Consider the following 115,343-nt stretch of genomic DNA (forward strand, 5'->3'; position numbering starts at 1 on the left):
CCCTGTTCTACTCCGCGAACCTGGTGATGCTCGGTCATATCGCTCTGGCGTTTATTCCGGACGTTATTGGTCTGGCGATTGGTTTGGTTCTCATTGCCATCGGCTCTGGCGGCGTGAAGACCACCGCCCAGGTGGTGCTTGGCTCGCTATATAGCCGTGATGACACCCGCCGTGACGGTGGTTTCTCCATCTTCTACATGGGTGTCAACATCGGCGCTCTATTAGGCCCGTTTGTCACAACAATCATGTGGGGCTGGAAGGGATTCCACTGGGGCTTTGGCCTCGCGGCAATCGGCATGTTCGCGGGCCTGATTCAGTACACCCTGATGCGCAAGTCCACCATCAAGGATGCAGGCCACGAGGTCCCGAACCCTGCTAGCAGCAAGCAGATGCTGCTCGGCCTAGCTGCCGTCCTTGGAATCGTGGCAATTGCGGTATTTTCCATCGCAACCGGCGTTGTCAAGGTCGATTGGCTATCCAACATCGTCACCGTCGTTGCGCTGTTGGCGGCAATCGTATTGTGGTGCCAGATGTACTTCTCCGAGCTGGTTGATGCGGAAGAGAAGAAGCGTCTGCTGGGATTTATCCCGCTGTTTGTCTCTGGTGTTTTGTTCTTCGGTATCTTCCAGCAGCAGTTCACCGTCATGACCATCTACGCGGACGTGCGCTTGGACCGTAACTTCTTCGGCATCGAGATTCCGCCGTCACTGGTGCAGTCCTTCAACCCGGTCTTCATCGTGATCTTCTCTGCGATTTTCGCAACCATGTGGACCAAGCTCGGTAACCGTCAGTGGTCCACGCCAGTGAAGTTCGGCGCCGCGAACATCATCATCGGTATTTCCTTGTTCTTCTTCCTGCCGTACTCCGGTACCGGTGCAAATTCCACGCCGATGTTTGCCATCATTGGCATCCTCTTCCTGTTCACCATGGGCGAGCTTTTGCTGTCCCCGGTTGGTAACGCGCTTGCTACGAAGGTCGCGCCACGTGCCTTCCCCTCCCGCATGATGGCGGTGTGGATGATGGCCGTTGCCATGGGTACCTCCCTGGCTGGCTCCCTGGCTGGTTTCTACAACCCGGAAGACGCGGGCGCGGAGAATACCTTCTTTATCGCCTTGGGCATCGCTTCCATCGTTCTGGGTCTGCTGGTCCTGGCAGTCAGCCGCTGGGTGGTTAAGAACTTCGCCACCTTCCGCTAAAAGGAGCCGATGCTTTCCGACGCCGCTGGTTACGACGCCGCGGCGTCGTTGCCGTTTTCTTGGTCCCTGCGTTGCCTGCTGAAAGCCGGCGCATAGTGTATGTGAACTGCGAAAAGGGAAGTCTCAAGGAGAGGTTGAGGCTGCGCCACGCGGAGGAATGAATGAGGGCGGTGTCGCGTTGATTTACTAAGGTGGAGGTATCTGTGGGACGCGTTCTTTTTAAGGGCGCCGGATGCAAAGGATTGGCATCCTAGAATCTTCCCACCACAATCAATAATCAAAAGCGAGTGGAAAGACCTTAATGGCACGTATGCAAGAAAGCGCTGACCTGCTCAAGTGCTCCTTTTGTGGCAAGAGCCAGAAACAGGTGAAAAAGCTCATCGCCGGCGGCGGTGTCTACATCTGTGATGAGTGCATCGAGCTGTGCAATGAGATCATCGAAGAAGAACTCGGCGCAGCCGCCGCGGCTGACAATGCTGAGAAGGAAGTAAAGCTTCCGCGCCCTTCGGAGATTTCCTCCTTCCTTGATAAGTACGTCATCGGCCAGGACCAGGCCAAGCGCGTGCTTTCTGTGGCGGTTTATAACCACTACAAGCGCATCAAGGCAGAAGAAGCAGCGGGCCTGGAAAGCCGCCGCAAGAAGGTCGAGGATGAGGACGTCGAGATCGCTAAGTCCAACATCCTGCTGCTCGGTCCTACCGGTTCCGGCAAGACCTACCTAGCGCAGACGCTGGCTCGCATGCTGGATGTTCCTTTTGCTATCGCCGACGCCACCAGCCTTACCGAGGCCGGCTACGTGGGCGAGGACGTAGAAAACATTCTGCTTAAGCTCCTGCAGGCCGCAGACTTTGACGTAGAGCGCGCGCAGCGCGGCATCATCTACGTCGATGAGGTGGACAAGATTTCCCGCAAGTCCGAAAACCCATCCATTACTCGTGACGTTTCCGGTGAGGGCGTGCAGCAAGCCCTGCTGAAGATCTTGGAGGGAACCGTAGCCGCCATCCCGCCGCAGGGTGGCCGTAAGCACCCCAACCAAGAGTTCATCCAGCTCGATACCTCGAACATTCTGTTCATCGTTGCTGGTGCCTTTGCTGGCCTCGATAAAGTCATCGCAGAACGCGTGGGCAAGAAGGGCGTGGGCTTTGGCGCGAAGCTCGAGACCGCCAGCGAGCGCGAGAAGCTCGACCTCTTCTCTGAGGTACGCCCTGAGGATCTCGTAAAGTTCGGACTAATCCCGGAGTTCATTGGCCGCTTGCCGGTTGTGGCCACCGTGGACAACCTCGATCGTGAGTCCTTGGTCAAGGTCTTGGTGGAGCCGAAGAACTCGCTCATCAAGCAATATCAGCGCCTCTTCGAGATGGATGGCGCGGAACTGGTCTTCGCAGACGAGGCCTTGGGCTCCATTGCCGAGCTCGCGCTCGAGCGCAAGACCGGCGCTCGTGGCTTGCGTGCCATCATGGAGGAGCTGCTCGTTCCCATCATGTATGACCTGCCAGACCGCGAGGACATCACGGCCGTGCACATTACCGAGGCCTGCGTTAAAGGCGAGGGCGAGCCGGAGTTTGTCTATTCTGACGCCGAAAAGGAATCTGCCTAGCTAACGCGTTTCCGTCTAACCCCACATGCTCAAAGAGCCGCCTTCTATAAGGCGGCTCTTTTAGGCTTTATTCGTAAATGTCCGATGTGGCCTGCTCCTCGTCGCTGGAGTAGATATCCTGCGGGCTAGCGTCGTTGTCTTCGTCGGCGGCGCTGGTGGTGAGGTAGGAGCCGTGCCCGGAATCCGGGATGTTGGCGGTAAGGAATGCCAGGACTGCGTCGACAGCCATGCGGTGCATGCCGTCGGTGTTTTCGGGGCTGCGCATGTCGATATCCAACAAATTCTGCATCATCGAGCGATTGGTCACGCGGTACATCGTGAGGGAGGCAATGAGGGTGAAGATATCGTTGGCCGAAATGCCCGGGCGGAAGGCGCCGGAGTCCTGGCCCAGCATCAAAAGTTTGTCCAAGTGAAGGGAAACTTCGGAGACGTCGATTAGCGCGTGGCCGCCATCAAGCGCGCCGGTGGAGGTCTCCATCGTCATCATGCGGATGGCCTCTGGGTGCTCAACGTGCTGCTTGAAAAGCCAGTCTACGAGCGTGCGTACCCCTTCCACTGGGACTGCAGAGTCCAGCTCAAGGCTGCCTGCCGGTGGGTTGAGGCGGCGTGCCGCAACCGCGAGGGCCTGCTGGTACAGGCCCTTTTTGTCTCCAAAGTGGTAATGGATCATGCGCTTGGACATGCCGGCGAGGCGGGAAATGTTGTCCAACTTGGTGTCAGCGAATCCCAACTTGGAGAACTGCTCGATGGCGACGTCGATTACTTTGTCGACGGAGCCCGTAAGCTCGGCGGTGCCGACGGAATCGGGCGAAGCCGAATCAGTGGCGTCCATGGTCATTGTTTCCGTCCTTGTAAGTCCTGTGCGAGATGAATCTGTTCCTTTAAGACTCTTTCTTTCTCCTTCCTATAGTGCCCAAAAACCAACTTTTCCGAGTTTCAAGTGAAAATAAAGTCATGAACTGCGGGATATTCGGGGGTAATTTTCGCAATTTTGTGATCTCGATTGACTCCAAAAGAGGGGAGTAACCTGCTGCATAAGTTCTGCGCGCAAGGCTAAGGTGGGCTTTAAGAACACGTTTGTTTCACCACATCCCGCAGGAGGATTGCACATGACTGAGTCAGCATTGAAGCCCGTCAAAGTAACCGTTACTGGAGCAGCCGGCAACATCGCTTATTCGCTGCTGTGGCGCATCGCTGCTGGCGACGTCTACGGAAAAGACACCCCGGTTGAGCTCGCGCTGCTGGAAATCCCTGACGCTGTAGGCGCCGCAGAAGGCGTGGCCATGGAGTTGGCTGACTCCGCTTTCCCGCTGCTGCGCGGCATCACCGTCACCGATGACCCAGCAGTGGCCTTCAAGGACACCAAGGCCGCCTTCCTCGTGGGCGCGCGCCCGCGTTCCAAGGGCATGGAGCGCGCGGACCTCCTCGAGGCCAATGGCGCCATCTTCACTGTCCAGGGCAAGGCCATCAACGATCACGCAGCGCGCGATGTCCGCGTGCTCGTCGTCGGTAACCCAGCCAACACCAATGCCTACATAGCCGCCCAGAGCGCACCAGACCTGGACGCCAGCCAGTTCAACGCACTCATGCGCCTAGACCACAACCGCACGCTCAGCCAGCTTTCGCTCAAGACCGGCGCGCCAACCGCAGAGTTCACCAAGGTGGCCGTTTGGGGCAACCACTCCGCCACCCAGTTCCCAGACCTTAGCTACTCCAACGCGGAGGTAGATGAGAAGTGGTACACCGAGGAGATGATTCCGAAGGTGGCCAAGCGCGGCGCGGAAATCATCGAGGTCCGCGGGCATTCCTCCGCTGCTTCTGCTGCCTCTGCTGCAGTCGATCACATGCACGATTGGATCCACGGCACCGAGGATTGGCGCACCGCCGCGGTGGTCTCCGATGGTTCCTATGGCGTGGACGAGGGCCTTATTTTTGGTTTCCCCACCGTGGCTAAGAACGGCACCTGGGAAATCGTGCAGGGCCTAGAGCTTGGTAAGTTCCAGACCGAACGCATCCAGGCCAACGTGGAGGAGCTGCGCGCTGAGCGCGAAGCCGTCCAGCACCTGCTTTAATCGAGCAGCAGGTTATCGATAAGCCGCACCGGACCCACGAATGCGGCAACCAACGCTAGGGCAGGGCGCGCTGCAGCAGCCACCGGCGCCCGCGGTGCCGATTTCGCCCAATGGGGTGAAAAGCCAGTTGACCGACAGGGTAGACTTGTCCGGGTGACTGAGCAGAACAACGCTGTAGATAAAGAGCAACTAGTAGGCGCTAACCGTGCTGACGCGCTTCCGAAGTCCTGGGAGCCGCAGACGGTAGAAAAGGACCTCTACGAGTCCTGGGTGGAAGCCGGCTACTTCACCCCGGATGCCGCCAGCGAGGCAGAGCCTTATTCCATCGTGCTGCCGCCACCCAACGTGACCGGCCAGCTGCACATGGGCCATGCCCTAGACCACACCCTCATCGACTCCATCATTCGCCGCAAGCGCATGCAGGGTTATGCCACCCTGTGGCTGCCGGGCGCCGACCACGCGGGTATCGCCACCCAGACCAAGGTCGAAGCCAAGCTGAAGGAGACCGAGGGCAAAAAGCGCTGGGATTATGAGCGTGAGGAGTTCATCTCCAAGGTCTGGGAATGGAAGGAAGAATACGGCGGCACCATCCAGAATCAGATGCGTGCCATTGGTGACTCCGTGGACTGGTCCCGCGAGCGCTTCACCCTGGACGAGGGCCTGTCCCGCGCGGTCCAGACCATCTTTAAGCAGCTTTTCGACGCCGGCATGATCTACCAGGCCCACCGCCTGGTCAACTGGTCCCCGGTTCTGGAGACCGCGGTCTCCGACATCGAGGTTGTTTACAAGGACGTCGAGGGCGAGCTCGTGTCCATCCGCTACGGCTCGCTAAACGACGACGAGCCGCACCTCATCGTGGCCACCACCCGCGTGGAGACCATGCTTGGCGACGTCGCGATTGCCGTCCACCCCGATGACGAGCGCTACAAGGACCTGGTGGGGCAGGAGTTTGCCCACCCATTCCGTGATGATCTCAAGCTCAAGGTCATCGCTGATGATTACGTGGACATGGAATTCGGCACCGGTGCTGTGAAGATCACCCCGGCCCACGACCCGAACGACTACCAGATGGGCCTGCGCCACAACCTGGACATGCCCACCATCATGGACTCCACCGGCCACATCGCGAACACCGGCACCAAGTTCGATGGCCTGACTCGTGAGGAAGCACGCGTGGAGATCCGAGAGGCGCTGCGTGAACAGGGTCGCATCGTCAAGGAAATCCGCCCTTATGTCCACTCCGTTGGCCACTCCGAGCGCTCCGGCGAGCCGGTCGAGCCGCGCCTTTCCCTGCAGTGGTTCGTGGCGGTAGAAAAGCTGGCCAAGTACTCCGGCGACGCCGTGCGCGAGGGCGATACCACGATTCACCCGACCTCCCTCGAGCCGCGTTACTTCGAGTGGGTCGATGACATGCACGACTGGTGCATCTCCCGCCAGCTGTGGTGGGGCCACCGCATCCCGATCTGGTACGGTCCGGAGACCACCGACGCCGAGGGCAACACCACCCGCGATATCGTCTGCGTCGGCCCTGACGAGGAGCCGCCGGCAGGCTACGAGCAGGATCCAGACGTTCTGGATACCTGGTTCTCCTCTGCGCTGTGGCCATTTTCCACGCTGGGCTGGCCGGAAAAGACTCCGGACCTGGAGAAGTTCTACCCAACCAACGTGCTGGTCACTGCCTACGACATCCTGTTCTTCTGGGTCGCCCGCATGATGATGTTCGGCACCTTCGCTGGCGGCCAGACCCCGGAGTTGCTCAACGCTGGTGATGGCTCCGCGCGTGATGGCCGCCCACAGATTCCTTTCCACGACATTTACCTGCACGGCTTGGTTCGCGATGAGCAGGGCCGCAAGATGTCGAAGTCCCTGGGCAACGGCATCGACCCGATGGACTGGGTCCGCGACTACGGCGCGGATGCCCTGCGCTTTACCCTGGCGCGTGGCGCAAACCCGGGCGTCGACCTGCCGCTGGGCTCCGACGCTGCTGCGGCTTCCCGTAACTTCGCCACCAAGCTTTTCAACGCCACCAAGTTCGCGCTCATGAACGGCGCTGGCGTGGCGGAGCTGCCGGCACGCGAGGAGCTAACCGACGCCGACCGTTGGATCCTGGACCGCGCCGAAGAGGTCCGCGTCAAGTTCGACGCTTACCTGGATGACTACCAGTTCTCCAAGGCCAACGAGCTGCTCTACCACTACATCTGGGATGAGCTGTGTGACTGGTACCTGGAGATTGCCAAGTCCCAGATTCCGCGCGACGTCGATTCGGCAGATACGTCAGACGCGGAGCGGCTGACCGGCCGCAACACCCAGATCGTCCTGGGCCGCGTCCTCGACGTCGTCCTGCGCCTTTTGCACCCAACCATGCCTTTTGTCACCGAGGTCCTGTGGAAGGCACTTACCGGCGGCGAGTCAATCGTGATTGCCCCGTGGCCAACCGCGGCCGATACCAACGGCGGCATGGCTACCGACGAGGTTGCCGCTCGCCGTATCGCGGACGCCGACAAGCTCATCACCGAGCTGCGCCGCTTCCGCTCTGACCAGGGCGTTAAGCCTTCGCAGAAGGTTCCAGGCCGCCTGGACTTCGCCTCGGTGGACCTTGCAGGTCAGGAGAACCTGGTGCGCAACCTGGCTAATACCACCGTGCCGGAAGAGGGCTTTACCGCCTCTGCTTCCATCGAGGTTCGCCTTTCCCAGGGCACCGTCGAGGTCGCCCTCGATACCTCCGGCGCAGTCGACGTCGAGGCAGAGCGCAAGCGCCTGGAAAAGGATCTGGCCAAGGCCAACAAGGAGCTCGAGCAGACCGGCAAGAAGCTGGCTAATGAGTCCTTCCTAGCCAAGGCTCCGGAGGAGGTCGTGGAGAAGATCCGCACCCGCCAGCAGGTGGCACAGGAAGAAGTCGACCGCATCACTGCACGCTTGGAGGCACTTAAGTAGTGAGCAAGCGAGAAGATCGCGAGGAATACGAACTCGTCGACGCTCTGCAGGAGGGCACTGAGGGCGGACCCGTGGAGATCACGGAGTCCGGCCTGCAGCTCAACCTCGGCATGGGCGCGGAAGACGAGTACGAGGAAGCCGCTCCCATCGAGGTCAGCCCGGAGGAACTCGAAGCGCTAGCGCTTGTCGACGCCGAGCTCAACGCCCGCGCGCCCGAAACCCAGATCGCTCCGAGCCTGGAACGCATCCAGGCGTTGATGGATTTGCTGGGTAACCCGGAGAAGTCCTTCCAGGTCATCCACGTCGCGGGCACGAATGGCAAGTCTTCGACTTCCCGCATGATCGACTCCTTGCTGCGCGCCTTCCACCGCCGCGTCGGATTGGTGACGAGCCCGCACCTGCAGCTGGTCACCGAGCGCATCGGCATCGATGGCCGCCCGATTCACCCGCGTGACTTCGTGCGCATTTGGGGCGAAATCAAGCCTTATGTCGAGATGGTCGACGCGCGCTCGGACATTCCGATGTCCAAGTTCGAGGTGCTGGTGGCCATCTCTTATGCGGCCTTCGCCGACGCGCCAGTCGACGTCGCCGTGGTCGAGGTCGGCCTCGGCGGCACCTGGGATGCCACCAACGTGGTCAACGCCGAGGTCTCCGTCATCATGCCGGTGGGCCTCGACCACACCGACTACCTGGGCGATACCCTCGCCGAGATCGCGGGGGAGAAGGCCGGCATCATCAAGGCGCGCGAGCACGACGATGATGACGTCCTTGCCCCGCGCGAGAACATCGCCATTATCGCGGAGCAAGAGCCGGAGGCGATGTCCGTCATCCTGCAGCGCACCGTCGAGGTCGGCGCGGGCGTGGCGCGCTCCGGCAGCGAGTTCGCGGTGCTGGAGTCCCGCATCGCGGTCGGTGGCCAGCAGCTGAACATTCAGGGCTTGGGCGGCCTCTACGAGGACGTGTTCCTGCCGCTGCACGGCGAGCACCAGGCTAAAAACGCCGGCGTGGCGCTGGCTGCGGTCGAGGCCTTCTTCGGGGCGTCGGCAGGCAAGCCGCTCGATGCGGCCACCGTGCGCAACGGCTTTGCACAGGCCATCTCTCCCGGCCGTCTGGAACGCGTGCGCACCAGCCCCACGACCTTCGTCGATGCCTGCCATAACCCGCACGGCGCGAAGGCCCTAGGCGCGGCCCTTGACCGCGACTTCGACTTCGCGCGCCTCGTTGGCGTCATCAGCATCTTCGAAGACAAGGATGCCCTTGGCATATTGGAGGCCCTCGAGCCTTATCTCACTGAGGTCGTCATCACGCAAAACTCTTCTCCGCGCGCCCGCGACGCCTACGAGCTGGCAGAGCTCGCCCGCGACATCTTCGGCGAGGAGCGCGTCTACGTGGAGCCTGATCTGCCCGGTGCCTACGCGCAAGCAGTGGAACTGGCTGAGGATGCGGAAGTTCAGTCCGGCTCGGGTATCGTCATCACGGGTTCCGTCGTCACTGCCGGCGACGCCCGCGCGATGTTTGGAAAGGATCCCGCATGAGTCAGTCCCGCCGCACCAACCGCAACGAGGTGCCGGAATCTGAAATCAGTCCGCTCGGTCTCGGCAAGGCACCGGTCAAAGACCCGCTCAAGCAGTTTGGCGGGATGGTGGTGGCCAGCTCTCTGACCATGGAGCTGCTCACCCTCGTGCTGGCGCTGCCACTTTTGTACAAGCTTTACGACGGCACGCTGTGGACCCCGTTTAACTACTCCGTAGTGATTGGCCTGGCTGTGTTGCTGCTCGTTAGCTTCGCGTTCATGAACAAGCCGTGGATTGTCAACGCCATGATTGCGCTGCACGTGCTCGCTATCATCTTGGGCTTTATGATCCACTGGTCCATCGCGGCCATCTTCATCATCTTTGGCCTGCTGTGGCTTATGGCTTCTTACATGCGCGGCATCATCGTCGAGCGCATGAAGCGCGGATACCTCACCACCCAGCACCTAAACGCCTCGCAGCCGCGCCAATAGCCACGTAGACTTTGCAGGCATGCGCTATCTCTACTTTTTCCTCGCGGCACTGGGCTGCATTGCGGCCTTGCTGCTGCGCGCAATGACCGGGCAGCCTTGGATGCCGCTGGTTGCGCTGCTTGCTGCCGCCGCGTTCCTGGTGCTCGGCCTGTGGCAATCGGCGCGCCCCGCCACGCCCGTTAGCGAAACAGATCTTTCAGAAGATCAGCGAGCCGAACTTAACCGACTGTTGGAAAACGGCCAGTTCGGCACCGCCGTAAAACAGGTGCAGCTGTGGTTTAAGGGGACCGATTACAACCACGCGGAGAAAATCGTGCGCGGGCTGAACCAAACATCTCACCCCTAGCGCGAGACGCGGCGGAATAGCTTTAGTACTATGGCAGCCATGACTGAACGTACACTCATTCTCATCAAGCCAGACGGCGTTAAGAACGGCCACGTCGGTGAAATCATCACCCGCATTGAGCGCAAGGGCCTGAAGCTGGTTGCTATGGATCTGCGCGTTGCAGACGAGGCTACCGCTAAGAAGCACTACGCAGAGCACGAGGACAAGCCATTCTTCGGTGACCTCGTTGAGTTCATCACCTCCGCACCGCTGGTTGCTGGCGTTGTTGAGGGCGAGCGCGCTATCGAGGCATGGCGCCAGCTGGCCGGCGGCACCGACCCAGTTTCCAAGGCCACCCCGGGCACCATCCGCGGCGACTTCGCTCTGACCGTCGGCGAGAACGTTGTTCACGGCTCTGACTCCCCAGAGTCCGCTGAGCGCGAGATCTCCATCTGGTTCCCGAACCTGTAAAAGCATCTAGCTTTTAGCCCGCATTCGCTTGGCGAGTGCGGGCTTTCTTCGTGCTTGGCGCCCTTTCTCCTTCGCTGGCGTCGTATCTGCACCGCTTTGGCGCCGTATCTGCACCGCGCCTGCGCAATTTGCCAAATATGCCGCCAAAACCACCCCGTTTCAGCGCACTATTTGGCAAAATGTGCGGCCCAAGCCCCAGCAGCCCTCAGCTAACGCCTCCGCGCCTCATGCATGCTCCGCACACCCAACTCGGTCAGCGTGACATCCCAGGTGCGAGTGTTATCGGAATGGCGCACACCGCGCAGCTTCACCACGCCGGTCTTTTCCAGCTCCAGCACGCGTTTTTCGAGGCCTTCCTCCTGCCCGGTGATGTAACCCAACTGCTTGACGCTCACGATATTGCCTTCCACAGCACCGGCTGCCACCAGCGCGGAGACAATATCGGCGTAGTCGGTTACAGCCTGCAAGGTCGTCTCGGTGATTCCCTCGATCGAAGAATGCTCCAGCGTCTTACGAATGCGCCGCCGCCCAGTGCGGTATGGGCCAGTAAACGAGGCCCAACCGCCAAGCGTGAACGCTGGCACCATGTAGATAGCCTTGCAGACAGTTAGCACGATGGGTGAGATAGTGGCATCTGGGACGAGGCCGAAGTCATCGGCCAGCCACAGAATTGGCGCACCCACCACCGGCAGGAAGGGGCCGATATAGGCCAAGGAGGAGTAGTCGCCCGACTTATACTCCTCGCGCACGGCCTGAATCATCTTGGGCTTTTTGCGCAGAATGTTGATGCCCGCCAGCACACTAAGCACGATGCAAATGCCCACCACCACGTACTGGCCTGAATAGTGCCCCAGATCTGGATTGGATAAAGCAAACGCGAGGGAAAGCGGAATCGAGCCGATAAAAATATCGCGCATCGAAATCTCGTTACGGGCCCGAGCCTGTGCCACCGTGCGCGGTGCGTGCTCAGGAATTGCGAGTTCTTTTTTCTCCTCAGGCGCTTCCATGTCCGACATCTTGCCACAGGTGGCTTATATCTCGTGGGGCTTTGTTTGGCTAAAGCACAGCTTGCCGACGTCCTGTGCCACAATGGGAAGCAGAAAATTTCATACCGCACCATACATTCCGGCCCCCTCGTGTGGCTGCAGAAAGCCTGTGTCAGTCAAAAGGTGCTGATTATGATGCCTGCGCCCGGGGATTGTGCCGCTGATTTTGTCAGGAGAAGGTCACCAGATGGCGACTAAGAAGACTACGAAGACTGCAAAGAATACGAAAACTGAAAACTCATATGCTGCTGCAGCAGCTTTCGCCGCAAAGATTGACCGCGAAGCTTTTGCAGAAAAGACCCGCCTGTATACGGTGGCAAAGCAGCTGGGGCTTAGCTCCAAAGAGCTCGTTGTTGAATACGCCGAGCTGGGCCTGAAAAAGGCCGCGCAATCTTCCCTCACGCGGGAAGAAGTAGGCCAAGTCCTCGATGCCATCATCGCCAAGGCAGGCGATGGCGAGGCTCAAGAAAACAAGCAAGAAAACAAGAAGGCTAAAAAGAAGAAGGCTGCCGCCGAGCCTGCTGAGGTCAAAGACGAGCAGGACGATGCCAAGCTGCGCGACCGCGTGCGCAAGAACGTCGCCAACGAGATTTCCCAGATTGAGGAAAAGATCGAGGCCGAGCTCGCCGAAACCGCTGAGGCCGTGGAAGACACCGCGCAGCCTGAAGAAGCTGAGCATGCGGACACGGGCACCGTCGACGTCGAGAAGCTGCATGAGGCGCTAGTTGAAGCCGGCGATGAATTCGACGAAGACGAGTATGCGCCCGTCGTTACGCCGATGCCGCAGGACGAGCCAGAGGTCTACGACTTCGCTCCTATCTTCATGGCGCCGAAGCTGGAAAAGCCGCAGCCGCGTGAGACGGAGGAGACCTCCGAGGAAGCTCGCAGCGGTGGTCGCCGACGCGGTAGCCGTGGTACGTCCCGTGGCCGTGGGGCACAGGAGCATGAGCACGAGACCGAGACCATCGAGGAGCCCAAAGCAATCAAGGGTTCCACTCGCATCGAAGCGCAGCGCCGTCGTCGTGCCGAGCTGCGTGAGAAGGGCCGAGAGCGTCAGCACATCGTCTCCCAGGCGGAATTCCTGGCGCGTCGGGAATCCGTCGAGCGCACCATGGTCGTGCGCGACAAGGAGCGCGCCGATGGCGCCGGCATCATCACGCAGGTTGGCGTCCTCGAAGACGATCTCCTTGTAGAGCACTTCGTCACCACTGAGGCCCAGGCCTCGCTCATCGGCAATATCTACCTGGGCCGTGTGCAAAACGTCCTGCCTTCGATGGAGGCTGCCTTCATCGACATCGGGCAGGGCCGCAACGGCGTGCTTTATGCCGGTGAAGTGGATTGGCGTTCTGCTGGCCTGGGCGGCCGCGGACGCAAGATCGAAAATGCGCTCAAGTCCGGTGACCAGATTCTGGTCCAGGTGGCTAAGGACCCAATCGGTCACAAGGGCGCGCGTCTGACCACCCAAATTTCCCTGGCCGGCCGTTACCTGGTCTATGTCCCAGGTGGCCGCAGCGCGGGTATTTCCCGCAAGCTGCCAGTTCCGGAGCGCAAGCGCTTGAAATCCATTTTGGAGCGCGTTGTGCCTGGCGACGGCGGCGCAATCATCCGCACCGCAGCCGAGAACGTCTCCGAAGAGGCCATTTCCACCGACGTCAACCGCCTCCATGACCTGTGGGAGGACATCACTCGCCGCGCTGAGCACGAGAAGTCCACCAAGGGTGCCAAGCCAGTGACCATGTATGAAGAGCCGGATCTTTTGGTTAAGGTCGTCCGAGACCTTTTCAACGAGGACTTCACCAAGCTCATCGTTGACGGTAAGCGTTCCTTCAACACCGTCAGCGCCTATGTCGAGTCCATGGCGCCCGATCTCGCTGACCGCGTGGAGAAGTACGACGCACGCAGCAACGGCGGGGAAGACGCCTTTGTTACCTACCGCATCGATGAGCAGCTGCATAAGGCGCTCAGCCGTAAGGTATGGCTGCCTTCCGGCGGCACTCTGGTCATTGACCGCACTGAGGCTATGACCGTGATTGACGTCAACACCGGCAAGTTCACCGGTTCCGGCGGCAACCTGGAGGAGACGGTCACCCGTAACAATCTTGAGGCTGCCGAGGAAATCGTGCGCCAGATGCGTCTGCGTGATTTGGGCGGCATGATTGTCGTGGACTTCATCGACATGGTTCTGCCGGAGAACCAGGAGCTGGTTCTGCGCCGCCTCAAGGAGGCCTTGGGTCGTGACCGCACGCGCCACCAGGTTTCTGAGGTCACGTCGTTGGGTCTGGTACAGATGACCCGTAAGCGCCTGGGCACCGGCTTGGTGGAGACTTTCTCCACCGAGTGCGAGACCTGCCATGGCCGCGGCATCATCATCCACGAGTACCCAGTGGAAGAAGAGCAGGATACTCACGGCAGTCACGAGCACAAGGGACGCCGCCAGCGTCGCGAACGCCGTCACCCCGAACATGATCCGCAGCAGCATCCGGCTGCCGTTGCCATGCACCGCCACGAGGATGAGCAGGACCAAGAGCAACAGGGGGAAAAGAAGACCTCCATCGAGGAACTCGTAGCTGGCATCGTCGTGGGCGAGGAGGAGCAGGACGAGCAGAAGGGCAATAAGAAGCGCCGTAACCGTCGTAGTCGCCGCGTCCAGCGTGAGGAAAGGAAGCCTCAGGACGCTGGTACTTCTGCAGAAGACATCGCAAGCATCGGTTATGCTGCTGCGGAAAACGCCGCAGAGCTTGACGACGTCGCAGAGTTCAGCTCGTACGTTGCCGACGAAGAAGAGCAGCCACGCCATGATAAACGCAAGAGCGGACGCGGCCGTCGTCGTAGCGTGCGTTCGAATGCTCCGAAGCAGCAGGAAAGCGATAAGCAGCAGACCTACGAGGAAGCCGTTGCAGAGTTCGAGGCTTCGCCGCGTCGTAAGCGCCGCACCCGTGGCAACTCGCGTTCCGACCACCGCCCGCAGCCGCAGGACTTCCTGGCTCCGGCTGAAAAGGAAGCGCCCGCCGAGGAAAAGGTGGAGCGCAAGCCGAAGGCTGCGCTAAAGCGAGTGCGTGGTCGTCGCCGCGTTGTTCGCCAGAGTGCTGCCAAACCAAAGGATGCCCCCGTGGTAGAGCCCGAGGCAGAAGAAGCAGGAGAGCCTGCAGCTACCGAAACCAAGGTCATTCGCCGTGGCCGCAAGCGGGCCGTCCGCAAGGCGGTGGCTCGTAAGTCCGCGCAGCCAGCAGCAGAAAACACTCAGGAAAATCCGGCTAAGCAGAGCGAAAATCGCCAGGCTGAGTGGGAAAAGGGGCGTGCTTCTGGCAAGGGCGGCAGTGGGCGCGGACGGCGTCGCGTAGCACGGCGCAGCGCAAAGTAGGCCTTCGCCACGCGGGAGAGAAAATACGCAGTTTGTATTTTCTGCCCGTGACGGGGTAGTCTTTGACAGTCGCTGTTTAGACCATGAATGCGCTGCATCGGCCGAGTCGTTGTTTTGCGCGGGCGCCACACATAGCGCCAGGGATAAACGCAATAAGTAATTGTCCATTCAGAAGTGGCTCACCCTGCCGCTTCTGAGCCGAGTTTAGATAAGGGGTAACCCTCTATGTACGCGATCGTCAAGACCGGCGGAAAGCAGTACAAGGTTGCTGAAGGTGACCTCGTCAAGGTCGAGAAGATCGAGGGTGAGCCGGGTACGTCCGTAGCTCTCACCCCGGTTCTGCTCGTCGATGGCGCAACCGTTAAGGCTAAGGCTGCTGACCTGGAGAAGGTCTCCGTCTCTGCTGAGATCGTCGAGCAGGGCAAGGGCCCGAAGATCGACATCTTGAAGTACAAGAACAAGACTGGCTACAAGAAGCGTCAGGGCCACCGTCAGCCGCTGACCGTTCTGAAGGTAACCGGTATCAAGTAAGCCTTAACCGGCTCGAGAAATCCCTGAAGGAGGGAAAACCACATGGCACACAAGAAGGGTGCTTCCAGCTCCAGCAACGGTCGCGACTCTGAGTCCAAGCGTCTCGGCGTCAAGCGCTTCGGTGGTCAGCAGGTTAAGGCCGGCGAGATCATCGTGCGTCAGCGCGGCACCAAGTTCCACCCAGGTGAGAACGTTGGTCGCGGCGGCGACGATACCCTGTTCGCGCTCGAGGCAGGCGCTGTTGAGTTCGCTATCAAGCGTAACCGCCGCATCGTGAACATCGTTCCGGCTGAGCAGGCTGCAGTTGAGGCTTCTGCCTAGTTAATAACGTAAAAAGGTCTGATTCCGATTTTCGGAGTCAGACCTTTTTCGTTTTTGTATTTACGCCCTCTTTTTCAGGAAATTGTCTGACTTTACAGAAAATATTAACTAAATAAGAAAAGATTCGATGTATTAATTCTCCTCTTATGTTCATCATATGGGTGGGAAAGGGTGAAAACGGGGGTAAAAGAGCTGGGTTTTGCTGCGTTATGGGTGGCGATTGTGTGGTTTTGTGGCCGAATAGTGCGGGTAAAGATGATTTCATAGTTTGCGGGGCTACGAACGATTTACTAGGATTGAACTGCTAAATATTCAGCGGGCGCTAATGTTAACGCCCTCGATGCCCCAGTTTGATGGGGGAATAGGATTCCCTATGTCTAAGTTCTCTATGCGCTTGGCAGCGGTTATTGCTGCAAGCACCGTTTCCGTCGCGGGCGCTGGATTTGCCGCTCCCGCACTTGCACAGACCACCTCCGAGGCCGGCGCTGAGGCGACCCCGGGGGCTGCGGCCGATGCCGATCTCGTTGATGCAAACCACGATATCGAGCTCATCATCAACAAGCGTCTGGGTGACCCTGGCTCACTCGATAACACCACCGCCCTCGGCGGCATCACTTTCAAGGTGGAAAAGGTCAATAACGTAGACCTGACCACCCAGGAAGGTTGGGCAGCCGCTGCTGATCTCACCGCTGCGACTGCCAACGATGTCACTGAAGTGGGCACCATTGAGACCAACGATCAGGGCACCGCTTCAATGACCACTGCTAAAACTCCGGCGTTCAAGGTTGGCCTCTACAAGATCACAGAGGTGCAGAGCGGTAACTACACCGCTGCAGCTCCGTTCCTGGTAGCGCTGCCGCACTCGGAGGATGGTAAGTGGTCTTATACCCAGACGGTGAGCCCGAAGAACCAGCAGGTTAACCCTTCCAAGCAGGTCGATGACACCAACGCCACCATCGGTTCTGATCTGCACTACACCATCAATGCGCCGGTTCCGGCTGGTGAGTTGACCCGTTTCAACATCGTTGACCCGCTGAATCAAAGCCTCAAACTCAAGGCTGACGGCATCACCGTCGAGGCACAGGGTGCAAATGCTCCAACTTTGACGAAGGACGCTGATTACAAGGTCGATACCGCTAATAACACCCTGCGTATCGAATTCACCCAGGATGGCCGCGGCAAGCTGCAGGAAGCTCGTAAGTCCGACCCGACCCTAAAGGTTGTGGCCGGCTTTGATGCCACCATCGTTTCCATTCCGGCTGATACTGGCCAGATCACCAACAAGGCAACCATCGAGCTGCCGAACAACGCCACCGTTGATACCAACGGCGATGACCCGAGCACTCCGGATAAGACCGAAGATAACCCCACCTCGACGACCTTCGGTAACCTGACCATCACCAAGACCTCCACCAACGGCACTGACCCGCTAGCAGGTGCGGAGTTCGAGCTGTACCAGTGCAAGGTCTCCGACCAGGACTCCACCAAGTACGAGCTGCTGGGTAAAGCATTGAACGTTGCTACCACCGAGACCGGTAGCCCATCCACCAAGCTCACCACCTCCGGCGGTGACAACCGTTCCTCCACGGCACAGGGCTACGGCGTTCCAATCAACTCCTTCGCTGCAAACACCGGCACCACCAACAATGACTACTGCGTGCTGGAGACCAAGGCACCGGAAGGCTACGTCCGCAACCCAGAGCCGCAGCACGTGACCATCGACGTCAATGCACGCACCCTGGCAGTCAGCGTTGAGAACCAGAAGAACAACATCATCAACCAGCTGCCGGCAACCGGTGCATGGGGAATCCTGTTGGTATTCCTCGTCGGCCTGCTCCTGCTGGCTCGTGGTCTGTACACCTCTTATAAGGACAACCGCGCCCAGGCCTAAGGAGGCCATGTGAAGGGAAAGCGCAGGCGTAATCCACGCGGGGTTATCTACCTCGTCTTGGCGATGCTCGTGTTTCTCAGCCCCGTGGTGCTGACCCACTACAAAAATGTGGAGCAGCACCGCATCGCGGAGAACTATTCGCGCGGCGTCGACAAGCTGCCCGAGCGAGAGCGCGAGGCAGCTTTCGCCGAGGCGCAGGCTTATAACGCCCAGCTGCCAGAGGTGGGCGCTCCCGACCCATGGGTCAATGGAGTTGATACCTCCTCACCGGATTACCAGCGCTACCTCGACACGCTGCACCAGATTGGTGCAATGGCGCGTGTTCGCGTTCCATCAGTGGGCATCGACTTGCCCGTCTATCACGGAACGTCGACTGATGTTCTCGCGCATGGCGTGGGCCACCTCTACGGCACGGCGCTTCCCGTTGGTGGGGAAGGAAACCATGCGGTCCTCACGGGCCATACAGGTCTCGCCACGCTGACCATGTTCGACAACCTCACCCACATCAAAGTGGGAGATGTTTTCACGGTTGAGGTCATGGGCAAGACCATGGCCTACAAGGTGGACCAGATTGAGACGGTTCTTCCCGATCAAGTGGAGGCCTTACGTGCCGAAGAAGGCCGCGATTTATTGACCTTGGTGACGTGTACTCCATACGGCATCAACAGTCACCGCCTTCTGGTTCGCGGTGAGCGTACCGAGCTACCCGCTGAGCTTGACCAGAGCTACCACTCGCCGTGGCAGCCGTGGATGATTGCAGCGATCATCATCGTGTTGTTCGTTCTGCTTTACCTGCTGTGGTGGTTCCTGGCAGGGCGCAAACGGAAGAAAAAAGAAAAAGAATTAGAGGAATCCTAACGTGACTACCAGAGGGCGATGTGAGGCATTGATGCGCTTGGCCGTTGGCCTGTTCTTTGCGTGCGCCTTGCTCGTCGCTGTCTCGTCGGCGCCAGCGCATTCGGCAAGCACTGGTAGTTTGGCAGTTCACAAGAGTGCTGACCCCAAAGGCATCAACTCCAACGTTGGTGCTATCTTCGTCGTCCGTCAGCTTCTTGGGCTGCCCTTGGCCAGCCCAGAAGAACTCGGGCAGATGGTTCAGGATAATCCTGCCTTGTTGACTTCGAAGCCTGGCATGGAGCTCGGGCCTGAAATTGTTGCAACTACTGATGAGACCGGTACTGCAACGTTTACAGGCTTATCAGAGGGCGTGTACCAGGTAACCGAGCGGCCCCGACGCACCGACAATTCCTACGAGGATGTGGCAAGCCCTTTCCTCGTCCCCGTAAAGAATGACGTGCAGGCTGAAATCAGTGCCAAAGCGCAGCCGGTGATTGTCGATAAAACAGTGGACGCTCGATCAGTCGAGGTTGGAGCTGTGTTGGACTATCGCATCAGGACGTCGCTGCCGCCTTGCGACGCCCAAGGAAAGCTCCACCAGTTTGTCGTGCTCGATGAGCTGGATCCGCGTCTTGCGTTTCGGCGTCTAAAGTCCATTACCGTGAGCAACCTCAATGGCTCGCGAACTTTGGAGGACGGGCGTGATTTTCGCACAACCCTTGACGGTAACTCAGTTGAGATCGTGATGGAACAGTCTGGTCTAGACATTCTGGCGAAGGCACGGCTCGGCAATCCGGAGACCCGTGTGGAAATTCACTTGGAAGCAGAAGTGCGCTCTTCTGCAACTGTTGGCGATGTCATCACCAACATTGCGCGCTTTAGCCCCGACGGCTACTGCCTACCAAACCTAAGTCCCAGTGTTTCGACCTTGGCGTATTCCGATGCTAACGGCCGTCAAGTAACTGAGCGCGTTGTTCTTGCTGCAGCTGAACAGTGCCGTGGCGATCAGCCTGCCACTATCCAGTCCACTCCAGCGAAAGTCGTCGTTGCAGGCAAAAATCATCCGATCGATGACGACGATGACGATAGCGATGGACAAACCCAGACGGGTTCCGAGACTCATAGGCATCCCGATTCTCCGAGCAGCGGGGTAGTCGACGATGCTGGCAATGACAGCAAGGGCAACGGCGTCGGCGAGCAAGCAAAGCGTATTGCCGGCAAGATTGCCGACAACCTCGCAAGCACCGGCGCCAGCGTGATCGGCATCGTGCTCGCTGCGATTACCGCATTGGTGCTGGGCTTTATTCTCGTTCGCAGGCGCGACGAGGATGACGATGACAATGAAGGAGATGGTCGCGTATGAGGGTACGCCCGGCCAACCTATTTCATTCCTCACACACAATCTTTTCCGCAGGAGCATTTATGACGGTTAACACCAAGACTCGGCGCCTTTTCGCCGCATTATTGGTGGCGTTCGTGACGCTAATGCTAGTCGTCGCGCCCTCTTCGCCGCTGAATAACTTGGTGACGCCCGAAGCCGAGGCACAGACCAGCAAGGGCTGGGCCACGAACGAGGCGACGTACAAGCAGTGCGGTTTCCGCAGTGGCACCGGTGAGGCCGCCAACTATGCGGACCAGCTGTGCTGGATCGACATGTCGGATCTCAATAACTCGGTCACCACCTACCCGAAGCCCGTGAAGAAGGATCTCGGCCGCTACGAGCTGACTTTCGACGTCATGTACGAGACAAAAGACGACCGCGGCTACGACACGAACACTGATCCTTCCAAGGTGCAGACTTATTCTGGTCCGGTGGGTGACGGCGTCTTTGGCCGCAATGTAAACGACACCGACTACTTTGTCCCGCGTTCTGGTCAGGAGGCCATCCAGCCGAGCGTGGTGTGGGGTATAGGCACCGGAATTACGGCCGCATCGCAGCAGGCCACCCTGCGCTTTCGCAACATCAAGGTCAAGGATAAGTTCACCGGCCAATACGTGAGCAATTACCGCACCTCAATTGTTGATGCACAGGACACTCGTGGTTGGTCATTATTTACGGAAAACTTGACCATCGATGCCCCCGAGACGGGGCAGACCATTTTTCCGTACAAGCGTTTCACTCCGGGCGGTTATCGCTCCGCGTGCGATGCCAATAACAATTCCAGCAACGTCTTCGGCCCCGGCATCGAGGATTACTACGGTCGCGGCGATAACACGCCGAAAGACTTCGTGTGCAAGGAATTCTCCATCAACACCGGCAAGGCCGGCTCCTACATTGTGGGCGGCGATGGCCTGACGAGCCTCGACGTCGGCTTCTTTACTCGCAACAACTTCCAAGGCGTTGCACTAGCCCTCAACATGGGCCGCATGACCGGTGACGTCGTCCAGCCGGATACCATGATGGAAAAGACCATCACGGGTCAAGAGACCAAGTTCGATTTCTCCATGGCCACCCGCTATGGCAGCACCGACACCAAGGTTCCGTGGCAAGGCGCGAACACCTACACCCAGGCGCTGCGCCGCATGTCCCCCGATGTGAACGGCAACGTTGCCGCCGATTCCATGGTGTTCAAGTCTGCTGCCACCGGCACGGAAAAGAGCAAGGCGCTGGCCCGCTATACGCCGACGTGGCGTTGCACCCTCGGTACCACGGATTACACCATCAAGGAAGGCTCCGTGCCTCCGGGATTCCGGCTCAACAACGATGCCGCGGCAGGTACCTCCGAGGTGGTCTATCAAAACAAGTACTCGGTTCCCATGTCCTGTACTGTCACGTGGACGTCAAAGTACCAATTCTCCGCGCTGACCCTACGCAAGACGGTCACCGGTACCGCGGCCGGCTTCGACGAGGTGCAGTCGCGCAAGTTCAACTTGGGCTACCGCTGCGCCGCCCCGACCGGCTACTCCGATGCTTACCCCACGATGAAGCTGGAGGATTCCCGTGATCTCGCCGCTGGTGATGATTACACCGTTGAAGGTCTGCCAGCCGGCGCGACTTGTACCTTGACGGAGAAGTTTGCTGATGGTGCTCCGCCTGCCCGTCCAGGTAAGGAACTGACCCTGACCTGGAAGGGCAACGGCACCTCCCAGAACACCGACGCCGTGCCCGTTGGTACTGTCACCCTGAAATCCGGTGTCAACGCCGCCGATCACTCGAACGACATCGAGGCAAACAACAACTATGACTACCGTCCCGGCACCGTCAACATCTCAAAGACCATCACCGGCGAACCCGTCAACGAGCTCGGCAGCCCGCGCGATTATTCTTTCTCGCTACGTTGTTTGACCACCAATTACAGTCAGCAATCCACGATCCAGGCCACGGGCACTGGGGATGAAATCGCCGGCGATACGAGCTTTAACAATGTCCCAGTCGAGCGCGATTGCGTGCTCAAGCCACTGTCTGGCCTTTCCGATTCCGAGGCCAAGCGCATTAGCTTCGACGGCCGCGATGTCTGGGTTGATGGCCAGCAAATTCAAGCCAACTCCGATGGCACCTACACCATCCGCCTGAAGGATTATCCGCAAGGTGGAACCCCGACTGTGTCCGATATTCGTATCGAGGCGCACTACTCTTACAAGACCCGCGACGTCCGTGTGATCAAACAGTTGCGTGGACCAGGCAGCAGCTTGTTGGACGCGGGTACCACCTTCCCGGTGCACTATCGCTGCACCGACCCAAACGATGCCGCCTACAATCTCGAAGGCGACATGAACATCACCACTGACACCGCCAATCCGGTCAAGATCGAGGGCGTGCGCGTCGGTGCAGACTGCTACGTCTACGAATCCGGTAGCCCCTCGCAGCAGAACGTCACGCTTGACCGCACCACGGTCTCCGCGTCCGATTCTTCTGACGTGGTGACCACCCTCAACAATGAGGAAGCAAAGACCACCCCGGTTTTGACCGTGAACAAATCCACGGATACCAACCAGAACCGCGTTTCTGTGTCGAACCACTACCTCAATAAAACGGGCACGGTCGATTTGACCAAGCTCGTTAACAATTCCGTCAACGGCGCTAACCTGCCTGCTGACTACGAGCTTTCCTTCCGCTGTGGTACCCGCACGGTAGAGACGACGAGCGATAACTATGTTCCTGTCGACCTCACTGGTACTGTCCGTTTAGCCGATGGGCAGACCGAACGTCTCGTCGCCGAGGTCTCCGATCCCACGATTGCGGGGCTGGTTAATGACCGCGACGGTGCGATGGGCGTGCCCTATGGCAATGAATGTACGTTCTCTGAAACCACTCCTTCGACTGGCAACGGCGTTCTGTGGTCAACCGACGCCAAGGAGCAGACTTTTACAGTCGATTCTGACTCTGAGTCCGTTAGCCTGACCAATACCTTCGAACCCGCCGGTAAGGGCATCACCATTACCCAGTCTGAGGCAGGCGTCGACGAGTTCTTCCGCGACGTCGACTACGAATTGACCTGTACCGCCGACGACGGCAGCCCCTTGGACCTAGGCCAGTACGCCACTATCACCCTGGGGCCCGATAACCCGAAGGAGACCGTGCCAGCCACCGTCGTGACGTCGGGAAGCACGTGCCAATTGGTCGAATCCGACAGCAACCGTGAAGACGGCAAACGCAATGGCTACGCCATCGACCGTGATTCCAACATTTCAGTCGATGGCGAGTCTCAGACCTTCAACGACGAAGCTCGCATCGTTTCTGGTGAGTTCATCGTCGGCGATTCCACCATTGCACAGGTAACCCACACCTACGACTACCAAGATGTCACCGTGGCTGTGACCAAGCAGGTCGACTTTGCCAATGAGGCTTACTTCTCCCAGGCCCGCAAGGACGTCAAGTACAACCGTCAATTCGATTTCACGATGAAGTGCACGCCACCCGGTGGCGGCAGCGTCATCACTGTCTCCGGTAAGGTCAGCTCCCCGCAATCTGATGATGCGGCTAGCCAGTCCTTGAGCTTTGATAACATTCCGGACGGTTCCGAGTGCGTTGCGGCAGAAGGTGAGACCACTGCTGCCGAGGGCATCACTTTCACCCAGGAAGTAAAAGTCGGGGACGCTACAGGCGATCGCTCCCTGAACTTCGACGTCAGAGGCAACCAAGACGTGAAGTTGGTCAATACCTATACCCGTCAGCTGGCAGAGGTGAACCTGGACAAGGTTGCTAACACGCCAGTCGACGTCCAGGCAGCTTATGGCTCAAACTGGAAAGACCAGTTCTATACCCACAACTTTGCATTGGTCTGTCGTGACCCAGAAGGGCCTATCGATGGTTCGGGCAACCTTGGAACCTTCCCGGTCAACAGCACCATTCAGGGACCTGGCTCTACCAGTTTTGCTGATATCCCGGTCGGCGCGGAATGCGAACTGACCGGTGACAAGTTTGGTCAGCTCAACTTGACCCAGACCGCGCCGGACGGCATGGAACTGGAAACGCACATGCGTCCAAGCAAGGTGCAGTGGCGTCTGCAGCGCGACGAGGGCATGACCTACACGGATACCGATCTCGCAGATGGTGAGACCACCTCGCAGAAGTTCATGATTGAGGACGACATCTCCGATGGAGGCCTGGGCAACAAGGTCGAACTGGTCAACTTCTATGAATTCGTGAAGTCGCCCATCAAGATGAGTAAGAAGATCGTCGCCAATGCGGACGACCTTCAGGTGCTGCGCGAGGCCAACCCAGAGTTCCGCTTCGACTACCAGTGCCAGGGCGTGGGCTATTCCATCTCTAACGTGGGGCTGCCTACCAGTTTGAATGCGGGCGATACCACTGCCTTCCCGGATGGCACGTTGACCTTCACCTCGGACGAGGTTGAGGTTCCTTCCGGTGCGTGGTGTACCTTCACGGAGCTCGCTCCTTCTGCCACACCAGAAGCTTTGGAGTGGAAGCAGGACCCACGTGAGGTCGACAAGCGCGTCGGTGAAGAGGGCCAACCGGCGGTTTCCTATGACTTCACCAACACCTACACGCGCCGCACCGTCCCCGTGTCCTTCGCGGCGCTGCAGGATGGCTACCTCGGTGGTCTGAGCAACAATAGCTATGACTATAAGGTCAGCTGTACTGCTCCGGGCTTTGATAGCCAAACGTTGAGCTTCGACGTCAATAGAGCTAACTCGAGTGCGACGGTGGCTGACGCCAGTGCACCTTCGGGTGGCAAGGTTGTAAACCTGCCGGTGGGCTATGACTGCACCTTGGATGCAAGTGGTTCCTCGGCCCTGCGCGAGCGCGTGCAGTTAGAAGTGACCGCGGGCACGCGTTCTCCGTACATGACTTTCGCGACGTGGACGAAGGAGGGCGCCGCAGCCGATAACCCGGATGTAAAGCCTGCAGATATTCCACTCGACAAAGTCACCAGTGACTTGAAGAAATACACCTACGATTTTAGGCTGGATAGCGCGCTGCGCTCTGAGACGGGTGCTCCGGTGTTGACCATCGCCGGTGAGGCGATGCATCCGCGCGATAGCGTTGAGGTCACCTTCACTAAGCAATCTGTTGGCGCGGCAGGAGAGGGGCGGACCTTCGAGTTCTCCTCGAGCTGTGGTGAGACATTCACTTTGAAGTCTGGCCAGTCGCATACGTTGAGTGACATCGAAGTTGATCAGAACTGCACCATCGGCGAGGTCATGAATCAAGATTCTGCGTCTCCGGTTGTCTCCGTGGGTGAGACCGGACCACGCCTGGGTAATGTGAAGGCGAATAACTCCATCGGTCCGACTACCCACACGGTGACTTCTGGCCAGTGGTCCTTCGATGTCCTGCCGGTAGCGAAGGCCAGCGATATGTCCACTTCGGGCAGCAAGTGGGAACTGACCGGTATCAATACCTTCCCTGGGGTCAACATCACCAAGAAGATTGATGGCGCACCTATCAGTGCGGTCAGCGGAACGGTGGCCGATACCGCGGTGCTTCCCGACGACGCGACCACCATGCGTTTCAACTACACGGTAGAAAACAACGGCGCCTTGCCGCTGACTGACCTCAAGCTCACCGAGCCGGAGTTGGCTGGCCGCACTGTGGTAGCCGCTGATGGATCCGAGTACGTGGTGCCGGAAGGTGGTGCGATTCCCACTGAGGTTTGTGCCCCAGGCGATCTCGCTGAAGGGGCATCCACCACCTGCAGCTTCGACGTGAAGATCACGGAGTCGACGGAGGATAACTTCTACTACCGCGGCAAGGTTACTGTGACGGCGCTGGGCAATAACATCCTCGTCTCCGACGACGATAGCTACGGTGCTCTGCGTCTGAAGGAAGGCCTCGGCTTCCTGCTGCCGGATACCGGCCGCCAGACCCTGGTGTGGGCGCTGCTCATCGGCCTCATTCTGCTGGCAATCGGTATGGCTTTGTACCTGCGTAATCGCAACGACGAAGAAACCGATGGCGAAGACTAAGACGAAGAAGAACCAGTCACGCAAGAAGAAAAGCTCGCTGTGGCTGGTTATCCTCGGCATCTTGGTGCTGCTGTATCCGATTGTTGCCACGCAGTACAACGATTGGCAGCTGCAGCGCCAGGCGGAGAACTACCGGCGCGCCATTGAGCGCATCGACCCGCCTGCCCAGCGAGAGGCCTACGTGCAGCAGGCACATGAGTACAACGATTGGTTGGCGGAGCAAGGTCATCATGCTTTCCCACCGAATCCTTCTTCACCGGGCTTTGAGCGTTACATGAAAACGCTCAATGCCCCAGAGGCCGGGGGCGCGATTGCGCGACTTCGCATTCCCGCAATTAACGTCGATCTTCCCGTGCGGCATACGACTGCCCCTGCTGTGCTTTACGACGGCGCGGGACACATGTTTGGTTCCTCACTGCCGGTGGGAGGTAAGGGAACCAATGCCGTTATTTCTGCACACACCGGCATGGTGGACGCGTCGATGTTTGATAACTTGCCGCGACTCAAGGACGGCGAAATCGTCACCATCGAGGTGATGGGCGAGTTGCTGCATTACAAGGTCGTGGGCCGCGAGGTGGTCAAACCTGATAAGTACGATGCGGTGACTTATGAGCCTGACAAGGATCAGATCACGCTGATCACCTGCACCCCGTACGGCATCAACACGGATCGTCTGCTCGTGCATGCAGAACGCGTCTACATTGCGGGCGGAGATGAGGATTCGGGCTGGCATCCAAAGCTGTCGTGGTGGATGATTGCCGCGCTTAGCATCATCGCCATCTCTTTGCTTATCATCATCTATCTGGAATGGCGTCGCCGCCGACGTAAGCAAGCCCGCGAGGAACGTCAGGCTAGGAAGCAGGCGGCCGCCGATGGTAGTATGAGCAGCTCAGAGTAAGAAAAACAGCTACTTAGCGTTAGTGCGAGGAAACCAACTTCATGGCACGTTTTATTGACCGCGTCGTTCTTCACCTGCAGGCCGGCGACGGAGGCCACGGATGCTCTTCGGTGCACCGTGAAAAGTTTAAGCCGCTGGGCGGTCCAGACGGCGGCAATGGCGGCCACGGAGGAGACATCCTGCTAGAGGTTTCCACCCAGGTGCATACCTTGATGGACTTCCACTACCGTCCGCACCTGAAGTCCGGCCGAGGTAACAACGGTGCTGGTGACTGGCGCAATGGCGCCCGCGGCGAGGATCTCATCCTCGAGGTCCCGGCCGGCACCGTGGTCTACTCCGAAGACGGCGAGATGCTGGCGGATCTCACGATTCCTGGCACCCGTTTTGTAGCCGCTGAAGGCGGCTTTGGCGGCCTTGGTAATGCTGCGCTAGCTTCTGCTGCCCGCAAGGCACCAGGCTTTGCGCTTCAAGGCGAGCCGGGCGAGGCCCGTGATCTGGTGTTGGAGCTTAAATCCATGGCGGATGTCGGCCTCGTCGGTTTCCCATCGGCCGGCAAGTCTTCCCTAATTTCCGTGCTTTCTGCGGCCAAGCCAAAGATTGGTGATTATCCGTTTACCACCCTGCAGCCGAATCTCGGCGTGGTGGACATGGGCTTTGAATCTTTCACCATGGCCGACGTTCCGGGCCTTATCCCGGGCGCTGCTGACGGCAAGGGCCTCGGATTGGACTTCCTGCGCCACATCGAACGCACTGCGGTGCTCGCTCACGTCGTTGACGTTGCCTCCTTGGAGCCGGGCCGCGACCCGCTTTCCGATATTGAGGCGCTCGAGGAGGAGCTCGCAAAGTACCAAGAACTGCTGGACCAGGACACCGGCTTGGGCGATCTGCGGCAGCGCCCACGCATCATTATCTTGAACAAGGCGGATATTCGGGAGGCGGAAGAACTGGCCGAGTTCGTCAAACCCGAGCTGGAGGAGAAGTACGGTTGGCCCGTCTTCATTATTTCTGCGGTGGCACGCAAGGGCCTCGATCCGCTCAAGTACAAGCTGCTTGAGATGGTCAAGGAGCACCGTCGCACACAGCCGAAGGTCAAGGCGGATAAGAACCACACCATCATCCGCCCACGTGGCGAGCGTAAGTCCGGCTCCCACGCTGACTTCACCGTGCGCCCTGATCCCGAGCTTGCCGGTGCCTTCGTGGTGGAGGGCGACAAGATCGAGCGCTGGATTGTGCAAACCGACTTCGAAAATGATGAAGCCATCGGCTACCTCGCTGACCGCTTGGCCAAGGCCGGTGTGGAAGATGAGCTGTTCAAGCAGGGCGCTGTTGAGGGCTGTCCGGTGACCATCGGCGGCATCACCTTCGAGTGGGAGCCGATGACTGGCGGCCGTGCCACGGATGCCGGCCGCGGCTTCGACGGTCGCCTCGGCGGCACCGAGCGTGTTTCCGCCGCTGAGCGTAAGCGCGCTTCGCAGGCTCGCCGTGGCCTCATCGACGAGTATGACTTTGGCGATGACGAGAAGGTCACCCGCGAGCAGGCGAACCGGGACCGCTGGCAGGGCTAGTACAATGGGCGGCCATGTCTTCGCAACAAGATTTTCCGCTAACCCAAAAACCTTATTCCGGGCCCACGGTTGACACCCCCTTTCCGGACCCGTTGCATGAAAATCCCACGGCGTCCGGCTTTGATTCGCCGCTGCGCCAGCGCATCGCGCACGCCAAGCGCGTAGTCATCAAGATTGGTTCTTCGTCGCTGACGGATGAGGACTTCCTGGTCTCCCAGGAGCGCATCGACCACATTGTGGACGCGGTGCACGCCCGCATGGGCATCTCCGATGTCATCCTGGTCTCCTCCGGTGCGGTGGCCGCTGGCATGGGCCCGCTGGGGCTTAATCGCCGGCCGACTGATCTGGCCACCAAGCAGGCCGCGGCGTCTGTGGGCCAGGTGCATCTGGCGTACGAGTGGGGCCGGTCTTTCGCCCGCTATGACCGCACGGTGGGCCAGGTGCTGCTCACCGCCTCGGATACGGGGCACCGGGACCGCGCCCGCAACGCGCAGCGCACCATCGACCGGCTGCGCCAGCTGCGCACCATTCCCATCGTCAATGAGAATGACACGGTGGCGACCTCGGAGATGCACTTCGGGGATAATGACCGGCTCTCCGCCTTGGTGGCCAACCTGATGGGCGCGGACGCGCTGTTCCTGTTCTCTGATGTCGATGGCCTCTATGACAAAAACCCGGCGGAGCCGGACGCCCGCTTCATCGATGAGGTGCGCACGGGCAAAGACCTGAAAGGGGTCGAGGCCGGTGAGTCCGGCAACGTCGGCACCGGTGGTATGGCCACGAAGGTCTCGGCCGCGCGCCTGGCCACCCGCGGCGGAATCCCGGTGCTGCTGACGTCGACGGATAACATTGGCCCTGCTCTTGCCGATGCCTCCGTGGGCACCGTCTTCCACACCCGCGAGGAGCGCAAGTTGTCTGCCTGGAAGTTCTGGGCGCTCTACTGCGCCGATACCGGTGGGGCGGTGCGCCTGGACGCTGGCGCCATGCAGGCGGTCACCAAGGGAGGCAATTCGCTCCTGGCGGTTGGCATCACGGAGGCCATCGGTGAATTCTCCCGTGGGGAAATCATCGACATCATGGGCCCGGAAGGTGAGGTCATCGGCCGCGGCGAAGTACGTTTTGATTCCGCGGAGCTGCGGGGCATCCTGGGCAAGCAGATGGAGGAGCTGCCGGAATACCAGCGCCGCAGCGTTGTCCACGCCGACTACCTGTCGAACTACGCCTCCCGAATCTAGACACTAGAGGCCAGAGAAACCCCAGGAAAAGACCATGAAATACGCCATGTTGCCGGAACAATGGGAAGAATCCATCGAGACCTTGCGGGGAGCTGGCCATGAGCTCGCGGAGCTTTCCGATGCCGACTTCCTCATCTACAACGGCGACGGCTCGGACTTCCCGTTGCCACTGCCGGAGAACATCAAGTTCGTGCAGATTCCGTCTGCAGGCGTAGACCATCTGCTCGACGTCATGAAGGAGACCGACGTAATCTGGTCCAACGCCGCTGGCGTATTCGATAACACCGTGGCGGAATCTACCATCGCGCTGCTGCTTGCGCAGCTGCATGCCCATCGCTATGTCAACGACACCTTCTCCAACTACGAGGAGGTGCAGGATCACAAGTCCTACCTACACGAGGACAAGACTGTGGCGATCATCGGCGCCGGCGGCATCGGCAAGCGGCTCATCACGATGCTCTCTGGCTTTGGCCCGCGCATCATCGCCGTAAACCGGTCCGGCAACGCGGTTCCAGGCGCGGATGAGACCTATCCCATCTCCGAGGTGGACAAGGTCTGGTCTGAGGCCGACTACTTTGTGCTCATCGCGCCGCTTACCCCGCAGACCCACCACATGGTCAACAAAGACGTGTTTGCCCAAATGCCGAATCATGCGGTGGTGGTCAATGTGGGCCGTGGCCCACTCATCAGTACCGAGGATCTTTTGGCAGCGCTGGACTCTGGCGAGATTGCCGGCGCAGCGCTCGACGTCACTGATCCGGAGCCGCTCCCGGATGATCACCCGCTGTGGAAGGACCAACGTGTGGTCATTACACCGCACATTGCTAATACCCGTAACTCGGTGCGCCGCCACTTGGGAGCACACACCGCAAAGGTGGCCGCAGCCTTTGAGGCTGGCGAGGAAATTCCTACCCGTGTGGATCCGAACGCTGGATATTAAAGTGTAAAAGCATGAACAAAGACATTCGCGTGGGAGACGCGGAACGCCACAATGCGCTAGACCTCCTCAGCACCCACTTCGCTAACGGTCTCATCGACATCAACGAGTTCGAAGACCGCACAGGAAAGGCGGCTGTTGCGCGTACCCGCGGCGAGATCGCTTCCCTCTTTGAGGACCTTCCTGACAATCCAATTGCAGAGGTCGTCCCGTTCAAGGAATCGGAAGCGCAGGCCGAGCTCGACCGGCTGCAGCGCCGCGGAGGGTTAGTCCACCGAATCGATGCCGTCATTTGGTCAGCGACGATGATCCTCTTCTTCCTGGGGCTTTTCGTCTTCGACTGGGACTATTTCTGGCTTGTCTTCCCGATTGCAGGTATCGCCTCGTGGGGTGTCAGGGAGGCGGTCAAGCTCTCCGACGACGACGAAAAACTTTATGAGGAATTGAAAAAGAAGGATGACAAAGACCGGGCCGAGCGCCTACGTCTGGCAGCCGAGCGCCGCAAGGAGCTGGGGCAGTAGTCCGCGGGGTCTGCGGGGGGAGTGGCTGCGCGCTTGAGCTATACCCACGCGTGACATCCAGCGCGGATAACCATGCTGTTGGGGGGTGAGTTTCTTTAAGAGGATGTTATTCAGCTTTAAAGTGACCTAAATAAAACCCGGGGGGATCACTTTCGCGGGCACGTTCCGGATTGTAAGCTCATCCTAGTTCGATTTAGTCAAGCCTAAGTTAACTTGGCTATTGTTCGTGAGCAAAGGACTTTCTTTCATGACCCATTTCAACGTGCCCAAGTACTCCGTCCGCATTGCGGCAGCCACCCTGGCCATGCTCGCATCCGCGACTGCGTTGAGCGCGTGCAGCAGCAACGAAGACACCTCCGCGTCCACCGGCTCTACCGGCGCCGCGGGGGACACTGCTGTGACCATCACTGACGTCGCCGGCCGCGAGGTCACCTTCGACAAGCAGCCTGAGCGTATCCTTCTGGGCGAGGGCCGCGGGCTCTTCGCCACCTCGATTCTCAACCGCGAGGATCCGCTCGAGCACGTCGTGGCTCTGGGCAAGGACCTGCATGAGGCGGCTCCGAGCTTCGAGTCCAAGTTCGCCGAAACCAATGCGGCGTACAAGGATCTGCCGACCATCGGCAACATCGCCAAGGGCGACGTCACCGTGGAAAACCTGCTCGCGCAAAAGCCAGACGTCGTGGTCATGACGCTGGACCACAAGGAGGGTGCGGAAAAGACCGGCTTCCTGGACAAGATGGACCAGGCCGGCCTGAAGTACGTCTTCACCGACTTCCGCCAGAAGCCGCTAGAAAACACCCCGAAGTCCATGGAGGTCTTCGGCCAGCTCTTCGGTCACGAGGACAAGGCCGCAGAGTTCAATAAGTTCTATACCAGCAAGGTTGATGACATTAAGTCCCGCGCGGAAAAGGCCGGGGACAAGCCGCGCACCCTGGTCTGGCGCGCGGCGGGCCTGAAGGATTGCTGCTCCACGGTCAAGGACTCTAACCTAGGTGACCTGGTTAATGCCGCCGGCGGCGAGAACTTGGGCGATAGCCTGCTGGACACAGAGTCTGGAGACCTTACCGCAGAAAAGGTGCTTGCTGAGCAGCCGGAGCACATCATCGCCACTGGCGGCGCATGGGCCAAGGACCCGGAAAAGCCGGAGGTCCTGCCGCACGTGGAGATGGGTTACGCGGCCAAGGAAGAAAAGGCGCAGGAGACCCTCGAAGGCCTGCTAAAGACCCCGGGCTTCGAGCAGCTTGAGGCCCCAAAGGAAGGCAACTTCCACGCTGTCTACCACCAGTTCTACGATTCGCCTTTTAACATCTTCGCCTTGGAGCAGTTTGCTGTGTGGATGCACCCAGAAACCTTCAAGGACTTAGACCCAGAAAAGGACTTCGCCGAATTCCACAACAAGTGGCTGCCCATCGACTACAGCGGCGTTTTCTTCACTACCAAGAACACACACAAGCACTAAAAAATGGCACTTTTGACCTCTTCTGAGAGTTTGCAGACTGACCAGAAAGCCGAAACCAAAACCGACACCCACCAGGTTATTGCCGAGTACCGCAGCAATAACTTCCGCAAGGTACTCATCATCGGTGCACTGGTGCTGGCTGCCTTCGTAGCCTTCGTCATTGCCACGGTGGTCGGCCCGATTCACCTTTCCCCGATGGAGATGCTGCGTGGCATTTTCTCACCGGGCCAGGTGGATGAGACCACCCGGACGGTCCTGTGGAACCTGCGCCTGCCGGCGTCGGTTATGGCCGTGCTCATCGGCGCCGCACTGGCGCTATCCGGCGCGCATATGCAGACCATTCTGGATAACCCTTTGGCCGAGCCTTTCACCTTGGGTATTTCCGCCGCCGCGGCTTTTGGCGGCGCGGCCTCCATCGTGCTGGGCTGGACCGTGCTGGGAAATCCGCAGTTCAATCTCGCGGCCGTCGCTTGGCTGTCGGCTCTTGTGGCCGTGGCCATCGTCGCGGGTGCGGCGGTGTGGCGCGGCGCTAGTGCGGAGTCAATGATTCTGCTGGGTATCGCCCTCGTTTTCTTGTTCCAGGCACTGCTTTCGCTGATGCAATACAGCGCCTCGACTGAAGCCCTGCAGCAGATTGTCTTTTGGACCATGGGCTCCCTGCAGCGTGCGAATTGGGTGTCCAACCTGATCATCGCGGCCACCTTGCTGGTTGCCATTCCTTTCACCATGCTCAACGCGTGGAAGCTCACGGCGCTGCGCCTTGGCGACGAGCGTGCGGCGGCCCTTGGCATCAACGTGCAAAAACTGCGCGTTCTAACCCTCGTCGTGGCCTCCTTGCTGGCCGCTAGCGCCGTGGCCTTCGCCGGCATCATCGGCTTCATTGGCTTGGTTGGCCCACACGTGGCGCGCCTATTGGTGGGCGAGGATCAGCGTTTCTTCGCTCCAGCCTCCATGGCGGCGGGCGCGATGCTGCTGGCGGGAGCACACGCGGTATCCATCACCATCATCCCCGGCGTTGCCGTACCCATCGGCATCATCACGGCGCTCGTTGGTGTTCCTTTCTTCGTGCTGCTCATCTTCACCAAGAGGAGGATCAAGTGCTGAAAGTAGAACAGGCATGCGTGAACTTTGGCAAGCGGGAGGTGCTCAAAGGAGTTGACTTGCCCGAGCCTGAACCCGGCACCATCGTCGGACTCATCGGCCCCAACGCGGCGGGCAAGTCCACCTTGGTCAAGGCCATCGCCGGCATTCAGAAGCTAACTTCGGGCACCTGCGATACTGGTGGCGCCAACGTGGGCTACGTGCCGCAGGATCTTCTGACCAGCGCCTCGCTGACCGCCTTTGAATCGGTGGTCATCTCCGCTAAGCGTGGTTCACCCAACGCTTTGGAATCCGCGGTTGAGGCGCTCGAAAAGCTCGGCATCGTGCACCTCGCGCACCGCTACGTTCACCAGCTTTCCGGCGGCCAGCGCCAGCTCGTCGCCGTGGCGCAGATGCTGGCCCGTGAGCCAGACCTGATGCTGCTGGATGAGCCGACCTCCGCGCTCGACCTGCGCCATCAAGTGCACCTGCTGGATACCTTGCGCAAGGAGGTCTCCCGCGGGGCAGTGGCGTTGGTAGCTATCCACGATCTCAACCTGGCCGCGCGTTATTGCGACGAGCTGGTGGTTCTCCACGGCGGCCGCGTGCATGCCCACGGCACCCCGGCAGAGGTGCTGAACACCGAGCTGCTGGGTGAGGTCTATGGCATCCACGCTCGAGTCATCGACGACGAGGGCGTGCCCATGGTCTGTCCTGTCGAGGCTAGCTTCGGTAAGCTTGAGCCTCATGAGCCAACTCACTCGAGATGAAGAACGAGACCAAGTACTAAAACTGGCGCGTCAGGCGAAGAAAGTTGCGCCGCAGTTCGCGCAGCTTTCCACCCCACGCAAGAATGAGATTCTTGTGCGCGCTGCTGAAAACCTGGTGGCCCGCACCCCTGAGATTCTCGAGGCCAATGAGCGCGACGTCGCCGCTGGCCGTGCGGCCGGGATGAATGATTCTTTAATCGACAGGCTCTCGCTCGACGCCGCGCGCGTCGAAGGCATCGCCGGCGGCCTGCGCCAGGTCGCTGCCCTGCAGGACCCAGTAGGGGAGGTGCTGCGGGGCCACACCATGGACAACGGCATCCAGATGAAGCAGGTGCGCGTGCCGCTCGGCGTCATGGGCATGGTCTACGAGGCCCGCCCGAACGTCACGGTGGATGCCTTTGGCCTTGCGCTCAAGTCCGGCAACGTGCCGCTGCTGCGCGGATCTAAGTCCGCACGCAACTCCAACGAGCAGCTCGTGGAGATCCTCCAGGACACCCTGGCGCACTTCGAACTTCCGCGCGAGGGCGTGCAGCTCCTGCCGTGCGAGAGCCACGATTCGGTGCAGGATCTCATCACGGCGCGCGGGCTTGTCGACGTCGTGATTCCCCGCGGTTCTGCTCGCCTCATCAATGCGGTGGTGGAGGGCGCTACCGTCCCCGCCATTGAGACCGGCACCGGCAACTGCCACTTCTACATCGATGCCAGCGCCGACCTCGACAAGGCCATCGCCATGGTCATCAACGGCAAGACCCGCCGCCCTTCGGTTTGTAACTCCACCGAGTGCGTGCTGCTCGACGCCGCGCTTGCCGACGCCGCGAAACTTCGCGTCATCACCTCCCTTCAGGAGGCAGGCGTGGTCATCCATGGCGAGGTCGCCGAGCTCGAGCAATTCGGCGTGGCCAATGCTGTGGAAGCAACCGACGAGGAATGGCGTGAGGAGTTCCTGAGCAACGACATCTGCGCCAAGGTGGTTGACGGCATCGCTGGCGCCATCGCGCACATCGCCGAGTACACCACCGGCCACACTGAGGGCATCGCCGCTCAGGACGCCGACGTGTTGCTCAGGTTCGCCAACGAGGTCGATGCCGCCGCCGTCATGCTCAATGCCTCCACCGCCTTTACCGACGGCGAGGTTTATGGCATGGGCGCGGAGATCGGTATCTCTACCCAGAAGCTGCATGCCCGCGGCCCGATGGCTTTGCCGGAGCTGACCTCCACAAAGTGGATCCTGCAGGGCAGCGGTCAAACTCGACCTTAAAATATGCCTCTATCTCTATCTCTTTTCACCCAGGCGCCCACGCCCGCGGATGGGCAGAAGGTGCACGTATAATCTCCACTCATGACTAGTCCACAGCGCATTGGAATCATGGGCGGCACTTTCGACCCCATCCACAATGGCCACCTCGTGGCCGCCAGTGAGGTGGCCTACCGCTTCCAACTGGACCAAGTGGTCTTCGTGCCCACCGGCCAGCCGTGGCAGAAGGCGGGGCGCGACGTCACCGCAGCCGAGCATCGCTACCTGATGACCATGGTGGCAACCGCCTCGAATCCGCGCTTTACCGTCTCCCGCGTCGACATCGACCGCGAGGGCCCCACCTACACCATCGATACCCTGCGTGACCTGCGCGAGCTTTTCCCCGATGCCGAGCTCTACTTCATCACCGGCGCCGATTCCCTGGCTTCGATCATGAGCTGGCACGATTGGGAGGTCATGCTAGAGATGGCCAACTTCGTCGGCGTCACCCGCCCCGGCTACGAACTCAGCAAGGATATGCTGCCGCTGGAATCCCAAACCGGGATCGAACTCATCGAAATTCCCGCCATGGCCATTTCTTCCACCGATTGCCGCAAGCGCGCCGGGGAAGGCGAGCCGGTGTGGTATCTCGTGCCGGATGGGGTTGTCCAATACATCGCTAAGAACAATCTTTATGGGCCTAATCCTGATAAGCCTTTATAGAATTTGGGAAAAAGAATTCACGGAAATAGCCAAACGCACCTCTTACGTGCGAAACTGGCAGAACTAAAAAGTATTCGAAGATATTTGGAAGATATTTGAAGGAAAGCACATGTCCGTTACTGATGTAGCCCGCAAGATGGCTGAAACCGCGGCGCACGCTGCTGACGAGAAGCTGGCCACGAACATCGTGGCTATCGACGTCTCTGACGTGCTTGCTATCACCGAGATCTTCGTGCTGGCATCCGCCGAGACCGAGCGCCAGGTGGCCTCCATCGTGGAGGAAATCGAAGACGAGCTGACCAAGCTTGGCCACGAGCCAAAGCGCCGCGAAGGCAACCGCGAAAACCGCTGGGTACTGCTGGATTACGGTCACATCGTTATCCACGTCCAGCGCAACGATCAGCGCGAGTTCTATGGCCTCGACCGCCTCTACCACGATTGCCCGATCCTGGAGATCGAGGGCATCGAGACCCCGGAGCGTCCGGGCGAGTGGTCCGACGAGGTTAACCTGCGCGAAGTTGAGTCCATCGATGAGATCCCACTGGCTCAGCCGGAGCCGGAAGAGGACGAGGAGTACTAAACCTTGTCGCGCCGCCTGCTTCTGATCCGCCACGGTCAGACCACTTATAACGCCACTGGCCGCATGCAGGGCCACCTGGACACGGAGCTGTCCGAGCTGGGACTTGCACAGGCCAAGCAGGCGGCAGGCCTGCTTGCGGAGCAAGGGATTTCCGCGATCGTGTGCTCGGATCTTTCCCGTGCCCGCGCCACCGCCGGCGTCATTGGTGAGCGTTTGGGCCTGGAGCCTACTGTCGACGCCCGCCTGCGCGAGACGCACCTGGGCAAGTGGCAGGGGATGTCCTCGGCGGAAGTAGATCGCGATTACCCCGGTGCCCGCGCCATCTGGCGTCACGATCCCACCTGGGCGCCGCCGGAGGGCGAGTCGCGGGTGGACGTCGCCAAGCGTGCGCGTCCCGTCATTGACGAGCTGATGCGTGACCCGGAACCGTGGGCCGAGGGCACCGTGTTGGTGGTGGGGCACGGCGGTGCGATTGCAGCGTTGACCTGCCACCTTTTGGGCCTGCGCCACGAGCAGTACTCCATCCTTTCGGGCCTGAAGAACACCCACTGGTCCCAGCTGACCGCCCGTCCGGACTTTGATCCAGCGAATCCGCAGGCCTCCCTCGAGTTCACTGCGGATAACGTGGAGGGCGCCAAGTGGTACTTCGACGGCTGGAACATGGGGGCAGGTAACTAGTGGCCGTCCGCATCGTCACTGATTCCGCCGCGGGGCTGCCGCCAGACATCGTGAAAAACCTGCAGATTCGAGTAATCGATTTGCACGTCATGGACGCAGCCGGCGAGCAATCTACCTCGGGTCTTACTGCGCTGGAGCTCGCGGCCGCATACGGTCGCGAAATGGAACGCTCCACCGACGACGGCATTGTGGCCATCCATCTGTCTAAGGAACTTTCTTCCACTTGGTCTGCCGCGGTGACGGCTTCGGGCGTGTTTCCCGATACCGTCAAGGTGGTCGAGTCCGGCTCGGCGGGCATGGTGATTGGTGCCGCGGCGATGTCTGCGGCGACCTTGGCACGCGATGACGCCTCGCTTGAGGAGTGCTACGAGGCGGCGCTGGATACGATCAAGCGCGGCCGCACCTGGGTTTACCTCAACTCCACGGAGGAACTGCGCCGCTCCGGCCGTCTTTCTACCACCACCGCGATGCTCTCCACTGCACTTCTGGCCACCAAGCCCATCATGTCCATCGTGAGCGGCAAGCTGGAGCTCGTGGGCAAGACCCGCACCCAGACTAAGGCTTTTACCAAGCTGGTCGATCTCATCGCCTCCCGCGCCGATGGCGAGCCCGTCTTCGTGGCATTGCAGCACAACGACGCCGAGGAGTCCGCCGAGCGCCTGCTCGAACTGCTCGAGAAGGCCCTGCCGAAGGGCTCTTCCTTCATGGTCGAAGAACTCACCGAGGTGCTCGCCGTGCATGCCGGCCCAGGCGCCATCGGCGTATCGGTGGTCTTTAGCAAGGAACCTCCTGAATCGTTGACACGTACAACAAGTTATCCACAGGTTTTTAAATTGCCTCTAGCGCATTAACTGCGCCGCCTTTTAGCGTCGAGGGCATGCCGCATATTAGCGATCGTCTTCGGGAACTAACCCGCCCCACCGGGGAAGAGGACCTCCTCAACGTCACCTATCCGCGCCCGCGCGTGCGTATTCCGCCGTGGCTTGCCTGCGCCATCGCGGTGTTGGTTGCTGCGGGTGTCTTGACGTGGCTGGGTATTACGAGCCGGAACGATCCTTATGCGGTTTCCGCTTCCGAGGCTACGAGCAGCGCCGCTGCACCGAGCTCCCTGGTGGTCTCCGTGGTGGGGGAGGTCGAAAACCCCGGCCTTGTCACGGTGGCGCCGGACGCCCGCATTGCCGACGCCCTCGATCACGCCCACCCGCGCCCCGGCGTGGACCTCCTCAACCTCAACCTGGCCAAACGGCTTAGCGACGGCGAGCAAATCGTCGTCGGCCTGCCCGCACCCGCCCCAGCACCGGGCGAGCCGCAGGAAGGCGGTCTGCTCAGCCTGAACTCCGCCACCAAGGAGCAGCTGATGGAGCTGAAAGGAGTAGGAGAGGTCACGGCGGAGTCCATTTTGAGCTTCCGCGAGGAATCCGGCGGTTTTACTTCCGTAGAGCAGCTGATGGAGATAAGCGGCATTGGGCCTGCAAAGTTCGAGGCGCTCAAAGACCAGGTGCAATTATGAGGCAGCTGCGCCTGCTGCCGGCCGCGTGTGCGGTGTGGCTGGCCACGCTCTTAAGCTTTAACGGCGCGTGGTGCTCCTTAGTGCCGCTAGTCTGTCTAGTCCTGTGGTTCTGGCAGCGCGGCCAGGCGGTGCTCACCACGGGCCTTAGCGCCTTGGCCATCGCCGTGACTAAGGTGCGCATTTCCCGCGCGGGCCCGCTTGGCGACGTCCTGACCGGCACCGTCATAACTGAGCCCACCGAGGTGCGCTTTGGCTGGCTGCTGCGCCTGCGCGTGCCCGGCTATCCCTTTCAGGTACCTGTATTTAGCGACGAACCCGCTCCAGCCGGGGCCCAAGTGACCGTGGACCATGGCACCATCACTTCGCTTACCCCGCCGGATTCTTTGGCCGCGCACGTGGCAGAGAACTTCCGCGAGCTGGTCGGCATAAGCGTTGGGCCCTCCTCACAAGGCCTGCTGCCGGGCATGGTGCTGGGGGATACCACCTTGCAGACGGCGGCAGAAAAGCAGCTTTATATCGACACTGGGTTGTCACATTTGAGCGCGGTATCCGGCTCGAACGTGGCCATCGTGTGCAGCGCTGCCGCCTTGTTGGTGAAGGGACCACGGCTGCGGGTCGCGGCGTCGCTTAGCGCATTGTGCATCTTCGTGGCTTTGGTGGGGTTTGAGCCTTCCGTCCAGCGCGCGGCCGTGATGGGCCTGGTGGGACTACTCGCGGTTTTAAACTCCGCGCGCATGGAGCCGATGCATGGGCTCAGCCTGGCTATTATCGTGCTGCTTTTTATAGACAGCGAGTTGGCCAAGAACTTCGGGTTTGCGCTGTCGGTGGCGGCGACCGCCGGAATCGTGGCGCTCTCGCCGCTGCTTTATCGCCACCTGGCGGTGATTGGATGGCCGGATATCTTCGTCCGCGCGCTCGCCGTGGCAATTGCGGCCGACCTCGTGACGATGCCGATCATCGCTCTGATGTCCGGCAAGGTATCGGTGGTCTCGGTACTTGCAAACGTGCTGGTTGCTCCCGCGACTGCTCCCGTGACCATCCTGGGATTGCTGGCAGCCCTCTTCGCGCAGCTGGGCCCGCTTTCCGTGTTGGGCGCCGGGGTGCTGCGCCTAACCGAGCCTTTTACCTGGTGGATCAACACCATCGCCCGCGGCTGCGCGGCCTTGCCGGTCAGCACCGTTGACGCTAGCCCTTTCCTGGTGTTGCTGGGCTACGGCTGGATAGTGGCGGGCATCCTCTACAAACGCCCGTTGCTCACACTTGCCTGCGTGGTTGCATTCCTGTGGCCGAGGCACTTTGATACCCCGCAGGAACCGATACATGTGGTGGCCACCGAGGAAGACATCGAGCCCATTCCGCCGGGCACACGCAGCATCATTGTTACGCAAGATTCGCCGCCCGATTACCCCACGCGCACAGCAGATGGAATCGCAGTTTTCTACCGCTAGAATTGCTCCTATGAATCAGGTCCATCTCATCCTTGGCGACGACGAATTCCTCACCGAACGTGCCCGCCTTTCCATCCAGAAGGCGGCCGGGGAGGGAGTCGAGGTGGTCCGCCTCAAGGCTTCTGAGGTCTCGGAGGGGGAAATCGCCATGGCGACCAGCCCTTCCCTGTTTGGTGATAACCGCGTCATCGTCATCAGCGACGTCGAAAAGGTGGGCAAGGAACTCACCCAAATCCTCCTTAAGGCCGTCGCCGATCCAGGCCCCGGCATGACCTTGGTGCTCATCTACAGCGTGACGGCCAAAACTCTCAAAGGCAAGAAGAGGCCACCAGAGCTCGTTGCCAAGCTGCGCAAAGTAGGCGAGGTGCACGAGGTGTTCTCGCTCTATCCCAACGAGCTGGGTACCTGGGCCACCCGCGAGTTCGCCTCGCACGGGGTACGGCCAACCCCCGACGTCGTCCAGGCCGTGCTCGATGGCGTGGGCTCCGATCTGCGTGAGCTGGCCTCGGCGATTTCCCAGCTGGTCTTCGATACCAACGGCAACGTCACCCGCGAGGCCGTGCACAACTACTACGTCGGCGTGGCTGAGGTGGCGAATTGGGACATCGCCGACGCCGCCGTAGCCGGGCGCGTGGAAGCCGCCGTCTCCACGTGCCGGCGCGCTCTCCAATTAGGTGCCTCGCCCGTTGCCATCTCGGCGGCGCTGGCGAATAAGGTAGGCGCAATCGCCAGGCTCTATTCCGCCCGCGGCGACCAATACTCTTTGGCCAAGGCAACCGGCCTTGCTCCTTACGTGGTGAAGCTGACTCACCCGGTGGCGCGCCGCTGGTCGGAGGATTCCGTGAACAAGGCAGTGGTGCTCATGGCCGAGCTCGATGCCGCAGTCAAAGGCCAAGGCGGCGACGAAGAGTTTGCGGTAGAGGCCGCTGTGCGTAGAGTAGCCGAGCTTGCGCGATAAACTATTTCGCATGGAAGACATCCAAGAGTTTGCCTCGAAGCTTTTTGATTTCGCACGCAATGGCGACGGCACGTTGCTGGAGTACATCGCCCAAGGCGTGAACCCGAACATGGTCAACCAGGACGGCCAGTCCTTCGTCATGTTGGCGGCATACAACGGCCATGCGGAGCTCGTGACCAAGTTAGCTGCCGCAGGCGGAAACGTGAACCTGCTCAATGACCGCAATCAATCCCCGCTGGCAGGCGCAATTTTTAAGAAGGAAGATGCGGTGATCGAAGCCCTCTTAGCAGCCGGTGCCGATCCGCAGGCCGGCCAGCCTAATGCCTTGGATTCTGCCCGCATGTTCGGCCGCGAAGATTTGATCGAGCGCCTTTCATGAGCTGGTCCGCGTTTGCGTTCCTCATCGCCATGAACATGGTGGGCGCCCTCGCGCCGGGACCAGACATCGTACTGGTGACCCGTTACGCCACCCGCTCGCGCAAGCATGCGGTTGCGGCCGTCACGGGCACTCAGGTCGGCGTGCTTTTCTGGTGCACGCTCACGGTGTTCGGCGCGGCGGCGTTGCTGACCGCATTCCCGGGGCTGCTCCGCTTCATTCAGGGCATCGGCGGCTGCTTCCTCATCTGGATGGGCCTGCAGAATGTTCGCACGGGCCTGGCGCAGCGCAAACAGCCGGCGTTGAACTTAGACGAGGCGGTATCGCGGTTGGGTAGTGTCAAGCAAGTCTTCCGCACAGGGCTTTTCACCAACCTTTCGAACCCGAAAATCGTGCTCTACTTGGCGGCGATGATCGCGCCTTTGCTGCCGCCGCACCCGCCGCTGTGGCTGGCCGCGGGGCTCGTGCTGAGCATGGGCATTTCCAGCTACTTGGTCTTCGTGACCGTTGCAACGGTGATTTCCACCAACGCTATCCGACGCCGCCTTCTTGCCGCCGGACCCATCATCGACATCGCTTCGGGTTGTTTCTTCGCCGTGGCCGGTGTGGGCCTAATTATTGCCGCTATAACAGGCTAAGTTGCTGCGGCGCGAAAAGCTCTGCCACCCACTGCGACCACGCCACCACGGTTTGGGCGCGGCGGGGAAGCGTAGAACCAGAGATATTTAGGTCGGCCGCCTCCATGATGGCCACGGCTTCTTCCTTGCTCAGCATGCGCTGCTTCTCAGCCACGGCGGCCACCATCTCGTGGAAGACAGGCCGGCTAGCTAGCGCCTCGATGAGCTGTAGGTTGCGCCCGTCGCGGGTATCGGCCAGCTCGATTCCCTCGACCAGCTCATCCTCGATGCGCATCAGGCCCAAGTAACGGCCGGCATTCAAGTAATAGTCAGCCTGGCGGTGGCTAAACCCAAAGCGCTCGGGAATCTCCGCCTTGGGTAGTGGCAGCATCTCCCAGAGGCTGACCACGCGCGCAAAGGAATCGGCCTGGGGAAAGGGAATCTCCGCCTCGCGTGGGCTGCTGCGCCGTAGGACTGCCTTGACGGATTCGGTGTTGAGCTCGGATTCGCCGAGCATATAACGTGCGGCGGCCTCGAGCTGGATGCTGCGGAAATCCTCCGCATCGCTGAAACGATAGCGATACAGGTGGAAGATGCCGTTGGAATAGACCAGGTATACCGGCACAACTTCCTTTCCCAGCTGTTGGCTAAAACGCCGGAAAGGCAGATAAAGCTGGCGAATGTTGAAATCGGGCGAGATGTGATTCTTGCACTCGATGAGCACCAGGCACTCGGGCGCCTCAAACCCGCCGTCTATTTCCATCTGCGCACGGTCCACCACGAGCTCCTCGCCGCGCAGGCGCATGCTGACGGTGCCGGTGGACATGCGCCCGGCCACGGTGGCATGCAGCTTATCGACGCCCAGGAAATCCTGCAGCACTCCCGCAATCACCGCGGCATTGAGCACGAGGGTCTCGGAGCTTAAATTGTCGAAGTCAAGCGATTCAACCCCTTGCGGAACGGGCAGCGTCTTAAGGGGCGTCACGGTCTCCGGAAAAGGCTCGTAGACGTCGAAGTTGCCCACGACGTATCCATCGCGCCGGATGGGGAAGATGCTTAAATTATGCTCCTGGAAAATCTCCGGACGGGAAGCGGAAAAGTCATGTTTGGCCAGAAGGCGCGGCTCTCGGCCGCCCTTTTCTTTGAGCTGTTTGGCGCTAAATTCCACGAAGCCTTCGCGTTCGATGCGTGCCAAGGTCTCAGCGTCGAGGATGCGCTGCCATGCGACGTCGTTAAGCCGCGCCATAGTTACGCACCAATACTTCGTCGACTTTGCCGCGCTTGGATGCCACGGAATTGATGGCGCGGGTGGCCCCTACGATGTCTATCTCGTAGGCGGAATAGATCTCCTGGATGAAATCCGTGGCGGAGTTCGATAGCAGGAACTTCACGCCGGCTGCGTCGAGTTTGTCGCAGACTTCCTTAAGGCGGAGCTGATCCTCGCGGCCGAAGCCGCCGGACTGGTACCCGGTGAAGTTGCTTGTGGGATTGACTGGGTCATAGGGAGGATCGAGGTAGACAAAGTCCCCCTCTTTGGCGTCTTGCAAGATGGCGGCATAGTCACCGGTGTGGAAGGAAACCTCGTTGTCATTGAGGTACCTCGATACCCCGCGCAGGGTCTCTTCGTCACAGATGGCGGGGTTGGCGTAGCGGCCGAAGGGGGAGTTGAACTGCCCGGCATTATTGACGCGGTAGAGGCCGTTGTAGCAGGTCTTGTTCAGGTAGATGGTGCGCGCGGCGCGCTCGGTGCGCGTCATGTGTGCGAAGGAGGAATCGCGGTCTTTGCCGCGCATCTCGTAGAAGAAGTCTTCCTCGTTGGGGTAGGTGCTTAGCAATGAGATGAGTCCGTCAACATCGTCGCGCACGGTCTCGTAGACGTTGATGAGCTCAGAGTTGAGATCGTTGACCGTGGCTTTTTCCGGGGTCAAAGAAAACAGCACCGCGCCGCCGCCCAAGAAGGGCTCGTAGTAATGGTTAAACACCGGCAGGGCAGCGTGGATTGCGGGCAGGAGCTGGCGCTTTCCGCCGACCCACTTGAGGAGCGGCTTGATGGTGTGCTGCTTGGCAAGACTCATAGCTCAAAATCCTAGCGTGCCCACCGGACACGTTCGAAAATCAGTGCGGATCTTTCGGATTGGAGATTAAAAAAATGCCCTCCCTCTTGCGAGGAAAGGCATTAACAGTCAGGCTTTAAAAAGCTTAGGCCATCTTGTTGAAGGCGTTAGCCATACCGGACTTCTTGTTGGCAGCCGTGTTGCGGTGGAAGACACCCTTGGACACGGACTTGTCCAGTGCGCGGGAAGCAACGCGGAGCTGCTTCTCCGCACCTTCCTTGTCGCCTGCGGTGACAAGCTCGCGGAACTTGCGGATCTCGGTGCGGACTGCGGAACGAACAGCCTTGTTGCGCTGACGTGCCTTCTCGTTGGTGAGAATGCGCTTCTTCTTGGACTTGATGTTTGCCATTTGAATTACCTCTTGGAATCGAAAGTGATTGAACTGCAACCAACCTGCCGGACATGTCCTGCATCTGAATTAATGCGCGGCGTTGATGTTCGATGAGCGGACCCAAGGTCCTGACCGCCCCGACCAACGCGCCCGGAAAGTAAGTAACCTAGAAGAAGTTAGCAGGAGCTGGGGTAAAACCCAAATCACGCCCAGTGATAGCGGGAACGCAAACGGTTGGCGATGCGCTCAAAGCGGCGCTCCGGGAAAAGAGTGCCTTGGCGGCGGCATTCTTCCTCAGAGATTTCGAGGATGCGATCAAGGCGTACCCAGCACTGCCTGCCGCTTTCGTCCCACTCGCCAGTGCCGATGTCGAGCCATTCTTCCTCGTGCGCGTGGTTTGGATTTGGGGAGATCAAAAGCCCCAAAACAGTGGTGCGCGTGCGGGAGATGATGAGCACGGCGCGTTCGTGCGGCGGTGATTGCTTGCCGTCGGAAGGCGCCCAGACCCACACCACCTCGCCGGAATCGGCCTGGCCATCCATGTCAGGGGAGAAGCAAACGGTGCGCGGATGCGAGGAGGTGGTTTCGATGCGAATCTTTGCTGCTTTGCGGGGTTCACGGTGCTCAGCAGCATTATTCATGCCTAGCCTGTTGGATATGTGAGCAAGGCCGACGTCGACTGGCTCGCGTTCTGCGATGCCAAGCGCCTGCCTTAAGCGGGTAAGTGGGTTGCCGCTAGTCATGTCGACTATTGTAGACGCATGTCTAAAAACTTTGCGGCCACTACGTTTACGGATCTTTCCCAGATTCGAAACTTCTGCATTATCGCCCACATCGACCATGGCAAGTCGACGCTGGCTGACCGCATCCTGCAGTTCTCGCAGGTCGTTGACGCGCGCGACATGCGCGATCAGTACCTCGACAACATGGATATCGAGCGCGAGCGCGGCATTACCATTAAGGCTCAGAACGTGCGTCTGCCCTGGGTTCCGCGCACCGGTGAGCATGCGGGCGAGGAGTTCGTCATGCAGATGATTGATACGCCGGGCCACGTGGACTTTACTTACGAGGTCTCCCGCGCGCTCGAGGCATGTGAGGGCGCTATTTTGCTTGTCGACGCCGCCCAAGGCATCGAGGCGCAAACCCTCGCCAACCTTTATCTGGCGATGGAAAATGATCTGGAGATCATCCCGGTCCTCAATAAGATTGACCTCCCCGCTGCGGATCCGGAGAAGTACGCCCTCGAGATCGCCAACATTATCGGCTGTGAGCCGGAGGACGTCCTGCGCGTGTCCGGCAAGACGGGCGAGGGCGTCGAGGAGCTGCTCGATAAGCTCGTGGATTTGGTGCCAGCGCCAACCACGGATGCGCCTGCCGACGCCCCCGCGCGCGCCATGATTTTCGACTCCGTCTATGACACCTACCGCGGCGTCGTCACGTATATCCGCATGATGGACGGCAAGCTGACCCCGCGTCAGAAGGTCACCATGATGTCCACGGGTGCTAATCACGAGCTGCTGGAGGTGGGTATCGTCTCGCCGACCATGCGCAAGTGCGAGGGCTTGGGCCCGGGCGAGGTTGGTTACCTGATTACGGGCGTGAAGAATGTGCGTGAGACCAAGGTGGGTGACACCGTTACCTGGGCAACCAACGGCGCCGAGGAGCCGCTGAAGGGTTATGCGGACCCGAACCCGATGGTCTATTCGGGCCTTTTCCCAATCTCCCAGGCGGACTTCCCAGACCTGCGCGACGCACTGGAAAAGTTGCAGCTTAACGACGCCTCCTTGACCTTCGAGCCAGAGACCTCCGTTGCTCTGGGCTTTGGCTTCCGCTGCGGCTTCTTGGGCCTTTTGCACATGGAAATCACGCGCGATCGCTTGGAGCGCGAGTTTGGCTTGGACCTGATTTCCACCGCGCCTTCTGTTACCTACCGCGTGGTTGCAGAAGACGGCGCCGAGTCCCTCGTGCACAACCCTTCGGATTGGCCGAGCGGCAAGTTGCGCGAGGTCTACGAGCCAATCGTGAAGATGACCATCATCGTGCCGGAGCAGTTCGTGGGCCCAACCATGGAGCTGTGCCAGTCCAAGCGCGGCCAGATGGGCGGCATGGATTACCTCTCTGAAGACCGAGTAGAGCTGCGCTACACCATGCCTTTGGGTGAGATTATCTTCGACTTCTTCGACATGCTGAAGTCTCGCACCAAGGGTTATGCTTCGCTGAACTATGAAGAGGCGGGGGAACAGCTGTCTGATCTGGTCAAGGTGGATGTTCTGCTCAACGGCGATCCGGTCGACGCCTTCTCTGCCATCGTTCACCGCGATTCGGCGCAGTGGTACGGCAACAAGATGACGAAGAAGCTTAAAGAGCTCATTCCGCGCCAGCAGTTCGAAGTCCCGGTCCAGGCCGCCATTGGCTCCAAGATCATTGCGCGTGAGAATATCCGCGCTATGCGCAAGGACGTCCTGGCGAAGTGCTACGGCGGCGATATTTCTCGTAAGCGTAAGCTGCTGGAGAAGCAGAAGGCTGGTAAGAAGCGCATGAAGTCCATCGGTTCGGTATCTGTTCCGCAGGAAGCGTTCGTGGCGGCGCTTTCTACCGACGGTGAGGGCTAATACTGCGCTTATCGACGTCCCCGGGGCTGGGGCAGCCGGGGGACTAATTTTTCGAACACTCTTGCGGATGTCCGGGGTGTATTATATCTTGGGTTTGTACAGCTTGGAGGGGAAGCTGACCGGCATCGCCGGATAATAGAAAATAAACCTAGGAGACTTCGATGGACGGACCTTACTTCGCTCCACTGAATCCAAAGAACCAGGCCGGGCAGGCTTTTACGGAAAGCAATCGCCTCAACTGGCTCGCACTGCAATCGATCATTCCACAACCTGGCGACGACGCTGACCTAGCCTTCAACGACGTCTCACGCAGCCTCGGCATCACTTCCTATAAAGCCGAACATCTTTACTACGGCATCCGCAAACTTTCTTTTCTACCGAAACTTACTCGTCTCAATAAGCTCGATTGGTTCCTTGATTTTGACCGAATCCTCGCCGTCGGCAGGGCTCTACAAGGCGTCGAGGAGCGTGTCCTGCCTCATATCGACGACGCCTTGGAGGAATTGTTTACGCCCAGCCGCGCAAACCAGCGCCTGCCGGAGGCTTCGCGCATCCGCAGCGTAATTTCTGATGTCCTTTCTTTGCACAATTGTTTGAAGGGCGAAGACGAAGAAGAACGTGACCGCTATAAACTCGAGCGTCATGCAGGCCGCGGGGAGTTTACCGCCAACCTTGACGCCGTGACCGCCGAAAAAATCGATCGCGTCGTCCGCAAACGCGCCGCGGACGAAGGAATTTCCTTCGCTCGCGCACTTGCTTCCTGCGTGCTCGAGCCAGTTGAGCAAAAGGTCGTGATTAACCTTTTCCAGCAGGCAGAAACCACCCTCGCGTTTGCTCCGGGCTATGGCTACGTTATCCCGCCTGCAGATGCCTCCTATCGCAACATCGCGCCAGCACAGACCGAGACTTATCGTCCCACCGCCGGCATTCGCGCCTTCGTGGAGGCCCGCGATGGAACCTGCCGCGGCCCGGGATGCAGCAAGCCAGCCCACCGCAACCAGCTCGACCACCGCGTTCCCCATGGCGAAAATGGCCCAACTTCCACCGATAACTTGGTCAGCCTCTGCCAGCACTGTCACAACATCAAGACTGATGGCCGTGCCTTCTACATCATGGACCCAATTACCGGGGAGATTTATTGGCTCTTCGAAGACGGCCGCTGGGAATCCAATTCTCCAGAGGGCGTGCTCGTGCCAGACACCGCGAACTGGCGCCAAACCGTTGCCCAAAGGATGGAAGCCTGGGAAGCGAGAGGAGGGGTACTCTCCTTTGCTTGATACGGGGTAGGTCCCATGTAGGCTCGATGGTCAAACCCGGGAAGGATTGATTCATGGAACCCATTAAGAAGAAGGCACCTCGCCAAGGCCAGCAGCTTCCACCGTTGCCAGTTACCGCTGCCAAGATTGGTGAGCGCACTGCCAGTGAGGTGTTCTTGGAGGAAGGCCAAAAGCTTTTACCGCAGCTGCAGGAATTCCGGCGGGATATGCACCAGAACCCGGAAATCGGGCTCGAGCTTCCACGGACACAAAAGAAGGTTCTCGAGGCGCTCAAAGGCCTGCCGTTGGAGATTCAGGTCGGTCAGGATTTAAGCTCCGTGGTCGCGGTCCTTCGCGGCGGCAAGCGCGGCCCACGGCCGGTTTCTGTGCTGCTGCGCGCGGACATGGATGCCTTGCCGGTCCGTGAGCAGACGGGCGATCCTTTCGCTTCCACCAACGGCTTGATGCACGCGTGCGGCCACGACCTTCACACCGCGGGGCTCATCGGAGCGGTGAAGTTGCTGTGCGCGCAGAAGGAGCACTTGCTTGGCGACGTCACTTTCATGTTCCAGCCCGGCGAAGAAGGCCCCGGTGGTGCGCTCCCGATGATCGAAGAGGGCGTCCTCGATGCGGCGGGGCGTCGTCCGATTGCCGCTTATGGCTTACATGTCGGCCCGCAGGATCGTGGCACTTTCCACCATATTTCCGGGCCCATGATGGCATCATCGTCGAATCTGAAGATCACTGTCTATGGCAAGGGCGGCCACGGTTCGCGGCCGCATGACGCCATCGATCCCGTCGCAGCACTGGGGGAGATTCAGATGGCCTTGCAGGTTGCACTGACTCGCCGCTTCGACGCTAACGAGCCGATCGTCATCACGGTGACTAATCTGCGCGCTGGCGACGGCGCCATTAACGTCATCCCTGATCACGCCATGCTCGGCGCCACAGTGCGCGTGCTGCGCGACGAAAAGATTGAGCAAGTGCGCCAGATGGTTGTGGAAGTGGCCAGTTCTGTCGCGGCGTCGCATAGATGCACCGCAAAGGTGGATTTCGAGGTTCTGTATTCCGCAACCAAAACCAACCCGCGCGAGAATCAATTTGCCGCGACGCTGTGGGGTGGCATGTTCGGAGCAGAAAATGTCATTCCGATGGAAACACCCATGATGGCTTCGGAGGACTTCGGCGGCGTACTAGCGCAGGTACCTGGCACCTTCATGTGGTTCGGCACCGTCAATCCGGATACCCCGGAGCACCTGCGCGAGTGGAATCATTCGCCGCTGGCAAGGTTCGATGATTCGGTGCTCGGTGACCAAGCCGCAGCACTCGCCGCCGTAGCCTTTGAGCGCTTGGCTGCCGAAGACGCGCATCCTTCGCCGGCAACAAGAGTGATGCGCTCTGCGGTGGAGGGCGTTGAGTAGTACAAGATTGCCGAGATAACAATGCAGGTCAATGCGCTGAGCAGGGTTTGGCCCCACCCCACATTCTCAGCGTTAACGTCCACATAGCCCAAGATGCCAGCAGTAAAGAAGACGAAGTTATTGCACGCATGAATCACGCATCCGTACTCGATTCCGTTCGTTATCACTGTGAGTACGCTTAGACAGACGGCGAATACAAAGATGTCAACAAGTCCGATCCAGTTATAAGTATGGCCTGCCACAAATAGCGGAATCGAGGGCAAATAGGCCAACCACGGCGAGCGCAGCCACCGGCCGAATACCTGGGGAAGCAGACTGCGAAAGATAACTTCCTCCGTCACTGACTGCAGCGGCACCAAGATGACCGCCAGCCCCAGCATCAATAGAGCGTTTGGAGCACGGGAGAATCCATTTCGGAGAATCGGAAGAAAGCTCAACAGCGTAACGGGCAACGACACGAGAAGGGCGCGCCGGGCATAATGCCACCGAAACCGACCATCGCCTGACCACACCTTACCGGGCCGGCGTCGGCAAAAGGCGCCTGGGAGGAACACAATGATGGAGAGCATCATGATGCAAAAAGGTAGCGGCGCGTTCATGTCGTCGAGATTTGAGTCTGGCGCGAAAATTGCGTAACCGATCATGAGCGCGACGAAGAGCACGGCGCTCAGCACCGCCCAAAAGAAGAAGTAAAGGATCGGGCGTTTTAAACAGCGATGAAAAGTCATGACTAAACAGTCGCTGGTAATTAATCATCCTTAAGAATGAGTTTGCGGCCTTTAAGGTATGAATCATGACTAGGAACCGTTGGCAGGTAGCTTTCATCGTCGTGCTCTGCGTCCTAGGCGGGTGCTGCTTTGGACTGATCGGTATCGGCATCGACTTAGAAGACATGGGGTTGCCCAACATCGAGCCGCAAACCGATAGAGCCTATGCCGGCTTCGTTTGCTTGAGTTTCATCGCCGGGATGGTTTCGTGGGGTTTGCTGCCATGGGCCATTTCTCATGATCCGCGGGAGCTGGAGAAATCTGACTTCCCAGGAACGCGGAAGACCTTCGTCTGCGGGGTTGCCGTGATTGCTTGCGGCTTTTCTTATTTTGCCGTGCTATCTCAGCTGGTGGCCATGGTGTCCATGACATCGCGGAGGTCCGTGAAGTGGTCGGTGGCGGCAGTTGTGGCGTCGCTTAGCTATCTCGCTGTCTATCCTCTCAACCCTGCGAGTGAGTTCGAAGGCTGGTTGGAATTTGGCATCGTTCCAGTACTCGTAATCGTGCTTCTGATCGGCATGCAGCGCGGCAAGAACCGCGAGAAGCAACAGAATCTACAGCGCGAAATTCGGGAAGAGATAGCGCGTGACATGCACGATTCACTGTCACATCGGTTGTCGCTGATTGCCGTGCATGCAGGGGCATTGTCTTTTCAGAATGGGCAGGTTCCCAAGGAGTATTCCGCGGCGGCGGAGACGATTCGCCAAGAAGCGAATGCTGCAGTACAGGATCTGCGCGCTGTGCTTTATGCTCTGCGGCAGGAGGCAGCAGAAGATCCACGAGCAAGCATTGAAACGCTCATTCGAGATGACAACGTTAAGCTGCTCTATTCCACTGATCCAGGCATAGTAGAAAGGCTCGATACCTTAGGCCAGCACACGTTGTATCGAGCGGTCCAGGAGGCAGCCACCAATGCCCGCAAGTACGCGCGGGGAAAGCCGGTGCTTTTCGACGTCGCCAAGCGCGGCCCCAATCTCGTACTCACCGTAACCAACGCGCATACGGGCCCAGTGGGGCGTGGTTTTGGGCTGCGGGGTCTGGCTGAGCGCGCGGAACTTATCGGAGGAGAATTTCGGATGCTGGAGGGAGATGAATTCGGATGGGAATTGCAGCTGCCGACGAAGCGCTAAAGGTGGTGTTGGTCGATGACGAGGCGCTATTGCGCAGTGGCCTGCGGCTCATGCTGGCCAATGCCGGCATCAAGGTGGTGGGGGAGGCCTCTAATGGCAAGGATGCGATAGCAGTGGTGCTGGACGCGCTTCCCGACGTCGTGCTCATGGACATTCGCATGCCCGTCATGGATGGTATCGAGGCGCTGGGGAAGTTGTCGGCGTCGATTCCCGTGGTGATGTTAACCGCTTTCGATACCGACGAATTTATTGTCGATGCGCTCCAAGCCGGTGCCGTTGGATTCCTATTGAAATCGACGCCACCGGAAGCGCTTGTTGCTGCCGTTCGCGCGGCTGCGGCAGGCCAACCGATGCTCAGCCGTGAGGTACTTGAACGCCTGCTCTCCCCGCGGCCAAAGCGGAAGAACAGGCGGTTGGCGCACCTTAGCGACCGCGAGATGGAGATTGCGGAGCTGGTGGCAGATGGGTTAAGTAATCAACAGATTGCGCAGCAGCTTTTTATTTCGCTACCGACAGTAAAGACTCACGTGCAGAAGATTTTGAAGAAACTCGGCGGGACGAGCCGCGTTCACGTCGCGATTGCCGTACTTGGCGGACGATAAACCAGAGCGACGCGATCCAGATTGCCCCCACTACCACTAAAGTTGCAATGGGCAGCCAGAGGCTGTCCGGGAAGGTGGCATCCAGCGAGGGAAAGAGGTTCGTGAAGAAGTGAACCGTGACGCCGCCCATCCAACCGGCGAGTGCGCGGCCACGGGCCAAGCCATATGCCGCGATGCCGGTAAAGAGGGAGTGTGCGAAGGTGCAACTCATAAACCTGATGAGCACCCCAGTAGTTGCGCCCATGAGATCTGAGTCGAGGTCTTTCAGCGTTAGGTGTGCGATGAAGGTGCAATCCTCTACGAGCGCAAAGCCCATGCCTACGGCGATACCGACGTAGACGAAGTCGCGAGTGCGTTGGGGCTTAATGAAGTAAGTACAGATGAGCAGAACACCAATGAACTTCAGCGTCTCTTCAGTAATTGGCGCGAAGCCAGCGGCATCTAGCCACTGCAACTGCAGTTTTTCCAAGATGGTGGTGAAGTGCGAGTTGAAGAAGACAGCCGGGCCGGTGCACGCCGCGCCCCAGAGCATGCCTAGGGCCGTGCCGCGGTGGCCTCGGAACGCGAGCCAGGAGGCACAAGTCCAGATCACCACATGGATGAGTGCAGCGATGAGGCTGGCGGTGACGTAAGACTGGTTAAACTCGAAGTGCACGGAGTAAGCGAGACCCGCGGTAGCGAGCACATAAAATAGGTATTTCATTATTTGACCTCCATTTTGTCTGCATAGCGGGCGGCGTCAGGCCCCTCGAGATGGAAGAACAGCTTCTTATCGTCGGAGTCGTACAGGACGGTTACCTTGTCGCCTTCGTCGAGGCGATAGAGATTTTTCTGAGGCTGACGTACCGGGGCATCCGAGAGGAAAGGGGTATCGAGAATATAGCGGTGCTTTCGTAGTAACGAAGTCTCAGGTTCCCCGAAGGTCTGGGCGGGGTCAGCGCCGATGGTGGTATCCCCGCATTCCCATCGGGGGGAGTCGTTAAGATATGTCGGGCTTTGCGCGCATTCCAGATCGGTGATGGCGACATCGTGGAAGGCGACGGCGCTCGTCGGGGTAGTGGGCTCAGGCAGCAGTGCGCTTGCCACAGGCACTGCCACGAAATACGCAGTAGCTGCAGCTAGGGCTGTTAATACTTTCTTGTCCATGTCTCCGACGCTACGGAGAATGGCTATGCGTTAAATCCACCCCAGGGTGGATTTGTGGCTCTAGGCCTCCTACTACTGTGGGTGGAGATGAGTACGGCACAGTCGAAGATTAAGAACTGGATTGAAAAGCAGCGGCATGCCACCTACCTCAACACGTTAAACGGGGTAACGCGGTGGCGGCGTGCCGCCATCGTCGCCGTGTGTGTGTTGGCTGATATAGCCACGATGGGGGCGATGCTCCTGCGCTTCGACGAGCGCTCTGGCAATTCGTGGGATGATCGCATCCTTACTGAGGCCGTTATTGGGACGTCGGTGAGCATCCTCACCTGGGTCTTGCTGGCCTTTGCGCTGCGGCACGTGCCGCGGGAGTTTAGCATTTACGAACGCTATCCTGGTCCGGTCTCCGCGCTGGTCAGCGCGGTGATCATTTGCGCTTCGGCGGGACTGCATCAGTTATCACTGACAGTCTTCGTTGCCTATGTTTCTCTGGTCTCGCGTGGAAGCAAGCGCTGGACATTGGTAGCAACGGCGGTGCTCACCTTAAGTTATGGCGTCAAGATTTATAAGCCGGACTCTTTCGAAACCGTGCCTATGGCGTTGTTCGGGTATGCCTTTTTCTGGGCCGTGTTGGTTCTATCAGGGCTGTTGATAGGCGTCGCGCGCCATAGTCGCCGCCAACGTCAGGCCACGCTGGTGGCGCGCGCGGAGCTGAATAAACAGACCCTGGAAGCAGAAAACGAAAAAGTTCGCCAGGATGAGCGCAACCGCATCGCCCGTGATATGCACGATTCGCTCTCACATCGGCTAAGCCTTATCTCTGTATATGCCGGTGGACTGGCGTACCGGAAGGATTTGCCGCCGGAGCAGGTGGCGGAATCCGCTACGACTATCCAAAAAGAGGCCGAGCAGGCGGTGACCGATCTGCGGCAGGTCATTCGCTCTTTGCGTATCGATGATCGAATTGACCCGCGCACCAGCATCGACGATCACGTAGTGCGGGCGCGCGCCGCCGGTGCCAAGGTCACGCTTGAGTACCGCGATAATTGCTTAGATAAGATTTCGACTATGGGTGTTCATACGTTGAGCCGTGCCGTGCAAGAAGGCCTGACGAATGCGCGCAAGCATGCGCCAGGGCAAAAGATTGCGATCGAGGTAGCCCAAGATGGTGCTTTGGCTCGGGTGACGATGCGCAACCGGAAGGTAGAGGGGGCGTCGGCAAACGGCGGCGAGCATGGGCTTATCGGAATGCGCGAACGCGCACGCTTGGTGGGAGGGCGCCTAGACGTAGAAGATGGCGAAGAGTTTAGCTGGAGCCTGTATTTGCCAATGGAGGAACGATGATTTCTGCAGTGCTTGTCGACGACGAGGAGCTGCTGCGCCGCGGCATCCGTCTGATTCTAGAGGGCGCAGGCGACATCGAAGTGGTGGGCGAGGCCAGCAATGGGCGCGATGGCGTGCAGCTGATTACGCAACAACGCCCGGATATTGTGCTGATGGATATCCGTATGCCGGTCATGGACGGGATTGAGGCGGTGGCGCAGCTGAAGACAGCCGTGCCCGATATTCCTGTGGTGATGCTGACGGCCTTCGATACCGACGAATTCATCGTCGATTCCTTGCACGCGGGAGCGATGGGGTTTCTGTTGAAGGCCACGGGGCCTGAGGCATTAGTCGCCTCAGTGCGGGCGGCTGCGCAGGGCCAGCAGCTGCTTAGCCCAAAAGCGCTGCAGAACCTGCTGGCGATTCCGCATGCTCAGCCGCAAGAGCCGCTCGTCCTGGCGGATTTGAGTGCGCGCGAAAACGAGGTGGCGCAGCTGGTTGCGAAGGGGCTGGACAATAATGAAATCGCGGAGCAGCTTTATGTCTCTGTGGCCACGGTTAAGACGCACATCAAGCACATCTTGGAAAAGATTGGCGGCACGAACCGCGTGCATATCGCGATTGCGGTGCTGGAGCAGCGCTAGCTTATCCGCTAGTATCGGGGAATCAGAGTTTCTAATGGATTGGATTGCCACGAATGCAACTGCCAAATTTTGATGATTCTTCGTACGATGTCGCAGACGCCGAGTTGCTATCGGCTTTTGAGGTCTTTGAGCGCATCGAAGAGCATGTGCTCGATAAATCTCTACTTTTCGAAGTCTATTCGCGCTAGGGATACCAGTGCGTTGATGTCACCCGGAACCTCGTCCGGGTGAATTGAGCAATAATCCAAGATGAAATAGCCCGCATGCTGCAGGGCAAGGTGGCGCTGCCAGAAATCACCCACGTGTTGCGGGTGGTTGACTGCAATGGACTGGATGGAGCGGCGCTCAGAAAGCAGCTCGTACTGCAGGTCGCGGCGAGCGGCCAGGGACTCGTCGGGGGTCGAGAAAAGTAGTGCGCCCAGCAGGCTGGTGATTGCTTCCTGGCAGCGGACCTGCAGACGGTAATGGTTGGTCAGCTGGGCACGCGGCTTCCATAGCCAGAGCACCAGCAAGGAAAAGACCACCGACAGCGCGATCTCACAGATGCGGGAGAAGGCCGTGAACGCCAAGTGATCGGCCGTATGGCCCATGAGCAGCGCCAGCGGCGTGGAGAAGATGACGCAGATGGCGTAGTTCTTGACCACGAAGATCTCCGCGCAGAATTGGCAGGCAGCGAGCGCGAGCAGCAGCGTCCAGCTTTCTAATCCGAAGGACGCAATGAGGTAGAACACGCACACACCGAGCAGCGAGCCCACCATTCGCTGCAATCCGCGGATGGTGCCGGGCACGTGGTCCGGGCCCCACTGCAGAAGAAGCAGCACGGAAACTGCGCCCCAGTCCGGGCGGTCTAGGCCCAGTGCAAGGCCCACGAGCGTGGTGGCGATGGCCGCAAGCAGAATCTTTTCTACCGTCACCACCGCATGCGAGTTGCCCACCGACGCGCGGTAGATGCGGTAGCGCATCGTCGGCTTGGTGTGCGGGATGGCGGTGCGGTTTGGGTCGACGTAGGTCGGGGAGTCAGAAAGCTCATCCGAGTTGGCAGAGAGATCCAGCGACTGGTTGTGCTGCACGATGCGGTTCTGCGCGGCAAGGGCACGCTCCACGAGGTGGCCTTGTGATGCTTGGACGACGCGGCCGCCGCGGACGATACCGGCGTCGGAAAGCGCTTGCCACGTATTCGCCAGCGCCGTCTGTGCCTGATGGTGGCGTGCCAAGACGTCGGTTGTGGAGTTCTCAAAGGCGGCAGCGGCCTTCTCTAGGGTCGCGACAGTGCGGGTCTCCGGACCGTGCGGGGAATGGAAGCGAGGCAGCATGCCCAGGCAGTACGCAGCGATGACACCCGCAACGGACCACGCAGCGACCGCAAAGGGGGTGATGTCGGTGCGCGCGAGCATGGTGGAGCCGCCGCCGACCATCACTACGAAGAAGGAACCCGGCGGCGGCAGGCGTAGCGCATTCTGCAGGAAGGCGCCGAGCGCGCCAATGGAAATAGCAAAGGCCGCAGACAGCAAAAGCCACCAGTGTCCGTGGCCCGGGGCGAAGACGAGCTCACCCACCAGCGAACCAACGGTAGCGGCCAAGGTAAGGAGCACGCCCGCAGTGAGAATCACCCAACGGCGGGTGCGATAGGGGTGCCCCTCGCCGTAAATGACGGACATCGCGCCCGCGGTGACCAACAGCACGGCGTCGGGGTGGCCGGTGAGGATGGCGAGCGCGCCGGGAATGGCGATGGCGAGAGCAGCACGCATCGCGCCCGGCCAGCGAGTCACCGAAGAGTTGTAGGCGGTGAAAAGCTCTAGCGGGCGCGGGCGTTGCGGTAGGGGATGCTCAATCAATTCGCTCATATCGCGGCATACGTTACCCCTGCGCAGCCTCTAGAAGCGACTTGGTATACGGGTGCTGTGGGGCGGACCATACTCCGCGTTCGATCAGCTCACCATGGTGGATGACAGTCAGACTGGAACACACTTGCTTGACCACACCCAGATCATGCGAGATGAACACCAGCGTTAGGCCGTAGCTTTCAACGAGCTTCCCAAGCAGCTCGAGGACCTGGGCGCGCACGGAGACGTCGAGGGCGGAGACCGCTTCGTCGGCGAGGAGGATGTCCGGGTTGCCGATGACCGCGCGGGCAATCGAGATGCGCTGGCGCTGGCCGCCGGAGAACTCGTGGGGGAAGCGGTCCAAGGCATCCTCGTCGATGCCGACCTCCGCCAAGATTTTCGCAATCTCGGCACGCGTGACCTGTGTGGGCGAGCCCTCAGCCACGATCTTCCAGATCGGCATGCGCGGATTGAGGGAACCTTGCGGGTCCTGGAATACCATCTGCACGCGGCCTTCCACCTTCACGGACCCGGAGGTCGGCTGCTCAAGGCCGGTGATGAGCTTGAGCAACGTCGTCTTACCGGAGCCGGAGCTGCCGACGACGCCGATGCGCTCGCCCTTGCGTACTTCGAGGGAGACGTCGGAAAGCGCAGTAGTGGAGCCGTAAGCCTTGGTGACGTGGTCGAGGGAAATGACAACCTCGCCGAGCTTCGGCTCAGTGGCGGCCGGCTTGGACTGGGAGGCCGCGATGAGGTGCTTGGTGTACGGGTGCTGGGGGTTGTCCAGCGCCGCGCCGGATTCGACGATCTGGCCGTCCTGCATGACCAACGTCTCAGGGCACATGCGGCGGATGACGCGTAGGTCATGGCTGATGAACAGCAGCGCGGTGTTGTGACGCTGGGTCAGTTCCATGATGAGGTCCAGGATGCCGTCTTGCGTGGTGGCATCGAGGGCCGTGGTGGGCTCGTCGCAGATGAGCAGCTTGGGGTTGCGGGCCATGGCCATGGCAATCATTACGCGCTGGCGCTGGCCGCCGGAAAGCTCGTGCGGGAAACGCGAGGCAAGGGCCGGATCGAGGCCTACCTCGTTGAGCGCCTCAGCAGACGCGCCGGCGTAGCGCAGCTGCTTGCTCACGCGCATGAGCGGATCAAGCGCGCTCATCGGCTCCTGGAAGACCATCGCCATGTCGGCGCCGCGCAGCTTGCGCACCTGGCGGTCGCGCAGGCCCACGAGCTCGCGTCCGCCAAGCTCGATGGAACCCTCAGCGTGGAGGTTCTTTGGCAGTAAGCCCATGATGGACAGCGCGGTTAGGGACTTGCCGGAGCCGGACTCACCGATAATGCCGAGGCTCTCGCCGGCATCCAAGGAAAAGTTCAAAGGGCCGACGAGCGTTTTATCGCCGTTATGGATGCGAAGGTCGGTGACGGTAATCATCGCTTGCCTCCTTTCAGGCGGGGATCGAGGATGTCGCGCAGGGCGTCGCCAAGCAGGTTAAAGCCCAGCACCGTGGCGGCGATGGCAAGGCCCGGCCAGAAGGCCTGCATGGGATGGCTGGCCAGCAGGGACTGGGAATCTTGCAGCATGCGGCCCCACGACGCGGTGGGCGGGGTGGTGCCGAGACCCAGGTAGGAAAGGCCGGCCTCGGCGAGGATCGCGAGTGCGAAGTAGACGGAGGACTGCACGATGATAAGCGGGGCGATGTTAGGCAGGATATGGCGCACCGCGATGGTGGGCGCTGGAACTTTGGACACGCGCGCCGAGGCGATGAAGTCCTGCGTGACCACCTGCAGGGTGCCAGAGCGTGCCACGCGGGCGAAGGAAGGGATTCCCGCGATGCCGATGGCGATCATGGCCGAAATCGTCGACGGACCCCATACCGCGCCGGCGATGATGGCCAGCAGCAAGGCAGGGAAAGCCAGCAGCAGATCGGAGCCACGCATGATGAGGGAGTCGAGGATGCTATTGCGGCGCATGCCCGCCACCACACCGAGCGGAACGCCGACGAGCGCGGCAATGCCGACGGCGATGACGCCCACGAAGAGCGTGATGCGTGCGCCGACCATCAGGCGTGAGGCGATGTCGCGACCAAAGCGATCGGCGCCGAGGAGATGCTCAGCGGAGCTGCCCGCCAGCAAATCGGGCGAGGCGATGTTCGGGGCATAAGGCGTCCAGAAAAGGGAGACCGCCGCGAGGAGGGCGGTGATACCGACGAGAACGAAACCCAACTTCTTCATCGCTTCTCCTTCAAACGCGGATCGATTACGCGGTAGGCCAAGTCGGTGGCCAAGTTGATGGCCAATGTGAAAAAGACCAACAGCATAACCAGGGTCTGCACGGTGGTGAGATCGCGGTTGGACACGGCGTCGAGAAGCATGCTGCCCAGGCCCGGAATGACGAAGACGGACTCGATGACCACCGCACCCACAATCAGCGTGGTCAGCTGCAGGCCCGTGACCGTGAGCACCGGCAGGGCCGCATTGCGCAGGCCGTGGCGGCGCAGCGCCTCCGCGTGGGATAGACCCAGCGCGCGGGCGGTGCGGATGTAATCCTGGTCCATCACATCCACGATGGAGGAGCGCACGTAGCGGGTGAGCATCGCACCCTGCACCAAGGCCAGGGAGATCACTGGCATGATGAGGCGGGCGATAAAGCCACCGAAGTCCTGGTCCGGCGGAATCCAGCCATTGGCCGGCAGCCAACCCAGCCGCACCGCGAAGAAGGCCACCATGATGATGCCCACGAGGAAGCTTGGGATCGCGATGCCAATCTGGGTCAGTGCCGAGACGAACGTGTTGCCCGTGCGCGCCAGCCACATGCCAATCGGCACGGCGCCGGCGAGGGCCAAGAGGATCGCCAGCCCCACCAAGATCAGCGAGACCTGCGCGCGGTCAACCACCAGCGGAGTGATGTCCTGTTGGGAGGCCAGGGAGGTGCCGAAGTTGCCGCTGAGCAGGCCGCCGACCCAATCGAAGTACTGCGTCAAAAGCGGGCGGTCGAGGCCCAAGGCGGTGGTCAGCTCGGCGACGGCGTCGTCAGTGGCGTTAACGCCCAGTGCCACGCGCGCCGGGTTGCCCGGGACTGCGCGCATGAGCAGGAAGATGGCGATGGAGGCGGCGAACAAGGTCACCACGAACTTGGTGAGAGCCTTGAGATAGGTCACGGTGCCTCCTTGAGATCTGCCAGCTCGATGGCGTCGGTTACCTGGTTCGGGTTCAGGCCCTCGATGCCATCGCGGTAGAGGACGATGTTGGGCATGTTCATCAGCGTCAGCGCACCGGCATCGGCCATGATTTGGTTCACGGCCTTTTCCATGCCCGCGGCGTATTTGCTCTCCGGGGCGGAATCCGCAGCGGAAAGCAGGTCGCGGGTCTTCTGCGAGTCATAGCCCAGGTAATAGTCCGGGTTGCCGAAGAGCGTCGGAATATCGCGCGGCTCCACGTGGGAGACCAGGGACATTTGGTAATCCTTCGCGCCCATGACTTGGCCCAGCCAGACGGCGGGGAACTCGGCGGATTCGAGGGTGACGTCGAAGCCGACCTCAGTTAGCTGCGAGTATAAAAGCTCAGAGACGCGTTGGGCATAGGGCAGGGTCGGCGCGGTAATCGTGATGTGCGCGCCCTCGGCGCCGGCTTCTTGCAAAAGCTCTTTCGCGCGCTGCGGGGAGTAAGGGTAATAGTCCTTCTCGTTGAACCATGGGTCGGTAGGAGGTACGGGCGCGCCGCCGGTGTCCTTGGCCAGGCCGTCCCACAGAATCTGATTCGCGGCCTTGCGGTCGACGGCATAGGCCACGGCGCGGCGCACGCGTGGGTCGTCGAAAGGCGCGGCGTTGTTGTTCATGGAAAGCAGCACCTCGCCGTTGGTGGTGCCCACGGCGGTGCGGATTCCCTCGCCCAAGTTATCGAGCAGCTCTGGGGTCTGCATCGCCCAAACCACGTCGACGCCGCCGGACTTTAGGGAATTGACCGAAGAGATTGCATCGGGGAAGTACTGGATGGTCACCTGCTCTTTTGGCACCTTGCCCCAGTAATTCTGGTGCGGGCGCAGGGAGATGTATTCACCGGGCGCAAATCCGGCAAGCTCAAAGGGGCCCGTACCCACGGGCTGGGTGGCTAAATCCATGGCGTTTGGCGTCATCATCGCACCGATTGCCGTGCCCATGGACCACAGCCAGCTATTCGAGTGTTTCTTCAGCTTTACCTGCAGCGTGTATTTGTCCAGCGCCTTGGCGCTTTCTACTACCTCCATCTGCTTGGAGATGCCGTTGGTCCACTTTTCCTTCACGTTGTTGATGGAATAAGCAGCGGTCTCGGCGGTGAATTCGTCGCCGTTGCTAAATTGCACACCATGGCGCAGGTGGAAGGTATAGGTGGTGTCTTTTGCATCCCAGCTTTCGGCGAGGCCTGGCACAATCTCGTCGCCTTCGATGCGTACGAGGGTTTCGTAGACGTTGCTCATGAGTGCGGCGGGGATGGCAGCTCCACCGACGTTGGTGAAATCGAGAGAGGTAGCAGCGCCGGTTGCGGCAATGGTCAGCGAATCACTGGCGGTGGGTTTGACCGCCGTGTGTCCGGCTGAGCACGCGCTTAGCGACGCCCCGAGAACCAGCGCGCTCGCTGCACGCGCTAGGTGTACTTTCTTCATGTAAGCAGGTTAAGCGTTTCGGCTCGGTTAAGCGAATGTCCCTCGGGGGAGGGTTAGTCAGTAAGGATGACCTCAAGTGGGGAAGTAGTGCCGCGGACGTTGGTAATGCCGACCTTCATGCGATCCGCGCGCAGGAGATTGGTGGTGTACTCCACGGGGCGGCCAGCGTGATCGGAAAGCTCAATGTGGATGCGCCACAGCGGAGTGCCAGGCTCGCAGCTAAGGGCTGCTGCGTCCTCTTCGGAGGCGCAGGTAAGAGTCAGCTCGCGGTGCGCGTTATCGAATTCGACGCCTTGGGCCATCAGATGATTGTGGATGGAGCCGGAATCGGCATCGAAGTCCAAAATGTGCTTGCCCACGTGCAGCGGGAAATACATACGCTCGATGGCAACCGGCTCGCCGTCGATGCTGCGGATGCGGTGTACAAACACCACCTGTTCGTCCTCGCTGATGCGCAGGTAGCTTGCCGCCTCCTTGGGGGCAGGGCGGCGGGCGGTCCACAGGGTCTTTTGCCCAACGTTGTATCCGCGGCCGCTCAGCCAGTTGGTGATGGAGCAGATCGCGTCGAAGTTCTCCGCGGTGAAGCTGCCTAACACCACGGAGCGACGTCCGCGGCCGGAGCTTACTAAGCCTTCGGCGCGCAGGCTCGCAATGGCCTGGCGCACTGGGCCGCGGGAGGAGTTGAACTTCTCGCACAGTTCCGCCTCGCTGGGAAGAAAGTCACCCGCCTTGATGCTCTCGTCCTTAATGAGGCCGCGTAGATAGTCCGCGATCTTCTTGTGCTGCTGCACCCCGCGTGGTGGCATGCCTCCTCCTTACGTAGCGAAAATATTGGAAGCCAAATAATGGAAATGCTAATCAAGTTAAATCGAGCGTCTTAATCGCTCGAGACTAGAATATGCACAAGTTTTTAGGGGGTGTTTGGTGGGGGTATTTCTAGCCGAGTTCCCATGCATCCGCGAGCAGGTTCATGTTCTGCAGGAGGTTGTCATGACCGGTGGATTGCAGCGAGATCATCAGCTCGTCAGCTTGGGCTAGCTCCTGGAAGTCTGCGAGGTAGTCGCGCACGTGGTCGGTGGTGCCCACGGCGCTGTATTTCATCATGCCGAGAATCTGCGCGCCCTGGTGGGAGTTCTTGATCTGTTCGACTTGCTGATCCGTTAGATACTTGCCGCGGCCGGCGAAGGCCTTGACGCGGTTGAAGCACACTTTTTCATACTCGGCGTCGGCAGCCTCCTTGGTATCGGCGGCGGTGACGTTGACGCCTGCGATGACATAGGGCTCGCTGAGCGCCTCGGAGGGCTGGAAGTTATTGCGGTAATAGGCCGTGGCCTGGCGCAGGTGCGTGGGCGCGAAGTGGGAGGCGAAGGCATAGGGCAGGCCGTACTTGGCGGCCAGCGATGCTCCGAACATGGAAGAGCCCAAGATGTACAGCGGCACGTGGGTGTTTACGCCGGGAATGGCCTGCACGCCCGGGACCAAGGACTTGCCGGAGAAGTAGCCCTGCAGCTCTTTAACGTCTTCGGGGAAGCGCTCTGCTGCGTGGGCGTCGCGGCGCAGTGCGCGGCCCAGGGTGTGCATGTCTGTGCCAGGCGCGCGGCCCAAGCCGAGATCGATGCGGTTGGGGTAGAGCTCGGCCAGGGTGCCGAACTGCTCGGCCACGACGTAGGGGGCGTGGTTGGGTAGCATCACGCCGCCGGCGCCAAGACGGATGGTGTTGGTCTTGGCGCCGATGTGGGAAATGAGCACCGCGGGCGACGAGGAAGTGATCGTCGGCATGTTGTGGTGCTCGGTGTACCAGATGCGGGAGTAGCCGGCCTTCTCTGCAACTTGTGCAAGCTCGACGGAGCGAGCCATCGATTCTGCGGCGGTCTCGCCCTCGTAGATGGTGCAGAAGTCAAGCAGGGAAAGCTTTGCGCGGTTGGTCACTAATAGTCCTTAAGTTGCAGGTTGAAGTTGCAGGTTGGAAAGTGCTCTTATTTCCAACGCTACGCCCGGACTATTTATTTCGCTGTGCGAAGTCGATGCCCATGCCGATGAGGGCTGCAATCGCCGTCGGCGCGAACCAGCCAAGGCCTACGGCCTGGCCCGGTGAGACGTCCAGCAGCGGCTGGATGCCTGCGAGCCAGCCCTGGCCCGCCAGGACGGACAGCGCAGACCAGATGACCGAGGTCCACAGCGCGAGCAGGAAGGCCCAACGGAAGCGCACGGCATTCTTGACCACTGGCTGCAGCAGCGTCAGTGCAATCAGGGTGATGGCCGGCGGGTACAGGAAGGTGATGAATGGAACTGCGATGGCCAGGACGGTCTCCAAGCCCTGGAAAGCAAAGGCGATGGACAGCAGGGTAAAGAGCACGGCCCAGAAATGGTAGGTGGTCTTTGGAACCAGCTGCACGAAGAACTCAGAGGTGGCGACGATAAGGCCGACCGCGGTGGTCATGCACGCCAGGATGACGATGGCGGAGAAGACTGCCTGGCCGATGTCGCCCATGGTGGAATTCGCGGCGTCGGCAAGCAGGGTGGCGCCGGATTCATAGCTCTGACCGTTCGGGATGGTCTGGCCGATCCAGCCCAGGCCGAGGTAGATGGCGGCCAGCAGGCCGCCGGCGATAACGGCGGCGGTGATGGTGCCGGAAACCACCGGCTTGCCTTCCTTGAAGCCCTTGGACTTCAGGGAAGTGACGATGACGATGGAAAAGGCCAGGCCAGCGATGGCGTCCATGGTGTTATAGCCTTCGAAGAGGCCAGTGACCATGGCGGAAGAAGTGTAGTCCTCCGAAGGGGTGGCCGGGACGCGTTCGGCGCCGAAAGAGGCCAGGGTGATCAGGACGAAGAGCAAGATAACCAGCGCTGGGGTCAGGAACTTGCCCAGGGTGTCGATGATGCTATTTGGCTTCCACGACAAGACGAGTGCCACGAGGAAGAAGATGATGTTGTAGGTGACGTTGGCGCCGAAGCCTTCCCAGCCGAACAGCGGGGTGATGGCGGTTTCCATGGAAACTGCGCCGGTGCGTGGCAGCGCGTAGAAAGCACCGATGGCCAGGTAAGCCATGGCGGAGAATACGATGCCGAAGAATTTGCCGCCGTGGTTTCCGATATCGCGCACGGACTGACCGGAGATGGACACAGCGACGACCGCCAGGACCGGCAGCAGCACGCCGGCCGCCAAAAAGCCCAGGATGGCCGGCCAGAAGTTGGTGCCGGAGGCTACGCCGACCATGGGTGGGAAGATAAGGTTGCCGGCGCCGAAGAACATCGAAAAGAGCATCAGCGAGGCCACCACGATGGTGGTGACGGAGCCGCCCTTTTTGCCGGTCGGAGTCGCAGGTGTTTGTGTTTGTGTTGTCATATCTTCCCTCTGGTTTCCCACTATTTGGGATAACTGTCTCATAATACGTTATACGGTGGAGGGAAGTCTGGCAAATTTCTAATTGCTATTAGAAAACCTTCTCCAAACGGTCGAGTGCTTCTTTCAAGATCTCGCGAGAAGTCGCGAAATTCAAACGGGCATGGTGGCTGCCGCCGGTGCCAAAGGTCTCGCCCTCGTTGAGGGCCACCTTGGCGTGCTCGCGCAGCCACTTCGCGGGCTGGGGGTTATCACCAATCGCGGTGTCCCGGAAATCGAGCCACAGCAGGTAAGTTGCCTGCGGAACGGTGGTTTTCAGCCCCGGTATGCGCTTTGGCAGCTCCTCGACGAGCCAATCGCGGGTCTGCCGCAGATACTCAATCTCCTGGTCTAGGAACTCATAGTCGCGGTAGGCGGCCTCGGCGGCTAGCACGCCTAAAGTTCCGGTGCCGTCCTTGGCCACGCCGCTCAAGCTATTCCAGGTGGCAACGTCGCCGGCGTTAGAGAAAATGATCTGCGCGCACTTTAGCCCCGCAATATTCCACGCCTTGGACGTAGCGGTCACGGTGATGGTGCGCCTTGCGCCGGCCTCGCCCAAGGAAGCGACCGGAATGTGCTTGCCCTCGTAGACCAGAGGAGCGTGGATCTCGTCAGCGAGGATGCGCGCGTCATATTTCTCCGCCAGCGCTACCAACTTAGTGAGATAGTCTTCCTCAAAGACGGTGCCCAGTGGGTTGAAGGGATTGGCCAGCAAGATGGAGCCGGCACCCTGCTGGAAGGCGCGCTCGATGTCTGCGAGATCGAGAGTGGTCTCAATCTTTTCGCGGCCGGCGGCTTCCGGCAGTTCCAAAAGCGGCGGATAGGAAGGTACCGGAACCACTACCGGGGAATCCGGCCGCGTGAAGTAGTTCAGTGCCAAGAAAAGGCCCCGGACTACATCGCCGATCCAGAAGATCTGCCGCGGGTTGGGGCGCCAGCCGTAGCGCGTCTCATAAAAGTCAGCCACGGCGTCATTAAGCCCGGCCGACTTCGGCGAGGGGGTATAGCCAAAGGTCTCGGCATCCACGGCGCGCTGGATTGCATCCTTGACCGCAGGAGAAGTTTCAAAATCGGACTCTGCAATCCACAGCGGCAGTACGTCATCGCCGTACACCGTCCACTTCCGGGTGCCGCGGGCTTGTAACTTTTCTAGTGATGGAAACTGCATAAGCCCCACACTAGCGCGGGGCAAAAGCAGGCAACAGGTTTATTATTCTTCCGTCTCAGCGGCGGTGTTTTCGACGAATCCGTAGCGCTTCAAACGCTCACGGTCTGCACGCGAGCTGGACTGGGTAAGGCGCAGCAGCTCGGCATAGATGCCGCCGGACTGGGACAACTGCGCCGGCGAACCAATCTCATCAATGCGGCCTTTATCCAGGGTGATGATGGTATCCACGTCGGCGATGGTGGACAGGCGGTGGGCGATGATCAGCGTGGTGCGATTCTTCATCAGCTCATCCAGGCCTGCCTGCACGGCGCGTTCGGCCTTGGTATCCAGCGCAGAGGTGGCCTCGTCCAGGACCAAGATCGGCGCGTCCTTGAGCATCGCACGTGCCACGGCAACGCGCTGCTTCTGTCCGCCCGAAAGCTTTAGGCCGCGCTCGCCAATGACGGTGTCGTAGCCCTGCGGGAAAGCCTCGATGAAGTCGTGGGCATTGGCGCGCTTGGCGACGTCGATTATCTCCTGCTCGCTCGCACCGGGCTTGCCGTAGGCGATGTTTTCGCGGATGGTGCCCGAGAACAGATAGGACTCCTGGAAGACCACGCCGACAGAGGCGCGCAGGCACGCGGCCTTGAGTTCGTCGACGTCGTGGCCCAGCACGCTAAGGCGGCCGGCGGTGGGGTGGTAGAGGCCGAGCAGCAGATTGACCAGCGTGGACTTGCCACCGCCAGATTCGCCGACCAAAGCCACCTTGTGGCCTTCCTCGGCAGCAAAGGTGATTTCTTCGACCACGGGCTTGTCTTCTTCATAGGAAAAGGACACGTCCTGGAAAGCAAAGATCGGCTTGCCCGGCGTCGGCTCCAAAGGCTGAACCGGTTTGAGGTCAAGCACCGGGGCGTCGGAAGCCGTGGTGGCCTCGATGAGGCCCTTGTTCGCCGTCGGCTCGAAGTTTTCCTCCATGACCTTGAAATAGTCCTTGGAACCGGCGATGGCGCGCTGGGCCGTGTCCACAATCCAGCTCATCATGAACACCGGCTGCTTGGCCAGGTTGACCAGCTGCAAGATCATGACCATATCGCCGATGCTGAAATGGCCATGGAGGGTGCGCCAGAACACGATGGCGTAGATGCCCAAGAAGATGAGGGACATGGCCACGCCGCGCAGGGTATCCATGGAGTGCCACCAGCGCGACTGCGGCTTGGTGGTATCGACGATGCGGCGGTAGAGCTTGCCGAAGCTATCGAGCTCGCGCACCTCCGCCACGAAGGACTTGGTCACTTTAACCTGGCCGATGACCTCAGCAAAGCGGCCATTGGCCTGGTCCACATCGGCATTCTTTTTCCCCTCGTATTTTTGCCAGCGCGTCGAGGTCATGGCGGTAAGCCACATGTACAGCGGAAACAGCAGCGTGAGCAGGATGGCCAGCGGCCAGTAGTAAATGCCCATGATGACCAACACCGCGATGGCCTGAATCAGCATGGTGAAGAAGTTGTTGGAGAAGGACTGCACAAACTGCGTGATATTGGAGATTGAGCGATCCAGCCGGGCGATGATGGTGCCGGTGACCTGATTGTCGTAGTAGGCCTGCGGCACGGAAAGCAGCTTGGCAAAGTAGCGAGTGGACAGGATCTGACGCAGGCGCGCCACCATGACGTCGCCGATATAGCCGCCGACGTTTTTAATCAGGTTGCCCAGGGCGTCGGCAGCAAACAATGCGATGACCAGCCACATGACGGTGCGCAGGGCGCTTTCGGCCGGGGTGTTGCCCTGCAAGGACTCAACGATGGCGTCGGTTGCCTCGCGGACCAAGAAGGGCGAGATGAGCGAGAGCACCGCGGTCACCGTGGCGGTGGCAAGCACTCCCAAATAAAAAGGCCACAGCGCAGAAGCACTGCGAGTAATGCGCAAGATGGAGTTCATAAAGCTAGCTAGCGCCTCTCAATTCTGAGGTAGGGGTGAGAAAGATTCGAGAAGGAACAGTATGCCACCTGTACGGCAATAAACACTGACTAGGTTAAGGTATTAAAGAAAAGTTTTGATCCGTCCCAAAAGCAAAAAGGAATTCGCGGTGAATAGGTCTCTGAAGTTGATTGCTGCTGTGGCAGCAATCGGTACCCTTGCCTCCGGTTGTGCCATCCTGCAGCCAGAGGAAACCGGATTGGGCGAAGACATCGTGGTTTCTAGCTCGGAAGAGCCGCCTTATGAGCCCAAAGATGTAGACAACAAGGAGATCTCCTCCGACTTGGGCGCCAAGGTCAAAGACGATGGCCTGAACGTCGAGTGGGATCTGCAGGGCGTATATAGCGACTCCGTGCAGGGATCCGTGGTGACCATCAAGCTGCACAACCTCAATGACCAGGCCCTGCCTGTTGATGCTTTCGAGGAGCCCGTCCTCGAGCGCGCTGACGGCAATGGCGGTTGGTCCAAGATTGAGCTTTTGCCTTATGACCCAGAGGCCAACGCCGACGTAGCCGCGCCGGGCCTGGACCTGCCTCTGGGCGCGGGTGCTTCGACGAACCTGCAGTACCGCTTCAACGTCACCCCGGGCAACCTCTGGAATGCCCGCTTTAGCATCGGCAATGTCACCTACGTGGGAGACCTCAACCTATGACAGAACTCGTAGTCCTCGCCGGCCCCGACGGACTACCTGCCGGAACAGCTGATAAAGCGGCCGTTCACACCACGGATACCCCGCTGCACTTCGCGTTTTCTGCGTGGGTTATAGCAGGCGGCAAGGTGCTTGTGACCCGCCGCGCGCTGGCAAAGCAGACCTGGCCTGGCGTATGGACCAATTCTTTTTGTGGCCATCCAGCGCCGGGGGAGGACAACGTCTCGGCGGTGCTGCGTCGGGCGCACTTCGAGCTGGGCATCCACGCGGAGGCGGACCAGGTGCGCGAGGTTCTACCAGACTTTTCTTATCGGGCCGTTGATTCCTCCGGCATCGTCGAGCATGAGATCTGCCCGGTCTTCGTCTTGGAGCTCCCGGAGGATGTGCAGCTGCACCCGAATCCTGATGAGGTGGATTCCATCGCGTGGGCAGCACCCGCCGCGCTTATCGACGCCGCGGATTCCGCCCCGTTTGCTTTTAGCCCCTGGATGGTTGAGGAAATTGCAGAGGTCCCGCTGCGCGAGGCCATTTCTGCGCTATAGCAGCCCGCCGGCGCGGGTGTCCTCGCTGAAAGCGGCGGCCACGTAATCGAGGCTGGCGTAAGCAACTCGCTGCTTGCCGCTATCCATCTCGTATTCCCAGATGGCGTGGTCGGGGCGATACTCCGGGAAACCGGTCTCGCCGGTGCAGGTAAATTCTTGGAGCCAGCGGTTGAGTCTTTTCGTGGAGTCGTTGTTGTGCACGCCGAAGAGATAGCGCAGCTCGGCGCAGTGGAGTGCCGGGCCATCGGCGCGGGTGAATTCGATCATCCAGGTAGGGCCAGGGGCGTCGGCACCTGCTTGTGCCACCCAGCGGCGAATATTGCCATCGCCAATCATGCGGCCCAGCGGGCGGGTTTCGTCCAAATAGTTGGCCACCTGCATCCAGGTATCTACCGAGTTGCGTGGGAATCCGAACTTGGGCGCGAGATAGCGCGCGATAAGCCTGCGGAACGGGCTGGCGTCGGCCTTCTGTGCGGAGGCTACGTCGTAGAACTCGTCGTGGGTAGAGCCGAGCACCAGCGGGATGTCGGCGAGCTCGCGGGCGTCGAAAGGCGCGGGGCCCAATGCCAGGCCGTATTTGTACTTCTTTGCAAACTTGCGGTAGCCCGCCTCCAGCTTTTCTTGTGGCAGGCTCTCTAGCGAGCCGCGGGTAATCGCGGTGCCCATGGCCTGGCGCAGCGTGGCCTTGCGCTCCTCGAAGGGCTGCAACGGGAAGGCTGGGGAAAGCGCGACAACGCGGCGGAAAGCGCCACGGTAGTGGTCGCGGCGCATCAGCCACAACGCGGTGGTGGCGCCGGCTGATTGGCCGATGAGCGTGACGTTAGTGGGGTCGCCGCCGAAGGACTCGATGTTGCGCTGGATCCATTCGAGCGCCAGCTGGCAATCATCGATGCCGCGGAAGCGGAAGGCCTCGTCGTCGCGGAAGCTCGCAAAGCCTGGCAGCCCCACTCGGTAGCCCACCTGCACCTGCACGATTCCGGCCTGCGCGTTGGCGGTGCCTTCGGCGCGTGGATCCTCGTGGGTGCCATGTTCGTAGCGCCCGCCGTGGATGTAGACCAACACTGGGGCATCCGTGGTCTTGGCAGGCGCGGTGATAGTCAGCGCAACCGCCTCCGGACGCGGAACACGTGCGTCCTGGTCGCGAGGTGTCTGAAGCGGCCGCGCATCGGCGAAGTCGCTGGGGATCTCCGAATAGTCCACGGAGTGGAAGTAATTGACCGTATCAGTGGTGTATCCGGTGATCGTGCCTGCCGGGCATGTGACGTGAACTGGCGTGTTAGTCATACGGGCTAGAGTACTCGGCTAAAATCCCGCTTTATGGAATGGTGGACAAATTTGACGGGTGCTCTATCGCAGGCGATGGTGCAGGCGCCGGTGTGGCTGCAAATGCCGGTGCTCATCGCGGTGGCGGTGCCGCTGCTTGCGCTCGCAGCCTGGGCATTGATGTTCGCCATCGACTTCACGGCCCGCCACCTGAAGGGGCCGAAGAAGACTTCCACTTCCGCCACCCGCTAAGCTTGGAAACCATGTCAACGCCCGAAGATCCGCGCGAAGGCCTCTGGGATCCCGAACGCAATCAAACTCCTGCACCCCGCAAGCGCGCCCTGCCAAAGTCACGCGTCAGCCTGACGCTGTGGACGATGATCGCGCTCGTCGTTGTGGTGGCAATCATCGGCCTGTTTATTTAATCGTTTTATTTAATCGCCGCGGCGGGCGCTAGCGCGTGCCATTTTCTGGAACAACTCGTTGCTTTCCAAGTCCTCAATGAGCACGGGCGTGCCCGTTGAATCACACAACGGCACGCACCAGTTGGGGTAGAGATCCTTCGTGGTGCCGGGCTGATTCTGCGCGCGAACGTCGCCCACCATGTCCACCAGGCTCGTACTCGTTAGCGCCGAAGGCGTGCCGGCGATGTAGCGGTGCAAAGCCAAGACAACCTCTTCCTCTGGCTCGCGCCGCGGCAGCAGCCCGGTGCGCTCCACCTCATTCAGAAGCCGTGCCTGCCACTTGCGGTCATCTGCTACTTCCTCGGCCACGGAGCGGGTGAGCACGCCCAGCCGTGCACGCAGCGCGATATGCTCGCCGCGCAGATAAGCCAGGGTCGGCGGAAGATCATGCGTGCCCACGGAGGCAAGCGCTAAGCGGCGATATGCGTGCTGCGGCAAGGGCGACTCGTTATCCTCGGCGCGCTCGAACCACACGATGGAAGTTCCCAGCACCCCGGTCTCTGCCAGCACATGCTGAATCCACGGCTCGAGAGTGCCCAAGTCCTCGCCCACGAGCACCGCTCCTGCCCGCTGGGCCTCCAGTGCGAGAATGCCGAGCATGGCCTCGTGGTCGTAATAGACATAGGTGCCGTTCTGCGGCGACGTCATGCGCGGAATCCAAAACAGGCGGAACAACCCCAAGATGTGGTCCACCCGCACGCCGCCCGAGTGGCGCAGGATGGTCTGCAACATCTCTCGCCACGGCCTATAGCCCGACTCCGCCAGGCGCACCGGGTGCCACGGTGGCTGGGACCAGTCCTGGCCCTGCTGGTTGTAATCATCAGGCGGGGCACCCACGGAACTCTGCGGCGCGAGGTATTCGGCGAGGTTCACCGCGTCCGCGCCACCCGGGTGCACGCCTACGGCTAGGTCGGTGACCAGCCCGATGCGCATGCCCGCCTCCTTGGCGCGACGCTGCGCGTCAGCCAACTGCTCATCGCACAAGAACTGCAGCCAGGCATAAAAACGCGCGAGTTCTCCGGCCTCTTCCTCCACCGCATGACGCTGGCCCGTGCGCAGCGAAAGCTCTTGCTCGGCACACCAGCGCGCGAAGTCCTGTAGGCCTTTGCCCTCTGCCTGCTGGAATTCCAAGAACTTATTTTGGCGCTCAGCAGAAAATTCCAGGTTATAAAGCTCTTTTAATACTTGGAGTTTGGCTTCATAGATGCAATCGCGCTCAATTTCAGCGGCACTGCGGTTGCGCTCGCGGAACTCGGCGGCGAGCTCGTGGACGTCGTCAAGCAGCTCCGGGGAAAGCTGCTGCAGCTCCGGAATGGACTCGATGTTGAGGTAGAGCGGATTGATAAAACGCCGCGTGGTGGGAAGATACGGCGAATCCTCTACAGGTGGCACCGGCTCGGCGGCATGCAGGGGATTAATCAGCAGAAAATCGGCGAAAGGCGCCACCGTTTGCGCCAGGCGCCCCAAATCCTGGAAGTCGCCGATGCCCCAGGAATTTTCCGAGCGCACCGAATACAGCTGCGCCATCACGCCTGCGGCAGGGCGCTCTAGGTACGGGTCAGCGGTGTTAAGACGTGCCGGGGTGATGATCAGTGGGCATGAATGCGCGCCTATGCCCGGCGAGGACATTTGGATTTCGTGAAAGCCCAGCGGCAGATCCCCCGGAATGTGGAAGGTGGCCTCGCCCCAGTGGGTACCGGCGACGTCGGCAGGCGGGACATTGTTTTCGTCCTGATAGACCTGGCGGAGCTGCCCATCTTCGAGCTCTACCTGGATATCCACCGGCTGGCCCGCATGCACGTGCACGAGGAATTGCTTCTCGACGCCCTCTTTGGCCACCACGCACGGCGGCAACGGGCGCGATGCCCGCTCTAAGTAATCCTCGTAGAGCAGGTGTGTCAGGCGCTCCTCGCTCGCGCGGTCTTCCACCGCCACGCCCAATGCGCGCAGGGTATAGGCGATTGTTTCATCCGTTACATAAATGGGGTAGCCGGATTGGGAGGAGTACTTGGCGGCAACGCCATGGCGCTGGGCGAGTTCTTCGAGCAGTTCACGCGTAGTCACAGGCCACATTCTGCCACGGTTTTAGGCCACACGCCGGGGGATCGGTTGATAGAGTGGGCTGGAGTTATATAGATGTGCGAAAGGATATCCAGTGACTATGCAAGAAGCGCACACTCCTGCAAAGTTTGAAATCGAAGACGGTGAAACCTGTCTAACCCGCATGATGGCCACGGCGAAGGCGCGCCCACACGGCGTGATGTTTACCCGCCCGGCCAGCTATGAGTGGGTTAACGTCACTGCCAAGCAGTTCGTCGAAGAGGTCTATGCAGTTGCAAAGGGCCTTATTGCCGCTGGCGTGGAGCAGGGAGATCGCGTGGTCTTGCTGTCAAACACCCGCTACGAGTGGTCGCTGCTGGATTTCGCAATCTGGGCTGCCGGCGCAGCTTCGGTGCCCATCTACCCATCCTCCTCGCTGTCCCAGGTGCAGTGGATCGTGGAGGACTCCGGCGCGGTGCTGGCGATTACTGAATCGCGCGAGCACTCTGAGCTGGTGGCGCACCTGAAGCTGCAGGAGGACGGCAAGCCGGCGCTGAAGAATTCGCCTTCGCAGCTGCGCCGCATCCTGGAGATCAACTCCTCGGCCATCGATACCTTGATGTTTGAGGGCCGCGAGCTTTCCGACGACGTCGTTGACGCCCGCATCGCTGCCACCAAGACCGACGATCTCGCGTCTTTGGTCTATACCTCCGGCACCACCGGCCGCCCGAAGGGCTGCATCCTGACCCACCGTAACTGGCTGGCGGAGACTTTGGGCCTGCTGACCAACCCGATTGGCGGCATCGCCGTGCCGGGCAACCACGTGTTGACCTTCCTGCCGCTGGCCCATGTGCTGGCGCGTGCAGTATCCCTGGCCGTTGCCATGAGCGGTGCTTCGCAGAATCACTGGTCTGACTTCAGCACCATCACCATCGAGTTCCAGCGATCCCGCCCGAACCTGATTCTGGGCGTGCCGCGCGTATTCGAAAAGGTGCGCAACGGTGCGGCTGCCAAGGCCAAGGAGGGCGGCCCAATTAAGGCGGGCATCTTCCGCGAGGCCGAGAAAGTGGCCATTGAGTACTCGCGTGCGTTGGACACCGCGGAGGGGCCAGACCGCGTGCTGCGTGCAAAGCACAAGCTCTTTGACCGACTAGTGTACTCCACCATTCGTGAAGCGATGGGCGGCGAAGTGAAGTACTGTATCACCGGTGGTTCGGCGATGAGCCATGACCTGCTGCACTGGTTCCGCGGCATCGGTGTGACCGTCTACGAAGGCTACGGGCTTACCGAGGTTGCGGCAGCTGCAGCCGTGGACTTTGAGAATCAGAAGATCGGTACCGTTGGCCCGCCACTGGAGGGCACCACCATCCGTGTCAACGAAGACGGCGAAATCATGATCAAGGGCGACATCGTCTTCAAGGGCTACTGGAATAATCCAGAGGCCACCGCGGATGCTCTGGAAGATGGCTGGTACAACACCGGCGACTTGGGCGAAATTATGGATTCCGGCCACGTTGTCATTACCGGCCGTAAGAAGGACCTCATCGTTACCGCAGGCGGCAAGAACGTCTCCCCAGGGCCGATGGAGGACATGCTGCGTGCGCACCCGCTTATTTCCCAGGCGATGGTCGTGGGCGACGGCAAGCCATTCATCGGTGTGCTGCTGACCCTGGAGGAGGACCAGCTCAAGCGATGGAAGGCTGACCACAATATCCCGGCCAACCGTTCCATGCGCGAGGTGGCTACCGACGCCACGCTGCGTGCGGAAATCCAGGACGCTATCAACCAGGTCAACACCACTGTCTCCCATGCGGAGGCTATTAAGAAGTTCTACATTCTGGAATCTGACCTGACTGAGGAGGACAACGAGCTGACCCCAACGATGAAGGTCAAGCGCTATGTTGTGGCACAGCGCTACGCTAACGCGATTGACCACATCTACTCGAAGAAGCAGTAGGCATTTAGGGCCGGCGGGTGCTTCGCCGGCTCCCCGCAATTTTCAAGTCTGTGAGTTTGTTCGGAGTGTCGCGCAGATCGTTCACAGGATCTGGAATAAAGTCAGCACTCGTTACAGAGAAGTCTCAACCTCAACTAGAGGTTAGTTTTGCGGAAAGGACCGGCATGCACAAAATCGCCGCCGAGCTACGTCACCGCGAGCTGACTCAGGAGATTTACAACATCGGCGACGAAGTCGTCGAGTATATCGAGCACCTCATCGAGGCAATTGAGGATTGGGACGATGAACTCGCACTGGACTGCCTGGCGGAACTCGGCGACATCGTCGAGGATGCCCGCATCGATTCCGGACGCTGCGTAGGCGAGCTGATTGGCCTGCGCCACGCGCTGGTCTCAGGGGTGCGCTCGGGCACTATCTCCGCCGCCGCATCTGGCAACAACGATATCGCCGAGCCAGAGCAGCTCACCGCGCGCAGCCTGGATGCCGCCTTTGCGATTGATTCCCCGACCATTGTGGTCTCCGAGCTCGCTGCCACGCTGCGCGGCCGCACTGGGGCGGTGGCGGATTACCTGCGCGAGCTGGTGGATTATGTGCTCGGCCAAACCGACGCCGTGGCCCGCAACCTGGACATGATTTCCCTGCCGCATCTGTACAAGCGTGCCGGTCAATCCGCGCTCATCGCGGTGCAGGCTTGGCGCCATACCGTCGTCGAAGCCCACCCAGCCTACGTGCGAACGATGCGTGGTCACAACCCGCCGCCGTTCTTAGAAGAGCGTGCTCGGGTTAACGCTGTGGTGGCCCGCGTGCGTGCCAAGCGCGAAGCTGCGCGACAGGCCGCGACTACCGCTTAAGAGCCAATAAATAGACTTCCTTGTTGCCAACACACAAGGAGACACCAACACCGCCGATTCCCTCGTTCGGCGGTGTTTGTCTTTTCTAGCTCGCCTTAACCGCGTGCGCCTGCGCCACCATGTGCAGCGTCCTCCGGCAGGTATCTGGATCTTTGGCTAATTGCTCGGGCGTAAATTGAACTACTCGGTATCCCAAGGAGCGCAGGTATGCCGTGCGGCTCGAGCGCCGGGATAGGACCGCTTGCGGGCCAATCTCGACGATGATGGCCTCTTCGATGAGCAATGCCTCGATGCCAGGCGCCACGCGTTGCTGCGGCTTGGCATCTAAGCCCAGCTCCACAGCCAGTGCGCGCACGAGTGACTCGAAAGGCGAGCGCGATAGGGAGCTGGCGCAGGCAATTGCCTTGCGGGCTGCTGCGGCATTATGCACGCGCCCTAAGCCATCGACCTCGGCTTGCAGCTGGGCAGGGCTAATACCCATGTTTAACGCTGAGTCTGCGGCGATGAGACCGTGGCGGAAGCCGTGGTAACGCGCGACGTCGGCAACCGCGCGGGCAATGCTAACCACGCGCGCACCGTCGATGGTTTCTACGTCCCCGACCATGGTCTTGCGGTAGCAGCGTCCCGGCGCATGGCGGTTATGGCGGGGCAGGCTGCCGCAGGGAAGCGCTAGCTCGACCGGGTCGTCGGGGCAGGGGAGCAGCCAAAGGTCATGCAGGAGTGCGGCGGACTTGCTAATCAGTACCGCGGTATAAGAGCTGCGGGCTATGGCTATGCATTCGAGGCGCTGGCGTTCGACGGCGGAAAGCGCTAAGTATTTCTCGCGGTCTACGGCCATGCGCGGTGCTAGCTGCAAAAGTGTGCCGGATTTAAGGTCATTGGATGTGGCGGGCTTGGCTGGGTGGATGGTCTCAAGAGTGGTCATGGCACTAGCTTCGCCCGCCGCGGGTGTGTAGCTCTAGAGGCAATTTTGAAAGCTGTGGATAACTTGTTGGTGGCGTCAACAACTGGCTGTGAAATTTTGTTGCTGAACCCCCAGCCCTAGAAAACCAGCCCTGGAAACCCAGACGTCGTGGTCGCGATTTTTAAGAGTTGAAAAATATTTTCTCGCGACCACGACGTCTGGGGTTCCAGGGCTGGGTATTTGCGGGGAAGGGGTAGAGGAAGCGGGAAGGGGGGGCAGGAAGGAGGGCTGGGCGCTAGTTAGCCAAGTCCAACTGCTCCGTAATCTGCGGCCACAGCTGGCCCATGATGTCATCCCACGTCAGAATCCACATCGCTTTATCCTTGTCCGCCTTGCCTACGGCCACGAGCTGCTCGTTGCGAGCGCGCATGTGGTCCAAGGTCTTCTGGACAGTCAGCGAGGAGGAAACCGTCAGCGCGGGGCGGGAGAACTCGAGCACTGGCGTGTCCGGTTCGGCGAGGAGCGTATCGCGCACGTGCACGATACGCGGCACGCGGGAATCCTTCGGGAAGACCAGCACGCGCATGATGGACTTGCGGGTGACCAAGTCATGGAGTTCAGCCACCGTAGCGTCGGGAGACAGCGGGACGACCTGGGAGCCGTGCTCGCGAGCCAGCGCGCCAACGGTAGAGGCCTCCAACTCAATTACGCCGGTGATCTGGTTCGCCGAATCATCGTCCAGAGTGCCCGTCTCGCGGGAATGCTCCACCAAGTGGCGCAGGGTATCCGCGTCGTAGCCGGCGGCACCGGCCCTGTCGACGGGCTCCTCGCCAGTCCAGCGCACCATCGCATTCGCCATGTGGTTAATCCACTTCAGCAGCGGGCGGAAGAGCCAGATGAAGCCGCGGGCAGGAACCGCGATGAGCTGCAGCGCGGTCTCCGGGTGGGTAATCGCCCAAGACTTCGGCGCCATCTCGCCGATGACCAGGTGCAGGAAGGTCACGATGAACAGCGCCAAAATAAACGAGACCACGTCGGCCACGCCCAGCGGCAGGCCGAGTGCCTCCAGCGGGGTCATGAGCAGGTGGTGGACCCACGGCTTGGTCACTGCACCCAGTACGAAGGTCGCCGCCGTAATACCCAGCTGTGCGCCGGCGAGCATGATGGTCAGCTCGTTCAAAGAGCGCAGGCCCGAGCGCGAGGCGCGGGAGGTCTCAGCGGTTTCTTCCAAACGGTTGCGGCGCGCGCCCATCATCGAAAACTCGATGATGACGAAGAAAGCCGAGGCGGCGATGATAACAAGCGTGATGAGGAGGTTAAACCACCAAGTATCAGTCATTAGTTCTCCTCCTCCGTTTGATCGGCGTATTCCTCAATGAGCTCCAGTGCCAAGGTCGACGGCACGTGGCGGTCAATCTCCTCGACGCGCATGTGCAGCTTTCGCACTGGGGCGTCGTCGCGCTCTACCCAGTCATCCGGCTCCGCCTCGAGCTCGATCGTGTACTCCTCGCCCTCCTCAGGCAGCGCGCCGGAGTGGGAAATCAGCAGGCCAGCCACGGTCTCGAAGTCGCCTTCTGGCAGATCGTGGCCGATGGCGCGCTCGATTTCGTCAATCGGTGTATCGCCATCGACGAGCCAGTGGGACTCATCCTGCTCGGTGATTTCCTCGGTCTCTTCGATGTCGTGCTCGTCGCTGACATCGCCCAGGATCTCCTCGGCTAGGTCTTCCATGGTCACGATGCCGACGAAGCCGCCGTACTCGTCGATGACGCAGGCCAGCTTGTCGTTGGCGTCGCGCAACTCGGTCACGACGTCGGGAAGCGGCATGAGCTCTGGCACCACAACGGCGGGCTGCATGATCTCGGTGGCCGCGGTGGCGTCGGGAAGCTGCGTTCCCAGCACATCGAACAAGTGCACCACACCGATGGGGTTGTGTTCATCGTCGATGATGGGGTAGCGCGTGTGATCCGTGGACATCATCTCGCGAACCTCGCCGATGGTGGTCTGCGGATCGATGACGTCGACACGGGAACGCGGAATCATCGCGTGCTCGACGTCGTGTTCCGGGAAGTCCAACAGGCGGTCCAACACGAGGTAGGTTGCCTCGTCGATGTCGCCGGCCTCGTGGGAGGCATCCACGATGGACTCGAGATCATCGGTGGTGGCGGAAGAATCCACGTCTTCTACAGGCTCGATGCCGAAGACCTTCAAGATCGCATTCGAGGCGTACTCAAAGAAGTGAATAAGCCAGCCGAAAATGCGCAGGTACCACATGGTGGAGGTGGACAAGAACAATGCCGTCTTCATCGGGGCTGCGATGGTGTAGTTTTTGGGGAATAGCTCCGCAAAAAGCATCGTGGCGATGGTGGAGATGAAAAGCGCTGCCACCGTGCCAATGGTGATGGAAACGCCGGCGGGAATGCCCACGCCGCCCAGCAGCTCACCCAAGCCGCGGCCCACCAGGGGTTCGGCCACATAGCCAATCAGCAGGCCCGTGATGGTGATGCCCAGCTGGGCACCGGAGAGCATGAAGGAGGTGCGCTGGGTAATTTTCAGGGCACGCTCAGCTGTCTTATTGCCCTCGGAAGCCATGGAGCGCAGCTGCGCGCGGTCCACCGACATGAAAGAAAATTCTTGCGCAACGAAGTACGCGTTCGCGACGATAATCAGGCCAATGACCAGAAATCCCGCCAAAATCATAAGGATTGCTTGCAACATGGCCTACCCCGCCTGCCATTCGGTGAGGCGGGGACATCGACTCGGAGGTTCCACTGAAGCTGCCTTTCTATTTATGGGAAACTGCAGAATAGATTACATCCTTCAACGTACCGGTGGGTTATTTAGTTCCTGGCCCAAGCTAGCCTAGAGGGCATGTCTCAAGACTTTGGCCTCTATATCCACGTTCCCTTTTGCTCTTCGCGGTGCGGGTATTGCGATTTCAATACCTATACCCCAGGTGAGCTGGGCGGCGATCTGACCGCCGCATACCTGGACGCCCTCGAGTGCGAGCTGGGCATGGCGGCGCAGCAGGTGGGAAGGCCGGCGCAGACCGTATTCATCGGCGGCGGCACGCCTTCGATGTTGGGCGCCGAGGGGCTTAGCCGCATTCTGGCCCGCGTGAAAGAGACTTTTGGTTTGGCCCCAGGGGCGGAGGTGACCACGGAATCGAATCCGGAGTCGACGGACCCGCGCTATTTCGAGCAGCTGCGCGAGGCGGGGTTTACGCGCATTTCGCTGGGCATGCAGTCGGCGTCGGATAGCGTGCTGCGAGTGCTTGAGCGTGCGCATACCCCGGGCCGGGCTTTCGACGCCGCGCGTGAGGCCCGCGCCGCAGGTTTCGAGCACGTAAACCTGGACATGATCTATGGCACGCCCACGGAGACTGACGACGACGTGCGGCTTACCCTTGACCGCGTCCTCGAAACGGGAGTCGACCACGTCAGCGCGTATTCGCTCATCGTAGAAGACGGCACCCGGATGGCGCGCAAGGTGAAAAAGGGAATCTTGTCTGCACCCGACGAGGACGTGCTGGCAAGGCGCTATGAGGCCGTCTCTGCGACGCTCGAAGCGGAAGGCTTCGAGTGGTACGAGGTCTCCAACTGGGCCAAGCCCGGCGGCGAGTGCGAGCACAACCGCATCTACTGGGTCGACGGCAACTGGTGGGGCGCGGGCCCTGGCGCGCACTCGCATTTGAACGACGAGCGCTTTTATAACGTGAAGCTGCCGCGCCGCTACATCGAAATGCTGGGCCGCGAGGAACTTCCTATCAAGGAACGCGAGGTTTTGACCGAGGCCGAGCGGCACACCGAAAAGATCATGCTCGGTCTGCGCTTGCGCGAGGGCATTCCGGCCAACTGGCTGGCTCCGGGTGCGGAGCCGGTCATCGCGGACTACATCTCCCGTGGGTTGCTGCAGCGCGCCGGCGACCGGCTGTGCTTGACCAAGCCGGGGCGCCTTTTGGCAGACGGCATCATCACCGACTTGTTGGTTGCCGAGGAAGCTTAAAGGCCACGGCGAAGGTAGGTAACATAGGGCGCATGTCCAATTCCACTGATGCTCGCCGCCGCGAGGTTCTGCGCGCCATTGTGGCGGACTATATTGCCTCCCAGGAGCCCGTGGGGTCCAAGTCCCTGCTGGAGCGTTATCAGCTGGGCGTTTCCTCCGCTACCATCCGCAACGATATGGCGGTGCTGGAATCGGAGGGCCTGATTGCCCACGAGCACACCAGCTCCGGGCGCGTGCCCACGCAGAAGGGTTACCGCCAGTTCGTCGATTCGCTGCACGACGTAAAGCCTTTGTCTGCGCCGGAGCGCCGTGCCATGCTGACCTTCTTGGAAGGCGGCGTCGACCTGGAGGATGTACTGCGCCGCAGCGTGCAGCTGCTTGCTCAGGTGACCAAGCAGGCGGCGGTGGTGCAGATGCCCAACCTCAAGGTTTCGCGCGTGAAGCACTGCGAGGTCGTGGCGCTTTCGCCAGTGCGCCTGTTGTTGGTGCTCATCACGGATAACGGGCGCGTCGATCAGCGCAACGTCGAGCTGGACAGCATCATCGACCCACTGCAGACCGCACGCTTACGCGACGTCCTCAACAACGCCTTGGAGGGCAAGACGCTAACCGACGCCTCGGTGGAACTTGCCAGCCTCGTCGAAACCTCCCCGCTGGACATCCGCCCGCACGTGCTCAATGCCGCCACGACTCTCATCGAGACGTTGGTGGAGCGCCCCTCCGACCGCCTGCTCATGGCTGGTACCTCTAATCTCACGCGTATCGCGCGAGACTTCCCAGAAGGGCTGCCCTCGCTCATCGAGGCTCTCGAAGAGCAGGTCGTGGTGTTGAAGCTTTTGGCTAGCGTGCCGGATTTGGGCAACGTCTCCGTCGTCATCGGTGAGGAGAATGAGGAGGACAAGCTGCGGCAGGCATCCGTCGTCGCCACTGCGTACGGCGCCGGCAATGAAACGTTGGGCGGCCTTGGCGTTGTAGGCCCGACCTATATGGATTATTCGGGAACAATCTCGAAGGTTGGCGCTGTTGCACGCTATGTAAGCGAAGTTCTGGCCGGCGAGTAAGCTGGCACGGAAAACTTTTCCCAGTGACTCTAATTTTAGATAAGGACTTTCATTAAGTGGCTCGTGACTATTACGGCATCCTTGGTGTAGAAAAATCCGCAACCGACGCCGAAATTAAGAAGGCCTACCGCAAGCTTGCCCGCAAGTATCACCCGGACGTTAACCCGGGCGATGAAGAGGCGGCGGAGAAGTTCCGCGAGGCCTCCCTCGCGCAAGAGGTGCTCCTGGATCCGCAGAAGCGCCAAATCGTTGACATGGGCGGCGACCCAATGGAAGAGCGCGGCGCTGCTGGCGGCGGCTTCGGCGGTGGTTTCGGTGGCGGCGGCCTAGGCGACATCTTCGCTGAGTTCTTCGGCGGTGGAGCAGGTGGCTCCCGCGGCCCGCGCTCGCGCGTGCAGCCGGGCAATGACGCCCTGCTGCGCACCACCATTAGCCTGGAAGAGGCCTATTCCGGCCTGAAGAAGCAGGTCACCGTCGATACCGCTGTGCTCTGTGACCGCTGCGAGGGCACGGGTTCTGCCTCCAAGTCCAAGCCAGTTACCTGTGATGGTTGTGGCGGCATGGGCGAGGTTCAGGAGATGCAGCGCAGCTTCCTGGGCAACGTTATGACCTCCCGCCCGTGCCCGAAGTGCCAGGGCTTCGGTGAAGTCATTACTGATCCTTGCAACCACTGTGGTGGCGATGGCCGCGTGAAGAAGCGCCGCGATCTCACTGTAAATATCCCGGCCGGTATTGGTGATGGCATGCGCATCCGCATGGCCTCTCAAGGCGAGGTCGGCCACGGCGGCGGCCCGGCGGGCGATCTTTATGTGGAGGTTTCCACCAAGCCGCACGCCGTCTTTGAGCGCAACGCTGACGACCTGCACCTGACCGTGCGCGTACCGATGGTCGATGCCGCACTGGGCACCAACTTCACCATCGATCAGCTAGATGGCGAGGAGCTCAACATCGACATCGAGCCGGGCACCCAGCCGGGCGAGTCCATCAAGGTCGAGGGCAAGGGCATGCCGCGCCTGCGCACCGACGGCTTTGGCAACCTCTTCGCGCACGTCGACGTCGTGGTGCCGAAGGAGCTGGACAAGAAGACCCGCGAGCTGCTCGAGAAGGTCCGCGATTCTCGCGACGAGGGCGCCCGCGTCCGCGAGACCGGCGACGGCCAAGAGGAGTCCTTCTTCTCCCGCATCCGAGATAGGTTCCGCCGTTAATGTCTCTGCCCGTCTTCATTCATCCTGATCTCTCGTTGGCTAGCGTTGGCGAGCCGGTGGGGCTCGAAGGTCCCGAGGGCCGCCACGCGGTGACGGTTAAGCGCCTTAGCGTAGGGGAGCGGCTCAAGCTCATCGACGGCACGGGCACCGCCGCCCTGGCCACCATCCAGTCCGTTTCGGGCAAGGATCATTTGGCCGCGCTTGTCGACGCAGTGACTTTTGCGCCCGAGCCCAACCCCCGCGTCGTGGTGGTCCAAGCCATCCCGAAGTCGGAACGCTCGGAGCTCGCGGTGGACCTTGCCACCCAGGCAGGCGCCGATGAGATCATCGCTTGGCAGGCAGATCGCTGCGTGGCCAAGTGGGATGGAAAGAAGGCTCCGAAGGCGCTCGCGAAGTGGGAGGCGGCAGCGACTGCTGCTGCGAAACAGTCCCGCCGCGACCGCATCCCGCAGGTTACTGGCCCCTTGACCACCCCGCAGCTAGCTCAGCTCATTGCCGGGCAGACGGCCTACGTCTTGCACGAGGAAGCCACCGACTCTATTCGGGAGGTTCCGCTGGAGGGCACCATTTATCTCCTCGTCGGCCCCGAAGGAGGCATCGGCGCCGAGGAGCTGGAGCGCCTGCAAGCCCATCCGATTAAGTTAGGCCCGGAGGTCTTACGCACGGCGTCGGCAGCCATGGTGGCCCTTGCCGCAATCGGCGTGCGCACCGCACGCTGGTAGCCTGTTGGGGTGCCTATTATCACTAAGAAGTTTGAGCTTGACTCCGTATACGTCGCGACCGTGCTCGGCAACGCTGACGATAACCTGCGGGTGCTCAACAACCTACTGGATGCAGACTTCTTCGCGCGCGGAACCACGGTCACGGTAACCGGCCCTGACTATGAGGTGGCCCGCGCCGCGAAGGTGCTCGACGAGCTCGAGGCGATTGCTCGCCGCGGCCATCACGTCAGCACCGATACCGTGAAACACACCGTGGACATGATTGCGGTGGAAGCGCCGCAATCGGTCTCCGCGGCGATGGCAGCCGATATCGTGCGCCGCCGTGGCAAGTCCGTACGCCCAAAGACGGTGGGCCAATCCGAGTACGTCCAGGCCATTGATGACAACACCGTGGTCTTCGGCATCGGCCCCGCAGGCTCTGGCAAGACCTACCTGGCGGTGGCCAAGGCCGTGCAGGCCCTGCAGACCAAGCAGGTCTCGCGCATCATCTTGACCCGCCCAGCAGTTGAGGCCGGCGAGAAGCTGGGCTTTCTGCCTGGCACTCTAAATGACAAGATCGACCCGTACCTGCGCCCGCTTTACGACGCCCTGCGCGACATGATGGATCCAGAGATGATCCCGAAGCTTATGGAAGCAGGCATCATCGAGGTCGCCCCGCTGGCATACATGCGCGGCCGCACGCTCAACGACGCCTTTGTCATCCTCGACGAGGCGCAAAACACCACGCCGGCGCAGATGAAGATGTTTTTGACCCGTCTGGGCTTTGGTTCGAAGATCGTGGTCACCGGCGATGTTTCGCAGGTGGACTTGCCGCGCGGCCAGGTCTCTGGCCTGCGCTTGGTGCGCCGCATCTTGGACGGCGTGCAGGATATTCACTTTGCGGACCTGGGCTCGAGCGACGTCGTCAGGCACCAGCTGGTCAGCCGTATCGTGAATGCTTATGATGCTGCTGAAGCCGCAGAAGCCTCGGTAGCCGCAGCGCAAGTGAATAAGGAGAACTAAATGTCCATCGAATTCATCAATGAGTCCGGTTTCGACGGCGTCAACGAGGAGATGCTCATCGACGTCGCCTCTTATGCCTTCGGCGCCATGGACATCAACCCGGATGCCGAGTGCACGATCACCGCAGTGGACTTGGATACCATCGCGGACCTGCACGTGCGTTGGATGGATCTGGAAGGCCCGACCGACGTCATGAGCTTCCCGATGGATGAAATCACTCCGGGCGCACTGGGCGCGCGTCCCGACGCCCCCGAGATGGGCCCGTCCATGCTGGGCGATATCGTGTTGTGCCCGGAGTTCGCGCTGCGCCAGGCCGATGCTGCCGGCCACTCTCTGGGCCACGAGCTTGCGTTGCTGACGGTGCATGGCTGCCTGCACCTTTTGGGCTATGACCACGCCACCCCGGCAGAGGAAAAGGAAATGTTCAGCCTGCAGAACGAGCTGCTGGCGGACTGGTATGACAACCTCGCCGCCCGCGGGGTGAGCTACCAGCCTAAGCCCTCGGGCCCCAAGGCCTTCCCGGATGCCGCCGAGCGCGCCAACCTCGACAAAGAGGTCCCCGGCGGTGGAATCCCGGCGGTGGGCGAGCCACAGGAAAATTAATTTCCCCGTTTCGTTGGTGACGTGTTGCGTCACGTTGCACAATAGACGGCATGAATATTCTGTCGATCCAGTCTCACGTCACCTTCGGCCACGTCGGCAACTCCGCCGCAGTATTCCCGCTCCAGCGCGCGGGCCACGAGGTATGGCCGGTGCACACGGTGAACTTCTCCAACCACACCGGTTACGGCGATTGGGGCGGGCCGATGCTTCCGGCATCGGATGTCACCAGCATTATTGACGGCATCGAGAAGCGCGGCGCCTTTGAGAAGATCGACGCAATCCTCTCTGGCTACCAGGGCGGGCCAGACATCGCCGGCGCAATTATCGACGCTGTCAACCGCATCAAGGCCGTCAACCCCAAGGCTTTGTACGCGTGCGATCCAGTCATGGGCAACGCGAAGTCTGGCTGCTTTGTCTCGGACGAAATCCCGCCGCTGCTGCGCGATAAGGTCGTGCCGGTGGCTGACATCATCACCCCGAACCAGTTTGAGCTGGGCTACCTGACTGGCCACGAGGTTGGCACGCTGGAGCAGACCCTCGAGGCAGTGAAGGCTGCGCAGGAGATTGGTCCGAAGACCGTGCTGGTCACCTCGGTAAAGCGCCCGGAGACCCCTGAGGACACCATTGAGATGCTCGCCGTGGACGGCGACCGCGCCTACATCGTTGCCACCCCGCACCTGCCATTCAAGCGCAACGGCTCCGGCGACGTGACTGCCGCGCTGTTTACCGGCCACTACGTCGAAACCCACGATGCGAAGCTCGCGCTCAAGCGCACCGCGTCTTCGGTGTACGACTTGCTGCACAACACTTATGAGGCAGACTCGCAGGAGCTGCAGCTCATTGAGTCCCAGGACGTGTTTGCGAATCCGCAGCTGCAGTTCCAGGTCGAGGAGCTTTAGCGCACCCGCCCCACGCCTTTTGGCAAATACCCAGCCCTGGAAATGCAGCTTTCTGGTGGATTGCGGGGCGTCGGCAAGCGCGGCGAAAAGCGAACAGGAGGTCTGGGTGCCCAGCCCTGGGAATTTGACCATCCTGGCCGCACTTGCCGCGCGCCAGCACCCGCCGCCGGTTAAAAGTAAGGCATGGACAACGCATTACTTTTTGACACAATCGACGCCCACCTTATTGACCTTCGCCAACTATCCAACGTAGACCCGCGCTGGCTGCAACTGCACCACGGCAAAATCGTGCGCGCGGCCTGGTGCTTCGCGCTGCCGAAGCAATTCTGGAACCGGCTCAAACCCTGGGAACGCGACATAGCGCGGGTGTATATCCACGCACGGACCGTGCATAAAGCCGTGCTGATCGGAAAGCCCGCAGCTTTGATACACGGCATTCCCACCATTAGCCGCCCCACCGAATACCCAGCAGTGCTGCCCTCGGGCTCGGTGCCGCAGAAATCCAAGGGGCATTTCTTCGCTTATAAGGCCGCCCGCCTGCACGGGCAAACCACCACGGTCCACGGCATTAAGCTCACCTCGCTGGAGCGTACCGCGATCGACATGGCCCGCCTGCACGGCTTCGAAGAGGGGCTGGTCGCCGCGGATTATGTGCGTGCACAGGTGGGCCGCCGTCGCTTGCAGGATACGTTGGGCGCGCTGGGCCGCGTTAAGGGCGTGGCGACTGCACGCGCCGTGGTGGCCGCGGCCGTGGTTGATTCTGAGTCGCCGTGGGAGTCCTACGCCCGCGCGTTGTTGCTGCGTGCGGGCATACACGTGCGCACGCAGTACATAGTGGGCAAGTACCGCGCTGATTTGGCAATTGACGGCTGGTTGCTCATTGAAATCGACGGCAATGTCAAATACCAAGACAGGCCTGTGGAGGCGATTCGCGCGGAGCACCGCCGCCAGAAGGAGCTGCTCAACATGGGTTATGTGGTCCTGCGCTTTAGTCCGGAGGAGTTGCGCGCCCGGCCGGAGGAGTTTGTCGCGACGGTGCGCCGAATGTTGGCGATGGGTCCGCGGCGCGCGGCATAGATACCCAGCCCTGGAAACCCAGAGGTCCTGTTCGCGTTTCGCCACGCGTGCCGACGCCGCGCAATCCACCAGAAAACTGCATTTCCAGGGCTGGGTATTTGCGAGAGAGAAAGGCCGGTGAAGAGGCCAATGGGCAGCCGCAAACGCGTATGTACTACTGTGACGCGGCTGGGCTATGATAACTAGCAATGAGTACCGATTTTGACGCCGCCTTTGAGAACCTTCCCACCGATGGGGAGGTCCTCGACTACACCGACTACACCGATACCCCGGAAGGGTTCCGCTCGGGGTTCGTGTCCTTTGTCGGCCGCCCAAACACGGGCAAGTCGACTCTCACCAACGCGCTGGTGGGGCAGAAGATCGCCATCACCGCGAACCAGCCCGAGACCACCCGCCACCCCATTCGTGGCTTGGTGCACCGCGATGATGCGCAAGTCATCGTCGTCGACACGCCCGGCCTGCACCGCCCCCGCACCCTACTGGGCGAGCGCCTCAACGAGATGGTCAAGGACACGTACGCGGACGTGGACGTCATCGGCCTGACCATCCCAGCCGATGAAAAGATTGGTCCCGGTGACCGCTGGATTCTGGAAAACGTCCGCAAGGTAGCGCCGAAGACCCCAATCATCGGCATCGTGACCAAGCTGGATAAGGCCAGCAAGGATCAGGTCGGCGCGCAGCTTTTGGCGCTGCATGAGCTGCTTAGCGAGGAGAACCCCGACGCCGTGGTCATCCCGGTTTCGGCCACCCAGCGCGTACAACTGGATGAGCTGACCCAGGTGATCATCGATCACCTGCCAGAAGGCCCGAAGTTCTACCCCGATGATCACATCACCGACGAAGAGCAGGAAAAGCGCATCGCCGAGCTCATCCGCGAGGCCGCACTGTCTGGTTTGAAAGACGAGCTGCCGCACAGCGTGGCCGTCGAGGTTGATGAGATGCTGCCCGATGAAACTCGCCCCGACGTCATGAACGTCCACGCGGTACTTTACCTGGAGCGCCCAGGCCAAAAGCGCATCATCGAGGGCAAGGACGGCCGCCGCTTTACCCGCATCGTGGGCACTGCCCGCAAGGAGATCATCCAGCTGCTGGGCCAGAACGTCTACCTTGACCTGCGCATCAAGGTGCTCAAGAACTGGCAGTCTGACCCGAAGATGCTGGGCCGTCTCGGCTTCTAAAACCCAAGGCTTAAAAACCTAAGTATGCCGAGGGAGAGTTTTCGCGACCGCGCCCTGGTCATCCGCAGCTATGACTTCGGCGAGGCTGACCGCGTCATCGTGCTGCTTACCCGCAGCCATGGCTTGGTGCGCGCGGTGGCCAAGGGCGTACGCAGGGCGAAGTCGCGTTTTGGTTCGCGCCTCCAGCCCTTTGTAAACCTGGATGTGCAGTTGTATCCCGGCCGGAATCTATACACGATTTCGCAGGCCGACACCGTGGACTTTTTTGGCGCCGCCATCATCGGAGATTATGAGCGCTATACCGCCGCCTGCGCCGCACTTGAATCTGCCGAGCGCCTGGCCTTCGCAGATTCTGACCAAGACCCGTTCCTTTATAATGCGCTGGTCGCAACGTTGGAGCGGCTCCAGCACGACGATCCGCTCCTGACGCTGGACCAATTCCTACTTCAGGCAATGGCGCATGCCGGCTGGGCGCCGGGGCTTTTCGATTGCGCGCAGTGCCAGAAGCCCGGACCGCATCATGCTTTCCACCCGGCCGTTGGCGGCGCGACGTGCCACGAGTGCCGCCCGCCAGGCGCCGCCGAGGTGGACCCGGAGACGTTGCATCACATGTGGTTGCTTGCGCATGGACACCCCACGAGCCCTACCTATGAGCAGCGCGGGGAAGCCCACCAACTCATCCGCGCGCATCTGCAGTGGCATTTGGAACGCAAGGTTACCGCGTTGGGGGTCATGGACCAGTAAGATAAGGCGCGTGATTACGCCAGATCCGAACCGAGTTTTAAACCCGCCTGCTATCCCGGAGGAGTTCCTGCCCAAGCACATCGCGCTGGTCATGGACGGAAACGGCCGTTGGGCCGAGGAACGCGGCATGAAGCGCACCGAGGGGCACCGCCGTGGTGAAGCAGTGCTTCTCGACGTCGTCGATGCCTGCCTTTCCATGAACATCCCGTACCTTTCGGCCTACGCCTTCTCCACCGAGAACTGGCGCCGCAGCCCCGAAGAGGTGCGCTTTTTAATGGCGTTTAACCGCGACGTGCTGCGCCGGCAGCGCGAGTGGCTCAACGAGAAGGGCGTGCGTGTGGTTTGGGTGGGCCGCCGCCCACGCCTGTGGCGCTCCGTCATCAAGGAGCTGGAGACTGCGCAGGAGTTGACCAAGGACAACACCCGCATGACGCTGGCGATGTGCGTGAACTACGGTGGGCGCGCCGAGCTTGTCGACGGCGTTCGCAAGCTCGCCGGTCAGGTGGCCAAGGGCGAGTTGAAGCCGAGCTCGATTAACGAGGCGTCGTTAAGCGCGGCGCTCTATGACCCCACCATGCCGGACGTGGATCTATTCCTGCGCCCGTCGGGGGAGAAGCGCACGTCGAACTTCCTGCTGTGGCAGTCGGCGTACGCGGAGATGATCTACCAAGACAAGCTCTTCCCGGATTTCACTCCGGAGGACTTGTACGCCGCGGTAGAAGAATACGCGCGGCGGGATCGTCGTTTCGGCGGTACGAAATAGCTAAAGCTATTTGTTGCGTGGTGCTGCCTAGTTCGCGCGGCAATTGGAGCAGATGCCGAAGATTTCGGCATCGTGGCCGGTTAGCTCAAAGTCGTGCTCGGCAGCCACGTTGGATGCCCACTGCTCGATGGGGCCGCCGTCGATTTCCTCGGTGCGGCCGCACTTGGTGCATACCAAGTGATGGTGGTGGTTAGCGGATTCGCAGTGGCGGTAAAGCGTTTCGCCCGAAGGCATGTGAAGCGCGTCCACTGCATCAATGTCGGAGAGGGATTGCAGGGTGCGGTAGACTGTGGTCAGGCCTACTTTGTGCTCGCGGTCTTGCAACGCCCGGTGAATGTCTTTTGCCGAGGCGAACTTATCTAGTTCACGCAGAACCTCGACGACAGCGGTGCGCTGCTTGGTGTTGCGAGCCCCAAGCTTAGGGATGCTTTCATGGAGAGCCATGCCCGATAGTTTATCAATTAGTTTCCAATAAAGTTAACGGTTAAACAGTGCTGCAGCTTGCTCCAACAAGGAAAGCACCTCGGGGGAGGCCAGCGAGTAGCGCACTTCGCGGCCTGAACGCTTGGAATCGACGATTCCGGCATCTTTTAGTACGCGCAGGTGCTGGCTGATTAGCGGCTGGGATTTGTCGGTTGCGGCCACCAGTTCGTGAACGTAGTGATCGTGGCGGTTAAGGGCCAATACCAGGGTGATGCGCAGGGGTGAATCTAAAGCGCCAATGACGCGGGTAGCGGCGTCGATGTCGAGTGTGTGAAGCGCCGTGGAGGGCTGCGTCATGCAGATCACCTTCAATCCAATTTCTGTTAATCGCTTGAAACAGTACGATACCCCACATCTTGCACAGTGTTGTATAAAATACAAAATTTATTTTCACCCCTCCGCCCACAGGCGGAAGGAGGCAGGATAGACTAGGAACATTGTTCACGGCTGTCCCTTAACAGAGGAGTCTTTTTTAACCATGGCAAGCGTCATCGATACCGTTGTAAGCCTGTGCAAGCGCCGCGGATTGGTCTACCAGGCAGGTGAGATCTACGGCGGTTCGCGCTCTGCGTGGGACTACGGCCCCCTCGGTGTGGAGCTGAAAGAAAACATCAAGCGCCAGTGGTGGCGCCACATGGTGCAGTCCCGCGAGGACGTCGTGGGTGTTGATACCTCCGTCATCCAGCCGCGCCAGGTCTGGGTTTCCTCCGGTCACGTTGAGGTCTTCACCGATCCGCTGGTGGAGTCCCGCCACACGGGCAAGCGTTACCGCGCTGACCACCTGCTGGAGGCATACGAGGAAAAGCACGGCCACGAGCCTGCAAACGGCCTAGCAGACATCAACGATCCTGAAACCGGCCAGCCGGGTGACTGGACCGAGCCGAAGGCATTCTCCGGTCTGCTCAAGACCTACCTGGGACCGGTTGATGATGAGCAGGGTCTGCACTACCTGCGTCCGGAGACCGCACAGGGCATCTTCGTTAACTTCAAGAACGTGATGACTTCCGCTCGCATGAAGCCGCCTTTCGGCATCGCGAACATCGGTAAGTCCTTCCGTAACGAGATCACCCCGGGCAACTTCATCTTCCGCACCCGCGAGTTCGAGCAGATGGAGATGGAGTTCTTCGTCAAGCCGGGCGAGGACGAGCAGTGGCACCAGTACTGGATTGATGACCGCTACAACTGGTACGTGGACCTTGGCATCAAGGAAGAGAATCTGCGCCTGTACGAGCACCCGAAGGAGAAGCTGTCCCACTACTCCAAGCGCACTGTCGACGTCGAGTATGCATTCGGCTTCACCGGCTCCAAGTGGGGCGAGCTCGAGGGCGTTGCTAACCGCACCGACTATGACCTTTCCGTTCACGCGAAGGGCTCCGGCGAGGACCTGTCCTACTACGACCAGACCACCGAGGAGCGCTGGGTTCCTTACGTCATCGAGCCGGCAGCCGGCCTGGGCCGTTCCATGATGGCCTTCTTGGTCGATGCTTATGATGAGGAAGAGGTGCCAAACGCCAAGGGCGGCACCGATAAGCGCGTGGTCCTGCGCCTGGACCGCCGCCTTTCCCCGGTCAAGGTTGCAGTTCTGCCGTTGTCCAAGAAGGAAGAACTGTCCACCCCGGCCCGCGAGCTGGCTGCCAAGCTGCGCCAACACTGGAACGTTGACTTTGACCTCTCCGGTGCCATCGGCCGCCGCTACCGTCGTCAGGATGAAATCGGCACGCCTTTCTGCGTGACCTACGATTTCGATTCCCTGGAAGACGGCGCAGTTACCGTCCGCGAGCGCGACACCATGGAGCAAGAGCGCGTCAAGCTCGACGAGCTCGAGGCATACCTGGCCGCTCGCCTCATCGGCTGCTAAAGGCCAAGTAAAGAAGAAAGTAGCGATGCAATACACCAGCTGGGACCGCACTGACAGCCAAAAGCCTGTCCTGCTGAAGGAGGATGGGCCCCTGGCCTTCGGCGTCTTTTCTGCAGATCAGGCAGAAATTGACGGCGAGGTTTGGCAGCTAGCGGCGGACCCGAAAGAAGGCGCCACGGCCCGCGTGGATAGCCGCGTCTATACGCTGCAGGGCCCGCTGGGCCGCGCCAAGCGCCTAGAGGCGGATGCTGCTGGCCGCGAGTTTTCCTTTATCAACGAAAACGGCGGCGATTGGATTATTGAAGACGCCGTCGGTTACAAGGTCGCGCAGTTTTCGACAAAGAATTCCGGCGTGCGCAAGGCCATCTTGGAGTTCGACGCGGAGCCCGAGGCCGCCGCGCTAAACGACGCCGAGATCATCGCCTTGAGCTGGTTTACCCGTCTCATTCTGGAGGCCAAGACCCGCGGCATGGCAGTGCCCGTCATTGCCACGCTGGGGCTTGCCTCCCTGGTGGCGCTGCTTTCCCTTTTCGTGTTCTAGGCATTAAGCGATACTCGTGAGTACAGAACACCGGCATTGGACGTGGGCCGAAGATTGCCTGCGTGATGAAGAAGGAACCGTATGGGCCACGGTGCGCGCTGACGTGCTGAACGTCAATGAATCCCAGCTGGCTTCGGCGCAGGAGCGCATTTTGCTGGAGCACTCCATCGACAGCGGCAGTCGCCATTTCTGGGTGCGCGGCACGGCCACCACGGGCCAGACTCTGCACGTGGGGCAGCAGGGTGTTTCCATTAGCCACATGCAGGCTAAGTGTATGGGCCGTGAGTACACGCTGGATAGGCCTAATCCTTTCCGCAGGGAGCGCCGCATTTATGACGCTTCCGGAAACGAGATTATCCGCACGCGCCCCACTTTCAAGGGCGTGCTGGAGATTACGGATATGCGGCCGCAGCAGGTGCCGGACGTCGACGCCGCGTTTTTAACCTATTGCTGCGCGCTTGTCGACGCCCCGAAGCGCCGGCGGATCTAAGCGCCGGCGGATCTAGAAGGAACCGCCGCGGAAGCCACCGCCCCCGCCGCCGGAGTTTCCGCCGAAACCGCCGCCAAAGCCGCCCCCGAATCCACCGCCGAAGCCACCATGGCTGTTGCCGCCGCCGAGCATCTGGCCGATGACCATGCCGGTGATGATGTCTCCCGCGGTGGAGCCGGCGGACTGAACCTGTTGGCGGCGCTGATAAGAGTTGATGTCCTGCTGCGCGGTGCGCGCCGCATTTTGTGCGGCGTTAGCGGCCTGGCGGGAAGCATCGATGGCGCTGCGCAGATCGGAGTTTTTGAGCTGCATGGCTTGGGCGTGCAGCCGCTTGGCGTCGGCAAGCTGAGTACGCGCGGTGGCACCCACCACGCGGCCACGGGTGGAGATGACGTCCTCAGCGGCCTGGATGGCGGCCTGCGCGGAGTGCATCTGCTGGTTGTACAGGTCGAGCTGGCGGGCACGGGTGGCGGTGGCTTCGCGGACGGAATCGAGGCGCTCGTCGAGCTCGGAGTCGAGGGTAGTCAACGCGGTGTAGTGGCCGAGGGGGTCGCTGGCCTGGCCGGTTTCGGCCGCAGTGACGGCGTCATGGGCGCGCGCGGTGACGTCGTCGAGTGCCTGCCAATCGGCCGCAGTGCCAAGCTTTTTGCCTTGCTGCTCCAACTGGCGGGCCTCGTCCACCTCGCCGCGGACCTCAGCGATGAGCGCGGCAAGATTCTGCTTGGCGGCCGCGAGGTTGGACTCGGCGTGCTCGACGCCGGAAAGGAGGCGGTCTGCCACCTCGATGGCGTGCTCGGCCTCGCGGATGAGGGCCACCAGGCCGCCTTGCTGGCCGGCAGGTGCCGCGGCGAGTTCACGGCCACGGTCGAGTTGCTTTTCCGCCTCGCCCACGGAGACTTCTGCCATGTGTGGGTTATCGGCAATGGAGTCCAGCGCGCCCGGGTGGTCTTCCTGCAGTTGTGCCAGAATCTGCTGGGCCTGCGGGATGCGGGCGCGCACGTCCACGCTGCGGCGCGTGAGCTCGTCTAGTTTGGAATCGGCGTTGATCAGCAGATCGCGCATTGCGGCGAAATCCGCGGCTTGGGCATCCAAGGCATCATCGGCCTGGCCACACGAGGAGACGATCTCGATGAGCATCTGGCGGCGCTCGGCCTCGGATTCTGGCGCGGCGTCGTTAAGCCGGCGCTGCATAGCAAAGGCCTTCTGCAAGGTGGAGGTGGAGTGGTTCATCGCGCGGGTGAAAGGACGCGTGCGCTCGGGGCCGAACTCGGCGGTGGCGATGTCGAGCTCCTCCTTGCCGCGGCGAATGGACTCATCGGTAGAGACCAGCTCCTCGCGCGCCAAGGAATCGAGCGTTGCGGTATCGAGCCTGTTCAGCGAATTCGTATCGCCCGGCTCGATGGCGCGCGCTGACTTGAGCGTCTCCGCGGAATCTTTCTTGGTCTTGCGGCGGCCTGCCAACCATATGCCGCCGCCGGCCAGCGCCAGGGCACCGGCACCGCCGGCTAGCCAGCCGGCGCCTGAACCAGAGTCAGCGGAGCTAGAACTAGAAGAACCCTTCCCGCGGCCCGAGGCAGCTGCGACTAACTCCAAAGCAGAACCGCCTAAGTCATCGTCTGCCAGGCGTGCTGAAGCTGCTTCATACATGGCATTCAGCCGGCTCTTTGGCCAGGCCCCACCCGTTTGCACGCCGACCTTGCGGTCTTCGACGGAGACAACATAAATGGCGGAGTTCGGGCCCTTGGAGGCGACGAATTGCTGCGCGAAGTCTTCCGCGGAGCCAGACAGAGTCTTTTCAAAGACCACGTAGAGTACCAGGCCCTCGTTCTTCTGCAGCGTCTTGATTTCATCTTCCAGCTGGTCTTTTTCCTCAGCGGAGAGCGCCCCAGCGTTGTCAGTGACCTTGGAAGTAATGCTTGAGGGGGCAGCCTGCGCTAGCACCGCCGGCGCGTTGTTGTGGGGTGGTGTTGCTGCAAAAGCAGTAGGCTGCGATAGCCCTACGATGAGTGCCGCTAGGGCGGCTGAACCGATACGCGCAGAAGAAGTCATGCCCACCAGAATACCGTTAGGCTAGTGCAAATGAGACGCGTTAGCTGCTGCAGGAAAGCACGGAAATCCCGGGAAAAGATTGCCCAGAAATTTAATCTGGTGGAGCCTGAAGCACAGGCAATCATCGTGCTCGGCGCGGCTCAATACGATGGCAGGCCCTCGCGCATCCTGCAGGCACGCCTCGACGAGGCCCGCCGCATTGCGGTTGCTACACCGGGCGTGCCCATCGTTACCGTCGGTGGCAAGTTGCCCGGGGATCGCTTCACCGAGGCAGAAGTCGGCGCCAAGTACCTTAGAGGCCACGCCTCTGTGTTGCCCGTGCCGGAGGGCAACGACACCGTGGAATCCCTGCGCGCCATCCGCCGCAGGCATGGCTTCGAGCGCGTCATCATCGTGACCGACCCGCTACATTGCTTGCGCGCCTGGCTAATCGCCCGCGACGAGGGGTTTGCGGCACGGGTGGTCGGTGCAGCCGGCTATCCCACGCCCACCTTCGCGCCGCCGTGGTGGCGCTATTTGGCCCACGAGTTGGGCGGCCTGGTGGTCTTCGGCGCGCGGAAGGTACTAGGGGAGGAGCTAGCTGAGCATCTGCGCAGCGGTCTACACCGCTTCGAGGGGCTCATCCGCCCGACGCGACGCGCCCGACACGAAGAAATTCGCAATAAAGCCGGGAGATAAAGCACCTTGTCAGCGGCTATTTTTAAGTGTTTTTCCAGCTATCGCAGGAAATTCTCAGTTGATTTTGGTGGCAAAACCACTTTCTGCTCGCTAGCGTGGTTAGTGAAAGCTCCCCCTATCGAAAGGAAAACTTATGTTTGACATCATCAACAACGTCTTCAACCTCGTAGCAGACACCCTGCAGGCACTGGTTAACCTGCCTTTCTCCTTCGCTGATAAGCTGTCCAGCGCTTTGTCCAGCAAGTAAGCTCGGACATAGTTAGAGCTCCTGTCCAAGGTTTCCCGTAAAAGGGAGGCTGGGACAGGAGCTTTTGCTTTGCAATGGCAGCCAGACACCCCTACCAGAATCAGAAAAGTACAAGCTCGTTGCGCCTACACTGCACTATGTGAGCTATTCCTATACCCCGCACGACGCCGCCCGCCTCTTCGATGAGAGCCCCAAGGGCTCCGTGTTTAATAGCAAGTCTGGCTCGGCCGACGCGGATCGCCGTGGCGCCTTCGCCCGCGACCGCGCCCGCGTCCTGCACTCTGCTGCTTTGCGACGCCTCGCTGACAAGACGCAGGTGGTTGGCCCCCACGACGGCGATACGCCCCGCACGCGTCTCACACACTCGCTGGAGGTGGGCCAGATTGCCCGCGGTATCGGCTCCGGGCTGGGGCTTGACCCAGACCTGTGCGACATGGCCGGCCTAACCCATGACATCGGGCACCCGCCGTATGGCCACAACGGTGAGAACGCACTCAACGAGGTAGCGGATATCTGCGGCGGCTTCGAAGGTAACGCGCAGACCCTGCGCATTTTGGCACGTCTGGAGCCGAAGGTAGTCGATGCGGAGGATAATTCTTTTGGGCTGAACCTCACGCGCGCCGCATTGGACGCGGCGTGCAAGTACCCGCGGACCAAGACCAATCCGGATGGCAGCGTGAACCGCAAGTATGGTTGTTACGATGAGGACGCCCACATCTTGGCCTGGCTGCGCGAAGGACACGAAGACTCTCGCCCCTCGATGGAGGCACAGGCGATGGATTGGTCCGATGACATCGCCTACTCCGTCCACGACGTCGAGGATGGCATCGTTTCGGGTCGCGTTTCCCTCGCCGTGCTCTGGGACTTGGTGGAGCTGGCTGCCCTCGCGGAGAAAGGTGCCAAAGCTTTCGGCGGCAGCGCGGACGAGCTTCTCGACGCCGCGGATTCCCTGCGTGCACTGCCCGTCATCCAGCAAGTCAGCGAGTTCGATTCCTCGCTGCGCGCCTACACCACGCTGAAGAAAATGACTTCGGAGCTAGTGGGCCGCTACGTTGGTGCCACGGTGCAAGCCACCCGTGAGGTCAATGGTCCGGAGCTGGTTTTGGGGCGCCAGCAGGGTAACCTTGCCGTGCCAGCGCGCGCGGAAAATGAGGTCAAGCTTTTGAAGACCATCGCGGTGCTCTACGTGATGGATGAGCCGGTGCACTTGGCGCGCCAGGATCGCCAGCGCGAGCGCATCTACCGCGTTTTTGATTATCTTTCCGCCGGCGCACCGGGCGCCCTCGACCCGATGTTCCGACTGTGGTACGACCGCGCTGAATCGGATGCTGAGCGCCAGCGGGTCATTGTGGATCAGATCGCCTCGATGACCGAGTCCCGTTTGGAGCGGCTAGCGCGCCAGACCGCGGAGTTTTCTGGGTTTATGGGGTAGCTTTCGGCCTAGCGGTAAAGCTTGACGGCGCTGTCTTTAAAAACCTCGAGCACCGCTGCAGTGTCCTCTGCAGGCAGGCGCCAGGAGGAAGCGACGACGGTTTCGACCTTGTGCTTGTGCAGGAAGTCCGCCAAGTCGTCGAGGTTGTGCGGGGCAGTGCAGGTATCGCAGCCACGGATGGTGCCGAGCGCGGAATACAGATCTGCGCGGCTTTCAAGCGGCTGAGTGATTAGAACTTTGGAGAGATTATTCAGCATCGGGGATCTCGCAGAAGGATTCGTAGTGATCGTCGGTGTAGTACCAGACATCGGGGTCGGTTTCGCTGCCGCCGCCGGTGACGATGCGCTTGGCGCCGCGGTGGTTTAGGCCGGGCGAATCCACGGTGTATTCGCGGTAGTAGTTCTTGGACTCTTTGGGCAGTACGCCCTCGTAGTTTCCAAAACGCTTGTTGTCATTATCCGGATGGTCGTAGGGCCCGCCCGCCAAGATATCCTCGGCCGTTTCTTCTGCTTCCTCGGGCAGGGTATCCATCGCGCACGAGGCGTAGTGCCCGGAAAAATTCGCGGCGTTGGATGATGAAGCAGAGCTTGCAGTTGAACTCGTGGACTGCGAGCTACCAGAATCACTGCCAAGGTCGATTCCGAAGTAGCCAGCGGCTGCGACTAAGAGCAAGCTGCCGAGGACGGCTAAGGGCTTCTTCTTGGAGGAGGGGGGATTGGCCATACCCCCATCTTTGCAGGGATTTTCCTGCAAAGAAAATCTAGCTAGCACTGGGAAAACACTCGGACCTTCTGCTTTTTCCAGGTTTGGCTTTTGCCGCTTTTGCCTACCCCAAGGGTGGGTAAATTTCCGGGCTTTCCAGTGGCTTTTTCAAACTGCCGTTGTTGGGCACCTGTACCTGCACCCCAAGGCAAGCCAGCAACCCACAAGCGGGGTAGTCTTTAGCGCATGGCACAAGGCAGAATTCCGGAGAGCGACATCCAAGCAATCCGTGAACGCGCGCCTTTGGAAGAAATAGTGGGCGAGTATGTACAGCTCAAACCAGCTGGTTATGACTCCATGAAAGGGCTGTCGCCCTTCAAGGAAGAGAAAACGCCTTCCTTCCACGTGCGCCCGCAGCGCGGTTATTATCACTGCTTTTCCACGGGCAAAGGCGGCGATGTTTTTAGCTTCCTGATGGAAATGGAGCAGGTCTCTTTCCCCGAAGCAGTCGAGGCGGTGGCCCAAAAGATTGGCTACCACATCAATTACCAAGGCGGCAGCACCGGCAATCGCAACGAAAAACCTGGCACTCGGCAGCGCCTTATCGCGGCGAACAAGGCGGCCCACCAGTTCTACCGAGAGCAGCTAGAGACCCCGCAAGCAGCCAAGGCGCGCGAGTTCCTACTCGGTCGTGGCTTTGGCCGCGAGACCATCTATGACTTCGAGTGCGGTTATGCCCCGGAGGGGTGGGACACTGCCACCAAGCACCTTCTGCGCATGGGCTTTTCTTTTGAGGAGCTAGAGGCTGCTGGCATTTCCAAGATGGGCAAGCGCGGGCCCATCGATCGCTTCCACCGCCGCCTGCTGTGGCCCATCAAGGACCTTTCGGGCAACGTCATTGGCTTTGGTGCCCGCAAGCTTTTTGAGGATGACAACCTGGGCAAGTACATGAACACGCCTGAGACCATGCTCTATCGCAAGTCCAAGGTGCTCTTTGGCTTGGATTTGGCCAAGCGCAACATCGCGGAAGCACACCAAGCGGTGGTGGTGGAGGGCTACACCGACGTCATGGCGATGTATGCCGCAGGCGTGAAGACCGCCGTGGCCAGCTGTGGCACCGCGTTCGGCGGCGATCACCTGCAGGTCCTGCGCAGGTTGATGCTGGATGATTCCTACTTCAATGGCGAGCTCATCTACACCTTCGACGGTGATGAGGCTGGACAGAAAGCCGCGATGCGCGCTTTCCAAGGGGAGCAGTCCTTTACTGGGCAGTCTTTCGTTTCGGTGGCACCAGAGGGCATGGACCCTTGCGATTTGCGCCTGGCCAAGGGCGACGCCGCGGTGCGTGAGCTCATCGCGGACCGCATCCCGATGTTCGAGTTCGTCATCCAGTCGGTGCTTAGCGAATACCGCATCGATACCGCAGAGGGGCGTCTGCAAGCATTGCGTCGTGCGGTGCCCGTGGTGGCGCAGATTCGCGACGCCCCGCTGCAGCGTGAGTACGCCCGCCGCCTAGCTGGCTGGGTGGGTTGGCCCAACCCGGAGGAAGTCCTGCAGCAGGTCCAGCAGGAGGCTCGCCGGCCTAAGAAAAAGGACAAGAAGGCACGGCTTGCCGACGCCCCGATCAAAGCCGGCACGCCCGCTCCCGCACAACAGAACACTCCGGTCTTCCACGTGCCAAGCCCCCGTGAGACCCACCTGTGGCCGCAGCGGGAGGCCCTAAAGCTGGCCTTGCAGTACCCGGGCCTTGCCGGTTCTTACTTCGACGGGATTACCGCCGATGCGTACTCGAACGAGTCTTACCGCATCATCCGCGAGGCAATCTCTACTGTCGGTGGCGTTGCTGCCGGCGCCAACCTGCCCAGCGTGGAATGGATCGCCGCTGTGGCAGGGGAGATGCTCGATCTCACTGCGCGCAACTTTGTCAGTGAGCTTGCCGTGGAACCCATCAAGGTGGGCGATGAGTCCGATCCCAAGGCTTGGGAGGTTTATGCTGACAGCGTGCTTTCCCGCCTCCAGGAAGCCCGCGTGGGCGACCAAGTAGCCCAAATCAAGGCCCAACTAGGTCGCATGCGCCCCTCCGACGACGAGCAAGCTTATAACTCGCTTTTCGCCGACCTCGTCGCCCTCGAGCAGGCCCGCCGCGAGCTCAATGACAGGGCGTTTCGTGGGCCGCAGCCTAATTAGTCTTCGTCGGGCTCGTAGATACGGTCGTGGCCGTCTAGCTGGTTTCCTTTGACGCGGCGGCCGCGGCTTAGATCCTTTACCTCTTTCATGCGGGGTTCTGGATCGAGCTTGTTTGCCACTGCCTTGCGGGTGGCGTTTACTGCGTTCTTGGTGACGGGGGAGTTGATCGCTTTTTCGTACGCGCCCTTGATCTGGTGATAACGCTTGCGGCCGGCCTTGGTACCAAAGACATAACCTGCGGCGGCGCCTACTACGAACTGGATCATGGTTGGAGTATCTCACCCTTCAGGTAGTGATTTAACGCTAATAACCTCACCCAGCCTACCTGTATCGGTGGTGTAGTGGTGGGTACCCTCATTGATGAAATTTATTGTGACCGCTTCCCAACGCGGGTAAAGCACGATAGCTTAAAGACGTGACCGCTCGATCCTGTCTCCCGCAAGCGGCATCAGCCGCAATAGCCATCGCCGCCCTGACCACGGCCGCCATCGGTGTTGTTCCTGTCAGCTCGGATTCGAACGAAGATAAAGTAAGCAGCGTCCGGAGCTAAGCCCAACTCGGCTAAGGTCCTCACTTTGCCGCAAAAGATCATCTTTTAGCCGGAAAAATTTAACCTTCTCGCCACCTTATGCAGCTAGCGTTCTGTGCGTTCTTGTTGCTAATTCAATGGAGAAAGTAAATATGGTTCGTCATCGTTATTCGATAGTTGCTACTTCCCGCCGTTCTGTAGCGGCCGCAATTCTGGCAGTGGGTGTAGCGGGTGCAGGCGCACATGTGAATCCTGCGCCAGCTAGTGCACAGTTATCGTCTTCGATGCCAGCGCTTACGGGGGCTGTTACCGGCTCGAGCAGTGGTGCCCCAGCAGTCCAGCATGACGGCGCACCAACCCCAACTCCATTCACCACCGACTACTTGGTTGGCTTTCCTTCCGATGTCTCTTCCTACCAATACGGCGTCTACTGGGAAGTAGTCCGCATGTTTGACCATGTGAAGACCCAGCAGCCAATCATGGATGAGAACCTCGAAAAGGCCATTGCCATCAACAACGCTGCTGCCGATGATCCAGCGCTGATTAAGCGCGCTCAGCAAGATGCGGCTGCCGACACTGACGGCGTGATGCTTGCGGTTTCTGACGCACTGGGTGAGGAGTTTGGCGGCGCTTTCCGCGATGCTCTTGCCGAGCATCGCCTGCCAAAGACGGAGTACCTGTTGGGAAATGGCTACCTAGCTCGTGCGGGCGGACTAGCTAGCTCTACCTTCGCGGAAAAGTACCACTTCAACGTGCGGCGTCCTTTCCAGGTAGCACCCGATGCTATTCACAAGTACAACGACGGTAAGAAGGACTATTACGGCACCACGCCGGCTTTCCCGTCTGGCCATACAAACCAGGCAACGTGGATCACCACGTTGATGGCCCACATGCTTCCGGAGGTCGCACCGCAGCTCGTGCTGCGCGGCGCGGAAGCCGGCAACCACCGCGTGGTCATGGGCGTGCACTATCCGCTCGACGTTATCGGTGGCCGTATGACGGGTCAGGCGGCAGCGGCCGACCGTCTCAACGATCCACGTATGCACGATGCGCTTGACCAAGCAGCGGCCGAAATCCGTGCAGAGATGAAGTGGCGCACTGGCAAGGACATTTCCGAGCTCGTAGCCCAGCAGGCTGATGCGGGTAAGAATTACGCTACCGACGAGCAGGCAGTTGAGCGTTATGCTCCGATGCTGGACTACGGCTTTAAGCCTGCTTATGCCACCGATGCTCCAATGATTGTCCCGAAGGCCGCGCCGGTCCTGCTTGAATCAACCCATCCCGAGCTCACTTGGGAGCAACGCGCCGAGGTGCTTCGCCAAACCGCAAACCCCGCTGGCCACCCCCTCGACTGGCAGGGCGAAGCAGGATCCTGGCAGCGCCTAAATCTGGCAAAGGCCATGGCTGCGACGGTAACTGTCAATCCAGATGGAGCAGTTCAAGTCTCTAATTAAACAGATCGCATCAGGAACCTCCCCCAGTCTTGGTCATACCTGCGCGCGAAGAGACAGAAACGTGTAATCATTGGCGAAACAGCAAATGATGGTATGACACCTAAAACGCTTTCAAGGAGCACAATGGCTAAGCCGAAAATTATGACTGTGTACGGTACACGACCTGAAGCAATCAAGGTCGCACCGGTCATCAAAGCTCTAGAAGCTGATGATCGCTTCGAGTCCGTTGCAGTCTCTACTGGCCAGCACAAGGAAATGCTGGAGCAGGTAAACACCATGTTTGGAATTACCCCCAAGCATGACTTGGGATTGATGAAGCCGGGACAGACCCTCAATGAGATTGTTTCCCGTGCCATTGCCGGCCTCGATGAGATCATCGTTGCTGAGGAGCCGGACGTCATCATTTCCCAGGGTGATACATCAACGGCCATGGCAGCGGCTCTTGCTGGCTTCCACCGCGGTGTGCAGATCGTTCACCTGGAGGCAGGACTGCGTACCGGCAACATCTTGTCCCCGTTCCCGGAGGAAGCAAACCGTAAGATCATCGGTCAGGTTGCAGCCCTGCACCTTGCGCCGACTGAAGGCGCAATGGAGAACCTGCGCCGCGAGGACGTTCGTTCTAAGGACATCGTTGTAACCGGCAATACGGTTATTGATGCTCTCCTTGAAGCAGCAACTTGGGACATCGAATTCTCGGATCCAACTCTTGCTGAGGCCGCTAACTCGGACAAGCGTTTCGTTGTTGTCACCACACACCGCCGCGAGAACCTTGACGCGATGAAGGAGATCGGTGGTGCTGTACAGGATCTAGCAAAGGCATATCCGGATACTATTTTTGCGCTGCCGCTGCACCTGAACCCAAAGGTCCGCGAAGCAGTTCTTCCGGAGGTTGAGGCGCTGGAGAACGTCATCATCACGGATCCTCTTCCGTACGATCAGTTCACCAAGCTCCAGAACCGTGCGGCCATCATCCTGACCGACTCTGGCGGAGTCCAGGAGGAAGCACCTTCCTTGGGCAAGCCGGTTTTGGTCATGCGCCAAAACACCGAGCGCCCTGAGGCCGTCGTCGCCGGCACCGTGAAGCTGGTGGGAACCAACCGTGAGCTTATCGTGGCGGAAGCGAAGCTTCTGCTTGATGACAATGCCGCTTATTCTGCAATGGCTAATGCCGTTAACCCATATGGCGATGGCAAGGGCGCTCAGCGCGCAGTAGCGGCCATCGCAGAGTTGACCGGGGTAGGCGAGCGCGTAGAAGATTTTTTGCCGGAGGCAGGTTCCTCTAAGGACTCCCAAGGCAAGGAATAACTCGCGCGCCTGCCGGAGAAAGCTGATATATTAAAGGTGTGAAACCGCTGGATATCCGCTGTAACCACCGAGAACGCATGAAAGCTGCAGATTTCTTAGGAGATGCGCTTTCGGCAGGGCAGATTGACCTCGATGATTTTGAGAAGCGTTCGGCCGCCTGCGTAGATGCAACAACCCGCGCTGAGCTTATCGAGCCGCTAGCCGACCTTGTAGAGAACCCAGAAGTTCTCCTTTTTGGGCAGGAACGAAAAAGCGCAAAGGCCTATGCGGGCCAGCAAGAATCTAAAGCCATCGCCAAGGTAGAGCAGGCCATCCGCCAGGTGCAGCCGAGCGTGCAGGAGACCCGCTCTCTTGCGGTGGGGATTTTCGGCGGGTCCACTGTCAGCGGTGGGGCAGTAGCTCATTCCCTGACAGCCCTCGGCTTTTTCGGCGGCGTGGACATTGATCTCACGGGTGTTGCCTTGCATAGTCGTACTACCACCATCGAAGCGGTGGGGGTCTTTGGTGGCGTGGATGTCTATATTCCCGAAGGCTTCCGCGTCCACGTCAGCGGCGTAGACCTTTTTGGTGGGCATGACCTCAAGGTAGAGAACGGCGCCATCCATCCGAATGACCTGCCAGTGGACGCACCAGAAATCAACGTCAACTGCTATAGCCTCTTCGGCGGCGTAGACGTTCACGTGGGGCGCCGCTACAAAGGCTAGAGCGGGGCGTTTAAGTCAAGAACGTGGTTATACACGCTTTTACGGTGCCCCACCCGCTTTGAGCAAGTCCACGCCTTCATTACAGAAATCTCGTCGGCCGCAACCTCAAGAAGGCCCTGCTGGAGCTCGGCGGCACCGATCCGTACATAAGTCTCGATGCCGCCGATGTCACCAAGGCGACTGAGTAAGCCTAGGTCAAGCGCATCATCGTCATGGAGGATATTTGCGATGAGTTTGTTGATGAAATGGTGTGCATCGCCGAGGGAAGGGAACAAGATGTTCCTTCCAACCCAACGAGCACTACCCCTTGCCCTCGCACAACGTCGCAGTGAACCTAGACAAGCAAGTCCAGCTTGCCGTGCACGATGGCGCCACCATCTGTACCGGTAGCGAGCTGCATGGGACTGCGAACTACAACACACTAATCGTGCTTACCGACGCCCGTAGGCTCCGACTCCTACCATGAGGAGTTTTGGCCCCGTGGCCGACTTTGGGCGGCATCAAGAGCGACGGCTATGGCTGCCATCTTTCTGGCTTTGCCCTAGATGAGTTCGTAAACAAGCAGTGCCTGTACACCAACGAGTAAGGCAAAATCCGTTCTAGACCGGAGGCAATCGGGCTACATACAAAAGTTCCCGCTTAGGAAAGCGGGATTTTTGCTCCTCCAACTGGGCTCGAACCAGTGACCCTTCGATTAACAGTCGAATGCTCTGCCAACTGAGCTATGGAGGAATATGTGTGCGGAAAGCTGTTGGAAGTGCTCTCTGCGACGTGAAGTAACTATATCTACCTTTCGAGATTGTTACAAATCGCCAGCTCGTGCTGGGTTTTTCAGTTCGGAGGTGTCGGTAAAATTTCGAGGCTTGAAAAGGGGCGAGCTTCAGTTGCTTCAACGCTAAAATCGGTAAAGTGTTGCTGTGGTCGAGGTAGGAAGTGGTCACTGATTGAAGATCGTCGTTTTCTCCCAGTTTTGGGCGCCGGAAAATGGGGTGCCCCAAAGGCGCTGGGTGTGGCTTTCTAGGGTTCTAAACGATCTAGGGCACGAAGTTAATGCTATTGCGCCTTTTCCGCATTATCGGATGAACAAAACTTTGGCTGATTCATTCAACTCGTTTAAGAAAATCGGTCTTGCGGAAACCGGAGGGGCTGGGGAAGTTGTATTCCGTAGCCCATTCTTAATTTTGGGAGATTCACTATCTGCAAGAGTCATAGCTCAAGCTGTGAACGCGGTTGGTGCGATTGCTACTGTCGCTGTACGTCAAAAGGAAGTTCGTGAATCTGACGTTGTGTTAGGTACTGTCCCCGCGATACCGACAGCGTTCATCTCGTTCCTTGTGGCGAAAATCTTCCGAAAATCATTAGTGATTGATCTTCGCGATGCTTGGCCTGATCTTTTAGATGTCCGAGAAAAGTGGAATGAATCAACCGGTAAACGATCGTTGCGTGAACGTATTTTCAGCCAGGGGCCGGCTCAGCTGCTTAGCTTTATCGTTAAGCATGCGCTCTTTTATGTGCTAGATCATGCAGATGGAATAGTGGTTACCTCCGAGGAACTCGCTCAAAGTTTGGAGCTGCGTGGTTTAAAGAGTGGAGCAAGATGCCGTCGCATTTTTACGATCCCAAATGTTTTCCCTTCAGCTCCAGGGGTTGAAGACATTGTTCGTCAGGCATCCGAGCATGAAGAGCTCCGGGTTCTTTATGCTGGCACTCTCGGCCGTGCTCAAAATCTACAAAACGCGATCCAAGCCGTTGAACTGGCTAACTCCCGCGGGGCGAACGTGCGGTTACGCTTTGTAGGTGCAGGAGCAGCGCAACCGGATTTGGTTTCTTCGGCAGCTGGTAAGGACTCTGTCGAATTTCTAGAGTCGAGGTCGCTTAGTGAGCTCAAAGAGCAGTATCTTTGGGCCGACACAGCTTTGGTTCACTTAGCCGGCTGGGGGCCGCTAAAGATGGCAGTGCCTTCGAAAACGTTTGAATTGATTTCGCTTAGTCTGCACATAAGCGGCGTGGTCGAAGGCGAGGCAGCAAGATTGATATCAGATTTGGAGGTCGGGACTGTTGTTAAGCCAGATGATCCAGATGCCCTCGCAGAAATGTGGATCGAAATGTTTAATGATCGGTCTCGGCTCGGAGTGGGCACTAAAGGCATTCGATGGCTTGAGGAACAACGAAATGTAAAAGTCCCGATGAAGCTCTCGAAGTTGATGGCTGCTCTAGAGAAAAAGGGGGAAGAGTGACAAACGTAGGTCTTCCACAACTATTCAGGCAGTTAACTTGCATTGCGACTTTTTCTCTTGTCCAAGTCCTCGAGGACCCGAAGGGATTCGGCAGGAAAGTTACTCTTAAGCTGAGCCAATCTCTCTCTTCTTCTGGACAAGTCGATGCTGGTTTCGAGAATCGTCCTTTCTTCCACAATCCTTTCACTAGTTTGGCGAAAGCTTTCGAGGGGAGTCGTTTAGGAGCGGTGTCTGGGGGGAAAGGCACTAACCAAAAGCAGATGATGCCGGCGAAAGGGTTTGTCCCTTTTTTCGAAGAGAAGTTAGAAGTCGGAATTCCACCTTCGCAAAATTGGAAAGCATCAGATTCAGTGACACCGCTGTTTCTGGTGAACAGTTCGCTCCCATACACCCAATCGGGCTATACAATTCGGACCGAACACTTGCTCCGTTCGTTGGCCAAATTATTTCCGGATTATACGGTAGTTACCCGTTTTGGGTACCCGTCGATTATCGGAGAATTTCAATCGAGTCAAAGGAACCCTAGCGTCATTCATAACGTGCCGTTGGTTTACAAGAGGAGCTATAAGAAGAACGTTCAGAATCAGATCGATTTCGTATTAAAACTTTGCAGGGAGAAAGAAATTGATCTAATTCACGTAACGACTGATTTCACTAATGCTCAAGTGGCTGCTGTCGTTGCCCAAAAAATGAATATACCTTGGGTCTATGAGGTGAGAGGGGAGCCTTATAATACTTGGCTCTCTCGTTTTCCTTCGAGTGAATGGGCTCAAAAAAGAGAAAGCGATTTCTACAAGAGCTTTAAACGCAAGGAGCTTGAGGCTTGTCGAGCGGCATCTGCAGTAGTAGTGCTAAGCAATGTGCAAAAGCAATTTTTGATTGATGAAGGCATTGCAGGAAAAAGAATTACAGTAGCACCCAACGCTGTCGATCCGGACGAACCAGATGTACCTTCTGCCGTTTTTTCTGTGAGGGAGCAATTAGGTCTTCCCGGAAACGCACGTGTCGTCGGTGCAATTACTTCTGTAGTTAAGTATGAAGGTCTTGAATATCTGATTCGTTCAATAGATTTTCTGCCCGATGAGGTTCACGTGGTTGTGGTCGGTGATGGAGAGGACTTGGACAGGCTCAACGGAATACGTCTTCAGGTTGAAAACCAACACAAAGTGCATCTGGTTGGACGACGCCCGAAGAGTGAGATGAAGGCTTGGTATTCTGAACTGGATGTTTTTGTGCTACCTCGGATTGAAGCCGAAGTTTGTAGGAACGTCACCCCGATCAAGCCTTTGCAAGCACTTTCATTAGGCGTCCCAGTGGTTGCATCTGATTTGCCTGCGATTAGGGAAGTAACGGGAGGATTTGCTAGGTACGTGGTCCCCGGCTCTGTCAATGCGCTAGTCGAAGGAATTCACGAAGCTCTAGATAACCCAATCGAGTACATGGCAGATGAAAAGTGGTTAAAAGAACGAACATGGAAACAAAGCGCAGCTAGTATTGCAAAATTGTACGATGAAACCATGCGAGCAAAAGGGAAATAATGTCAAAAGTAATTGATGCGTGGAACAACGCCGATTTCGAATTCGTGGCAGCGCAGAAGCTCAGCAGATTTAAGCGCAAAGATATTCGGCTTGCGATTCGGGAATCGCGTTATGCACTTAAATTGATAGATGCCGCCCGTACGGACGGCTCAGTACGTGAACCGGGCTCTTCTACTGATGCTCCAAAAGTAGTGACGATCCTGCATGCAAGCCTGCCGAATCATACAGGGGGTTACACCGGACGTGCACAAGGGCTCCTGAAAGGCTTAGCGGAAAACGGCTTGGAAGTCCGTGCCTACACACGACCTGGATTTTATAACGAGCGAGTTGATTCCAGTGCGGAGTTTCCATTTCCGGTAGATGAAGTTGATGGCGTCAAATACCATCACTTGCCGATAGATGTATCACGTACCAAGGGCGAATTCGAGTATATGGTTTCGTGTATCGCTTGGTATCGAGAAGTATTTCTTGCTGAGCGTCCGAATATTGTTCATCTGAGGTCTACTTACCTTATTGCGTTACCCGCTATGATCGCGGCTCACCAATTGGGAATTCCAGTTCTTTATGAGGTATCAGGACTCTGGGAACTTGTTTACGAAGGACGTGGCCAGACTGGACGTGCACGTCGCACAATTCGATGTGAAGACTTGGTCTGTGAGTATGCAGACCGCATCGTATCGATGAACAATTCAATGGCAAACCTGTTGGCGGAACGCAATTCAAAAGCCATCGAGGTAGGCCTTGTTCCCAATGCAGTGGATGCTCAGCGGTTCGCTGTCATTGATGACCTGAACCGAGTCGATAATTTCAAGTTTGATTTTGGTTACGTAGGTTCTCTGGTCGATTATGAAGGACTTGACAATCTTATCGAGGCAGTTGCTATCGCTAAGAAAAAAAGCAGAACCTTAACAGGAAAGATCGTCGGCAAGGGGCAACAGTACGATTTGTTGAAGGAAAAAGTCGCTGAGTTGGGGTTGGAGCAACAGATTGCACTGCCAGGTCCCGTTTCAGCGGATCAAGCTGTTTTGCAATTCCAAGATGTGAACATCGTGGTGTTGCCGCGTAAAAGTACCCCTGCAACGGAAAACGTTACTCCGTTGAAGCCGTTTGAAGCGATGGCTGCTGGTCGGCCTCTATTGGTTTCGAATGTAGCTGCTTTGGAAGAAGTATCGGGAAATGGCCGATATGCGGAAGTCTTCCAAGAAGGGGATCCTCAGGACCTGGCAAACGCTTTGGTTTCCCTTTTAGACGATCGGCAACGTCAAGAAAAGCTAGTGGTAGAAGCCCGAAAACTTGTAATTGAAAAGCATAATTGGACCTACGTGGCTAAAGCGATGGCCGATGAGCTTCAGGAGTATTCGAGTGTCGTCACAGCGCTTCCAAACGTTGTTTACGATCAAACGATCATGCACAACGGTGACTTAGTGATTTCTTCGATGGAAAGGTAACCATTATGGCAAAGCGAATGACTAAGCGGATGGTGCTTGCTGCGGTGACGTCTCTGGTAGGAGTCGTATTCACTACGGCGTACGCGATTACCGGAAAAACGTGGTTTGAGATTGGTTCGGTCGTAGCCCTATTCGGCGTGCTCTTACTAGGCATTGATGCGGTGGAACGGGGAAATATTCTTGGATTCCGAAAGTTGGAACGAGTCAATAAGAATATTTCAAAGCAGCTAAACGACTTTCGTCTAAAGGCGAATAGCGCCCCCTCTGACTTAAGCCGCACTGAACGCGATGATTTGCGATCACAGAATCGTGAACTGATGCAGACGCTTCAATCAGTGTCGAGGTATGTTTCTGAAAGGGAGCACCTTCAAAGCAGCAAGCGTAAACCGACACCAGCGCAGCTTGACTCGATTCGAGAGCTTATTGAGTGGGCTGAACCGACCACTATCTACTGTTCTTACGAGTGGCGCTCTGAACTGTCTGACGTTGAAAAAGTTGCATTTGAGTCCGGAGACGTGCCTGCCAATATTGATAAGCGTCGTCCGATGATTTTGGTTGATATAGAGGACATTTCTAACTTGCACCGTCAACTTCTGAGTTCTCCAGGGCTGCGTCAATCAATAGTGGTCTTGCGCAAGAACGCAGGCTCGAACTTTGTTGAAAGTTTGAACGGGTTTAAAGAAATTGCTCCGGTCCCCGTGCTCTTTGGAGTTCAGTGCTTTTATCCTGAACAGTACGTTTCGGAAAAAAAGTTCTCTAAGCTTCTTTCTTATCAGTAAGTAGGTAGTAATGGAAAATGTAAAACTATCGGATTTTAATCCGAAGATGGCCCCCGTCGAAACGTCTGAAAGCTACTCTGAATACCGAGCGATAGTTGAGGTAGATAAGGTAGCTCTTCCAGTCTTGGTGCGGAAAAGGGCTGGTGGCTCGGATGGTTTAGTAGTTTTGTACAATGGAGCTATTCAACGCTCTAAAGCACCCGATGGCGTGGTATTTCAACGTTCGTCATGGTTGGACGACATTAACGCAGATGTAGTCCAAATTGCTGACCCAACTCTGGTCAAGCACCAAAGATTGCAGATCGGCTGGGGACAGTATTCAACGGAGAATTGGGCTCTCGATAGCTACAAGGCTTTGCTAGACCATGTCCGTTCTGAATTCAAGCTTGCGGAAGTTGTTCACACGGTCCATTACGGAAGCTCAGCCGGTGGATTTCAGGCGGGCGTCGTTGCGACCTTGGATAGAGGAAGCTTAGCTGTGGTGAATAATCCGCAGTTGGATTGGTCTAGGTATAACCTAGTTTTCGTGAAGGCTCTATTGCGGGACGTTTTTGAAGGAGCTGAAGTCGAGAAAATCCTGGAGGAATCTCCATGGCGTGTAAACCTGATCGAGTTTTTCAAAAAACAGAACTATATTCCGCCAATCGAAATCTTGACGAACCTAGCTAGTGATGGGGATTATGAGCAGCAATTGCTTCCTTTCCTTGAAGGACTTCGTCAATTGCACTCCGGTAATCGAACCCCGCGGGTAAACTTCAGGAGCTATGCCGATGCTAATCTTGGCCATAATCCGTTGAGTAAACCTTATACGTTGCGTTTGATAAACGAATCCATCGAGCGAGTACTAAAATAGCGATTTAAAAGTTTTGTTACGTCAAACTGTTTTAGATTCGTTGTGCCCTTTGTCGATGGGGAGATTATCGCTGAAGCGTATCGGTCGAATGAGCTTGGGGACTTCAGCAATTCTCTGGCTAAATCGTGCGGTCTTGGCTACCCGGCACTTCATCATCCGAACTCTGCGACCACTGTTGTTGTCGAGAATGAGCTCGATAAGAGCTATCCAAAAACAACAGCAGTTTCGCAAGGTTCGAGCTCGAGTTGCATCAGGGCATAGCGGAAATGCTTGGACGTACGATCCACGTGTGTTTAACCAATTTCCTAGCGTTTCTTTTAACCGCAAACTAACGAGGCAGACACGTTCTATTGAACGTAAACAGTTGGATTTGCTTGAGCGAATTACTGCTCTTTCAACAGAACTTGATAGACAAGTTCTGAGTGGTAGTACAAGCGATCTTGAAAAGGCTTGCGAAGATAACCTTAATGAGAACGCAATGTACCTAATTTCTGGAAACCACTCAGAAGAGATACACAGAGACAGTTCACCGTTGCTGTCAATAGTGGTTCCAGTCTTCAACAACGGGCGTTTTTTGTTGGGTAAGTGCTTACCGAGTGTCTTAAGTAACCAATTTTTTAGTCAATTTGAAGTACTGCTCGTAGATGATCATTCTTCGGATCACTTAACCCGTACGATCTTGACTTATTTGGAGCGACTTCCAAACTTTAGAGTAATCAGGTTGCAAGGCGCACCAAGCGGCTCTGCTTCACGGCCTCGAAACATCGGAATCGAATGTTCGAGGGGGGAGTACGTCACCTTTTTAGATCCGGACAACGAAATTAGCTCCGGAGGATACGATCGTCTTTTGTTGCTTGCGCAAGATAACCGGAAAAGCGAATTCGTCACTGGTTATCAGAAGAAGATTCAAACGGTAACCACGGAAACTGGAAGGCATGTTCTCTATGGCTCTCTGGTATTGGATGAGCCGCGAAAAGCGCTTTTTTCTGGAAAGCGCTTCCCCGTTGTGTCGACTCAAGCCTGTGTAATCAAGAGATGCATCTTAGCCGATAGCAATATTAGGTTCGTTGAAGAGGCGGTCGGACAAGATACGCTATTCGGGTGGCAAATAGTGCTTGCTGCTAATTCCCCAATCGTCACCAGCAGAGCCCATCTCATCTATTATGCTGGCCGAAATGACTCCGTCACGAACTCAATCGATGTCAAGTATTTCTTGAGAGCAGAGAAGAGAGAGAAGGCACAAGCTGCGTTTCTCCGTCGGGTCGGTCTTCTAGACGATTATCGGGCGTATCATCTTAGCTTTTACTTCCGACATTGGTATCTTGTGAAGCTTAGAAAAGTACCTCTAGATGAGGTCGGCGAAGTGAAAAAGGTTCTGGCTCGAATCGCTGAACTATACGAAATGTAGATGTGTTTGAATACAATTGATGTAGCTTTCGGTCCGCCATCTAAATAGCGGGTTCAAAGGCGTGTACATCGTTTGAAAGGCTTTCATTTGAGGGACGAACAAGAACTCGAGGCTGTAGCTAAGTTAGCAGCGGAGTCTAGCCCGGATTCAAATACCGTGCTGGCGGACGATACAAACCTAAATTTCACTCACGTTCGTCTACCTGTATCTCAATACTTAGCTGAGATGTGGCGGTACCGGAAATTTACAGTCGCCAATGCTCGTTTTCGAGCGAGCGCAGATAACGACGATATGTTCCTCGGGCGGTTCTGGACCGTTTTGGAACCGCTGCTGCGTATTGCGATGTACGGAACTATCTTTGGATTGCTCTTAAATACGTCTCGTGGCATTGACAACTTTTTGGGATTTCTTGTTCTTGGATTGACCTTCTTCTCCATGATGTCTCGAGGGTTGGGCAACGGTGCGGGCCTGATCCAGCGTTCACGCGCGATGATGCGTACTTTTAAGTTTCCGCGTGCATCTCTTGTAGTCGGTGAGTCATTACGAGGATTCTTTAGCAACTTGATTCCAGCGGGATTGGCGGTCTTAGCTGCCCTGGCTTTTCAATTTGGCGAGCCGCTCCACTGGACCATCATTTTTGTCGTACCGCTGATTCTCTTTATGAATATCTTCGCGTTGGGGCTTTCGTTTTTCACGGCTAGAATTACCGCTTTTTTGCCCGATGCTAAGAAGGTAGTATTTTTTTTCAACCGAGCTTGGTTCTATGTGTCAGGCGTATTTTTTTCAATCGAACGTTATGACTCAGTACCAGAGCTACAGCGAGTAATGATGCTGAATCCCGCTTACGAATTCTTGAAGTCGATTCGAGGTGCGACAATGTACGGCACCGCACCAACTTGGGAAGCTTGGGCACTCATGATCGGTTGGTCTCTTGGAACATTGGTTCTAGGGTTCCTGTTTTTCTGGGCGGCAGAGGAAAAATATGTACATGTTAAATAATCCGACCGTCTTAGTGCGAGAGGCGTCTCGATTTTACCGCTCGGATAATAAGCGCAGTATCTTCAAACGACCGAAATTAACAGATGAACGCGAAGGCGACTACGTCCGTGCATTAGATGGCGTAACCATGTTCGCTGACCAAGGCGAATGCATTGGAGTTTTGGGGCGCAATGGCTCTGGAAAGTCGACTCTGATGCGCCTGATCGCCGGAAACGAAGCTCCAGATCAGGGGGAGGTGTTCGTTAGTGCGACTCCGACTTTGCTCAACGTTTCAGCTGCATTGCAACCACGCTTAAGCGGATACAAAAATATACGTCTTGGTCTCTTAGCACAGGGCGTCGACGAGGAAGAGATTCCGAGGCTCACTGAAGAAATCGTCGAGTTTGCGGAGATTGGCAATGCTGTTTACCGGCCAATGAAGACATACTCTTCTGGCATGGGAGCTCGACTTAAGTTCGCTATTTCCACGGCTATGCAAAGGGATCTGCTACTTATTGACGAGGCTTTGGGCACCGGTGACGCGAGTTTCACGGAGCGAGCACAGGAACGGATGAAGTCCTTCCTAAATGACGCTGGAACTATCTTCTTAGTCTCGCATGCGATGGCATCGATTCGAAGTATGTGTACTCGAG

General features: G+C 59.1%; 105 protein-coding genes, 1 tRNA gene and 1 pseudogene (2 of these 107 running past the window's edge). 75 read left to right on the forward strand and 32 right to left on the reverse strand.

The annotated features are described in order from the left end of the window. Nucleotides 1-1,196 carry the 3' portion of a peptide MFS transporter gene (locus WM42_RS10010; protein ID WP_062037810.1) on the forward strand. Its footprint begins 304 nt before the window's first position, so 1,196 of the gene's 1,500 nt are visible here — the last part of the coding sequence; its start codon lies beyond the left edge, outside the window; the stop codon is at nt 1,194-1,196. A gap of 301 nt (nt 1,197-1,497) precedes the next feature. Continuing rightward, complete coding sequence (clpX, locus tag WM42_RS10015; protein WP_061924143.1) at nt 1,498-2,793, forward strand: ATP-dependent Clp protease ATP-binding subunit ClpX; 1,296 nt, start codon at nt 1,498-1,500, stop codon at nt 2,791-2,793. Nucleotides 2,794-2,860: 67 nt separating this feature from the next. On the opposite strand, the gene WM42_RS10020 is transcribed toward clpX, so the two are convergent. Next, entirely contained in the window at nt 2,861-3,631 is a 771-nt protein-coding gene (locus WM42_RS10020) for a TetR/AcrR family transcriptional regulator (protein WP_082787679.1), read from the reverse strand. 271 nt (nt 3,632-3,902) lie between these two features. On the opposite strand from WM42_RS10020, the gene WM42_RS10025 reads away from it, so the two are divergent. From WM42_RS10025 to ndk, 6 genes are all read left to right on the forward strand, one after another. After that, the gene (locus WM42_RS10025) at nt 3,903-4,865 is read left to right on the forward strand and encodes a malate dehydrogenase (RefSeq protein ID WP_062037813.1); all 963 of its coding nucleotides are present in this window, start codon (nt 3,903-3,905) and stop codon (nt 4,863-4,865) included. Nucleotides 4,866-5,018: 153 nt separating this feature from the next. Continuing rightward, nucleotides 5,019-7,799 carry a valine--tRNA ligase gene (locus WM42_RS10030; RefSeq protein ID WP_062037816.1) on the forward strand — a complete coding sequence of 927 codons (2,781 nt, stop codon included), beginning with the start codon at nt 5,019-5,021 and terminating at the stop codon, nt 7,797-7,799. Continuing rightward, a complete protein-coding gene (gene folC, locus WM42_RS10035; RefSeq protein WP_061924129.1) occupies nt 7,799-9,334 on the forward strand; it encodes a bifunctional tetrahydrofolate synthase/dihydrofolate synthase in 1,536 nt (511 codons plus the stop codon). Before WM42_RS10030 ends, folC begins: the two co-directional genes overlap by 1 nt. Next, nucleotides 9,331-9,804: a DUF4233 domain-containing protein gene (locus WM42_RS10040; RefSeq protein WP_062037819.1), complete on the forward strand. Its 474-nt coding sequence runs from the start codon at nt 9,331-9,333 to the stop codon at nt 9,802-9,804. The genes folC and WM42_RS10040 overlap by 4 nt, the downstream gene beginning before the upstream one ends. Nucleotides 9,805-9,823: 19 nt before the next feature. Continuing rightward, nucleotides 9,824-10,150, forward strand: coding sequence for a hypothetical protein (locus WM42_RS10045; protein ID WP_062037823.1), 327 nt, complete (start codon nt 9,824-9,826; stop codon nt 10,148-10,150). A gap of 39 nt (nt 10,151-10,189) precedes the next feature. Beyond that, nucleotides 10,190-10,600 (forward strand): nucleoside-diphosphate kinase, encoded by a 411-nt coding sequence (gene ndk, locus WM42_RS10050; protein WP_061924281.1) that lies wholly within the window; start codon nt 10,190-10,192, stop codon nt 10,598-10,600. A gap of 209 nt (nt 10,601-10,809) precedes the next feature. On the opposite strand, the gene WM42_RS10055 is transcribed toward ndk, so the two are convergent. After that, nucleotides 10,810-11,607: a hypothetical protein gene (locus WM42_RS10055; RefSeq protein ID WP_062037827.1), complete on the reverse strand. Its 798-nt coding sequence runs from the start codon at nt 11,605-11,607 to the stop codon at nt 10,810-10,812. Nucleotides 11,608-11,833: 226 nt separating this feature from the next. On the opposite strand from WM42_RS10055, the gene WM42_RS10060 reads away from it, so the two are divergent. From WM42_RS10060 to WM42_RS10180, 25 genes are all read left to right on the forward strand, one after another. Beyond that, a complete protein-coding gene (locus WM42_RS10060; RefSeq protein ID WP_062037830.1) occupies nt 11,834-15,007 on the forward strand; it encodes a translation initiation factor IF-2 N-terminal domain-containing protein in 3,174 nt (1,057 codons plus the stop codon). A 225-nt stretch (nt 15,008-15,232) separates the two neighbouring features. Then, nucleotides 15,233-15,538, forward strand: coding sequence for a 50S ribosomal protein L21 (gene rplU, locus WM42_RS10065; protein WP_061924117.1), 306 nt, complete (start codon nt 15,233-15,235; stop codon nt 15,536-15,538). A 42-nt stretch (nt 15,539-15,580) separates the two neighbouring features. Further along, on the forward strand, nt 15,581-15,859 hold the full coding sequence (gene rpmA, locus WM42_RS10070; protein ID WP_005531747.1) for a 50S ribosomal protein L27: 279 nt from the start codon (nt 15,581-15,583) through the stop codon (nt 15,857-15,859). Nucleotides 15,860-16,232: 373 nt separating this feature from the next. After that, a complete protein-coding gene (locus WM42_RS10075; protein ID WP_062037833.1) occupies nt 16,233-17,750 on the forward strand; it encodes a SpaH/EbpB family LPXTG-anchored major pilin in 1,518 nt (505 codons plus the stop codon). 9 nt (nt 17,751-17,759) lie between these two features. After that, nucleotides 17,760-18,608: a class C sortase gene (locus WM42_RS10080; RefSeq protein ID WP_145915062.1), complete on the forward strand. Its 849-nt coding sequence runs from the start codon at nt 17,760-17,762 to the stop codon at nt 18,606-18,608. 1 nt (nt 18,609) lies between these two features. After that, nucleotides 18,610-19,950: an isopeptide-forming domain-containing fimbrial protein gene (locus tag WM42_RS10085; protein ID WP_145915063.1), complete on the forward strand. Its 1,341-nt coding sequence runs from the start codon at nt 18,610-18,612 to the stop codon at nt 19,948-19,950. 59 nt (nt 19,951-20,009) lie between these two features. After that, nucleotides 20,010-25,958 carry a DUF5979 domain-containing protein gene (locus WM42_RS10090; RefSeq protein ID WP_062037839.1) on the forward strand — a complete coding sequence of 1,983 codons (5,949 nt, stop codon included), beginning with the start codon at nt 20,010-20,012 and terminating at the stop codon, nt 25,956-25,958. Continuing rightward, complete coding sequence (locus WM42_RS10095; RefSeq protein ID WP_062037842.1) at nt 25,945-26,856, forward strand: class C sortase; 912 nt, start codon at nt 25,945-25,947, stop codon at nt 26,854-26,856. The genes WM42_RS10090 and WM42_RS10095 overlap by 14 nt, the downstream gene beginning before the upstream one ends. 41 nt (nt 26,857-26,897) lie before the next feature. Beyond that, a complete protein-coding gene (gene obgE, locus WM42_RS10100) occupies nt 26,898-28,421 on the forward strand; it encodes a GTPase ObgE (protein WP_061924098.1) in 1,524 nt (507 codons plus the stop codon). Between the two features lie 14 nt (nt 28,422-28,435). Beyond that, nucleotides 28,436-29,656, forward strand: a complete 1,221-nt coding sequence (gene proB, locus WM42_RS10105; protein ID WP_062037845.1) for a glutamate 5-kinase — start codon at nt 28,436-28,438, stop codon at nt 29,654-29,656. A gap of 34 nt (nt 29,657-29,690) precedes the next feature. Then, nucleotides 29,691-30,596 (forward strand): D-isomer specific 2-hydroxyacid dehydrogenase family protein, encoded by a 906-nt coding sequence (locus tag WM42_RS10110; protein ID WP_062037848.1) that lies wholly within the window; start codon nt 29,691-29,693, stop codon nt 30,594-30,596. 11 nt (nt 30,597-30,607) lie between these two features. After that, a complete protein-coding gene (locus tag WM42_RS10115) occupies nt 30,608-31,114 on the forward strand; it encodes a DUF1707 SHOCT-like domain-containing protein (protein ID WP_062037851.1) in 507 nt (168 codons plus the stop codon). 247 nt (nt 31,115-31,361) lie between these two features. After that, nucleotides 31,362-32,573, forward strand: a complete 1,212-nt coding sequence (locus WM42_RS10120) for an ABC transporter substrate-binding protein (RefSeq protein ID WP_062037854.1) — start codon at nt 31,362-31,364, stop codon at nt 32,571-32,573. A 3-nt stretch (nt 32,574-32,576) separates the two neighbouring features. Continuing rightward, nucleotides 32,577-33,677, forward strand: coding sequence for a FecCD family ABC transporter permease (locus tag WM42_RS10125; protein WP_082787681.1), 1,101 nt, complete (start codon nt 32,577-32,579; stop codon nt 33,675-33,677). After that, nucleotides 33,671-34,423 (forward strand): ABC transporter ATP-binding protein, encoded by a 753-nt coding sequence (locus tag WM42_RS10130; RefSeq protein WP_062037857.1) that lies wholly within the window; start codon nt 33,671-33,673, stop codon nt 34,421-34,423. The genes WM42_RS10125 and WM42_RS10130 overlap by 7 nt, the downstream gene beginning before the upstream one ends. After that, nucleotides 34,401-35,681 (forward strand): glutamate-5-semialdehyde dehydrogenase, encoded by a 1,281-nt coding sequence (locus tag WM42_RS10135; RefSeq protein ID WP_062037860.1) that lies wholly within the window; start codon nt 34,401-34,403, stop codon nt 35,679-35,681. The genes WM42_RS10130 and WM42_RS10135 overlap by 23 nt, the downstream gene beginning before the upstream one ends. An 81-nt stretch (nt 35,682-35,762) precedes the next feature. Continuing rightward, nucleotides 35,763-36,380 carry a nicotinate-nucleotide adenylyltransferase gene (gene nadD / locus WM42_RS10140; protein WP_061924075.1) on the forward strand — a complete coding sequence of 206 codons (618 nt, stop codon included), beginning with the start codon at nt 35,763-35,765 and terminating at the stop codon, nt 36,378-36,380. A gap of 109 nt (nt 36,381-36,489) precedes the next feature. Continuing rightward, entirely contained in the window at nt 36,490-36,960 is a 471-nt protein-coding gene (gene rsfS / locus WM42_RS10145; protein WP_061924072.1) for a ribosome silencing factor, read from the forward strand. 3 nt (nt 36,961-36,963) lie between these two features. Beyond that, the gene (locus tag WM42_RS10150) at nt 36,964-37,638 is read left to right on the forward strand and encodes a histidine phosphatase family protein (protein ID WP_061924068.1); all 675 of its coding nucleotides are present in this window, start codon (nt 36,964-36,966) and stop codon (nt 37,636-37,638) included. After that, entirely contained in the window at nt 37,638-38,489 is an 852-nt protein-coding gene (locus tag WM42_RS10155) for a DegV family protein (protein WP_062037863.1), read from the forward strand. The genes WM42_RS10150 and WM42_RS10155 overlap by 1 nt, the downstream gene beginning before the upstream one ends. Before the next feature lie 26 nt (nt 38,490-38,515). After that, complete coding sequence (locus WM42_RS10160) at nt 38,516-39,148, forward strand: ComEA family DNA-binding protein (protein ID WP_062037866.1); 633 nt, start codon at nt 38,516-38,518, stop codon at nt 39,146-39,148. After that, nucleotides 39,145-40,596, forward strand: coding sequence for a ComEC/Rec2 family competence protein (locus WM42_RS10165; RefSeq protein WP_062037869.1), 1,452 nt, complete (start codon nt 39,145-39,147; stop codon nt 40,594-40,596). Before WM42_RS10160 ends, WM42_RS10165 begins: the two co-directional genes overlap by 4 nt. 10 nt (nt 40,597-40,606) lie before the next feature. Beyond that, complete coding sequence (gene holA, locus WM42_RS10170; protein ID WP_179294328.1) at nt 40,607-41,554, forward strand: DNA polymerase III subunit delta; 948 nt, start codon at nt 40,607-40,609, stop codon at nt 41,552-41,554. A gap of 10 nt (nt 41,555-41,564) precedes the next feature. Next, a complete protein-coding gene (locus WM42_RS10175) occupies nt 41,565-41,933 on the forward strand; it encodes an ankyrin repeat domain-containing protein (protein ID WP_061924057.1) in 369 nt (122 codons plus the stop codon). Continuing rightward, complete coding sequence (locus WM42_RS10180) at nt 41,930-42,568, forward strand: LysE family translocator (RefSeq protein ID WP_061924054.1); 639 nt, start codon at nt 41,930-41,932, stop codon at nt 42,566-42,568. Before WM42_RS10175 ends, WM42_RS10180 begins: the two co-directional genes overlap by 4 nt. Here WM42_RS10180 and WM42_RS10185 read toward each other — a convergent pair. The 4 genes from WM42_RS10185 to WM42_RS10200 form a co-directional block, all read right to left on the reverse strand. Continuing rightward, a complete protein-coding gene (locus WM42_RS10185; protein WP_062037872.1) occupies nt 42,555-43,793 on the reverse strand; it encodes a type II restriction enzyme in 1,239 nt (412 codons plus the stop codon). The two genes, WM42_RS10180 and WM42_RS10185, sit on opposite strands and share 14 nt — an antisense overlap. Beyond that, the gene (locus WM42_RS10190; RefSeq protein ID WP_201057375.1) at nt 43,780-44,622 is read right to left on the reverse strand and encodes a DNA adenine methylase; all 843 of its coding nucleotides are present in this window, start codon (nt 44,620-44,622) and stop codon (nt 43,780-43,782) included. Before WM42_RS10190 ends, WM42_RS10185 begins: the two co-directional genes overlap by 14 nt. A gap of 124 nt (nt 44,623-44,746) precedes the next feature. Next, nucleotides 44,747-45,010 carry a 30S ribosomal protein S20 gene (gene rpsT / locus WM42_RS10195; RefSeq protein WP_062037875.1) on the reverse strand — a complete coding sequence of 88 codons (264 nt, stop codon included), beginning with the start codon at nt 45,008-45,010 and terminating at the stop codon, nt 44,747-44,749. Between the two features lie 185 nt (nt 45,011-45,195). After that, nucleotides 45,196-45,735 (reverse strand): type II toxin-antitoxin system PemK/MazF family toxin, encoded by a 540-nt coding sequence (locus tag WM42_RS10200; RefSeq protein ID WP_062037877.1) that lies wholly within the window; start codon nt 45,733-45,735, stop codon nt 45,196-45,198. A gap of 18 nt (nt 45,736-45,753) precedes the next feature. Here WM42_RS10200 and lepA point away from each other — a divergent pair, with 18 nt between their 5' ends. From lepA to WM42_RS10215, 3 genes are all read left to right on the forward strand, one after another. After that, nucleotides 45,754-47,604, forward strand: coding sequence for a translation elongation factor 4 (gene lepA, locus WM42_RS10205; protein ID WP_062037880.1), 1,851 nt, complete (start codon nt 45,754-45,756; stop codon nt 47,602-47,604). A 161-nt stretch (nt 47,605-47,765) separates the two neighbouring features. Beyond that, nucleotides 47,766-48,881 carry an HNH endonuclease gene (locus WM42_RS10210; protein WP_062037883.1) on the forward strand — a complete coding sequence of 372 codons (1,116 nt, stop codon included), beginning with the start codon at nt 47,766-47,768 and terminating at the stop codon, nt 48,879-48,881. 53 nt (nt 48,882-48,934) lie between these two features. Next, nucleotides 48,935-50,281 (forward strand): M20 metallopeptidase family protein, encoded by a 1,347-nt coding sequence (locus WM42_RS10215; protein ID WP_062037886.1) that lies wholly within the window; start codon nt 48,935-48,937, stop codon nt 50,279-50,281. A 170-nt stretch (nt 50,282-50,451) separates the two neighbouring features. Here WM42_RS10215 and WM42_RS13880 read toward each other — a convergent pair. Continuing rightward, nucleotides 50,452-51,009 (reverse strand): annotated as a pseudogene (locus WM42_RS13880) (CPBP family glutamic-type intramembrane protease); the annotation flags it as partial. Nucleotides 51,010-51,074: 65 nt separating this feature from the next. Between WM42_RS13880 and WM42_RS10220 the strand changes: the two are divergent. Together WM42_RS10220 and WM42_RS13090 are read left to right on the forward strand one after the other, a co-directional pair. Further along, nucleotides 51,075-52,178, forward strand: a complete 1,104-nt coding sequence (locus tag WM42_RS10220; protein ID WP_062037889.1) for a sensor histidine kinase — start codon at nt 51,075-51,077, stop codon at nt 52,176-52,178. Then, nucleotides 52,148-52,780: a response regulator gene (locus WM42_RS13090; protein ID WP_082787683.1), complete on the forward strand. Its 633-nt coding sequence runs from the start codon at nt 52,148-52,150 to the stop codon at nt 52,778-52,780. The genes WM42_RS10220 and WM42_RS13090 overlap by 31 nt, the downstream gene beginning before the upstream one ends. Here WM42_RS13090 and WM42_RS10225 read toward each other — a convergent pair. Both WM42_RS10225 and WM42_RS10230 read right to left on the reverse strand, forming a co-directional pair. Continuing rightward, on the reverse strand, nt 52,677-53,483 hold the full coding sequence (locus tag WM42_RS10225; RefSeq protein ID WP_062037892.1) for a PrsW family glutamic-type intramembrane protease: 807 nt from the start codon (nt 53,481-53,483) through the stop codon (nt 52,677-52,679). The two genes, WM42_RS13090 and WM42_RS10225, sit on opposite strands and share 104 nt — an antisense overlap. Then, entirely contained in the window at nt 53,483-53,926 is a 444-nt protein-coding gene (locus tag WM42_RS10230) for a hypothetical protein (RefSeq protein ID WP_062037895.1), read from the reverse strand. The genes WM42_RS10225 and WM42_RS10230 overlap by 1 nt, the downstream gene beginning before the upstream one ends. A 54-nt stretch (nt 53,927-53,980) precedes the next feature. Here WM42_RS10230 and WM42_RS10235 point away from each other — a divergent pair, with 54 nt between their 5' ends. The 3 genes from WM42_RS10235 to WM42_RS13775 are packed head-to-tail and all read left to right on the forward strand — an operon-like array spanning nt 53,981 to nt 56,078. Continuing rightward, complete coding sequence (locus WM42_RS10235) at nt 53,981-55,267, forward strand: sensor histidine kinase (RefSeq protein ID WP_235591254.1); 1,287 nt, start codon at nt 53,981-53,983, stop codon at nt 55,265-55,267. Beyond that, nucleotides 55,264-55,890, forward strand: coding sequence for a response regulator (locus WM42_RS10240; RefSeq protein ID WP_061924020.1), 627 nt, complete (start codon nt 55,264-55,266; stop codon nt 55,888-55,890). The genes WM42_RS10235 and WM42_RS10240 overlap by 4 nt, the downstream gene beginning before the upstream one ends. A 53-nt stretch (nt 55,891-55,943) precedes the next feature. Continuing rightward, complete coding sequence (locus WM42_RS13775; RefSeq protein WP_256366449.1) at nt 55,944-56,078, forward strand: hypothetical protein; 135 nt, start codon at nt 55,944-55,946, stop codon at nt 56,076-56,078. Here WM42_RS13775 and WM42_RS10245 read toward each other — a convergent pair. The 10 genes from WM42_RS10245 to WM42_RS10290 form a co-directional block, all read right to left on the reverse strand. Further along, nucleotides 56,052-57,734, reverse strand: a complete 1,683-nt coding sequence (locus WM42_RS10245; protein WP_062037898.1) for an FUSC family protein — start codon at nt 57,732-57,734, stop codon at nt 56,052-56,054. The genes WM42_RS13775 and WM42_RS10245 overlap by 27 nt on opposite strands. A 13-nt stretch (nt 57,735-57,747) precedes the next feature. Then, on the reverse strand, nt 57,748-59,148 hold the full coding sequence (locus WM42_RS10250) for an ATP-binding cassette domain-containing protein (protein WP_062037901.1): 1,401 nt from the start codon (nt 59,146-59,148) through the stop codon (nt 57,748-57,750). Beyond that, entirely contained in the window at nt 59,145-59,948 is an 804-nt protein-coding gene (locus WM42_RS10255; RefSeq protein WP_062037904.1) for an ABC transporter permease, read from the reverse strand. The genes WM42_RS10250 and WM42_RS10255 overlap by 4 nt, the downstream gene beginning before the upstream one ends. Next, nucleotides 59,945-60,874 (reverse strand): ABC transporter permease, encoded by a 930-nt coding sequence (locus WM42_RS10260; protein ID WP_201057377.1) that lies wholly within the window; start codon nt 60,872-60,874, stop codon nt 59,945-59,947. The genes WM42_RS10255 and WM42_RS10260 overlap by 4 nt, the downstream gene beginning before the upstream one ends. Further along, a complete protein-coding gene (locus WM42_RS10265) occupies nt 60,871-62,355 on the reverse strand; it encodes an ABC transporter substrate-binding protein (protein ID WP_062037907.1) in 1,485 nt (494 codons plus the stop codon). The genes WM42_RS10260 and WM42_RS10265 overlap by 4 nt, the downstream gene beginning before the upstream one ends. Nucleotides 62,356-62,408: 53 nt before the next feature. Then, a complete protein-coding gene (locus tag WM42_RS10270; protein ID WP_061924001.1) occupies nt 62,409-63,161 on the reverse strand; it encodes a GntR family transcriptional regulator in 753 nt (250 codons plus the stop codon). A gap of 130 nt (nt 63,162-63,291) precedes the next feature. Continuing rightward, entirely contained in the window at nt 63,292-64,284 is a 993-nt protein-coding gene (locus WM42_RS10275; RefSeq protein WP_061925768.1) for an LLM class flavin-dependent oxidoreductase, read from the reverse strand. A 70-nt stretch (nt 64,285-64,354) separates the two neighbouring features. Further along, on the reverse strand, nt 64,355-65,704 hold the full coding sequence (gene brnQ / locus WM42_RS10280; protein ID WP_062037910.1) for a branched-chain amino acid transport system II carrier protein: 1,350 nt from the start codon (nt 65,702-65,704) through the stop codon (nt 64,355-64,357). Between the two features lie 88 nt (nt 65,705-65,792). Further along, on the reverse strand, nt 65,793-66,908 hold the full coding sequence (locus tag WM42_RS10285; protein ID WP_062037913.1) for a MalY/PatB family protein: 1,116 nt from the start codon (nt 66,906-66,908) through the stop codon (nt 65,793-65,795). A 42-nt stretch (nt 66,909-66,950) separates the two neighbouring features. Beyond that, nucleotides 66,951-68,822, reverse strand: a complete 1,872-nt coding sequence (locus tag WM42_RS10290; protein WP_062037916.1) for an ABC transporter ATP-binding protein — start codon at nt 68,820-68,822, stop codon at nt 66,951-66,953. A 148-nt stretch (nt 68,823-68,970) separates the two neighbouring features. Here WM42_RS10290 and WM42_RS10295 point away from each other — a divergent pair, with 148 nt between their 5' ends. Together WM42_RS10295 and idi are read left to right on the forward strand one after the other, a co-directional pair. Further along, on the forward strand, nt 68,971-69,513 hold the full coding sequence (locus tag WM42_RS10295; protein ID WP_061925781.1) for a hypothetical protein: 543 nt from the start codon (nt 68,971-68,973) through the stop codon (nt 69,511-69,513). After that, on the forward strand, nt 69,510-70,052 hold the full coding sequence (gene idi / locus WM42_RS10300) for an isopentenyl-diphosphate Delta-isomerase (protein ID WP_061925785.1): 543 nt from the start codon (nt 69,510-69,512) through the stop codon (nt 70,050-70,052). The genes WM42_RS10295 and idi overlap by 4 nt, the downstream gene beginning before the upstream one ends. On the opposite strand, the gene WM42_RS10305 is transcribed toward idi, so the two are convergent. Further along, a complete protein-coding gene (locus WM42_RS10305; protein ID WP_062037919.1) occupies nt 70,047-71,336 on the reverse strand; it encodes a carboxylesterase family protein in 1,290 nt (429 codons plus the stop codon). The genes idi and WM42_RS10305 overlap by 6 nt on opposite strands. Before the next feature lie 33 nt (nt 71,337-71,369). On the opposite strand from WM42_RS10305, the gene WM42_RS13335 reads away from it, so the two are divergent. Both WM42_RS13335 and WM42_RS13470 read left to right on the forward strand, forming a co-directional pair. Continuing rightward, nucleotides 71,370-71,567, forward strand: a complete 198-nt coding sequence (locus tag WM42_RS13335) for a hypothetical protein (protein ID WP_070433034.1) — start codon at nt 71,370-71,372, stop codon at nt 71,565-71,567. A gap of 11 nt (nt 71,568-71,578) precedes the next feature. Beyond that, nucleotides 71,579-71,740 (forward strand): hypothetical protein, encoded by a 162-nt coding sequence (locus WM42_RS13470; RefSeq protein ID WP_162839579.1) that lies wholly within the window; start codon nt 71,579-71,581, stop codon nt 71,738-71,740. Nucleotides 71,741-71,749: 9 nt separating this feature from the next. Here the strand turns inward: WM42_RS13470 and malQ are convergent, their stop codons facing one another. Then, on the reverse strand, nt 71,750-73,843 hold the full coding sequence (malQ, locus tag WM42_RS10310; RefSeq protein ID WP_062037922.1) for a 4-alpha-glucanotransferase: 2,094 nt from the start codon (nt 73,841-73,843) through the stop codon (nt 71,750-71,752). 97 nt (nt 73,844-73,940) lie between these two features. Here malQ and WM42_RS10315 point away from each other — a divergent pair, with 97 nt between their 5' ends. Both WM42_RS10315 and WM42_RS10320 read left to right on the forward strand, forming a co-directional pair. Continuing rightward, nucleotides 73,941-75,776, forward strand: a complete 1,836-nt coding sequence (locus tag WM42_RS10315) for an AMP-dependent synthetase/ligase (protein WP_062037925.1) — start codon at nt 73,941-73,943, stop codon at nt 75,774-75,776. 164 nt (nt 75,777-75,940) lie between these two features. Continuing rightward, a complete protein-coding gene (locus tag WM42_RS10320; protein WP_061925799.1) occupies nt 75,941-76,627 on the forward strand; it encodes a hypothetical protein in 687 nt (228 codons plus the stop codon). Between the two features lie 85 nt (nt 76,628-76,712). Here the strand turns inward: WM42_RS10320 and WM42_RS10325 are convergent, their stop codons facing one another. The 3 genes from WM42_RS10325 to WM42_RS10335 all read right to left on the reverse strand — a co-directional run bounded on the left by WM42_RS10325 (nt 76,713) and on the right by WM42_RS10335 (nt 80,249). Next, entirely contained in the window at nt 76,713-77,552 is an 840-nt protein-coding gene (locus WM42_RS10325; RefSeq protein ID WP_062037928.1) for a PDDEXK family nuclease, read from the reverse strand. A gap of 274 nt (nt 77,553-77,826) precedes the next feature. Further along, nucleotides 77,827-78,870, reverse strand: coding sequence for a CNNM domain-containing protein (locus tag WM42_RS10330; protein WP_062037930.1), 1,044 nt, complete (start codon nt 78,868-78,870; stop codon nt 77,827-77,829). After that, nucleotides 78,870-80,249 (reverse strand): hemolysin family protein, encoded by a 1,380-nt coding sequence (locus WM42_RS10335; protein ID WP_062037933.1) that lies wholly within the window; start codon nt 80,247-80,249, stop codon nt 78,870-78,872. Before WM42_RS10335 ends, WM42_RS10330 begins: the two co-directional genes overlap by 1 nt. 153 nt (nt 80,250-80,402) lie before the next feature. Between WM42_RS10335 and hemW the strand changes: the two genes are divergently transcribed. The 11 genes from hemW to WM42_RS10390 all read left to right on the forward strand — a co-directional run bounded on the left by hemW (nt 80,403) and on the right by WM42_RS10390 (nt 90,790). Further along, nucleotides 80,403-81,536, forward strand: a complete 1,134-nt coding sequence (hemW, locus tag WM42_RS10340) for a radical SAM family heme chaperone HemW (RefSeq protein ID WP_062037936.1) — start codon at nt 80,403-80,405, stop codon at nt 81,534-81,536. A gap of 32 nt (nt 81,537-81,568) precedes the next feature. Continuing rightward, a complete protein-coding gene (gene hrcA / locus WM42_RS10345; RefSeq protein ID WP_062037939.1) occupies nt 81,569-82,597 on the forward strand; it encodes a heat-inducible transcriptional repressor HrcA in 1,029 nt (342 codons plus the stop codon). A 56-nt stretch (nt 82,598-82,653) separates the two neighbouring features. After that, nucleotides 82,654-83,802 (forward strand): molecular chaperone DnaJ, encoded by a 1,149-nt coding sequence (gene dnaJ / locus WM42_RS10350; protein ID WP_062037942.1) that lies wholly within the window; start codon nt 82,654-82,656, stop codon nt 83,800-83,802. Beyond that, nucleotides 83,802-84,524, forward strand: coding sequence for a 16S rRNA (uracil(1498)-N(3))-methyltransferase (locus WM42_RS10355; protein ID WP_062037945.1), 723 nt, complete (start codon nt 83,802-83,804; stop codon nt 84,522-84,524). The genes dnaJ and WM42_RS10355 overlap by 1 nt, the downstream gene beginning before the upstream one ends. 9 nt (nt 84,525-84,533) lie before the next feature. Next, nucleotides 84,534-85,526 carry a PhoH family protein gene (locus WM42_RS10360; RefSeq protein ID WP_062037948.1) on the forward strand — a complete coding sequence of 331 codons (993 nt, stop codon included), beginning with the start codon at nt 84,534-84,536 and terminating at the stop codon, nt 85,524-85,526. Further along, the gene (ybeY, locus tag WM42_RS10365; protein WP_062037951.1) at nt 85,527-86,129 is read left to right on the forward strand and encodes an rRNA maturation RNase YbeY; all 603 of its coding nucleotides are present in this window, start codon (nt 85,527-85,529) and stop codon (nt 86,127-86,129) included. Between the two features lie 50 nt (nt 86,130-86,179). Continuing rightward, complete coding sequence (gene pdxY, locus WM42_RS10370; RefSeq protein ID WP_061923993.1) at nt 86,180-87,028, forward strand: pyridoxal kinase PdxY; 849 nt, start codon at nt 86,180-86,182, stop codon at nt 87,026-87,028. Between the two features lie 183 nt (nt 87,029-87,211). Then, entirely contained in the window at nt 87,212-88,105 is an 894-nt protein-coding gene (locus WM42_RS10375) for an endonuclease domain-containing protein (protein WP_062037954.1), read from the forward strand. A 188-nt stretch (nt 88,106-88,293) separates the two neighbouring features. Then, complete coding sequence (gene era / locus WM42_RS10380; RefSeq protein WP_062037957.1) at nt 88,294-89,283, forward strand: GTPase Era; 990 nt, start codon at nt 88,294-88,296, stop codon at nt 89,281-89,283. A gap of 24 nt (nt 89,284-89,307) precedes the next feature. After that, complete coding sequence (gene recO / locus WM42_RS10385; protein ID WP_062037960.1) at nt 89,308-90,027, forward strand: DNA repair protein RecO; 720 nt, start codon at nt 89,308-89,310, stop codon at nt 90,025-90,027. Nucleotides 90,028-90,037: 10 nt separating this feature from the next. Beyond that, nucleotides 90,038-90,790, forward strand: a complete 753-nt coding sequence (locus tag WM42_RS10390) for an isoprenyl transferase (protein ID WP_082787686.1) — start codon at nt 90,038-90,040, stop codon at nt 90,788-90,790. 27 nt (nt 90,791-90,817) lie between these two features. Here the strand turns inward: WM42_RS10390 and WM42_RS10395 are convergent, their stop codons facing one another. Further along, nucleotides 90,818-91,234 carry a Fur family transcriptional regulator gene (locus WM42_RS10395; protein WP_061923981.1) on the reverse strand — a complete coding sequence of 139 codons (417 nt, stop codon included), beginning with the start codon at nt 91,232-91,234 and terminating at the stop codon, nt 90,818-90,820. A gap of 33 nt (nt 91,235-91,267) precedes the next feature. Further along, a complete protein-coding gene (locus WM42_RS10400) occupies nt 91,268-91,570 on the reverse strand; it encodes an ArsR/SmtB family transcription factor (protein WP_062037963.1) in 303 nt (100 codons plus the stop codon). 181 nt (nt 91,571-91,751) lie between these two features. Here WM42_RS10400 and WM42_RS10405 point away from each other — a divergent pair, with 181 nt between their 5' ends. The 3 genes from WM42_RS10405 to WM42_RS10415 are packed head-to-tail and all read left to right on the forward strand — an operon-like array spanning nt 91,752 to nt 94,162. Further along, complete coding sequence (locus tag WM42_RS10405) at nt 91,752-93,131, forward strand: glycine--tRNA ligase (protein WP_061923975.1); 1,380 nt, start codon at nt 91,752-91,754, stop codon at nt 93,129-93,131. Nucleotides 93,132-93,156: 25 nt separating this feature from the next. Next, on the forward strand, nt 93,157-93,672 hold the full coding sequence (locus WM42_RS10410; protein ID WP_061923972.1) for a hypothetical protein: 516 nt from the start codon (nt 93,157-93,159) through the stop codon (nt 93,670-93,672). A 16-nt stretch (nt 93,673-93,688) separates the two neighbouring features. Next, a complete protein-coding gene (locus WM42_RS10415; protein WP_070498142.1) occupies nt 93,689-94,162 on the forward strand; it encodes a hypothetical protein in 474 nt (157 codons plus the stop codon). Between the two features lie 12 nt (nt 94,163-94,174). Here the strand turns inward: WM42_RS10415 and WM42_RS10420 are convergent, their stop codons facing one another. Further along, nucleotides 94,175-96,211 carry a TPM domain-containing protein gene (locus tag WM42_RS10420; protein ID WP_062037970.1) on the reverse strand — a complete coding sequence of 679 codons (2,037 nt, stop codon included), beginning with the start codon at nt 96,209-96,211 and terminating at the stop codon, nt 94,175-94,177. 99 nt (nt 96,212-96,310) lie between these two features. Between WM42_RS10420 and WM42_RS10425 the strand changes: the two genes are divergently transcribed. Beyond that, nucleotides 96,311-96,889 (forward strand): YdcF family protein, encoded by a 579-nt coding sequence (locus WM42_RS10425; protein ID WP_062037973.1) that lies wholly within the window; start codon nt 96,311-96,313, stop codon nt 96,887-96,889. 386 nt (nt 96,890-97,275) lie between these two features. Next, a complete protein-coding gene (locus tag WM42_RS10430; protein WP_062037976.1) occupies nt 97,276-98,568 on the forward strand; it encodes a deoxyguanosinetriphosphate triphosphohydrolase in 1,293 nt (430 codons plus the stop codon). Between the two features lie 8 nt (nt 98,569-98,576). Here the strand turns inward: WM42_RS10430 and WM42_RS10435 are convergent, their stop codons facing one another. Then, the gene (locus tag WM42_RS10435) at nt 98,577-98,825 is read right to left on the reverse strand and encodes a hypothetical protein (protein ID WP_062037979.1); all 249 of its coding nucleotides are present in this window, start codon (nt 98,823-98,825) and stop codon (nt 98,577-98,579) included. After that, nucleotides 98,815-99,291: a guanyl-specific ribonuclease gene (locus tag WM42_RS10440; RefSeq protein WP_062037982.1), complete on the reverse strand. Its 477-nt coding sequence runs from the start codon at nt 99,289-99,291 to the stop codon at nt 98,815-98,817. The genes WM42_RS10435 and WM42_RS10440 overlap by 11 nt, the downstream gene beginning before the upstream one ends. 225 nt (nt 99,292-99,516) lie before the next feature. Here WM42_RS10440 and dnaG point away from each other — a divergent pair, with 225 nt between their 5' ends. Beyond that, a complete protein-coding gene (dnaG, locus tag WM42_RS10445) occupies nt 99,517-101,457 on the forward strand; it encodes a DNA primase (RefSeq protein WP_062037985.1) in 1,941 nt (646 codons plus the stop codon). Here the strand turns inward: dnaG and WM42_RS10450 are convergent. Next, the gene (locus WM42_RS10450; RefSeq protein WP_061923941.1) at nt 101,454-101,723 is read right to left on the reverse strand and encodes a hypothetical protein; all 270 of its coding nucleotides are present in this window, start codon (nt 101,721-101,723) and stop codon (nt 101,454-101,456) included. The genes dnaG and WM42_RS10450 overlap by 4 nt on opposite strands. A 415-nt stretch (nt 101,724-102,138) precedes the next feature. Here WM42_RS10450 and WM42_RS10455 point away from each other — a divergent pair, with 415 nt between their 5' ends. From WM42_RS10455 to WM42_RS10465, 3 genes are all read left to right on the forward strand, one after another. Continuing rightward, on the forward strand, nt 102,139-103,440 hold the full coding sequence (locus tag WM42_RS10455) for an acid phosphatase (protein ID WP_338079297.1): 1,302 nt from the start codon (nt 102,139-102,141) through the stop codon (nt 103,438-103,440). Nucleotides 103,441-103,563: 123 nt separating this feature from the next. Then, complete coding sequence (gene wecB, locus WM42_RS10460) at nt 103,564-104,745, forward strand: non-hydrolyzing UDP-N-acetylglucosamine 2-epimerase (RefSeq protein WP_062037988.1); 1,182 nt, start codon at nt 103,564-103,566, stop codon at nt 104,743-104,745. Between the two features lie 38 nt (nt 104,746-104,783). Next, nucleotides 104,784-105,449, forward strand: coding sequence for a DUF1707 domain-containing protein (locus WM42_RS10465; RefSeq protein ID WP_062037991.1), 666 nt, complete (start codon nt 104,784-104,786; stop codon nt 105,447-105,449). On the opposite strand, the gene WM42_RS10470 is transcribed toward WM42_RS10465, so the two are convergent. Both WM42_RS10470 and WM42_RS10475 read right to left on the reverse strand, forming a co-directional pair. Continuing rightward, a complete protein-coding gene (locus tag WM42_RS10470) occupies nt 105,446-105,724 on the reverse strand; it encodes a hypothetical protein (protein ID WP_062037994.1) in 279 nt (92 codons plus the stop codon). The genes WM42_RS10465 and WM42_RS10470 overlap by 4 nt on opposite strands. Nucleotides 105,725-106,108: 384 nt before the next feature. Further along, nucleotides 106,109-106,181: transfer RNA gene (locus WM42_RS10475), tRNA-Asn, on the reverse strand. 212 nt (nt 106,182-106,393) lie between these two features. Here WM42_RS10475 and WM42_RS10480 point away from each other — a divergent pair. The 8 genes from WM42_RS10480 to WM42_RS10515 all read left to right on the forward strand — a co-directional run. Beyond that, nucleotides 106,394-107,686, forward strand: a complete 1,293-nt coding sequence (locus tag WM42_RS10480) for a glycosyltransferase family 4 protein (protein ID WP_062037997.1) — start codon at nt 106,394-106,396, stop codon at nt 107,684-107,686. Beyond that, nucleotides 107,683-109,224, forward strand: coding sequence for a glycosyltransferase family 4 protein (locus tag WM42_RS10485; RefSeq protein ID WP_062038000.1), 1,542 nt, complete (start codon nt 107,683-107,685; stop codon nt 109,222-109,224). The genes WM42_RS10480 and WM42_RS10485 overlap by 4 nt, the downstream gene beginning before the upstream one ends. Continuing rightward, nucleotides 109,224-110,672 carry a glycosyltransferase family 4 protein gene (locus WM42_RS10490; protein WP_062038003.1) on the forward strand — a complete coding sequence of 483 codons (1,449 nt, stop codon included), beginning with the start codon at nt 109,224-109,226 and terminating at the stop codon, nt 110,670-110,672. The genes WM42_RS10485 and WM42_RS10490 overlap by 1 nt, the downstream gene beginning before the upstream one ends. Nucleotides 110,673-110,677: 5 nt before the next feature. After that, nucleotides 110,678-111,451 carry a hypothetical protein gene (locus tag WM42_RS10495; protein ID WP_062038006.1) on the forward strand — a complete coding sequence of 258 codons (774 nt, stop codon included), beginning with the start codon at nt 110,678-110,680 and terminating at the stop codon, nt 111,449-111,451. Nucleotides 111,452-111,461: 10 nt separating this feature from the next. Next, a complete protein-coding gene (locus WM42_RS10500) occupies nt 111,462-112,304 on the forward strand; it encodes a hypothetical protein (protein ID WP_235591256.1) in 843 nt (280 codons plus the stop codon). Nucleotides 112,305-112,593: 289 nt separating this feature from the next. Further along, nucleotides 112,594-113,712, forward strand: a complete 1,119-nt coding sequence (locus WM42_RS13095) for a glycosyltransferase (protein WP_158510274.1) — start codon at nt 112,594-112,596, stop codon at nt 113,710-113,712. A 72-nt stretch (nt 113,713-113,784) separates the two neighbouring features. Next, entirely contained in the window at nt 113,785-114,711 is a 927-nt protein-coding gene (locus WM42_RS10510; RefSeq protein WP_235591257.1) for an ABC transporter permease, read from the forward strand. Next, on the forward strand, nt 114,701-115,343 hold the 5' portion of the coding sequence (locus WM42_RS10515; protein WP_158510275.1) for an ABC transporter ATP-binding protein. It continues 197 nt past the right edge of the window; 643 of the gene's 840 nt are visible here — the first part of the coding sequence; its start codon is at nt 114,701-114,703; its stop codon lies off the right edge, out of view. The genes WM42_RS10510 and WM42_RS10515 overlap by 11 nt, the downstream gene beginning before the upstream one ends.

The sequence above is a fragment of the Corynebacterium simulans genome (assembly GCF_001586215.1).
GTDB lineage: Bacteria > Actinomycetota > Actinomycetes > Mycobacteriales > Mycobacteriaceae > Corynebacterium > Corynebacterium simulans.

Coding starts and splice junctions, on each gene's coding strand:
- clpX (WP_061924143.1), top strand. CDS start 1,498: ATGGCACGTATGCAAGAAAGCGCTGACCTGCTCAAGTGCTCCTTTTGT.
- WM42_RS10020 (WP_082787679.1), bottom strand. CDS start 3,631: ATGACCATGGACGCCACTGATTCGGCTTCGCCCGATTCCGTCGGCACC.
- WM42_RS10025 (WP_062037813.1), top strand. CDS start 3,903: ATGACTGAGTCAGCATTGAAGCCCGTCAAAGTAACCGTTACTGGAGCA.
- WM42_RS10040 (WP_062037819.1), top strand. CDS start 9,331: ATGAGTCAGTCCCGCCGCACCAACCGCAACGAGGTGCCGGAATCTGAA.
- WM42_RS10045 (WP_062037823.1), top strand. CDS start 9,824: ATGCGCTATCTCTACTTTTTCCTCGCGGCACTGGGCTGCATTGCGGCC.
- ndk (WP_061924281.1), top strand. CDS start 10,190: ATGACTGAACGTACACTCATTCTCATCAAGCCAGACGGCGTTAAGAAC.
- WM42_RS10055 (WP_062037827.1), bottom strand. CDS start 11,607: ATGGAAGCGCCTGAGGAGAAAAAAGAACTCGCAATTCCTGAGCACGCA.
- WM42_RS10060 (WP_062037830.1), top strand. CDS start 11,834: ATGGCGACTAAGAAGACTACGAAGACTGCAAAGAATACGAAAACTGAA.
- rplU (WP_061924117.1), top strand. CDS start 15,233: ATGTACGCGATCGTCAAGACCGGCGGAAAGCAGTACAAGGTTGCTGAA.
- rpmA (WP_005531747.1), top strand. CDS start 15,581: ATGGCACACAAGAAGGGTGCTTCCAGCTCCAGCAACGGTCGCGACTCT.
- WM42_RS10075 (WP_062037833.1), top strand. CDS start 16,233: ATGTCTAAGTTCTCTATGCGCTTGGCAGCGGTTATTGCTGCAAGCACC.
- WM42_RS10090 (WP_062037839.1), top strand. CDS start 20,010: ATGACGGTTAACACCAAGACTCGGCGCCTTTTCGCCGCATTATTGGTG.
- WM42_RS10095 (WP_062037842.1), top strand. CDS start 25,945: ATGGCGAAGACTAAGACGAAGAAGAACCAGTCACGCAAGAAGAAAAGC.
- obgE (WP_061924098.1), top strand. CDS start 26,898: ATGGCACGTTTTATTGACCGCGTCGTTCTTCACCTGCAGGCCGGCGAC.
- proB (WP_062037845.1), top strand. CDS start 28,436: ATGTCTTCGCAACAAGATTTTCCGCTAACCCAAAAACCTTATTCCGGG.
- WM42_RS10110 (WP_062037848.1), top strand. CDS start 29,691: ATGAAATACGCCATGTTGCCGGAACAATGGGAAGAATCCATCGAGACC.
- WM42_RS10115 (WP_062037851.1), top strand. CDS start 30,608: ATGAACAAAGACATTCGCGTGGGAGACGCGGAACGCCACAATGCGCTA.
- WM42_RS10120 (WP_062037854.1), top strand. CDS start 31,362: ATGACCCATTTCAACGTGCCCAAGTACTCCGTCCGCATTGCGGCAGCC.
- WM42_RS10125 (WP_082787681.1), top strand. CDS start 32,577: ATGGCACTTTTGACCTCTTCTGAGAGTTTGCAGACTGACCAGAAAGCC.
- WM42_RS10135 (WP_062037860.1), top strand. CDS start 34,401: ATGAGCCAACTCACTCGAGATGAAGAACGAGACCAAGTACTAAAACTG.
- nadD (WP_061924075.1), top strand. CDS start 35,763: ATGACTAGTCCACAGCGCATTGGAATCATGGGCGGCACTTTCGACCCC.
- rsfS (WP_061924072.1), top strand. CDS start 36,490: ATGTCCGTTACTGATGTAGCCCGCAAGATGGCTGAAACCGCGGCGCAC.
- WM42_RS10160 (WP_062037866.1), top strand. CDS start 38,516: ATGCCGCATATTAGCGATCGTCTTCGGGAACTAACCCGCCCCACCGGG.
- WM42_RS10165 (WP_062037869.1), top strand. CDS start 39,145: ATGAGGCAGCTGCGCCTGCTGCCGGCCGCGTGTGCGGTGTGGCTGGCC.
- holA (WP_179294328.1), top strand. CDS start 40,607: ATGAATCAGGTCCATCTCATCCTTGGCGACGACGAATTCCTCACCGAA.
- WM42_RS10175 (WP_061924057.1), top strand. CDS start 41,565: ATGGAAGACATCCAAGAGTTTGCCTCGAAGCTTTTTGATTTCGCACGC.
- WM42_RS10180 (WP_061924054.1), top strand. CDS start 41,930: ATGAGCTGGTCCGCGTTTGCGTTCCTCATCGCCATGAACATGGTGGGC.
- WM42_RS10185 (WP_062037872.1), bottom strand. CDS start 43,793: ATGGCGCGGCTTAACGACGTCGCATGGCAGCGCATCCTCGACGCTGAG.
- WM42_RS10190 (WP_201057375.1), bottom strand. CDS start 44,622: ATGAGTCTTGCCAAGCAGCACACCATCAAGCCGCTCCTCAAGTGGGTC.
- rpsT (WP_062037875.1), bottom strand. CDS start 45,010: ATGGCAAACATCAAGTCCAAGAAGAAGCGCATTCTCACCAACGAGAAG.
- WM42_RS10200 (WP_062037877.1), bottom strand. CDS start 45,735: ATGACTAGCGGCAACCCACTTACCCGCTTAAGGCAGGCGCTTGGCATC.
- lepA (WP_062037880.1), top strand. CDS start 45,754: ATGTCTAAAAACTTTGCGGCCACTACGTTTACGGATCTTTCCCAGATT.
- WM42_RS10210 (WP_062037883.1), top strand. CDS start 47,766: ATGGACGGACCTTACTTCGCTCCACTGAATCCAAAGAACCAGGCCGGG.
- WM42_RS10215 (WP_062037886.1), top strand. CDS start 48,935: ATGGAACCCATTAAGAAGAAGGCACCTCGCCAAGGCCAGCAGCTTCCA.
- WM42_RS10220 (WP_062037889.1), top strand. CDS start 51,075: ATGACTAGGAACCGTTGGCAGGTAGCTTTCATCGTCGTGCTCTGCGTC.
- WM42_RS13090 (WP_082787683.1), top strand. CDS start 52,148: ATGGGAATTGCAGCTGCCGACGAAGCGCTAAAGGTGGTGTTGGTCGAT.
- WM42_RS10225 (WP_062037892.1), bottom strand. CDS start 53,483: ATGAAATACCTATTTTATGTGCTCGCTACCGCGGGTCTCGCTTACTCC.
- WM42_RS10230 (WP_062037895.1), bottom strand. CDS start 53,926: ATGGACAAGAAAGTATTAACAGCCCTAGCTGCAGCTACTGCGTATTTC.
- WM42_RS10240 (WP_061924020.1), top strand. CDS start 55,264: ATGATTTCTGCAGTGCTTGTCGACGACGAGGAGCTGCTGCGCCGCGGC.
- WM42_RS13775 (WP_256366449.1), top strand. CDS start 55,944: ATGCAACTGCCAAATTTTGATGATTCTTCGTACGATGTCGCAGACGCC.
- WM42_RS10245 (WP_062037898.1), bottom strand. CDS start 57,734: ATGAGCGAATTGATTGAGCATCCCCTACCGCAACGCCCGCGCCCGCTA.
- WM42_RS10250 (WP_062037901.1), bottom strand. CDS start 59,148: ATGATTACCGTCACCGACCTTCGCATCCATAACGGCGATAAAACGCTC.
- WM42_RS10255 (WP_062037904.1), bottom strand. CDS start 59,948: ATGAAGAAGTTGGGTTTCGTTCTCGTCGGTATCACCGCCCTCCTCGCG.
- WM42_RS10265 (WP_062037907.1), bottom strand. CDS start 62,355: ATGAAGAAAGTACACCTAGCGCGTGCAGCGAGCGCGCTGGTTCTCGGG.
- WM42_RS10270 (WP_061924001.1), bottom strand. CDS start 63,161: ATGCCACCACGCGGGGTGCAGCAGCACAAGAAGATCGCGGACTATCTA.
- brnQ (WP_062037910.1), bottom strand. CDS start 65,704: ATGACAACACAAACACAAACACCTGCGACTCCGACCGGCAAAAAGGGC.
- WM42_RS10285 (WP_062037913.1), bottom strand. CDS start 66,908: ATGCAGTTTCCATCACTAGAAAAGTTACAAGCCCGCGGCACCCGGAAG.
- WM42_RS10290 (WP_062037916.1), bottom strand. CDS start 68,822: ATGAACTCCATCTTGCGCATTACTCGCAGTGCTTCTGCGCTGTGGCCT.
- idi (WP_061925785.1), top strand. CDS start 69,510: ATGACAGAACTCGTAGTCCTCGCCGGCCCCGACGGACTACCTGCCGGA.
- WM42_RS10305 (WP_062037919.1), bottom strand. CDS start 71,336: ATGACTAACACGCCAGTTCACGTCACATGCCCGGCAGGCACGATCACC.
- WM42_RS13335 (WP_070433034.1), top strand. CDS start 71,370: ATGGAATGGTGGACAAATTTGACGGGTGCTCTATCGCAGGCGATGGTG.
- WM42_RS13470 (WP_162839579.1), top strand. CDS start 71,579: ATGTCAACGCCCGAAGATCCGCGCGAAGGCCTCTGGGATCCCGAACGC.
- WM42_RS10315 (WP_062037925.1), top strand. CDS start 73,941: ATGCAAGAAGCGCACACTCCTGCAAAGTTTGAAATCGAAGACGGTGAA.
- WM42_RS10320 (WP_061925799.1), top strand. CDS start 75,941: ATGCACAAAATCGCCGCCGAGCTACGTCACCGCGAGCTGACTCAGGAG.
- WM42_RS10325 (WP_062037928.1), bottom strand. CDS start 77,552: ATGACCACTCTTGAGACCATCCACCCAGCCAAGCCCGCCACATCCAAT.
- WM42_RS10330 (WP_062037930.1), bottom strand. CDS start 78,870: ATGACTGATACTTGGTGGTTTAACCTCCTCATCACGCTTGTTATCATC.
- WM42_RS10335 (WP_062037933.1), bottom strand. CDS start 80,249: ATGTTGCAAGCAATCCTTATGATTTTGGCGGGATTTCTGGTCATTGGC.
- hemW (WP_062037936.1), top strand. CDS start 80,403: ATGTCTCAAGACTTTGGCCTCTATATCCACGTTCCCTTTTGCTCTTCG.
- hrcA (WP_062037939.1), top strand. CDS start 81,569: ATGTCCAATTCCACTGATGCTCGCCGCCGCGAGGTTCTGCGCGCCATT.
- WM42_RS10355 (WP_062037945.1), top strand. CDS start 83,802: ATGTCTCTGCCCGTCTTCATTCATCCTGATCTCTCGTTGGCTAGCGTT.
- ybeY (WP_062037951.1), top strand. CDS start 85,527: ATGTCCATCGAATTCATCAATGAGTCCGGTTTCGACGGCGTCAACGAG.
- pdxY (WP_061923993.1), top strand. CDS start 86,180: ATGAATATTCTGTCGATCCAGTCTCACGTCACCTTCGGCCACGTCGGC.
- WM42_RS10375 (WP_062037954.1), top strand. CDS start 87,212: ATGGACAACGCATTACTTTTTGACACAATCGACGCCCACCTTATTGAC.
- era (WP_062037957.1), top strand. CDS start 88,294: ATGAGTACCGATTTTGACGCCGCCTTTGAGAACCTTCCCACCGATGGG.
- recO (WP_062037960.1), top strand. CDS start 89,308: ATGCCGAGGGAGAGTTTTCGCGACCGCGCCCTGGTCATCCGCAGCTAT.
- WM42_RS10395 (WP_061923981.1), bottom strand. CDS start 91,234: ATGGCTCTCCATGAAAGCATCCCTAAGCTTGGGGCTCGCAACACCAAG.
- WM42_RS10400 (WP_062037963.1), bottom strand. CDS start 91,570: ATGACGCAGCCCTCCACGGCGCTTCACACACTCGACATCGACGCCGCT.
- WM42_RS10405 (WP_061923975.1), top strand. CDS start 91,752: ATGGCAAGCGTCATCGATACCGTTGTAAGCCTGTGCAAGCGCCGCGGA.
- WM42_RS10410 (WP_061923972.1), top strand. CDS start 93,157: ATGCAATACACCAGCTGGGACCGCACTGACAGCCAAAAGCCTGTCCTG.
- WM42_RS10420 (WP_062037970.1), bottom strand. CDS start 96,211: ATGACTTCTTCTGCGCGTATCGGTTCAGCCGCCCTAGCGGCACTCATC.
- WM42_RS10435 (WP_062037979.1), bottom strand. CDS start 98,825: ATGCTGAATAATCTCTCCAAAGTTCTAATCACTCAGCCGCTTGAAAGC.
- WM42_RS10440 (WP_062037982.1), bottom strand. CDS start 99,291: ATGGCCAATCCCCCCTCCTCCAAGAAGAAGCCCTTAGCCGTCCTCGGC.
- dnaG (WP_062037985.1), top strand. CDS start 99,517: ATGGCACAAGGCAGAATTCCGGAGAGCGACATCCAAGCAATCCGTGAA.
- WM42_RS10450 (WP_061923941.1), bottom strand. CDS start 101,723: ATGATCCAGTTCGTAGTAGGCGCCGCCGCAGGTTATGTCTTTGGTACC.
- WM42_RS10455 (WP_338079297.1), top strand. CDS start 102,139: ATGGTTCGTCATCGTTATTCGATAGTTGCTACTTCCCGCCGTTCTGTA.
- wecB (WP_062037988.1), top strand. CDS start 103,564: ATGGCTAAGCCGAAAATTATGACTGTGTACGGTACACGACCTGAAGCA.
- WM42_RS10490 (WP_062038003.1), top strand. CDS start 109,224: ATGTCAAAAGTAATTGATGCGTGGAACAACGCCGATTTCGAATTCGTG.
- WM42_RS10495 (WP_062038006.1), top strand. CDS start 110,678: ATGGCAAAGCGAATGACTAAGCGGATGGTGCTTGCTGCGGTGACGTCT.
- WM42_RS10500 (WP_235591256.1), top strand. CDS start 111,462: ATGGAAAATGTAAAACTATCGGATTTTAATCCGAAGATGGCCCCCGTC.